This is a genomic window from Variovorax sp. Root411, assembly GCF_001425205.1.
GTDB lineage: Bacteria > Pseudomonadota > Gammaproteobacteria > Burkholderiales > Burkholderiaceae_C > Variovorax.
On sequence record NZ_LMDW01000001.1, the window covers coordinates 113,463 to 227,716 of the forward strand.

A 114,254-nucleotide genomic window follows, 5' to 3' on the forward strand; every position below is an offset into this window, starting at 1 on the left:
GCGGCAGCGACTGCTGCACCGCCAGCAGCAGCAGCGCCCCGGCGCTCGTGAGCTCCACTGCGCGCGTGTGGCGCAGGAACAAGGCCACGCCCACTTCTTCTTCGAGCGACTGGATCTGGCGGCTGACTGCCGACTGGGTCAGTGCCATTTCTTCCGCCGCGGCGCGGAAGTTCAGGTGCCGGGCCACTGCCTCGAAGGCGCGCAGGTGCCCGGCGGAGATCGGGCGGGAGCGCAAATGGGTCTGCGAATGTTGCATGGGTATGACTTTGAAGAGCGAATGGGCACCCAGGTCGATTGATGCTGAACGCGCATCAGTAGGCTAACTCGTTTTCATTGGACCGCCAACGCCGTAAAAACGATCATTCATTCCCGAACTGCGCTATTGCCTCTTTCTGTCAAGCGCTTCGGCAAAGCCCAAGGAGCTACACCATGTCCACCGCCGTCTGCACCACCGAATCGCTCTCGTCCCTGTCCGTTCCCGCTCGCGCCGCCGCCGTTCCCCCGGCTGTGCGCCGTGGCGCCTGGCAGATCGCGCCCGGCGAGGCGATGAGCCTGAAGGCGCGGTCGGCCAGCATCCTGCGGGTCAGGCAGGGCCGGGTGTGGATCACGCCCGACGCCACGGTCAAGAACCCCAGCGAAGACCTGGTGCTCGCACCCGGCGAGTCGCTGACGGTGGCCGCCGGCCAGCGCATCGTGATGGAGGCGTGGGACGGCTACGGCGCGACCTACAGCTGGGACAACGCCTGATCGGTTGTTCGCCCTCCAAGTGCTGAAGAGGCGGCTGCGGCCGCCTTTTCTCTTTTTTGAAGCTTCATTCCTTCGGCCCGGCCGCCTCAGCGCTGCGCCACCAACTGGCGCAAGTCGTCCTGGTAGGCCTGCAGCCGGCGCACCGCCTGCGCGCGCTGGCTGGCGGTGGTGCTGTTGTGCAGCGCCGCCGTGTTGCCACAGCCTTCCTGCACCAGCGCCTGCTGCTGGTCGCGCCAGGGTCCGGGCTGCGGCTCGGCGACGCGCTGGATGTAGCCGTGCAGCGCGGCGCGTGCCTCGGCCGGTAACGGCTTGCTGGCGACAAAGCCGCGCAGCAGCACCAGTGCCTCCTGCTGTCGCCTGCGGTGCTCGGCGTCTGCCAGCAGCGGATCGAACACCGACTGCGCCACCTGCTGCTTCAGCAGGCCGCGCTGCTCGTCGGTGAGCTGGCCATAGAAATCCTCGGCGCGCTCGAGGAACCGGTCGTAGCGCTTTTGCTGCACCTGCGCCGGGGTGCGATCGAGCCAGCCCTTGCGGAATGCGGCGTTGTTCTTCGCGTACTTGCGTTCCAGCTGCAGCAGTTGGGCCTCGCTCAGGCTCAGCGCCAGTTCGGTGCCTGCGGGCTCGGCGCGCTCGGTCACGGCCAGCAGGCGCTCGCGGATGCGGTCGGACATGGCACACACCTGCGCCGGCGTTACCTCGCCAGGCGCCAGCGCCTGCGCCTCCTGCAGCAGCGAGGCGATGCGCGGCAGCTCGTTCTGCCGGTGCCAGGCCAGCAACTGCTCCAGCTCGTCGCGCACCTTCGGAGTCTGCGCACCGTTGAAGTCCAGGTAGGCATCGAGCCGCCAGTAGCTCACCGCGGGCAGGTTGTTGTAGGCCAGCTTGATCGCGCTGCAGGCGCCCAGGGCGGCCACGGCAAGCAGCACGCCGATAATTCGCGCCAACAGTACAGCGCAACGCAATCGGGAAGAACAACGCATGAATCAGACTCCGCAACAAGACAGCAAGCCGGGACCGGTCGACATCGTCATCATGGCCGCCGGCAAGGGCACGCGCATGAAAAGCAGGCTGCCCAAAGTGTTGCATCGATTGGGCGGTCGCGCCTTGCTGGCGCATGTGGCGGGCACCGCCGCGCGCATCGGTGCGCGCAGCGTGGTGGTTGTCACCGGCCACGGCGCAGCCGAAGTCGAGGCTTCGCTGGACAGCGGCATCGCTGGCGCCACGCTGCGCTTTGCGCGCCAGGAGCCGCAGCTCGGCACCGGCCACGCGGTGCAGCAGGCCGCGCCGCTGCTGCCAGACGACGGCACGGTGGTCGTGCTGTCGGGCGACGTGCCGCTGATCGGCGAAGACACCTTGCGCGCGCTCATCGCGGCCAGCGCGGGCCGGCGCCTCGCACTGCTGACCATTGAATTCGACGACCCGACCGGCTATGGCCGCGTCATTCGTGCGGCGGGCGGGGGCGAGGTCACCGCCATCGTCGAGCACAAGGACGCAAGCGAAGCGCAACGCACCGTGCGCGAGATCTACAGCGGCGTGATGGCCGTGCCCGCGCGCCTGCTCAAGGGCTGGCTTGCGCGGCTCGACAACAGGAACGCGCAAGGCGAGTACTACCTGACCGACGTGGTGAAGTTCGCCGCCGCCGACGGCGTGCCCGTGGTCGCGCACGTCACCGCAGACGCTCTGCAGGTGGCCGGCATCAACAGCCCGGCCCAACTCGCGGCGCTCGAACGCGCCTGGCAACTGCGCCAGGCCAATGCGCTGATGGAGCAGGGCGTGCGCCTGGCCGACCCGGCGCGCTTCGACCTGCGCGGCACGCTCGATTGCGCGGGCGACGTGGAGATCGACGTCAACTGCATCTTCGAAGGCGCGGTGTCGCTGGGCGAGGGCGTGCGCATCGGCGCAAACTGCGTCGTTGCCAATGCGCGCATCGAGGCCGGCGCGGTGATCCATCCGTTCACCCACATCGACGGCGAGAAGGCCGGCGCGATGGTGGGCGCGGGCGCGCTCGTCGGACCCTTCGCGCGGCTGCGTCCCGGCGCGCAGCTGGGCGCCGAGGTGCACATCGGCAACTTCGTCGAGGTCAAGAACTCGACGCTGGCCCCCGGCGCCAAGGCCAACCACCTGGCGTACCTGGGCGACGCCACCGTGGGCGAGCGCGTCAACTACGGCGCGGGCAGCATCACTGCCAACTACGACGGCGCCAACAAGCACCGCACCGTGATCGGCGACGACGTGCACGTGGGCAGCAACTGCGTGCTGGTGGCACCGATCACCATCGGCGCGGGCGGCACCATCGGCGGGGGCTCGACCGTCAACAAGTCGACCGAGCCGGGCGCGCTGACCGTGGCGCGCGGCAAGCAGGTGAGCTTTTCGAACTGGAAGCGCCCGCAGAAGAAATAGGCTCGCCCCCAGGCTGCGCGCACTTCGTGTCGCTTCGCCAACCCCCTGCCGGGGGCAGCACTTGCGGCCCGGCAAAGCCGGTTCCGCGGTGTTTCACGAAAGGGTCCTCCTATTGCAATGGCAGCAGCGGGGTGAACTTCGCGCGCTTGAGGCTGAAGAAGGCCTTGACGTTGCGCACGTTCGCATCGGCCGTGAACAGGCGCTGCGTGAGCGCGCCGTAGTCGGGCATGTCGCGCGCCGCGACGATCAGCACGAAATCCGGCCCCGGCGACACGCGCCAGCACTGCTGCACCGCGTCGTCGGCGATCACGCGCGCCTCGAAGGCGTCGAGCGACGCGGCGTCCTGCCGGTCCAGCGAAATCTCGATCACCGCCTGCAGGCCGTGGCCCAGCGCCGCGGCGAGCCGGTCGGGCGACAGCAGCGCGACTTGGCGTTCGATGAGCCCTTCCTCCCGCAGCCGCTGTACCCGCCGCAGGCAGGTGGGCGGCGAGATGCCGACATCGGCGGCCAGGCGCTGATTGGTCTGCGAGGCGTCGCGCTGCAGGGCGTCGAGCAGGCGCAGGTCTATTGAATCGAGCGATATTGATTCCATATTCGATGGAATTATGGAATAAAAATCCATCAGTGGTATTGGGTGAAATAAAAGTCCAAAATCAACGAAATTAAGAGGGCATATTTCTTTTGTGCCTGCCTACCATGCAGGCTCCTCTCCATTCAAAGGCAGCTCACCATGTGCGGCATCGTCGGGGCAGCGTCCCATCGCAACATCGTTCCGGTCCTGGTCCAGGGCCTCCAGCGGCTGGAATACCGCGGCTATGACTCGTGCGGCGTGGCGGTGCATGCCGGCGGCCTGACGCGGGCGCGCACCACCTCGCGCGTGGCCGACCTCGTGGCGCAGGTGCGCGACGACAAGGTCGAAGGCCTCACCGGCATCGCCCACACGCGCTGGGCCACGCACGGCGCGCCGGCGGTGCACAACGCACACCCGCATTTCAGCCATGGTCCCGGCGCCGACGCACAAGCCGCGCGCCCGGGCCGCATCGCGCTCGTGCACAACGGCATCATCGAAAACCACGAAGCCCTGCGCGCCGCGCTGGAAGCCAGGGGCTACGTGTTCGAGAGCCAGACCGACACCGAGGTCATCGCTCACCTCGTCGACAGCCTCTACGACGGCGACCTGTTCGAAGCCGTGAAGGCCGCCGTGCTGCAGCTGCACGGCGCCTACGCCATCGCCGTGATCTGCCGCGACGAACCGCAGCGCGTGGTCGGTGCGCGCGCGGGTTCGCCGCTGATCCTCGGCGCAGGCAAGGACGGCGGAGAGAACTTCCTCGCCAGCGACGCAATGGCCCTGGCCGGCGTGACCGACCAGATCGTCTACCTCGAAGAAGGCGACGTGGTCGACCTGCAGCCCGGCAAGTACTGGATCGTCGACAGGAACCACAAGCCCGTGACCCGTACCGTGCGCACCGTGCAGGCCCACAGCGGCGCGGCCGAACTCGGCCCCTACCGCCACTACATGCAGAAGGAAATCTTCGAGCAGCCGCGCGCCATCGGCGACACGCTCGAAGGCGTGGAAGGCATCGTGCCCGAGCTGTTCGACGGCATCGGGCAAGACGGCGCCACCGGGGCGAGCGCGTACCGCGTGTTCCAGGACATCGACAAGATCCTCATCCTTGCGTGCGGCACCAGCTACTACAGCGGCTGCGCGGCCAAGTACTGGCTCGAGGGCATCGCGAAGATCTCCACGCAGGTCGAGATCGCGAGCGAGTACCGCTACCGCGACTCCGTGCCCGACCCGAAGACGCTGGTCGTCACCATCAGCCAGTCGGGCGAGACGGCCGACACGCTGGCCGCGCTGAAGCATGCGCGCTCATTGGGCATGGAACAGACGCTGACCATCTGCAACGTGGCCACCAGCGCGATGGTGCGCGAGTGCAAGCTGGCGTACATCACGCGGGCGGGCGTGGAGATCGGCGTGGCGTCGACCAAGGCCTTCACCACGCAGCTCGCGGGCCTGTTCCTGCTCACGCTGGCCATCGCGCAGGCCAAGGGCAGGCTGAGCGATGCCGACGAGGCGCGCTACCTGAAGGAGATGCGGCACCTGCCGGTCGCGCTGCAGTCGGTGCTCGCGCTGGAGCCGCAGATCATCGGCTGGGCCGAGGACTTCGCGCGCAAGGACAACGCCCTGTTCCTCGGCCGCGGGCTGCACTACCCGATTGCGCTCGAAGGTGCGCTCAAGCTCAAGGAAGTGACCTACATCCACGCCGAGGCCTATGCGGCCGGCGAACTCAAGCACGGCCCGCTCGCGCTGGTCACGAGCGAGATGCCCGTGGTGGCCGTGGCACCGAACGATGCGCTGCTCGAAAAGCTCAAGAGCAACCTGCAGGAAGTGCGTGCGCGCGGCGGTGTTCTCTATGTGCTGGCCGACGGCGACACGAAGATCGCGAGCGGCGAAGGGCTGCACGTGATCCGCATGCCGGAGCACTACGGCGCGCTTTCGCCGATCCTGCACGTGGTGCCGCTGCAGCTGCTGGCGTATCACACGGCGTGTGCGCGCGGGACGGATGTGGACAAGCCGCGGAACCTGGCGAAGAGCGTGACGGTGGAGTGAGGGCCGCTCGCCGCGCCGCAATTTGCCGGGGCGCTTCCTGCTGATCCAGCAGGACCGAACGCGCGTGCGCCACAACGCTGCAACAATGCGGATTTGCAAGCGCATCTCGTGGCCCGTCGCGTCGATCCCTACAGTGTCAGGTTGTTCGTTTCCGTTGCCCGGGCGGGATCCATTGTTCGCGCGGCCGGGCAGGAACACATTGCACCGTCTGCGCTGAGCAGGCGACTTGCCGACCTTGAACATGCGTTCGGCACGACGCTCCTGATCCGTTCGCCGCGCGGCATCGAGCTCACCGATGCCGGCCATGTGGTGTTGGCGGGCGGCGAGCAGATCGACGCCGACCTGCAGGCGCTCGTGCGCAAAGTCCAGACCGTGGGCGATGCGGTGCGCGGTACGGTCCGGCTGTACGCCAACATGTCGGCGGTGATCGGTTTCCTGCCGGAACGGTTGCAATCTTTCATGACGTCTTTCCCGCAGGTCGAGGTGTCGCTGCAGGAACTGGACACGCGCGATGTTGTGCGTGCCTGCCTCGACGACCGTGCCGACGTGGGCGTCGGGGTCGAGGTGCAGGTGCCGGCGGGGCTCGAGTCGTGGCGATTCGCAACGGACCCGTTGCTGGTGGTGCTGCCGGCCGGCCATGCGCTGGCCAAACGCAAGTCGCTGAGTTTTGCGCAAGCGCTCGAACACCCCTTGATCGGCGTTCACCAGGGCGGCGCGCTGGACCGTTCCCTGCACGAGCGCGCAGCCGCGCTGCACCACCCGTTTGCACCGACCGTGTCCGTCAGCAGCTTCGATGCGGTCTGCCGCATGGTCGAAGCCGGACTCGGCATTGCCGTGATTCCCCAGAGCGCGGCGGCGGCCTACGCTGGCAATGCCCGTTTTGCACGGCGTCCGCTCGATGAGCCCTGGGCCGCGCGCGACCTGCACCTGTACGCGCTGCGCAAGTCGCCGCGCCGTCGCGCCGTGGCGGCCCTGATCGAGGCGCTTCGCGGGTAACTCCGGATCTCGCATTTGGAGAGAGCCGGTTTGCCGTATCGGCGCTTTCAGGCATGCGGCGCGGCCATGATCATTGGGCATGCCAGCCATTTCGCCAGCCAGCACGCCGCCGCAGCGCTTTGCCCCCGCCATCCTCTTCCTGAGCCAATCGGCCGACGTCGTTGGCCGCAGCCTGCAGGGCGAACCCGTGACGCTCGACGCGGCCCGCCCGCTGCGCGACGACGTCTCGACCGATGAGATCACGCCGCTGCCGATCCTCACGCACTACGACGACAAGCTGGGCAGCTACCCCTACACCGGCTTTCGCGCGGGCGAGGCGACACCCATAGGCATCGACGCGATCCGCGGGCACGGCATCGAGGTCGTGGTCGCCGGCAAGCGCTACGGCAAAGGCTCGTCGCGCGAGCACAGCCCGGCGGCCGAGAAGCTGGCCGGGGTGCGGCTGGTGATCGCCGAAAGCTTCGAGCGCATCTACCGCCAGAACGCCGACAACATCGGCCTGTTCACTTCGACCGACTTCGGCCTGGTCTCGCGCATTCAGGCCGGCGAGGCGATACCGCTGGAAGACCTTGTGGCCGGCCGCGACGCGCTGGCGGCCGCCATTCTCGGGAGCGGCGGCCTGCTGCGCTTCGGCCAGCAGTTCATGCGCAACATCGCCTCGGCACCGGTCGCCGGGGACGGGCGCCCGCGCACGCTGTTCGAGAAAATCGTGGCGCGCCATGCGCTCGCCACCGAACTCACCGAGGCCCACCCCACGCCCGGCGACGGTGCTTTCGTGCGAGCCGATCGACGATTCATCCACGAGTACTACACCGGCATGGCGGCGCACATGCTGCACGCGACCTTCGGCCGCCCCCTGGCGTTGCGCGACCCGGCATCGATCGTCGTGTTCGAAGACCACACGTCCTATGTCGAGGAAAGCCCGGCGCACGTGCGCGGCGGGCTGGTACCGAACGTGCACCGCATGGTCGAGGCGCAACGCGAGTTCGTCGCCGCCTACGGCCTGCGCTCGCACCGCACGCTGACCGAAGCAGAGGCGGCCGCCGATGACGGCAGCAACGTCGCCGGCATCTCGCACGCGATGGTGGCCGAGCACTACGCGCTGCCGGGCCAACTGGTGGTGGGCACCGATTCGCACACGCCGCACAGTGGCGCGCTCGGCTGCGTGGCATTCGGCGTCGGTACCACCGACATGGCGAATGCCTTCGTGACAGGCGCGGTGCGGCTCACCGTGCCGCAGTCGCTGCGCATCGTGCTCGACGGGCGCATCCCGCCCGGTGTCACGGCCAAGGACATCGTGCTGCATCTGCTGGCGCTGCCGCTCATTCGCGACGGCAACGGCGTCGGCAAGGTGTTCGAGTTTTGCGGCGAGTCCATTGCGGCGCTGTCGACCGACGAACGCGCGACGCTCACCAACATGACGGCGGAGCTCGGCGGCTTCACCGGCATCGTCGCACCCGACGCGGAAACCGTGCGCTTCCTGCGCGAGCGCCGTGGCGTTGAATTCGTGCTGGAGCCATGGATGGCGAGCGACGAGGGCGCCGCATATGCCGAGACCCTGCACGTCGACTGCGCCGCGGTGCCGCCGATGGTGGCGCGGCCCGGTGATCCCGGCAACGGCCTGCCGTTGCGCGAGGTGGCTGCGCCGGTGCGGATCGACATTGCCTACGGCGGCTCCTGCACCGCCGGCAAGCGGGAAGACTTCGACCATTACCACGCGGTGTTGCGCTGGGCGGCTGAGCGCGGCCTGAAAGTCGCGTCCGGCGTGCAGCTGTTCCTTCAGTTCGGCACCACGGCCGTTCGGGACCACTGCATCGAACAGGGCTACATGGAAGCGTTCGAGAAGGTCGGCGCACGCATGCTGCAACCGTCGTGCGGGGCCTGCGGCAACTGCGGGCCCGGCGGTTCGGTCCGTGCCGATCAGGTCACCGTCAGTGCTATCAACCGCAACTTCCCGGGGCGCGGCGGGCCCGGCCAGGTCTGGCTTGCCAGTCCCCCGACCGTGGCCGCCAGCGCGATTGCCGGGGAGCTCGTGTCATTCGAGACGCTGCGCCAGCGCTACACCTGAATTCACCGCCCCCAAATATCAGGAGACAAGACCCATGACCCCGATTCTTTTCCGTCGCACCGCGCTCGCGGCACTTCTCGCAGTGAGCTGCCTCGGCACCGCGCTGGCGCAGTCCGACAAGCCGCTGCGAATGATCGTGCCGCTGGCTGCGGGTTCCACCGTCGATGCGGTGGCACGCGCCATCGCGCCGGGCTTCGGCAAGGCGACAGGGCACGCGATCGTCGTGGAGAACATCGTCGGTGCAGGCGGTATTCCCGGCACCAGCCAGCTCGTGAAGGCCCCGAAGGACGGTCTCACGCTCGGCATGATTTCGTCGAATCACGTGATCAATCCGGGTATCTACAAGACCATTCCGTACGACAGCCTGAAGGACATCACGCCGATCGCCGTGCTCGCCACGGTGCCGGTGGTGCTCGTGGTCAACCCGGCGTTGCCGGTCAAGACCGTCAAGGAGCTGCTGGCCTATGCCAAGGCCAACCCCGACAAACTCAACTACGGGTCGGCGGGCAACGGCAGTACGCTGCATCTTGCGAGCGAGTTGCTCGTCAGCGAGACCGGCATCGCGATGAAGCACGTGCCTTATCGCGGCACCGGCCCGCTCATCACCGACCTGATCGGCGGCCAGGTGCAGCTGGCCTTCGTTTCGATCTCGCAGGTCGCGCCGCAGGTCAAGGCCGGTGCGCTGCGCGCGCTGGCCGTGTCGACCCCGGCGCGTTCGGCAGCCTTGCCCGATGTGCCGACCGTGGCGGAAGCCGGCGTGTCCGGCTACAGCTTCGACGCCTGGATTGCGCTCATCGGTCCGGGCGGATTGCCCAAGAGCATCGTCGATGCCGACTACGCCGCGATCAAGACAGCACTTGCCTCGCCCGAGGCGCAATCGGCGATGGCCGCGCAAGGGCTCACGATTCTCGATACAGGGCCGGATCTTGCGCCGGCCTTCTTCAAGTCGGAACTCGCGAAGCATCAGAAGCTTGTGAAGCAGTCGGGGGCGACGCTGGACTGAGCGCCGTGGGCCAACCGAACGGTCTTGGCATTCGCAGGCGATGTCGGGGCTTATGCTCGCCTGATCCTGGCAAGAGCCATTCCTCACTGAAACAATGCGAGCCGTTCGATGATCACCCTGTACCACTGCGTGAGCGCACGTTCGTTTCGTGCGCTCTGGATGCTCGAGGAGCTGGGCCTGCCCTATGAGCTGCTGATGCTGCCCTTTCCGCCGCGCCTGCTGGCCCGTTCCTACCTCGACATCAATCCGCTGGGCACCATCCCGTTGATGATCGACGGCGCGACGCGCATGACCGAGTCGGCTGCCATTTGCCAGTACCTCTGCGCGCTGAGCGCCCCGACGCAGTTGCAAGTGGAGCCGGCGGAAGAAGGCTACGGCAACTACCTCAACTTCCTCCATTTCGGGGAGGCCACGCTCACGTTTCCCCAGACGCTGGTGCTTCGCTACGCCCGCTTCGAGCCCGATCACCGGCGGCAGCCCACCGTCGCGGACGACTATGCGAAATGGTTCCTGGCGAGGCTGCGAACCCTGGAGCCGATCCTCGCCGAACAACAGTACCTGTGTGCCGGCCGTTTCACCGCTGCCGACGTGTCCGTCGGCTATGCGTTGCTGCTGGCCCAGCACCTGGGACTCGCATCGCGCTTCACGCCGGCCGTCCAGGCCTATTGGCAGCGCCTGCAGCAGCGCGCCGGGTACGACCGCGCAATGCGGGCCCAGGAGGCCGCCGCCGAGGCGCAGGGTGTTTCCACTGTCCCGGCCCCCGATACGGCCGCTGCGCCTGCTCCCGCTCCAGCAGAGGGCAGGGCGACTGCGCCATGAGTCGGTTTGGCCAGTCGCCGGCCACGAACGACAAGTGATCGATGCGGTTGGCCTATGAGCGCTACTCCAAGGATCCTGCCGAAGCGCTAGCGCGCGCCCAGCTGGAACGAGGAGCCTTGCGCAGCCGCCTCGGCAATCACCTTCATCACCGCATCGGGCTGCGACGTCATCACGACGTGTGACCCACCCTTGACCACCACTGTCTTCACCGCTTTCGCGCGCTCGGCCATGAAGGCCATCGCTGCGGGCGGAATGTTCCTGTCGCGATCACCGTAGACGAACCACGAGGGCACCGACTTCCAGGCCGGCGTCTCGGCCGGCTCGTTCAGCGCGGCCTCGGCGATCGGGCGCTGCCCCACGGCCATCAGGTGCGCCTTCGCCAGCGGCACGTCGGCCGCGAACTGGGCGGGGAACTTGTCCTGCTGGATGTACAGGTCCTTGCCGCCATCGGCCAGCGGTACCGCCGGGGCGAGCGTCGGGCCGAGCGTGCTGCCCGGGAATTTACCGGTGAGGCCGATCGCCGTCTCGCCGGCTTCGGGCGCGAACGCCGCCACGAAGACCAGCGCCTTGACATTGGCCTTCCCGCTGGCGGCCGCCGAGATGACCGAGCCCCCGTACGAATGGCCGACGAGGACGACCGGTCCCTTGATCGAATCGACGATGCCGGCGACTGCGGCGGCATCGAACCTGGGCCCGCGCAGCGGGTTCGCGGCGGCGATCACCGGGTAGTGCCGAGCCTGCAGTCTGCGCACCACGCCGTCCCAGCTGGACGAATCCGCGAACGCCCCGTGCACGAGCACGACCGTGGGCTTGGGTGGCTGCGCGGCCGCAGCCGGTTGTGCGAAGGATTGCAGTGGCGCGAGAGCGGCCAGGCCGGCGGCACTGGCGATCAGGCCCATGCCGATGCGGCGGGAAAACTTTGTCATGACGATCTTTCCTTGGTTCGACGTTGAGAGAGAAAAACAAGAGTCGGCTGAAAACCAACGACGTCGAATCTAGGAGCGGCACCCCGGCCAGCCGGCTTTCTCTGTATGCGCGTGTGTCAGGGGCCCGCCTTGCGACATTAATTTGCAAACGACTTGCCTGGCGAGCCCTGCGATTGAAATTTAGTGTTGGCGAAGCCGGGCCCGGATACAGAGGCATACGAAAGCCGATCGCCCGCCTGCCTCCGCGCCGAACAATCGCGCATCAGTTTCGGACAGCGCATGCAATCCGCCACTGGTGCGTCTTTCAATCACTTCGGATCCAGGAGATCTCAATGACCGTTTTCCAATCGCTGCCCCGCCGCTCGTTCCTCGGCAAGGCGGCGCTCGGCATCGCCGCCGCCCAGCTGGTTTCGACCGTGCCCGCTTTCGCTCAAACCGCCGGCGCAGGCAGCACCAGGCGCCTCGAGCCGCTCAAGAGCATCGAGGCCGGCGGCCTCAGCATCGGGTATTTCGAGGCAGGGCCGGCCGACGGTGCCCCCGTGATCCTTCTTCACGGCTGGCCCTACGACATCCACATGTTCGTCGACGTCGCACCGCAGCTTGCCGCCGCGGGCTTGCGCGTGATCGTGCCGTACCTGCGCGGGTACGGCACCACGCGCTTCCTGTCTGCCGACACGCCGCGCAACGGGCAGCAGTCGGTGGTCGCCGTCGACATCATCGCGCTGATGGATGCGCTGAAGATCCAGGCTGCCACTGTCGCCGGCTGCGACTGGGGCGCGCGCACGGCATGCATCATGGCCGCGCTGTGGCCGGAGCGCGTGAAGGCGCTGGTGTCGGTCAGCGGCTACCTGATCGGCAGCCAGGAGGCCGGCAAGACCCCGCTGCCGCCGCAGGCCGAGTTGCAGTGGTGGTACCAGTACTACTTCGCGACCGAGCGCGGCCGCGCGGGCTACGAGAAGAACCGCCACGACTTCGCCAAGCTCATCTGGCAGATCGCATCACCGAAGTGGAACTTCGATGCGGCCACGTTCGAGCGCAGCGCCCTGGCACTCGAGAACCCCGACCACGTGGCCATCACGGTCCACAACTACCGCTGGCGCCTCGGCCTGGCAGACGGCGAGGCGAAGTACCAGGCGCTGGAGAACCGGCTCGCCAAGGCACCCGTGATCGGCGTGCCGACCATCACGCTGGAAGGCGACGCCAACGGCGCGCCGCATCCGGAACCCGGTGCCTATGCGAAGAAGTTCTCGGGCCGCTACGAGCATCGGCTGGTCAGCGGCGGCGTCGGCCACAACCTGCCGCAGGAAGCGCCCGAGGCCTTCGCGAAGGCCGTGATCGACGCGGCGCGTGGGTAAACCCCGCGATGTCGCCACCTGTTGCAACGGGTAATCGGCGCCGCTATGCAGACACGAAGTTTTCCTACGCACCGGCCGGGAGCACCGTCCCATCTTTCGAGCTCCCCACAACTCAACATGGAGCCCATGATGCCTACTTCCCGACGCGCAGAGCCCGATGCCTGCAGCCTTCTGGACACCGACCACCGCAACGTCAAGAAGCTGTTCAAGCAATATGAGGAACTCACTCAGTCGCGCGCCGCCTCCGCGGAGGACAAGAAGCGCGAACTCGCCAAGGAGATCTGCATGGAACTCACCGTCCACGCGCAGATCGAGGAAGAGATTTTCTACCCCGCCTTGCGCGAGGCCATCAAGGAAACGGACCTGCTCGACGAGGCCGAGGTGGAGCACGCGAGCGCCAAGGACCTGATCGCGCAGATCCAGGAAGCCACCGTGTTCGACGACAAGTTCGACGCCAAGGTCATCGTGCTGGGCGAATACATCGACCATCACGTGAAGGAAGAACGCAACGAGATCTTCGTGAAGGCGCGTGCCGCCCGCGGTTTGGACCTGATGGCCATGCGCGAGCAGCTGGCGGCGCGCAAGGAGGAACTGACGGAGGAATTCGGCGCCACGGCCTGAGAGTTGTTGCGCCATCCGGCACGGAAGAACGATGCGCCACGCGGGCTGTGAAAGCCCGCGTGGCGCTTTGTCGCGTCGGGAAAGGGAAAAGGGAAAAGGGGGGGTCATAGCAAGTTGCTATGAGTTCAATTTGCTCAATTTGGTTGATGAATGGGCCAGTCCAAATCTAGACTGCCCCCGATCCCCGAGCGATCGTCAACCAAAGGAGAACCCCTTGTCCGATGAAACAAAGTGCCCCTTCCCGGGCCATGCGCGCACGCATTCCATGGCCGGTGCCCCGGCCAATGCAGGTTGGTGGCCCAACCAGCTCAACCTGAACCTCCTGCACCAGCACTCCGCCAAGTCCAATCCCATGGGTGAGGCCTTCGACTACGCCGAGGAGTTCAAGAGCCTCGACCTCGATGCAGTGATCGCCGATCTCCACGCCCTGATGACCGATTCGCAGGACTGGTGGCCCGCCGACTACGGCCACTACGGCCCCCTGTTCATCCGCATGGCCTGGCATTCCGCGGGCACGTACCGCACGTCCGATGGCCGCGGCGGCGCGGGCAACGGTGCGCAGCGCTTCGCGCCCCTCAACAGCTGGCCCGACAACGGCAACCTCGACAAGGCGCGCCGGCTGCTGTGGCCGATCAAGCAGAAATACGGCCGCAAGATTTCATGGGCCGACCTGATGATCCTGACCGGCAACGTCGCGCTGGAGTCGATGGGCTTCAAGACATTCGGCTTTGCCGGCGGCCGCCCCGACATCTGGGAGCCCGAAGCGGACATCTACTGGGGCCCCGAAGGCAAATGGCTGGCCGACGAGCGCTACAGCGGCGACCGCGAGCTCGCCAATCCGCTCGCCGCGGTGCAGATGGGCCTGATCTACGTGAACCCCGAAGGGCCGAACGGCAACCCCGACCCGCTCGGCTCGGCGCGCGACATCCGCGAAACCTTCGCCCGCATGGCCATGAACGACGAAGAGACCGTGGCGCTGACAGCAGGCGGCCACACCTTCGGCAAAGCCCACGGTGCAGGCGACCCCACGAAGGTCGGCGCCGAACCCGAGGGTGCCGACATCGAGGAACTGGGCCTTGGCTGGAAGAACAGCTTCGAAAGCGGCATCGGCGTCCACGCCACCACCAGCGGTATCGAAGGCGCCTGGACCCCCACGCCCACCAAGTGGGACAACAGCTACTTCGAGACGCTGTTCGGCTACGAATGGGAGCTCACCAAGAGCCCCGCCGGCGCGCACCAGTGGAAGCCCAAGGGCAACACCGGCGCGGACACCGTGCCCGACGCGCATGACCCGGCCAGGCGCCACGCCCCGATGATGACCACTGCCGACATGGCCATGCGCATGGACCCGGCCTACGAGAAGATCTCGCGCCGCTACCTGGCGAACCCGCAGGAATTCGCCGATGCGTTCGCCCGCGCCTGGTTCAAGCTGACGCACCGCGACATGGGTCCGCGTCCGCGCTACCTCGGCGCGCTGGTGCCGATGGAAGAGCTGATCTGGCAGGACCCGATCCCTGCCGTGGACCATCCGCTGGTCGACGACAAGGACGTCGCGGCGCTGAAGGCCAAGGTCCTGGCTTCGGGCCTGGGCATTGCGCAACTCGTGGGCACGGCCTGGGCCTCGGCCTCGACCTTCCGCGGCAGCGACAAGCGCGGCGGCGCCAACGGGGCGCGCATCCGCCTCGCACCGCAGAAGGACTGGGAGGCCAACCAGCCGGCCCAACTGGCGAAGGTGCTCGAGACGCTCGAAGGCATCCGCAAGGAGTTCAACGGCGCGCAGTCCGGCGGCAAGAAGATCTCGCTCGCCGACTTGATCGTGCTGGCCGGCAACGCGGCCGTGGAGGCCGCGGCGAAGAAGGCCGGGCAGGACGTGACGGTGTCCTTCTCGCCAGGGCGCATGGACGCTTCGCAGGAGCAGACCGACGCCGTTTCCTTCGCGCCCCTGGAGCCGCAGGCCGACGGTTTCCGCAACTACCTCCGCAAGGGGATCGATGGCGCGGCCGCTGCCGGGCTGCTGCTCGACAAGGCGCAGCTGCTGACCCTGACCGCGCCCGAGATGACGGTGCTGGTCGGTGGCCTGCGCGTGCTGAATGCGAATGTCGGACAGTCCGGCAACGGCGTCTTCACCAAGCGCCCGGAGACGTTGAGCAATGACTTCTTCGTGAACCTGCTCGACATGAACACCGGGTGGAAGAAGTCCGCGGCGGCCGACGGCGTGCTGGAGGGACGCGACCGCACGACCGGCGCGCTCAAGTGGACGGGCACCGTGGCCGACCTCGTGTTCGGCTCCAACTCCCAGCTCCGCGCGGTCGCGGAAGTCTATGGAGCCGGCGATTCGCAGCAGCTCTTCGTGCGGGACTTCGTGGCCGCCTGGACCAAGGTGATGAACCTCGACCGCTTCGACCTGAAGTGATCGCGCGCGGCCGGATGCGGCCGCGCCGAGAAGCAGTGCAGCCCCGAGCCTGGTTACGGAGAGTCCCGAACCAGGCTCGGGGCGTTTTCAAGGACAACGGCCTTCGACACCAGGAGCTTTTTGCATGAAACCCCAGCCCATCGAATACGCCACTGCTTCCGAGGAAGTCAGGGCGGTCTTCGACGACATCAGGACCACGCGCAACGTACCGGACGTCAACAACTTCTGGAAGTACCTCGCCAACGACCCGGCCACGCTCAGGCGCACCTGGAGCAGCCTCAAGGAAGTGATGGCGCCCGGCGCGCTCGATCCGGTCGTGAAGGAAATGGTCTATCTCGCCGTGAGCGTCACCAACAACTGCGGCTACTGCATCGCGAGCCATCACGCCGGTGCCGAGAAGGCCGGCATGACGCCCGCGATGTTTGCCGAACTCATGGCCGTGGTCGGCATGGCCAACGAGACCAACCGGCTGGTGAACGGCTACCGCGTGCCTGTCGATCCTGCGTTCGACAAATAGAGGGAGGTGGCGACGCTCAGCCGATCGTCATCAGGCTCGCGTTGCCTCCGGCCGCAGCCGTGTTGATGCTGAGCGCGCGCTCTACCACGAGGCTTTCGAGCGGGATGTCCGTATCGCCGGGCGCGAAGCCGCGCACGCCGACGATCGGGCCGGGCCGCGCTGCGATGCGCTGCATCACGCCCGACAGGCTTTGCGTGCTGCCGTGGTGCAGCGCGGCGTCGAACACCACCGTGTCGGACGTCCAGTCGTTCGCGATGGCCACGCACTGCTGAACTTCGGACGGCAGCGTCGCGCGAAGGCTTGGCGCAGAAGCATCGACGGGCCAGATCGCGGTGCTGCCCACCGACAGCACGGCGGCCAGTTGCGAAAGCCGGTCCGCTTCCGCATCGGCCAGGCACAGCACCGCTTCACGCGGTTCCAGCGTGTAGACGTTGCGCTCGCCGGTCGGGCCGGCCAGCGTGCGCGAACTGCCCGAGCGCGACTGTCCGCCAAAGCGCGCGCATTGCGCCGCCAGCATGGGGCGGCCGTTTGCTTCTGCCCAGCGCGACAGGGCCGACAGCGCGGTTCGCGGCGCCGCAGCGTCAGCCGCCACCGCGCGCGCCAACGCATCGTCCGGCCGCGTCGACAGCATGCGCAGCATGTACAGCGGACCGCCGGCCTTCGGCCCGGTGCCCGACAGGCCCTCGCCGCCGAACGGCTGCACGCCCACCACTGCGCCGACGATGTTGCGGTTCACATAGACGTTGCCCGCCTTGGCGTTCTCCACGATCTGCGCGATGGTTTCATCGATGCGCGTGTGCACGCCCAGCGTCAGGCCGTAGCCCGTGCCGTTGATCTGCCCGACCAGCGCGCCGAGGTCGCGGCGGCGGTAGCGCACGAGGTGCAGCACCGGTCCGAACACTTCGCGCTGCAGTTCCGCGATGCTGTCGAGTTCGATCAGCGTCGGCATCACGTAGGTGCCGTTGCGCGTGTCGTGCGCGTACTCGCGGCCCTGGCGAAAGACCTTGCGGCCCTTCGAGCGCATGGCCGCGATGTGGCGCTCGATGCCGTCGCGCGCCTCGGCATCGATCACCGGGCCGACGTCGACGGCCAGCCGCGCCGGGTTGCCGATGCAGGCTTCGGCCATCGCGCCCTTGAGCATCTCGACCAGCCGGTCGGCCGCTTCCTCCTGCACGCACAGCACGCGCAGCGCAGAGCAGCGTTGGCCGGCGCTGTCGAAGGCCGAGGCCATCACGTCCGCGACCACCTGCTCCACGAGCGCCGACGAGTCGACGATCATCGCGTTCTGCCCGCCGGTCTCCGCGATGAGCGGCACGGGTGCGCCGTGTGCGCCCAGCCGCTGCGAGACCGTCTTCTGCAGGATGCGCGCGACCTCCGTCGAGCCGGTGAACATCACGCCCTGCACGCGCGCATCCGCCACCAGCGCGGCGCCCACCGTTTCACCTCGGCCGGGCAGCAACTGCACCGCGGCGCGTGGCACGCCGGCCTCCCACAGCACGCGCACCGCCTCGGCCGCGACCAGCGGCGTTTGCTCGGCCGGCTTGGCCAGCACCGGATTGCCCGCCGCGAGCGCAGCCGCCACCTGACCGGTGAAAATCGCCAGCGGAAAGTTCCATGGGCTGATGCAGACCATCGGGCCGAGTGTGCGGTGCGTGTCGTTCGAGAAATCGCTGCGCGCCTGCGCCGCGTAATAGCGCAGGAAGTCGACGGCCTCGCGCACTTCGGCGACGGCGTTGGCGTACGTCTTTCCGGCCTCGCGCGCCAGCAGGCCGAGCAGCCGAGGCATGCCTTCCTCGAGCTTGCCGGCGGCGCGCTCGAGCAGGGCGGCGCGTTCGGTGGGTGGCGTGGCGGCCCATGCCGCAGCGATGCCATGGGCCTGGGCAATGGCCGATTCGACGTCGGCCAGCGTGGCTTCCTGCACCTGTCCGACGATGTCGCGGTGGTCGGCGGGATTGGCGACATCGGCCGCCTCGCCATGCGGCACGGCTTGCGCGAGCATCGGCGCCGCGCGCCAGTTTTGGTGGGCGCTGCCGGCAAGCGCATGGCCCAGTGCGCGAAGGCTGTCGTCGTTTGCCAGGTCCAAGCCGCGCGAGTTGGCGCGTTGGCTGCCGTACAGCGCCGCGGGCAGCGCAATCGCCGGATGCGGCAGGCCCATCGTGCCTTCCTGCGCAGCCATGCGCTCGACCGTGGCGACCGGGTCTTCCACCAGCGCATCGAGCGGGATCGACGGGTCCGCGATGCGGTTCACGAACGAGGTGTTGGCGCCGTTCTCCAGCAGGCGGCGCACCAGGTAGGCCAGCAGCGTCTCGTGCGTACCCACCGGCGCATAGATGCGGCAGGGCCGCCCGAGCGGGCCGACCACCTGCTCGTACAGCGGCTCGCCCATGCCGTGCAGGCATTGGAACTCGTACTGACCCGGCTGATAGCGCGATGGGTCCGCCGCCGTGTAGATCGCGGCCAGCGTGTGGGCGTTGTGGGTCGCGAACTGCGGGTAGACGGCATCAGGCGCATCGAGCAGCTTGCGCGCGCAGGCGAGGTACGACACGTCGGTGTAGGCCTTGCGCGTGTAGACCGGATAGCCGTCGAGCCCGTCGATCTGCGCGCGCTTGATCTCGCTGTCCCAGTAGGCGCCCTTTACCAGTCGCACCATCAGCCGGTGCCGGCTGCGGCGCGCGAGATCGATCACGAAATCGATCACGAAGGGGCAGCGCTTCTGGTACGCCTGGATCACGAAGCCGATGCCGTGCCAGCCCGCGAGCGCCGGCTCGAAGCACAGCCGCTCCAGCAGGTCGAGCGAGAGTTCGAGGCGGTCGGCTTCCTCGGCGTCGATGTTCAGGCCGATGTCGTACTGCTGCGCCAGCAACGCGAGTTCGCGCAGCACCGGATACAGCTCGGCCATCACGCGTGTGTACTGCGCCCGGCTGTAGCGCGGGTGCAGCGCAGAGAGCTTGATCGAGATGCCCGGGCCCTCGTACACGCCGCGGTGGTTCGAGGCCCTGCCGATCGCGTGGATCGCTTCTTCGTAGGCGACGCGGTAGCGCCTTGCATCGTCCATCGTGAGCGCCGCTTCGCCGAGCATGTCGTACGAATAGCGAAAGCCCTCGGCCTCCAGCGTGCGCGCGTTGCCCAGCGCCTGGGCGATAGTCTCGCCGGTGACGAACTGCTCGCCCATCATGCGCATCGCCATGTCCACGCCCTTGCGGATCAGCGGCTCGCCGCCCTTGCCGATCAGGCGCGTGAGCACGGTCGACAGGCTGGTTTCGCTGTGCGTGGCCACCAGCTTGCCCGTCAGCAGCAGGCCCCAGGTCGCGGCGTTGACGAACACCGAGGGGCTGCGGCCCGCATGCGACTGCCACTGGCCGTGCGCGATCTTGTCGCGGATCAGCGCGTTGCGCGTCTCGGCATCGGGAATGCGCAGCAGCGCCTCGGCCAGGCACATCAGCGCCACGCCTTCCTGCGACGACAGTGCGTACTCCTGCAGCAGACCCTGCACGAGGCCGGCACGGCCGCCCGCGTTCTTGCGGTCGCGCAATTGCTGCGCGATGCGGTGTGCGAGTTCCTGTGCTTCCTCTGCCTGGCCTTTGGGCAGCCGGGCCTGCGCGAGCAGCGGTGGCAGTGCCTGCGGTTCGGGACGGCGACAGGCCGCTGTGATGAGGGCGCGCAGCGGCGAGGGATCGGGCGGCAGTCCGTCGGCGAATGCCGCGAAGGAAGAGGGCAGAGGGTCGGGGTTCATGGAAGGTTCGTGCTGGGAATTGTTGGATGATCCGCGTCCCGATGCCGAATTTGTGTTCGAAGAACGGCGCTTCGGTAGAGTAAATCGCTATGTAAAGCAGCGGGAAAGTCAGGTTCGTCGGGGGCGGTGGGCAGAGAATCCGCGTTTCGTCCCATCCCGGGAGTCGCACGAACATGCTCAGCTACAGATGGTTCTTTCCCTTGGCCCTCGCGGCCGCGTGCATCGCGCCCTGGCCGACGCATGCAGCAACGGCCGATGGCTCCACCTGTTTGAATTCGGCCGCCGCTGAATGCTTCCGCAGCTTCACACCGCCAGGAGCCGGAGGCGCGCTGCACTACTACTCCTCGCTCGATCCCGATGCACCGGCGACAGGCGCCACCGCCGGGCCGACGAAAGCGCTGATCGCCATGCACGGCCATTTGCGCGACGCCAACAAGACATTCGAGGCAGCGCTGCGCACCCTTCGCAACGCCGATACGCTCGGCGACACGCTGGCGATCGCGCCGCTCTTCCAGGTCGCGGCCGACAAGGCGATGGCCGGACGCTGCAACACGGTGGGCGTGCCCGTCGCGCAGCCCGGCGACCTGCTGTGGACCTGCGGCTCCTGGCTCGAAGGCGCGCGCTCGGCCTCGGGCAGCCGCGTCGGGTCCTTCGCGGTGATGGACGCGCTGGTGGCCGACATCGCGCAGCGCTGGCCCAGCCTGCGCACCATCACCGTCGCGGGCTTCTCGGCGGGCGGGCAGTTCGTGCAGCGCTACATCGCCTTCACGCAGCACGACGGCGCGGCGGCGGGCAAGCCGGCGATGCGCTACGTGGTGGCCGATCCAAGCACCTGGCTCTACTTCGATCCGGTGCGTCCGCAGCTCTCGCCCGACGGCGCCTCCGTGACCGGCTTCTCTGTGCCTGACGCATCCGCGTGCCCGCAGATGAACCGCTGGAAATACGGCACCGACGACCTGCCCGCCTACTTCGGGCGCACCGCCGCGCAGGCGCGCCAGCAGTACGTGCAGGCCGACATCAGCTATCTCGAAGGCGCGCTGGACAGCAACGACGCGAAGGGCACGGCATACCGCGTGCTCGACAAGTCCTGCGCAGCGCTTGCGCAAGGCTCGTTTCGCATGCAGCGCGGCCTGGCCTATGCGCAGTACGACCGCAAGCTGCTCGCGCCGGACAAGCGCCGGGAGGTCGTGATGGTGCCGGGCTGCGCGCACGACGTGGCCTGCGTGTTTCCCTCCGAGGCGGCACGCGCCGCGCTGGTCGGCCCTTCTCGCTGATCGGAGCAGCCTGCCGGCGGGCTTGACGCAATTTCCTTTATGGTGGACATTTCATCCAATATGAAGGAAATCAAGGAGTCGGCCGAAACGGAAGCCCCGTCCGGCCTCAACGACCGCATCGCCCAGCGCGTGCGTGACCTGCGCGCGGCCCGAGGCCTCTCGCTCGATGCGCTGGCCACGCACTGTGGCGTGAGCCGCTCGATGATCTCCCTGATCGAGCGCGGCGAAAGCAGCCCCACCGCCGTGCTGCTCGAGAAGCTTGCAACCGGCCTCGGCGTGTCGCTGGCCTCGCTGTTCGAGGCGCCCGCGCCCGCCGCCGATCCGGTGTCGCGCCTGGCCAGCCAGCTGCAGTGGCGCGACCCGCACTCCGGCTACGTGCGGCGCAACGTGTCGCCGGGCGGCTTCGCGTCGCCCATCCAGATCGTCGAAGTGCTGTTCCCGCCGAAGGCCCGCGTGGCCTACGAAACGGCGGCGCGCGAACCCCTGATTCACCAGCAGGTGTGGGTGCTCGACGGCGTCATCGAACTCACGCTGGGCGACGAGCGCCACCGGCTCGAAACCGGGGACTGCCTTGCGATGGTGCTCGACCGGCCCATGAGCTACTACAACCCCTCGCGCAAGACCACCCGCTACGCCGTCGTGATCGCGACCGCGCCCTCTTCCTGGAGATGAACATGCCAAAACCCACTGCCGATGCGCCGCGCATCCGCCTGCTATCCACCGTCACCGACACGCAGCAGCGGGACCTTGCCGCCGTGCTGGCCGATTGCGTCGAGGGCGGCGCGTCGGTGAGCTTCATGCAGCCGTTGACCGAGGAGCGCGCGCATGCGTTCTGGCGCCACGTGGCCGACGGCGTGGCGCGTGGCGAACGCGCGCTGCTGGTGGCCGAGGATGCCGAAGGCATCGTGGGCACGGTGCAGCTCGTGCTCGCGCAGCCCGAGAACCAGCCGCACCGCGCCGAGGTGTCCAAGATGCTGGTGCACCGCCGCGCGCGCCGCAAGGGCATCGGCGCGCTGCTGATGCAGGCGGCCGAGGAGGTGGCGCGCGAGCACGGCAAGACGCTGCTGGTGCTCGACACCTCCGGCGCCGAGGCCGAGCGGCTCTATGCCCGCATGGGATAGACGCGGGTGGGCGTGATCCCCGGCTTTGCCCTGCTGCCGCAGGGCGGGCTGTGCGCCACCACGTTCTTCTATCGCGAGCTGATCGGACAGGGCCCTGGCAGCGATCATGGCGCGGTGGCTCCGCAGGTGCGGTAGGTCTGCGGCGCCGGTGCGATCCGTGCCGCCGTCGCCGCGGAAGCCTTGCGGTTCGATGCGGTATGGAGCAGCAGCGCCGCCACCACCATCGCCATGCCCACGGCTTCGTTCACCGTGGGCAGCCTGCCCAGCGCTGCGCTCATCAGCAGCGCCGACACCGGCACGAAGTTCAGGAACGCCGTGCCCGTGACGGCCCCGAGCGTGCGCACGCCGTAGTTGAAAGCCAGCACCGAGATGGCCGAAGGCACCACGCCCACGAAGAACAGGGCCTGCCAAGACAGGCGCAGGCCTTCCAGGCTCGGCGCCGCGGACCACCCCAGCATGGCGGCCCCGACTGCCGCGGCCAGCAGCACGGGCCACGAGGCCAGCACCGTGAGCGCGGTGTACTCGATCACGTCGAGTCCGGGAAAGCGCGTGGCGCCGCGCGTGTACCAGACCCAGCCCAGCGTGCCGGCGAACGCGATGGCGTCGCCGAAGAGCGTCGTCGACCCGGCGGACGCACCCGCGCCGAACAGCAGGCCCGACACGATCGCCACGCCCGCCAGCGCCAGCGCGCTGGTCAGCAAGGTCGCCCGCGACGGACGCACGCCGTCGAGCGCCCAGCGCACCAGCTGCGCGGTCATGGGCGTGGTGGCAATGATCACCGCGCCATGCGACGGCACCGAGTGCGCGAGGCCGACCAGCAGCATCACGCTGAACACGCCGAAGCCGGCCGCGCCGCGCAGCGCCAGCGGCCCCGCATGCAGCCGCAGCTTGCGCCAGGGCGCCGCGCCGCGCGGCAGGATCAGCAGCACGAACAGCAGCGCCGACAGGGTGTAGCGGATCAGCGTGAACCAGACGGGTTCGACATGGTGCAGCACGCCCTTGCTCACGAGGAACAGGGAGCCCCACCCGGAGGTGGCGAGCAGCAGCGCGGCGATGCCGCTCAGGCGTTGGCGATGGAGCATGGGAAGCCTCTTCTTGCAATGATCGATGCCCCAAGAATCGGGGCTGGCGGCTGCCATTGCCATTCGCTTCTTTGGACAGGGGCCTCCAGAAAAACGAACGGACCGATCCGGCCCCGAAGCTCACAATCCATCGCCATGGAGCTCTATCAACTCAAGACCTTCGTTGCCATCGCGAAGGAAGGCAGCCTGACCCGCGCCGCCGAGCGCGTGTTCACCAGCGCGCCGGCGGTGAGCGCGCAGCTCAAGGCGCTGGAAGACGAACTCGGCGTGAAGCTGTTCGAGCGCACGCCGCGCGGCATGTCACCCACCGAGGCCGGCCTCAGCCTGCTCGAAGAGGCCGAACGCACGCTGGCCTCCGCCACGCGCATGCGCTCGGCGGCCGATCAGCTGCGTGGAGCGGCGCAGGGCGTGGTGCGTTTCGGCACGGTGGTCGATCCGGTGGCGCTGCGGCTCGGCGAGGTGCTGGTGAAGCTGGCGGAGCGCCATCCGCAGGTCGCGCTGCAGCTGAGGCAGGGGCTGTCGTACGAAACGCTTTCCGCCGTGCAGCGCGGCGATCTCGATTGCGCCTACGTGCTCAGCGACAGCGAGCAAATCGAAGGGCTGGAACTGCGCCGCCTCGGTGCGGTCGACCTCGTCGTGGCCCTGCCGGTGCCCGTCGCCGAAGCGCACCCCGGCCTGTCGCTCGACCAGCTCACGAACATGCCGTGGGTAGGCACGCCGCCTTCATGCATCCTGCGCGTGCATCTGGAAAAACTGTTCGCCGGCGCGGGCCGTGAATACCGCCAGGGCCGCACGGCCGACGGCGAGAGCGCCATCCGCAGCATGGTCGCGAGCGGCATGGGCGCGGGGCTGATGCGGCTCGACCAGGCCGAGCAGGGCGAGCGCAACGGCGAGCTCGCGATATGGAACGGCTGGCGGTCGCATACGTGGCTGTGCTGGGTTGCGCCGGGGGAGGGCAAACGTCCCGTGGCGGTGGAAGCGGTGCGCAGCGCGGTGATGGAGGCTTGGGTCTGAAACGACGCCTCTCGTTCGGGGGCGATCACGCCGACGGGGTACCTTGCTCCGCGAATGTCCCCCGGCCTGCGGCCTCCTCCTTTATTTCGCTGCGCAAGGCACCCCGCCGTCGTGATCGTTCAGAGCACTTGTTGATCGAGCGGAACAACGGCAGCGCCCATCGTGCGCAGGGCGCCGGGTGCTCCCCGCAGCGAAATAAAGGAGGAGCCCGAAGGGCGGGGGACATTCGCGGAGGGGAGCACCCGGTGTCCTGTGCACGCACCCCCGAACGCAACAACGCGACGCAAAGCATTGCCGCGGGGTACCATCCCCGCCGCCGCAACGCTCCGCTCTACATGAACGCTGAAATCGCTGCCCTGCCTGCCTCCAATCCTCTCGCCGATCTGCTGAGCCGCGCCCGGCAGGCCCTGGCGGATACGGCGGGCGCGCTGCCCGTGCCGTCGCCCGCCACCAACGAGGCGGGTTGCGTGGTGTTTCTGGCCGTCGGCGAAGACAGCAGTCGGGCCCGCGTGGCTTCGGGCCGGGGCGCCGACTTCGACGCCGCATGGCGTGCCGCCGCCGAGCAAGCGAAGCGCGCCGGTCAGGCACCGCAGCGCTTGCGCGCCGAGGTGGTCGACAAGGTCGAGCCCATGAGCTGGGGCGCGCTGAAAGCGAAGTTGGCGCAGACCAAGCGTAACTACTTCAACGAGGGCATCGCCTTCGATGCGCGCTTCGAAGTCGCGCTGCTCGCGCAGGAAATGCTCGGCAGCGCGATCCTCTACAACGGCGACGTGGAGCATGCCGAACCCAATACGGGCAACCTGCGCCTGCACTGCAAGCGGCGCTTCGGCCGCGAGATCGACTTTCCGGCGGATGACGCGGCGCCCGTCTGGTGCTTCACCACGCGGGCCGTGTACGTGGACGCCGATGGCGCCTGGCCCCTCACTGCCGAGGGTCAGGCGGCCGGATTCCGCGAACTGCGCGAATGGAACGCACCGCAGGTCCACGCGCTGATCGACGCCGCCGGCGACTACCTCGCCGAGCAGGTCAAGCCCACGGGCGAGTTCCACTACGGCTGGTTTCCCTGCTTCGACCGCGCCATTCCCACCTACAACACGCTGCGCCATGCCAGCTCCACCTACGCGATGCTGGAGGCGTGGGAGCTCACGCGCAGCGACGCGCTCAAGGCGGCCATCGACCGCTCGCTGGCCTTCCTGACCGGCACGCTCATCCGCCCGGCTAAGTTGCCGGACGGCACGCGTGCCGCCTACCTGCTGGACATCGGCAGCGAGATCAAGCTGGGCGGCAATGCCGTGTGCCTGCTCGCGCTGGTCAAGTACACCGAGCTCACGGGCGACCCGCAATACCTGCCGCTGCTGGAGCAGCTCGCGCTCGGCATCCGCCACATGCAGGACCCGCAGACCGGCAGCTTCGTGCACGTGCTGAACGCGCCCGCGCTCGACGTGAAAGACAGGTTCCGCGTCATCTACTACGACGGCGAAGCCGCCTTCGGCCTGATGCGCCTGTACGGCCTCACGCGCGACTCGCGCTGGCTCGAGGTCGTCGAGAAAGCCTTCGAGCATTTCATTGCCGCCGAGCACTGGCGCGCGCATGACCACTGGCTGAGCTACTGCGTCAACGAACTCACGCGCTACAGGCCCGAGACGCGCTACTACCGGTTCGGCCTGCAGAACGTGGCGGGGTACCTCGACTTCGTGCTGGAGCGCATCACCACCTTTCCCACGCTGCTCGAACTGATGATGGCCGCGCGCGAGATGGTGCTGCGGCTGGAGGCCGACCCCGCGTTGCGCCCGCTGCTGGCAGGGCTCGACCGCGACAAGTTCGACCGCGCGCTCGCGTACCGCGCGCGCTACCTCGCCAACGGCCACTTCTGGCCCGAGCTGGCGATGTTCTTCCGCAACCCCGCGCGCATCGCGGGCTCGTTCTTCATCAAGCACCACAGCTTTCGCGTGCGCATCGACGACGTGGAGCACTACCTCTCGGGCTATGTGGCCTACCACCGGATGCTGAAGGCGGGCGAGGCACCCCAACAGGCGAAGGCGGCGACCGGCGTCGTCGCCTGGGGCGGCGACGTCAACCTCGCGCGCCGCCAGCACTACCGGCTGCACGAACTCGGCGGCGCGCACAGGATGCTCGGCAACATCGCCGCGCTGCGCGAGGCCGACCTGCGCATCGTGAACCTCGAATGCGTGGTCGCCGCCAGCGGCGAGCAGGGCGTCGACAAGGGCGAGTCCGCTCCCTACTACTACCGCGCCCGCCCCGAAATGCTCGCGGTGCTGACCGAGGCCGGCATCGGCATGGTCGCCACCGCCAACAACCACAGCGGCGATTACGGCCCCGATGCGCTCATGGAGCAGCACGGCCTGCTGGATGCCGCGGGCATCGCCCATGCCGGCACCGGCCGCACGCCGGAGGCCGCGCTGCGGCCCGCGTTCCGGCACGCGGGGGGCGTGCGCGTGGCGCTGTTCTCGCTCGACGCCACGCAGTCCTGCTTTGCTGCCACTGCCGCACGCGCGGGGGCAGCCTGGCTGCCGCTGGGCGACCCGGCCGCCTGGACCGCCACGCTCGCACCGCGCATCGAGGCCGCGCGCCGCGAGGCCGACGTGGTGCTGGTGGCGGTGCACTGGGGCGACAACCTGGAGACCGAACCGACGCAGGCCGAGATCGCCGTCGGCCATGCCATCGTCGATGCCGGAGCGGACGCGATCCTCGGCACCTCGGCGCATGTGCTGCAGGGCATCGAGATCCATCGCGGCCGGCCGATCCTGCACGACGCCGGCGACCTGCTGTTCGATTCGGTGCGCAACGACTTCGGGGATTCGGGCGTGTTCTCGCTGACGCTGGGCCCGCGCGGCGTCGAGGAGGTGATGTTCACGCCCATCGGCGTCGGCTTCGGCTTCTCGCGGCAGCTCGCGGGCGACGAGGCGCAGGCACTGAGCGAGCGCTTCGCTGCGCAATGCCGCGCGCTCGGCACCGAGATGGTCCCGGTGGCCGGTGGCCGTTGCGCGGTGCGACTGTCGCCGCCCGAGCGGCCCGGCTTCCGGCCCGAGCCGGCCGCCGCGGCTGCGCCGGTTGCGCGGCCGGCGCCCCTCGTCGGTGCGGTGCATGCGCCGCGGCCCGAGTGGCTCGTCGACGCGGTGCCCGGCGACGCGCGCATCACACCGCTGCAGATCGGCCCGCTGCGCCTCGTGGGCGTTCGCTGCACGCCTCGGCAGATCGTCGGGCGCCGGCTGCTGTGGGTCGAATCGTTCTGGACCGTCGATGCGCCCCTCACGGCCGACCTGCGCGTGCAATTCCGCGCGCTGCCGATGCGCAGCACCCGCATGCCGCCATGGGGCGAGGGCATGGAGCACGACCCCTGCGACTGGATGTGGCCCACCAGCCGCTGGGAGCCCGGCCGCATCTACCGCGACCGCTATGGCCTGCGTGCGCCGCGCGCCGGCCTGCTGGAAAGCGATGTGCTGCAGCTCGAAGTGCGCGTGCGCGGCGACGCGCCCGAGCTGCCGCCCGCGCGCCGGCTTCCGCTGTGGTGCGGCCTGCGCGTGCCGGATCTTCCGACGCCCTTGCCCGAGCGCGCCGCGCCCGTGCTCGCGGCCGACCGCCCCGGCGCGGGCCCTGAGCCTGAGCCTGTGTGGACCGCCGAGCAACTGCGGCAGGCAACAGGCGGCCGCTGGCTCGTCGAGCCGCCCCCGGGCTGGTTCGCCAACTCGGTGGTGCGCGGGCCGGTCCACATGGGGCTGCTGCCGAAGCCTTCTCTCTTCATTGCTTCCGACTACCGCACGCTCGCCGCGCACGAGAACTACAGCAAGCCGCGCACCGACAACTGGGACCGCCACCTCGAACTGCCCCGCCTGCACCCTGCGCTGGCCGGCGCCGTGGTCGCGCGCCCGGTGGAAGGGCTCGACCCGGCCTTTCCGCTGCTGCAGGTGGACGATCCGATCCGCGCGATGCTCGCCATGGGCACCGCCGCACGGGCGCGCTACAAGGGCTTCGTGGTCGGCGTGACCGGCACGGTCGGCAAGTCGTCCACCATCGCAATGCTGCGCGACCTGCTGCCCGAGCGTGCGCGCGTGCACACCACCGTCGACAACTACAACTCGCGCGTCGGCGTGCCCGCCACGCTGGCCAACCTCGGGCCCGACGTGGACGTATGCATTCTCGAAATGGCGCAGAGCGGGCTGTGGATGGACCGTGGCCCGATCTCGCTGGAGGCGCGGCCGCACGTGGCCCTCATCACCGAGATCGACCTGTCGCAGACCCGGCAGGCCTCGACGCTGGAACTCACGGCCGCCTACAAGTCACGCATCTTCCTGGGCCTGGAGCCCGGCGGCGTGGCGATCGTGCCCGACCACATTCCCTGCCTGCGGCAGGTGGTGGATGCCGCCGCGTGCACGGCCGGTGCGATTTGGGTGGTGGGCAGCGGGCCCGACGCGAACGTGCGCCTGCTCGATACCCGGCCCGAACCGCGCGGCGGCTGCCGCGTGCGCATCGCGATCCCGGGGCGCACGCTGGAGTACGTGTTCCCGGTCGAGAGCGCGGGGCTGGTGCGCAATTCGGCGCTCGCGCTCGCGGCCTTGCTCGCCATGGGCTGCGACGGCGAGGCCGCCTGCGCGCGCATGCCCCAAGTGCGCCTGCCGGCCTCGGTGATGCAGGTGCGCGCACTCCGCACGCAGGCCGGCGTGCAGGCCACGCTGATCGACGACAGCTGGAACGCAGAGATCATGTCGATGCGCAACGCCATGGACTTCGTGCGCACCTGGCAGCGCGCGGAGAGCGGCCCGGTGGCGCGCAAGATCGGTGTGTTGGGGCGCATCGTCAATCTCGACGGGGAAGCCGAGGCCATGCACCGCAGCCTGGCCGCACCGCTGCTGGCATCCGGCATCGAGCACCTCGTGACGCACGGCGACGAAATGCGCTGGCTGCGCGAGGAGGTGCCGGCCGAACTGCTCGGCCCGCACTTCGACGACGCGGCGCAGCTCGCGGGCTACCTCGGCGGCTTCCTGCGCGACGGCGACCTCGTGCTGGTGAAGGGCGACCGCGTCGGCTCCGACTTCGGCAGCGTGCCCGGGCTGCTGCAGCGGCTATGAAGACGCCGGGCCTCTTGCTGCGGTACATGCGCGGTGTCCTGGTGCTGCTGGCGCTGGCGCAGGCGGCCTGCGCGCAGCGCACCGGCCCCGACGTGCCCCGGCCCTTCGTCGCGGGCAACGACGAGGTGCTGCACTGGAACCAACCCGCTGACCGCGCGGCCTGCCCCGACCGGCCCGGCTACCTGTGGGTGCGGCCTGCCGAGGGAGCGGCGTGCATCCGCTACTTCGCGAGCGACGACATCGATGGTGCGCGCATGGCCATCGTGCAGTTCTCGGGCGACCGCGACGGCGTGATGGACCAGGCGCCCGAGCGCATTCCGGGCAACACCGAACCCCTTCGCACGCTCGATGCACAGCGCAGCCGCGACCGCGCGGGCGTGCCGTGGATCTTCATGGCGCGGCCGGGCACGTACGGCTCATCGGGCGATCACCGCAAGCGCCGCCAGCTGGTGGAGTTCCACGCGCTCGATGCCGCGCTCGATGCGCTCATGCAGCGCCACAGGCTGCAGCGCATCGTCATCGTCGGCCACAGCGGCGGCGCCACTGCGGGCGCCGCGCTGCTCACGCTCGGCCGCACGCATGTGGCCTGCGCGGTGCTCACTTCAGGCGCCTACGGACTGCTGGAACGCGCGCGCATGCTGGGCCGCTCCAGGGACGGCCGCACCGACACCACCGGCAGCGCGCAGTTCTACGACCCGCTCGAGCACGTGGGCGGCATCGCGCGCGACCCGGCGCGGCGCATCGTGCTGATCGGCAGCCGCGACGACAGGAACACGCCCTTCGCGCTGCAGGAGCGCTTCGCCGACGCCGTGGCCAAGGCCGGCCACCGCATCGAGCTGCGCACGCACGCGGGGGAGCCGCCCGACTACCACGATCTCAAGGACAGCATCGCGTTGCGCACCGCCTCGCAGTGCGCGCACGAGGCGATGCTTCAGCAAGCAGGAAATACATGAGCAAAAGCAACATCACATCGCGCGAGTTCGGCCGCATGCCCGACGGCCGGACGGTCACCGAATACACCCTCGACAACGGCCGCGGCCTGAGCCTGAGCGCCATCAACCATGGCGGCATCGTCACCGCGTTGCGCGTGCCCGACCGCCACGGGCGCAGCGCGAACATCGTGCTGGGCCTTCCCACGCTCGCCGACTACCTCAAGCCGCATCCGCATTTCGGCACCATCGTCGGACGCTTCGCCAACCGCATCGCGGCGGGGCGCTTTACGCTCGACGGCACGTCGCATCAACTGGGGCTCAACGATGGCGCCAACTCGCTGCACGGCGGCGCGAAAGGCCTGGGCACGCGCTTCTGGGAGATCGCGCCGTTGTCGGCGCAGGAGGCCGGCGGCGACATCTCCATCGAGCTGCGCTACACCAGCGCCGATGGCGAAGAGGGCTACCCCGGCGAGCTGCGGCTGACGGTGCGCTACACGCTGTCGGCAACGGCCAACACATGGCGCATCGACTACAGCGCCACGACCGACAAGCCCACGGTGCTGAACCTGAGCCACCACGACTACTTCAACCTCGCGGGCAGCGGCCCGGTGATGGACCATCGCCTGACGATTCTCGCGAGCCGCTACTGCCCGGTGGACGCGACGCTGATCCCGACCGGCGTGGCCGACGTGGCTTCGACGCCGTTCGACTTTCGCGCCGCGACCCGCATCGGCGAGCGCATCCGCGAAGGCCACGAACAGTTGCTGCTCGCACATGGCTACGACCACAACTGGGTGCTCGACAGGGCTCAAGCCGACCACGGCCTCGCGCTCGCGGCACGGCTGGAGCACGAGGCCACAGGCCGCGTCATGGAAGTGCACACCAGCGAGCCGGGCGTGCAGTTCTATTCAGGCAATTTCCTCGACGGCAGTCTCTTCGGCAGTGCCGGCGCGAGCCTGCGGCAGGGGGACGGGCTGTGCCTGGAGACGCAGCACTTTCCCGATTCGCCGAACCAGCCGGGCTTTCCGTCCACGGTGCTGCGGGCGGGGGAGCGCTTTCACAGCGCGACCGAGCACCGCTTCCAGTGGCTCGATTGAGGCCGCTGCCCCTCCATCCCGTAGGACTGGCGATGCCACTGGTTGAACGATGCCGCATGCGTGTGGTCTTCGGGCACGCGCCAGGAGCCGGCCGAACCGGACGTGGTGGACGGCGGCATCCCGGCCAGCGGTCTGGTGGCGCACACGCTGATCAGCCGCTTCGTGGATCATCTGCCGTACTACCGGCAAGAGCCTCAACGCGTGGACAGCGCTGACGCTGCACATCGACGACGGTGCGGTGGCCATCGACAACAACCTCATCGAGCGACAGATCAAACCCTGGAAGCTTGGCGCGAAGAATTGTGCCGCCAAAGCCCACGCCGACATGGCAAGCCGCGCGACCACCGGCAAGCTGCTGCTGGTGCCCTGACCCCGTTGCCCTCAGTCCCACACGGGAAGGTCCTGCAAAGCGTTGTTGGGACGACCCACGATGTCGACGCCGGTGATGCTGGCCCCGCCCGGCAGGAGTTGGACGTCGCAAACGACTTCCCAGGCATGGCTTTCGGTGCGCCGCGCAACGCACACTTCCTCGCTGGCAGCGATGAGATCGGCGCATTTGCCGACGCTGATCCGCTGTACCGTGCCAAGGGCAAATTCCTTCGAACCGAATTCCTCGTCCACAACCTGATGAATGGCGACGAGGTCCATCTTCCCATCCTTGAGGTGAACAGCGGTAATTGCATGCTGAGGCATCTTCGACCTCCATTCGTGGAGAGCCCCATGCGGCTGCGGTGGCTGCCGTCACCAGCGGGCTCGATCCTCCACTCTACGCCATCGCAAATGCCGTCGCCGCACAATCGGCGCCGTGCCGCGAACCTTGCCTGGCCCCGCGCCCCCGCCAAAAGAAATACGCGATTGACCGACTGCGCTCCAGCCTGAAATTCGCTAGGCTTTGCTGGCGAGCGATCCCATCGAGCGCGGAGACAACGCAATGAGCCAGGGCGTATCTCTTCGTCTGCATGTGCCGGAGCCCACCGGGCGGCCGGGGCATGAGACCGACTTTTCCTATCTCCACCTGTCGCGTGCCGGCGAGGTGCGAAAACCCCCGGTCGACGCATCGCCGGCCGACACCAGCGATCTGGCCTACACGCTGGTGCGCGTGCTCGACGACGAGGGCCGCGCGGTTGGCCCGTGGGCGCCGCAGGCCGACCCCGAGCTGCTGCGCCGCGGCCTGCGCGCGATGATGAAGACGCGCGCCTTCGACGCCCGCATGCTGATCGCGCAGCGGCAGAAAAAAATCTCGTTCTACATCCAGTGCCTCGGCGAAGAGGCCATCGCCACCGGCCACGCGCTGGCGCTGCAGCAGGGCGACATGTGCTTTCCCACCTACCGCCAGCAGGGCCTGCTTCTGGCGCGCGACGATGTGCCGATGGTGGACATGGTCTGCGAGCTGATGTCCAACGAGCGCGACCCGCTCAAGGGGCGGCAGCTGCCGGTGTGCTATTCGATGAAGCGGGCCGGCTTCTTCTCGATTTCGGGCAACCTGGCCACGCAGTTCATCCAGGCGGTGGGCTGGGGCATGGCCTCGGCGATCAAGGGCGACACGCGCATCGCCTCGGGCTGGATCGGTGACGGCGCCACCGCCGAGTCCGACTTCCATACGGCGCTGACCTTCGCGCACGTCTATCGCGCGCCGGTGATCCTCAACGTGGTCAACAACCAGTGGGCGATCTCGACCTTCCAGGCGATCGCCGGCGGCGAGGCCACCACCTTCGCGGCGCGCGGCGTCGGCTGCGGCATTGCGTCGCTGCGTGTCGACGGCAACGACTTTCTCGCAGTGCTGGGGGCCTCGCGCTGGGCCGCAGAGCGTGCCCGCGGCAACCTCGGGCCGGCGCTGATCGAATGGGTCACCTACCGCGCCGGCGCGCATTCGACCTCGGACGATCCGTCGCGGTACCGTCCGGCCGACGACTGGGCGCATTTCCCGCTGGGCGATCCAATCCCGCGCCTGGCGCAGCACCTGACGGCGATCGGCGCCTGGTCGCCGCAGGAGCACGAGCAGACGCAGGCCGACATGGAGGCGCAGGTGAACACCGCGCTGAAGGAGGCCGAGCGCTTCGGCTCGATGGCCGATGGCCATGTCGCTGGTGCCGCCACCATGTTCGAGGACGTCTACAAGGAGATGCCCGAACACCTGAAGCGCCAGCGCGAACAGCTCTCGTCGCAGGGGTGACCAGCATGGCCTCGATGACCATGATCCAGGCCCTGCGCTCCGCCATGGACGTGATGCTCGAACGCGACGACAACGTGATCATCTATGGCCAGGACGTGGGCTACTTCGGCGGCGTGTTCCGCTGCACCGAAGGCCTGCAGGCCAAGTACGGCCGCTCGCGCGTGTTCGACGCGCCGATCAACGAGGGCGGCATCGTCGGCTCGGCCATCGGCATGGGCGCCTACGGCCTGCGCCCCGTGGTGGAAGTGCAGTTCGCCGACTACGTCTATCCGGCCTACGACCAGATCGTGTCCGAGGCGGCGCGCCTGCGCTACCGCTCGGCGGGCGACTTCACCGCGCCGATCACCATCCGCATGCCCTGCGGCGGCGGCATCTACGGCGGCCAGACGCACAGCCAGAGCCCCGAGGCGCTGTTCACGCACGTCTGCGGGCTGCGCACGGTGATGCCCTCGAATCCGCGCGATGCCAAGGGCCTCCTGATCGCCTCGATCGAGAACGACGACCCGGTCATCTTTCTCGAGCCCAAGCGGCTGTACAACGGCCCCTTCGACGGCCACCACGACCGGCCGCTGGTGTCCTGGTCGGCCCATCCGCTGGGCGAGGTGCCCGAGGGCTACTTCACGGTGCCGCTGGAGTCGGCCACCGTGTTCCGCCCCGGCGCCGACCTGACGGTGCTCAGCTACGGCACCATGGTCTTCGTCTCGGAAGCGGCCGCGCGGGAGACCGGCATCGATGCCGAGATCATCGACCTGCGCAGCCTGTGGCCGCTGGACCTGCAGACCCTCGTCGCTTCGGTGAAGAAGACCGGCCGCTGCGTGATCGTGCACGAGGCCACGCGAACCAACGGCTTCGGCGCCGAGCTGGCGGCGCTGGTGCAGGAGCATTGCTTCCATCACCTGGAGGCGCCGATCGAGCGCGTGGCCGGCTGGGACACGCCCTACCCGCATGCGCAGGAGTGGGCCTACTTCCCGGGCCCGGCGCGCGTCGGCGCGGCTTTCCGGCGCGCCATGGAGAACTGAATGGGCACGCATGCGATCAAGGTGCCGGACCTCGGCGAGGGCATCGCCGAGGTGGAGCTGGTGGCGTGGCGCGTTCAGCCCGGCGACACGGTGGCCGAAGACCAGGTGCTGGCCGACGTGATGACGGACAAGGCCACCGTCGAGATTCCCTCGCCGGTCGCGGGCCAGGTGCTCGCGCTCGGCGGCGAAGTGGGGCAGCAGCTCGCGGTGGGCGCGGAGCTGATCCGGATCGACGTGGTGGCGGGCGGTGGGGCGCAGGCGCCTGCACCGGCACCGGCACCGGCCGAGCGCACCCCCCCATCGGCCGGCAAGCCGCTCGCCGCGCCCGCAGTGCGTCATCGAGCCGCGATCCTCCGCATCGATCTGCAGCAGGTACCGGGCAGCGGCGCGGACGGCCGCATCCTGCACGAAGACCTCGACGCCTGGCTGGTCCGCGGGCCCGGTTCGCAGGCGCCGAGTGCGGCGCGCTACGCAGAGCGCAACGACGAGGAGGCCGTGCCCGTGGCCGGCGTGCGCCGCCGCATCGCCCAGCGCATGCAGGATGCGATGCGCCGCATCCCGCACTTCACCTACGTCGAGGAAGTCGACGTGACCGAGCTGGAGCTGCTGCGCGCGCAGCTCAACGAACGCTGGGGCAGCGAGCGCGCGCACCTGACGCTGCTGCCGCTGCTGGTGCGTGCCATCGTGCTGGCGCTGCCGCGCTTCCCGCAGGTCAATGCCCGCTTCGACGACGAGGCGGGCGTGCTCACGCGCCACGGCGCGGTGCACGTCGGCATCGCGACCCAGACCGCGGTCGGCCTCATGGTGCCGGTGCTGCGCCACGCGGAGGCACGCGACCTCTGGTCCTGCGCGGCCGAGATCGCGCGCCTGGCCGAGGCCGCGCGCGCGGGCCGCGCCACGCGCGACGAACTGAGCGGCTCGACCCTCACCGTCACCAGCCTCGGCGCACTGGGCGGCATTGCCTCCACGCCGATCATCAACGCGCCCGAGGTGGCCATCGTCGGCGTCAACCGCATCGTGCAGCGCCCGGTGATGCAGGGCGGCGCGGTGGCCGCGCGCCGCATGATGAACCTGTCCTCCTCCTTCGACCACCGCGTGGTCGATGGCCAGCTTGCGGCCGAATTCGTGCAGGCCGTGCGGGCTGCGCTCGAATGCCCGGCGCTGCTTTTTGTCGACTAGCCGGCGTTCGAACGAACCGGCTGGACAGCGCGCTCTCACCTTGCCAAACTCCCCGCATGGCCCTCCATCACGCATCATCCGGTCAGGTCGTGGCCCTCGGCACGCTCGACGTGCAGGCGGCGGAGACCCGCGCACTCCTGAAGGCCCGCGACCTCGAGATCATGTGGCTGGTGCTGCCGGCCGGCAAACAGGTTCCGCCGCACGCCGTCTCCACGTCGATGACCTTGCAGTGCATGCGCGGAAAGGTCGAGGTGCAGGTCGGCGGCAGCGTGAAGCTGCTGGAGGCCGACGAGGTCATGTACCTTGCCGGCGGCGTGACGCACGGCTTGCACGCGCTGGAAGACGCCCGGCTGCTGATGACCATCGTGCTGCCGGCCAGCCGCGCCGATGTGCCCAACTCTCCAGGAGACGCGAAATGACCAGCAGGAACACGATCTCGATCCCGATCCCGATCCCGCGGCGGCCAAGCGCGCGTTCGACGCGATGATGACCATGGGAAGATCGACATCGCCGCGATAGAGGCGGCTCGGCGCGGCTGACCCGAAGCACTCGACCATCACCTGTCCAAGCCGAGCCACGCGCGCAGTTCCTCCCGGGCGGCGGCGAAATCGCCTTGATACGCCGGATTCCCCTGGATCAGGACCGCGATCATCGTCGCCAGGCGTCGACCTGCCTCGATATCGCTCGGGTAGTGAACGCCACCGAGCACGCGGTTCTCGCCGAACTCACTGGCACGCGCGAAGATCTGCGCGCGTTTTTCCGGAACCATCTCGGCCAGCACGATGCCCGCCAGATAGGCGAAGGTCGAATGGCCGCTCGGGTAGGAGCCGCTGGAGACGCTCTGCTCCAGATCGGCGATGGATCGCTCTGCCTGCACTGGCGTGCGCTGCTGCTGCAGCACGAGCATCTGCTCGATCTCGCGCCGAGTAACCGCTTCATCGGGAGGCGGTGCCAAAAAGCGCGTGGTGTCGATCTGCCCTGCATCGAGGTAGGTCTTGTCCCTGGCCGGCGAGACGACGGTCTTTTCGCCGACCAGCGGCGGCACTCCGGTCGGCGACGGCACCTGCGTCGTGCAGGCGGTGAACAAGAAGGTGACAAGGGACAGCCAGCAGAGCTTGCGGGTGATGCGCATCGAGGGTCTCCATTCGGTGGGGCGACTCAAAGTAGCAGAGCAGGTGGCCTCCTTCCAATCACGTCTTCTGATGGCTGCCATAAGGGCATCGCACCCGGCACGCGCCGGGCGAAAAGCTAGGCCGCGAATTGCCGGCACTGCGCCAATTCGATGTCGAGCGTGATGTCGGTGCCGACAGGATGGCGCGACGTGCCGCGATGATGCGGTTCGTCCACCAGCACGACGTGATCGCCTATGCGCACTCGGTAGCGGACGGCCCTGCCCAGGAATTCGAGGTTCTCCACCATGCCTTCGAGCCAGGTGTAGCGGGCGTCGTGCACGTCGTCTTGACGGCCGATCTTCACGGCATGCGGGCGGAAGCCGATGGAAAACCGTGAGGCGGCTGGCGTGCCCGGCCGCAGCGGCACGCGGAGTTCGCCGACATCTTCAACGTCGAGCAGCAGCGCCCCGCCTTGCCGGGAGCGCGCAAAGCCGGTGAGCAGTTTCCATTGGCCGACTGCACGGGCAACGGCCGTGTTGGCCGGGTAGTCGTACAGGCTGATGGGGCTGCCGACCTGCTGGATGACACCGTTGTCCAGCCAGGTGTAGGAAAGGGGCGCGTCGGCGCGTGAGAACGGCTTGCCGCGGGGCGTCGCGGGTGAGAATTCGCGAATGCATCCAGCCAGCAGCACCTCCTTCCCGCATTCCACCCGGCTCGCGCTTGCGGCCGGGGCCATCGCCGCGCTCCTAGCAGGCTGCGCTTCCGCTCCACCCGGATCCGCAACGCAGCCGCCGGGCTCGACAGCGGGTGCACGGCCCGCAACCACGCCCATGCCTGCCGGCCCGGATGCGGCCGCGCTCGAACAGCAGCGTTTCGCAAAGTGGATCGCGGACTTCCGTGCCACCGCGCGCACGGCAGGCATCAGCGAGGCCACGTTGCGAAGCGCCTTCGACCCGGTGCAGTTTCTGCCGCGAGTCATCGAACTGGACCGCGCCCAGCCCGAGTTCACGCGCACCGCCTGGGACTATCTCGACAACACCGTCTCGCCCCAGCGCATTGCAACGGGCCAGGACAAGCTGCAGCAGGTTCGCGCCGAAGCCGATGCGGCCGCCGCGCGCTACAGCGTACCGGGCACCATCGTCGTCGCTATCTGGGGCATGGAAAGCAACTACGGCGGCAACTACGGCAGCACGCCGGTCATCGATGCGCTGGCCACGCTCGGCTTCGAGGGCCGCCGCGAAGACTGGGCGCGCCGCGAACTGCTGGCGGCGCTGAAGATTCTCGACAGCGGCGACATCGCGCGCGACCGCATGATTGGCTCCTGGGCGGGCGCCATGGGCCAGACCCAATTCCTGCCATCGAACTTCCTGGCCTACGCGGTGGATGCCGACGGCGACGGGCGGCGCGACATCTGGGGCAGCATGCCCGATGTCGTGGCCTCGACGGCAAACTTCCTCGCGCGATCGGGCTGGCAGGCCGGCATGCCGTGGGGCGTGGAGGTCCGGCTGCCGATGGGCTTCGATTACGGCCGCGCCGACATGGCCGTGCGCCAGTCCACCGCGCAGTGGACGGCCGAGGGGCTCAGGGCCATGGACGATCGGCCGCTGCCGGAGTTTGCCGATGGCGCGGTGCTGCTGCCCGCGGGTGCCCAGGGACCAGCCTTCCTGGTCGGGCCGAACTTTCGTGCCGTGCTGCGCTACAACAACTCGATCAACTATGCGCTCGCGGTGGGCCTGCTCGCGCAGCGCCTCGGCGGCGGCCCGGACGTGCAGGTGCCGTGGCCAAGGAACCTGGCGGCGCTCTCTCGCAGCCAGATGACCGAGCTGCAGACCGCGCTCAACCAGCGCGGCTTTGCCACCGGCGCGGCCGATGGCGTCATGGGGCCCGCCACCCGTGAAGGGCTGCGCCGCTACCAGCGCAGCGTCGGCTTGCCCGCGGATGGCTATCCGAGCGCAGAGCTGCTGCAGCGCTTGCAGCCGCCGTAGCGCTCGCGCGGACCGGTCACACCAACAGGAGACAGGAACGCGTGCACACCTTCTCTCGCACCGGCCTGGCTGTGGGCGCGATGCTCGCAGCCCCGGCCGTCGGCGGCTGCGCCTCGAGCACCTACGTCTCGCGGGCGAATCCGGCAGCTTCTTCAGCCCGCGAACAATGCCGCCGGCACCCCGGGGCTGCCGATTCGCACCCTGAACAATCCACCCGCCAGCGGCTCGGCCGCTTGCTGTTCGGCCGTGAGCCCATTGCGCGCGGTCGTGATGTAGAGCGTGCACAGGTCGGCATCGCCGAAGGCGCAATCGGTGACGTGGCTCGCGGGCAGCGGAATGCGGCACAGCTCGGTCGCGCTCATCGGGTCGTGGCAGGTCACGCAGGAGCCGCCCCAATGCGCGATCCAGAGGCGGCCGGCCGCGTCGGTGGTCATGCCGTCGGGCAGGCCATCGGGCTTCGGGAAGCGGTGCCACACGCGCCGGTTCGACACCGTGCCCGCCTCCACGTCGAAGTCGTAGGCGTAGAGGTTGTTGCGCACCGTGTTGTTGAAGTACATCGTGCGCCCGTCGGCCGACCACGTCGGGCCGTTGGTCACCTCGAAGCCGTCGTCGTGCCTCGTGCAGCGGCCGTCGGCGTCGTAGCGGTAGAGCGCGCCGGTGGGTGCCTGGCAGTCGAAGTCCATGCTGCCGCCCCAGAAGCGGCCGCGGCTGTCGCACTTGCCGTCGTTGAAGCGGTTGCCGGTGCGCTCGGGCTCGGGCTGGTGCAGGTAGCGCGGCTTCGCGTCGTCGCCGGGCTCGGTGGTGTCGAACAGCGCGAAGCCGCGGCGCAGCGTGACGACGAGGCCCGGAGCCGAGGCGCGCTCGGCGATGGCGGTGATTTCCTCGTCGAAGGTCCAGGTGCGCTGCGCGCCGCTGGCGGGGTCGTAGCGGAACAGTCGCGGCGTGAGGATGTCGATCCAGTAGAGCGCCTGCTCGCGCTGCGACCACATCGTGCCCTCGCCGAGGTTGGCACCGGCGGGCCAGATGCATTCGGCTTCGCCATCGATCGAAGGGGGAAGGATGCCTGTCTCTTGCTTGTTCATTTGCTTTTCCTCGTCATGTCTTCTTGACTCGGCGGATCGTATCAAGGCATATTGATAACTGAAATTTAAAATTGAGGCATTGATGCATATGCATTTTGCAATGTCACCTGCCGAGCACTCTGGAGACTTTTCTTGAATTCCCCCCAACTTTCCATTTATCCCAGCCTGAAAGACCGCGCCGTTTTCGTCACCGGTGGCGGCAGCGGCATTGGCGCGGCCATCGTCACTGCCTTCGCGGCGCAGGGCGCGCGCGTCGCCTTCATCGACATCGCCGAGGGTTCCAGCGCGGCGCTTGCACGGCAGATCGAGGACGCCGGCCACGCTGCGCCCTGGTGGCGCGCCTGCGACGTGCGCGACATCGCCGCGCTGCAGAAGGCCGTTGCCGACGCCGCCGCCGAACTCGGCGACTTCGCGGTGCTGGTCAACAACGTGGCGAGCGACGACCGCCACACGCTCGAATCGGTCACGCCCGACTATTACGACAACCGCATGGCCATCAACGAGCGGCCGGCCCTGTTCGCGATCCAGTCGGTGGTGCCGGGCATGAAGCGGCTGGGCTTCGGCTCGGTGGTCAACCTGGGCTCCACGGGCTGGCAGACGAAGGGCTCGGGCTACCCTTGCTACGCGATCGCCAAGTCGTCGGTGAACGGCCTCACGCGCGGGCTGGCGGTAGACCTGGGCCGCGACCGCATCCGCATCAACACCGTGTCGCCCGGCTGGGTGATGACCGAGCGTCAGGTGAAGCTGTGGCTCGACGACGAAGGCGAACAGTCGCTCAAGCGCAACCAGTGCCTGCCCGACAAGCTGATGCCGGAAGACATCGCACGCATGGTGCTGTTCCTGGCATCGGACGACGCGAAGATGTGCACGGCTCAGGAGTTCACCGTGGACGCCGGCTGGACCTGAACGGAATTGCTGTGCGTGGAATGCCGCGGAACCGGCTTTGCCGGGCCGCTGGCGTTGCCCCCTGCAAGGGGGTTGGCGAAGCGACACGAAGTGCGCGAAGACTGGGGGTTAGTCCAGTTCCAGCTTCCGCCCGTACACGCTCATGGCCGCCGTCTTCAGCGCCTTCATCATCACCTTCGCCGCCGGCGACGGCAGCCGGTCGGTGCGCGTGATGATGCCGAAGGCATCCATGTGGCAGGGCATGTCCAGCGGCAGCAGCGACACGATGCCGTGCGCGGCGTAGTAGCGCGCCACGTCGGTCGCCAGCACCGCCACCATGTCGCTCTGCTGCAGCATGCGTGTGATGAAGAGCAGGGCCGAGCTCTCGATGGTGTTGGTCGGCGGCGCGAGGCCTACCTCCTGGAACATCAGCTCGAAGCGGTGGCGCAGCACGCTGCCCGAGGGCGGCACGATCCAGCCTGCGCTCACGACGTCGCGCAGCGTGAGCCCGCTCACGCCGAGCAGCGAATGGCCCGGGCGCACCAGCGCGCACACGGGCTCCTCGGTCAGGGCCTCGTAGCGCAGCTGCGACTTGTCGTGTTCGGCGAACAGTCGCGCCACCAGGATGTCGAGCTTGCCCTGCTCCAGCCGTTCGATCAGCACCGGGCTGGTCTCGATCTCCAGCGACACGCGCAGGTCGGGCTGCTCGCGCTTGACCATCGCCACGGCGGGCGGCATGAGCGTGAGGCCCGGCGCGGTGATGGCGCCCACGTTCACCTGGCCGAAGCGGCCGGCCTTGAGCGCCGTGAGCTCGTCGTGCGCCTGGTTCAGGCTCGCGAGTGCCACGCGGGCGTGGCGGATCATGGTCTCGCCGTACCAGGTCGGGCGCATGCCGCGCGGCAGGCGGTCGAACAGCGGCACCTCCAGCACGTCCTCCAGGTCCTTCAGCAGCTTGGAGGCGGCGGGCTGCGTCATGTTGAGCACCTGCGCCGCGCGATGGATGTTGCCTTCCTCGGCCAGCGCCACGAGCAGCAGCAGTTGCCGGGTCTTGAGGCGGGCGCGGATGAACCAGTGGTTGTAGTTGGTCATGTCTCTTTGGCTTGAAACGAAGGACTGATCGGGTTTTCCAGAATCCTATGATCGATATCCATTTTGCTTAAAAAACAATTGGATTGATATCAATTTTGTTCCTAGACTCGCCGCACATCCAGAACTACAGAGACAAGGCCCCGCCCCGGTGATTCACGGCGAGCTCCATCAGAACGTGCGGCAGTACATCAATGGCCGCTGGGAAACCAGCGCGACCACGGGTGTGAGCACCAATCCCTCGGACACCAGCGAAGTGGTGGCCGAGTACGCACGCGCCGATCGCCGTCAGGCCGAAGCCGCCATCCGCGCGGCCACCGAGGCCTTTCCCCATTGGAGCCACAGCACGCCGCAGCGGCGCGCCGACGTGCTCGACCGCATCGGCGCGGAGCTGCTCGCACGCAAGGACGACCTGGGCCTGCTGCTGGCGCGCGAGGTGGGCAAGACCCTGCCCGAGGCGGTGGCCGAGGTGGCGCGCGCGGGCCAGATCTTCAAGTTCTTTGCTGGCGAGGCCCTGCGTGGCGGTGGCGGCGAGAACGTGGCCTCGGTGCGCGCGGGTGTGCAGGTCGACGTCACGCGCGAGCCGGTCGGCGTGGTCGGGCTCATCACGCCGTGGAACTCGCCCTTCGTCATTCCCGCCTGGAAGATTGCGCCCGCGCTGGCCTATGGCAACAGCGTGGTGTTCAAGCCGGCCGAACTGGTGCCGGCCTGCGGCTGGGCGCTGGCCGAGATCATCAGCCGCGCCGCCTTGCCGGCCGGCGCCTTCAACCTCGTGATGGGCAGCGGCCGCGAGGTGGGGCAGGCGCTGGTCGACAGCGCGCTGGTCGATGCGCTGAGCTTCACGGGCTCGATGGCCAACGGCGAGCGCGTCTTGCAGGCCGCTGCCGCGAGGCGCGCCAAGGTGCAGCTCGAAACGGGCGGCAAGAACGCGCTGGTGGTGCTGGCCGATGCCGACCTCGACCGCGCCGTCGATTGCGCGGTGCAGGGCGCCTACTTTTCCGCCGGCCAGCGCTGCACCGCGTCGAGCCGGCTCATCGTCGAGGCGGCGGTGCACGATGCCTTCGTGGCCAAGCTGCGCCAGCGGCTCAAGACGCTGAAGATCGGCCATGCGCTGGAGCGCGGCGTCGACATCGGGCCGGTGGCCGACGAAGAGCGCCTTGCGCAGGACCTCGCCTGGGTCGAGGTGGCGCGCGAAGAGGGTGCCGAGCACGTGTGGGGCGGCGAGGCGCTCGAACGCGCCACCGCCGGCCACTACATGAGCCCCGCGCTGTTCCTGGCCAAGCCGGCGCACCGCATCGCGCGCGAGGAAATCTTCGGCCCGCTGGCCTGCGTGCTGCGCGCCGACGACTACGACGACGCGCTCGCGCTGTGCAACGACACGCCCTTCGGCCTGTGCGCGGGCATCTGCACCAATTCGCTGAAGCACGCGATGCATTTCAGGCGCCATGCCGTGGTCGGCATGACGATGGTCAATCTGCCGACCGCGGGGGTGGATTTCCACGTGCCCTTCGGCGGCCGCAAGGGGTCGGGCTACGGGCCGCGCGAACAAGGGCGCCACGCCGCGGAGTTCTACACGACGGTGAAGACCGGCTACATGCTGGCCTGAGCCACAAAAAAACTGTTCTCAACAAGCAAGTCAACAGAAGGAGATATCCCATGACCATGAATCGCCGCACTCTCAACACCGCACTGGCCGCCGCCGCCCTCGGTGGGCTGCTGCCCGTTTCTGCGCTCGCGCAGAAAAAACTCGTGCTCGGCTTCGCGCAGGTGGGCGCCGAAAGCGAATGGCGCACCGCCAACACCGAGTCGATCAAGTCGTCCGCGAAGGACGCCGGCATCGAGCTCAAGTTCTCCGATGCGCAGCAGAAGCAGGAAAACCAGATCAAGGCCATCCGCTCGTACATCGCGCAGAAGGTGGATGTGATCGCGTTCTCGCCCGTGGTCGAGTCGGGCTGGGAAACCGTGCTGCGCGAAGCCAAGGCCGCCAAGATCCCGGTGGTGCTGACCGACCGCTCCGTCAACACCAAGGACGACTCGCTCTACGTGACCTTCATGGGCTCGGACTTCACCGAGGAAGGCCGCAAGGCCGGCCGCTGGCTGGTCGAGAAGATGAAGGACCAGAAGGGCGACGTGAACATCGTCGAACTGCAGGGCACCGTGGGTTCGGCACCTGCCATCGACCGCAAGAAGGGTTTCGAGGAAATCATCAAGGCCGACCCGAAGTTCAAGATCATCCGCTCGCAGACCGGCGACTTCACGCGCGCCAAGGGCAAGGAGGTGATGGAAGCCTTCCTGAAGGCCGAGGGCAAGAAGATCAACGTGCTCTTCGCGCACAACGACGACATGGCCATCGGCGCGATCCAGGCCATCGAGGAAGCGGGCCTGAAGCCCGCGAAGGACATCACCATCATCTCCATCGACGGCGTGAAGGGCGCGTTCGAAGCGATGATCGCGGGCAAGCTCAACGTGTCGGTCGAATGCAGCCCGCTGCTCGGCCCGCAGCTGATGAGCGCCGTGAAAGACATCAAGGCCGGCAAGACGCTGCCCAAGCGCATCGTGACCGAAGAGAGCATCTTCCCGATGGAAGTCGCTGCCAAGGAATTCCCCAACCGCAAGTACTGAGAGCCACACCCATGAAACGCAAATTCCTCAAAGCATCGCTCGCGGGCATTGCCTTCGCCATCGTCGGCTTCACGCCGCTGGCCAACGCGCAGGACAAGGGCCTGATCGCGATCTCGATGCCCACCAAGTCGTCGGCCCGCTGGATCGCCGACGGCGCCAACATGGTCAAGTACTTCAAGGACAAGGGCTACAAGACCGACCTGCAGTACGCCGACGACGACATCCCCAACCAGCTCGCGCAGATCGAGAACATGGTGACCAAGGGCTCCAAGGTGCTGGTCATCGCGGCCATCGACGGCACCACGCTGTCCGACGTGCTGCAAAAGGCTGCCGACAAGGGCGTGAAGGTCATCGCGTACGACCGGCTCATCAAGGGCTCGAAGAACGTCGACTACTACGCCACCTTCGACAACTTCCAGGTCGGCGTGCTGCAGGCGCAGTCGATCGAGAAGGCGCTCGACCTGAAGGGCGGCAAGGGCCCGTTCAACATCGAGCTGTTCGGCGGCTCGCCCGACGACAACAACGCCTTCTTCTTCTACAACGGCGCGATGTCGGTGCTCGACCCGTACATCAAGAGCGGCAAGCTCGTGGTTCGCAGCAAGCAGATGGGCATGGACAAGGTCGGCACGCTGCGCTGGGACGGCGCGGTGGCGCAGGCGCGCATGGACAACCTGCTGTCGGCCTACTACACCAAGGACCGCGTCGACGCGGTGCTGTCGCCGTACGACGGCCTCTCGATCGGCATCCTGTCGTCGCTCAAGGGCGTGGGCTACGGCTCGGGCTCGCAGCCGATGCCCATCGTCTCGGGCCAGGACGCCGAGGTGCCTTCGATCAAGTCGATCCTGCGCAAGGAGCAGACCTCCACCGTGTTCAAGGACACGCGCGAGCTGGCCAAGGTGACGGTGGCGATGGCGGACGCGATGCTCTCGGGCAAGACGCCCGAAGTGAACGACACCAAAACCTACAACAACGGCATCAAGGTCGTGCCCTCGTACCTGCTGAAGCCGGTGAGCGTGGATGCGTCGAACTGGAAGCAGGTGCTGGTCGACAGCGGCTACTACAAGGAAAGCCAAGTCAAGTGAGCCAAGGCGAACGCACGATCCTCGAAATGCGCGGGATCACCAAGACGTTTCCGGGGGTGAAGGCCCTCAGCAACGTCAACCTCGCCGTGCGCGCGGGGGAGATCCACGCGGTGGTCGGCGAGAACGGCGCGGGCAAGTCGACGCTCATGAAAGTGCTGAGCGGCGTCTACCCGTGCGACTCGTACACCGGCGAGATCCATTTCGAGGGCGAGCTTCGCCGTTTCAAGGGCATCGCCGACAGCGAGAAACTCGGGATCATCATCATCCACCAGGAGCTTGCGCTGGTGCCGCTGCTGTCGATTGCCGAGAACATCTTCCTCGGCAACGAGATTGCGAGCGGTGGCGTGATCGACTGGTTCGCCGCCTATGCGAAGACGCGGGAGCTGCTTGCCAAGGTGGGCCTCAAGGAGCTGCCCACAACGCTCGTGACCGACCTCGGTGTCGGCAAGCAGCAGCTGGTGGAAATCGCCAAGGCGCTGGCCAAGGAGGTCAAGCTCCTGATCCTCGACGAGCCGACCGCGAGCCTGAACGAGAACGACAGCGATGCATTGCTGATGCTGCTGCTGGAGCTCAAGCGCCAGGGCATCGCGTCGATCCTCATCTCGCACAAGCTCAACGAAATCGCGAAGGTGGCCGATTCGGTCACCGTGCTGCGCGACGGCGCCACGGTCGAGACCATGGACTGCCGCGGCCAGCCGATCAGCGAGGACCGCATTATCCGCGGCATGGTCGGGCGCGACATGGCGCACCGCTATCCGCAGCGCACGCCGAAGATCGGCGAGACCGTGTTCGAGGTGCGCGACTGGCGCGTGCACCATGCGCTGCACGCCGACCGCGAACAGATCAAGGGCGTGAACCTGAACGTGCGCAAGGGCGAGATCGTCGGCATCGCGGGCCTCATGGGCGCGGGGCGCACCGAGCTCGCCATGAGCGTCTTTGGCAAGTCCTACGGCCAGCGCATCAGCGGCTCCGTGCTCATGCACGGCAAGCCGGTGGACGTGGGCACGGTGCGCAAGGCCATCGACCACGGCATCGCCTACGTCACCGAGGACCGCAAGGGCCTGGGGCTGGTGCTGGAGGAAGACATCCGCAAGAACATCAGCCTGGCCAACCTCGATGCGATCGCCGATTCGTCGGTGATCGACAACGGGCGTGAATTCAAGGTGGCCAACGAGTACCGCAAGGCGCTCAACATCCGCTGCTCGGGCATCGAGCAGCTGGTGGTCAATCTGTCGGGAGGCAACCAGCAGAAGGTGGTGTTGAGCAAGTGGCTCTTCACCAAGCCGGAACTGCTGATTCTCGACGAGCCCACGCGCGGCATCGACGTGGGCGCCAAGTACGAGATCTACACCATCATCGACCAGCTTGCGAGCGAGGGCAAAGGCATTCTCATGATTTCTTCGGAACTGCCGGAACTGCTCGGCATGTGCGACCGCATCTACGTAATGAACGAGGGGCGCTTCGTCGCCGAATTTCCGGTGGCCGAGGCCTCGCAGGAACGCATCATGCATGCCATCGTGAGCTCGGGGAGTTCGATCCATGTCGCAGCCTGAAGTCAACGCGGTGAAGTCCGCCGTTCCCGCCTCCGAGGCGCCGAAGCTGCATGTCGGCTTCCTGAAGAACAACCTGCGCGAATACGGCATGCTGATCTCGCTGGTCGCGATCATGGTGCTGTTCCAGGTGCTGACCGACGGCACGTTGCTGCGGCCGCTGAACCTCACCAACCTGCTGCTGCAGAACAGCTATGTGGTCATCATGGCGCTGGGCATGCTGCTGGTGATCGTGGCGGGGCACATCGACCTGTCGGTGGGCTCGGTCTGCGGCTTCATCGGCGCGCTGGCGGCGGTGCTGATGGTCGAGTACGAATGGCACTTCGTGCCGACGGCGATCGTGAGCATCCTCGCGGGCGCCATCATCGGCGCCGCGCAGGGCTGGTTCGTCGCGTTCCGCAAGATTCCGTCGTTCATCGTCACGCTCGCGGGCATGCTGGTGTTCAAGGGGCTCACGCTGGCGCTGCTGGCGGGGCAGTCGGTGGGGCCGTTCCCGGTGGAGTTCCAGCGGCTCAGCTCGGGCTTCATTCCCGATCCGCTGGGCGGCGACGCATTGCGCACCACCTCCCTGGTGGTGGGCGCGCTGGCCGCCGCGGCGCTGGTGTTCTTCAAGCTGCGCGGGCGCGCCAAGCTGGCGGCGCACGGCATGGACCAGGAGCCCTACGCCTTCTTCCTCGTGAAGAACCTGTTCTTCGCGGCCATCATCCTGTTCTTCAGCTACCTGCTGTCTACCTACAAGGGCCTGCCCAACGTGCTGATCGTGATGGCGGTGCTGATCGTGGTGTACGACTTCGTCACCAACCGCACCACCGTCGGGCGGCGCATCTATGCGCTGGGTGGCAACGAGAAGGCGGCGCGGCTGTCGGGCGTGAAGACGCAGCGGCTCGCCTTCCTCACCTTCGTGAACATGGGTGCGCTCGCCGCGTTGGCGGGCCTCGTGTTCGCGGCGCGGCTCAATACTGCGACGCCCAAGGCCGGCCTGGGCTTCGAGCTCGACGTGATCGCGGCCTGCTTCATCGGTGGCGCCTCGGCCTCGGGCGGCGTGGGCCGCGTGATGGGCGCGGTGATCGGCGCCTTCATCATGGGCGTGATGAACAACGGCATGTCGATCCTGGGCATCGGCATCGACTACCAGCAGGTCATCAAGGGCCTGGTGCTGCTGGCGGCGGTGTTCATCGACGTCTACAACAAGAACAAGTAGCCGCGCATGACAGACGGCAGCGTCAGCCCCGTGCTCGAGCTTCGGGGCATCCACAAGCAGTTCGGCAGCATCCAGGTGCTGCGCGACGTCCGGCTCAGCCTGTACCCCGGCGAGATCCATGCGCTGATGGGGCAGAACGGGGCGGGCAAGTCGACGCTCATCAAGGTGCTGACGGGCGTGCTGCCTTCGAGCGGCGGCGAGATGTTCCTCGACGGCCAGCCGATTCATCCGGCCTCACCCCTCGACGCGCAGAAGCTGGGCATCAGCACGGTCTACCAGGAGGTGAACCTGTGCCCCAACCTGTCGGTGGCAGAGAACGTGTTCGCGGGGCGCTATCCGCGCTGCGGCGTGGCGCAGGGTTTTCGCATCGACTGGGCTTCCGTGAACCGGCGCGCCGAAGAGCTGCTGGCGCGCATCGGGCTCGACATCGACGTGACGCGGCTGCTTTCGAGCTACTCGGTGGCGGTGCAGCAGATGGTGGCTATCGCGCGTGCGCTGGGCGTGTCGTCGAAGGTGCTGATCCTCGACGAGCCGACCTCGAGCCTGGACGACGACGAGGTGGAAAAGCTGTTCGAGGTGCTGCGGCGCTTGCGCGGCGAGGGGCTGGCCATCGTCTTCGTGACGCACTTTTTCAACCAGATGTATGCGGTGTCGGACCGCATCACGGTGCTGCGCAACGGCAGTTGGATCGGCGAGTGGCGTGCCGCAGACCTGGGACCGCAGGCGTTGATCGCCGCGATGCTCGGGCGTGAGCTGGCGGCGCAGTCGGCGCGGCCCGCTGCCTTGCCTGCGTTCGACGAGGCCGCACCTGCCTTGCTGCAGACCGAAGGGTTGGGCCAGGCGGGCCAGCTGCAGGCGACGGATTTGCGTGTGCGTGCCGGCGAAGTGGTCGGCATCGCGGGCCTGCTGGGCGCGGGCCGCACGGAACTCGCAAGGCTGCTGTTCGGGCTGGAGTTGCCGGACCGCGGCGTGCTCAAGGTCGATGGCCGCACCATGAGCTTCTCGAACCCGGCCGATGCCATTCGCGAAGGCCTTGCGCTGTGTCCCGAAGAACGCAAGACCGATGGCATCGTCGCGGAGTTGTCGGTACGCGAGAACATCGCGCTGGCGCTGCAGGCGCGCCTGGGCACAAAGCGCTTTCTCTCGCATGCCGAGCAGACCGAGATGGCCGAGCGCTTCGTGAAGTCGCTCGGCATCAAGACCGCGAGCGTCGAGACGCCCATCGGGCTGCTGTCGGGCGGCAACCAGCAGAAGGCCATGATCGCGCGCTGGCTCGCGACCGAGCCGCGCCTGCTGATTCTCGACGAGCCCACGCGAGGCATCGACGTGGCGGCCAAGCAGGAAATCATGGAAGAGATCCTGCGGCTCGCGAAGGCGGGCATGGCGGTGATCTTCATCTCGTCGGAAATGAGCGAGGTGGTGCGCGTGGCGCACCGCATCGTGGTGCTGCGGGACCGGAAGAAGGTGGGCGAGTTGCCGGGCGGCTCGACGGAGGACGAGGTCTACGAAATGATTGCTGCAGCATGAGCCGAACCCTGTCTTCGCGTTGTCCCCTCTCCCGCTTGCGGGAGAGGGCTAGGGTGAGGGCGTCAGGCCTCCGCATTCGCGTGCTTCTTCCATCGCCCCAACCCTCACCCCAGCCCTCTCCCGCAAGCGGGAGAGGGAGCAAGAACAGCGCGGCGTGCGGCGCTCGCTGGAGTAACTGACATGGCCAACGACAACGACCGTCCGATCCGCCTGGCACACGTCATGAGCCACCGCCTCGCCTGGCCCATCGTCACGCTGCTCCTGCTGCTCGCGGTCAACATCGCATTCAACACCAGCTTCCTGCATCTCGAATGGCGCGAAGGCCATCTCTACGGCAGCCTGATCGACATCCTGAACCGCGCGGCGCCTCTGGTGCTCGTGTCGCTCGGCATGACGCTCGTGATCGCCACGCGCGGCATCGACATCTCGGTGGGCGCGGTGGTCGCCATTGCGGCGGCGCTCGCGGCCTGGATGATCGGCGGCTCGGTGGCCAACGACGTGAGCCGCTTCCCGATGCCGCTCGCCATCCTCGCGGCCATCGGCATCGCGTTGCTGTGCGGGCTGTGGAACGGGCTGCTGGTCGCCAAGGTCGGCATGCAGCCGATCATCGCGACGCTGATCCTCATGGTGGCGGGGCGCGGCATTGCGCAGCTCATCGCCGACGGGCAGATCATCACGATCTACTACAAGCCCTTCTTCTTCCTCGGCAGCGGCTACCTGCTCGGGCTGCCGTTCTCGCTGTTCATCGTGGCGGCGGTGTTCGTGCTGCTGTACCTGGCGATCACGCGCACGGCGCTGGGCCTGTTCATCCAGGCGGTGGGCATCAACCCGACGGCGGCGCGCGTGGCGGGCGTGCAGGCGCGGCGGCTGATCGTCGGTGCGTATGCGTTCTGCGGTGCCTGCGCGGGCGTGGCGGGCTTGCTCATCAGCTCCAACGTGAAGAGCGCGGACGGCAACAACGCGGGTCAACTGATCGAGCTGGACGCGATCCTCGCGGTCACGCTGGGCGGCACGGCACTCACTGGCGGGCGCTTCAGCCTCGTGGGCAGCGTGATCGGCGCGCTGATCATCCAGACACTGACCTATGCGATCTATTCGCTGGGGGTGCCGCCGGAGATCAACCTTGTCGTGAAGGCGGGCGTGGTGTTTGCGGTGATGCTGCTGCAGTCGCCGGAGTTCAGGTCGCAGGTGCGGGCGCTGGCGCAGCGGCCCGTGCACGAAGGGGGACGGGCATGAGCGCGGTGATCGATTCGGCACCCTCACCCCAGCCCTCTCCCGCGCGCGGGAGAGGGGGCAGGAAGGGGCTCAATCCGAAATATTTACCACTGGCGGCGACGATCTCGCTGTTTGTGCTGGTGGCTACGCTGGGTTCTGTTTTCTACGACGGCTTCTTCTCGGCGCAGGTGTTCCTCAACCTGCTGATCGACAACGCCTTCCTGATCGTCGTGGCCGTGGGCATGACCTTCGTGATTCTCTCGGGCGGCATCGATTTGTCGGTGGGTTCGGTGATCGCGCTCACCACCATGATCTCGGCCTCGCTGGTGGAGAAGCACGGCTGGAGCCCCGGTATCGTGATTCCGCTGGTGCTGGCGATGGGCACGGCTTTCGGTGCGTTCATGGGCTTGCTCATCGAGCGTTTCCGGCTGCAGCCGTTCATCGTCACGCTGGCCGGCATGTTCCTGGCGCGAGGGCTGTGCTACCTGATCAGCATCGACTCGATCAGCATCACCAACGAGTTCTACTCGGAGGTCTCGCAGATCCGCATCCCGATCTGGGGCGAGGCTTCGGTGTCGATCAGCGCGGTGATCGCCGTGGTGGTGCTGCTGGCGGCGATCTTCATCGCGCACTGCACGCCTTTCGGCCGCGCGGTGTACGCCATCGGCGGCAGCGAGAACTCGGCGATGCTGATGGGCCTGCCGGTGCGCCGCACGCTCGTTGGCGTGTACACGCTCTCGGGCTTCTGCTCGGCACTGGCCGGCGTGATCTTCACCTTCTACATGCTCTCGGGCTACGGGCTGCATGCCATCGGGCTGGAGCTCGACGCCATCGCGGCGGTGGTGATCGGCGGCACGCTGCTCACGGGCGGCGTGGGCTATGTGGCGGGCACGCTGTTTGGCGTGCTGATGCTCGGGATCATCCAGACCCTCATTTCATTCGACGGCACGCTGAGCTCGTGGTGGACCCGCATCGTGGTCGGCGCACTGCTGTTCGTTTTCTGTTTGTTGCAACGCTTTTTCACCTCGCGCACTCCGCGCCGCTGACTCAATGACAAAAAAACTGCGCTCGACCGAATGGTTCGGCTCCGCCGACAAGAACGGCTTCATGTACCGCAGCTGGATGAAGAACCAGGGCATCCCGGACCATGAGTTCGATGGCCGCCCGATCATCGGCATCTGCAACACCTGGTCGGAACTCACGCCGTGCAACGCGCACTTCCGCAAGATCGCCGAGCACGTGAAGCGCGGCATCTCGGAGGCGGGCGGCTTCCCGGTGGAGTTTCCGGTGTTCTCCAACGGCGAATCGAACCTGCGGCCCACCGCCATGCTCACGCGCAACCTCGCGAGCATGGACGTGGAAGAAGCCATCCGCGGCAACCCGGTCGATGCGGTGGTGCTGCTCACGGGCTGCGACAAGACCACGCCCGCGCTGCTGATGGGCGCTGCGAGCTGCGACATCCCGGCCATCGTGGTCACGGGCGGGCCGATGCTCAACGGCAAGCTCGAAGGCAAGAACATCGGTTCGGGCACGGCCGTGTGGCAGCTGCACGAATCGCTGAAGGCGGGCGAGATCAACCTGCACCAGTTCCTCTCGGCAGAGGGCGGCATGTCGCGTTCGGCGGGCACCTGCAACACGATGGGTACGGCCTCGACCATGGCCTGCATGGCCGAGGCGCTCGGTACCTCGCTGCCGCACAACGCGGCCATTCCGGCCGTCGATGCGCGGCGCTACGTGCTCGCGCAGATGTCGGGCATGCGCGCGGTGGAGATGGCCAAGGAAGGGCTCACGCTGTCGAAGATCCTCACGCGCGAAGCCTTCGAGAACGCCATCCGCGTGAACGCGGCCATCGGCGGTTCGACCAACGCAGTGATCCACCTGAAGGCGATCGCGGGGCGCATCGGTGTCGAGCTGGAGCTGGAAGACTGGACGCGCATCGGCAGCAACACGCCGACCATCGTCGACCTGATGCCTTCGGGCCGCTTCCTGATGGAAGAGTTCTATTACGCCGGCGGCCTGCCCGCCGTGCTGCGCCGGCTCGGCGAGAACGGGCTGCTGCCGCACCCCGGCGCGCTCACCGTCAACGGCCAGTCGATCTGGGACAACGTGCGCGATGCGCCGAGCCTCGACGACGAGGTGATCCGCCCGCTCGACAAGCCGCTGATCGCCGACGGCGGCATCCGCATCCTGCGCGGCAACCTGTCGCCGCGCGGCGCGGTGCTCAAGCCCTCGGCCGCATCGCCGGAGCTGCTGAAGCACCGCGGGCGCGCGGTGGTGTTCGAGAACCTGGAGCACTACAAGGCACGCATCGTCGATGAAGACCTCGACATCGACGCAAGCTGCGTGATGGTGCTGAAGAACTGTGGCCCCAAGGGCTACCCCGGCATGGCCGAGGTGGGCAACATGGGGTTGCCGCCCAAGTTGCTGCGCCAGGGCGTGAAGGACATGGTGCGCATCTCGGACGCGCGCATGAGCGGCACGGCCTACGGCACGGTGGTGCTGCACGTCGCACCCGAGGCGGCTGACGGCGGGCCGCTGGCGGCGGTGCGCGACGGCGACTGGATCGAGCTCGACTGCGATGCGGGGCGATTGCACCTCGACATCAGCGACGAGGAACTGGCAGCGCGCCTGGCGTCGCTGTCTTCTTCGGATGCACAACCGATGAGCACGCGCGGCGGCGGCTACCAGAAGCTCTACGTCAACCACGTGCTGCAGGCCGACGAAGGCTGCGACTTCGACTTCCTCGTCGGCTGCAGAGGCTCGGCCGTGCCGCGCCATTCGCATTGAATTCACGCTAGCAACGAAACATCATGACCCCCAGATACCGCGGCATCTTCCCGGTGGTGCCCACCACCTTCACCGAACAGGGCGAGCTCGACCTCGAGAGCCAGAAGCGCTGCGTCGATTTCATGATCGACGCGGGCTCGGACGGCCTGTGCATCCTCGCGAATTTCTCGGAGCAGTTCGTGCTGTCGGACGAGGAGCGCGAGGTGCTCACGCGCACCATGCTCGAACACGTGAAGGGCCGCGTGCCGGTCATCGTGACCACCACGCACTACAGCACCAAGGTGTGCGCCGAGCGCAGCCGCCGCGCGCAGGACATGGGCGCGGCCATGCTGATGGTGATGCCGCCCTATCACGGCGCGACCTTCCGCGTGCCCGAGCCGCAGATCTTCGAGTTTTACGCGCGCCTGTCGGATGCGGTGGGCATCCCGATCATGATCCAGGACGCGCCGGCCAGCGGCACGGTGCTGTCGGCTCCGTTCCTCGCGCGCATGGCCAAGGAGATCGAGCAGGTCGCGTATTTCAAGATCGAGACGGCCGGCGCGGCCGCCAAGCTGCGCGAGCTGATCCGCCTGGGCGGCGACGCCATCGAAGGCCCGTGGGATGGCGAGGAGGCCATCACGCTGATGCCCGACCTCGATGCCGGCGCGACCGGCTCGATGACCGGCGGCGGCTATCCCGACGGCATCCGCCCCATCATCGAGGCGCACCGCGCGGGCGACCGCGACAAGGCCTTCGCGCTCTACCAGCAGTGGCTGCCGCTCATCAACTACGAGAACCGGCAGGCGGGCCTCCTGGCCTGCAAGTCGCTCATGAAGGAGGGCGACGTGATCGCTTGCGAGGCGCCGCGGCATCCGCTGCCCGCGATGCACCCCGCGACGCGCGCCGGCCTGATCGAGACGGCGAAGCGGCTCGATCCGCTGGTGCTGCGCTGGGGGAGATAGTCGGTTCGCCGTCCCCGGCGAAGTAGGGCGCGAGGAGCTCGGTCAGCCAGTTCATCACGGCGAGCACGCGCGGCGCGAGGTGGCGCCGGTTGACGTACACCAGCGACACCGGCATCGGGCGCGCGGTGAACGCCGGCATCACCTGCACCAGCGAGCCGGCCGCAAAGCACGGCAGGAGGCCGCCGAGCGGCGCCTGGATCAGCCCGAGGCCCGCGACCGCCGCGGCGTTGTAGGCGTCGGTGCCGTTCACCGTGACGATGGAGCGCATCGGCTGCATCCGGTAGCGGCCCTGGGCCGCGTCGAAGTATTCCCAACCCGCGTCGTTCGGCGAGAGGGTCTGTGCGAAGTGCACGATGCGGTGCTGCGCGAGGTCGGCGAGCGTCTGCGGCGTGCCATGCGCCTGCAGGTAGGCCGGGCTCGCGGCATTGGCCATCCGCATGAAACCGAGCGGCCGCGCGACGAGTTCGGAATCGCCCAGCACGCCCACGCGCAGCACGCAGTCGAAGCCCTCGTTCACGAGATCGACGCGGCGGTCGGTCGTGCTGATGCCGATCTCCAGCGCGGGATGCCGCGCGAGGAATTCGGGCAGCCGCGGAATGACGAGGTCGCGCGCCACGGTGGCCGGCAGGTCGATGCGCAGGCGCCCCGTGAGGCCGCCAATGTTCGAGCGGAACATGGTGGCCAGCTGCTCGCCTTCGGCCAGGTAGTCCTTGCAGCGGTCGAGGAAGCGCGCGCCGTCTTCCGTGAGGCGCACGCTGCGCGTCGTGCGCTGCAGGAGCCGCGTGCCCAGGCGCTCTTCCAGTTGTTGCACGGCCACCGAGACGCGCGCGCGGGTCAGGCCGAGCTGGTCCGCGGCGCGGCTGAAGCTCGCGAGTTCGGCCACCTTCGAGAAGATGCGCAGTTCGTCGGTGATCATGGCGGCTGATTGTTTCTTCCTCGGATAACAGTGTGCGTAGTCTGGCGGAATTTATCTTTCTGCCGGTAATTTTTAAAGTCCATCCATCGATCTACCGATGAACCACCAAGGACTTTGAAATGACCGCTTCCAACACCTCTCATCCCTCCCGCATCGCGCTTGTCACCGGCGGCAGCCGGGGCCTCGGCCGCAGTGCCGCGCTGGCGCTCGCCGCCGATGGCGTCGACGTGATCCTGACCTACGTGTCGAACGAAGCCAGCGCGCAGGCGGTGGTGTCGGAGATCGAGGCGAAGGGGCGCCGTGCCGTCGCGCTCCGGCTCGACGTCGGCGACAGCACGGCCTTCGCGGCGTTCGCGGATTCGGTGAAGGCGGCGCTCGCGGCCACCTGGCAGCGCGAGCGCTTCGACTTCCTGGTGAACAACGCGGGCGTGGGCCTGCACGCGAACTTCGAGGACACGACCGAAGCGCAGGTCGACATGCTCTACAACGTGCACTTCAAGGGCACGTACTTCCTCACGCAGAAGCTGCTGCCGCTGATCAACGACGGCGGGCGCATCGTCAATGTGTCGTCGGGGCTGACCCGGTTCTCGATAGCCGGTGCATCCGCCTATGCCGCGATGAAGGGGGCCGTGGAGACGCTCACGCGCTATCTCGCCAAGGAACTCGGCGCGCGCGGCATCGCGGCGAACACGATCGCACCGGGTGCGATCGAGACCGACTTCAGCGGGGGCATGGTGCGCGACAACGCGCAGGTGAACGCGATGGTCGCGGGCTTCACGGCGCTCGGACGCGCGGGCAAGCCCGACGACATCGGCGGTGCGATCGCGGGCTTGCTCGGGGAGGGGAGTCGCTGGGTGAATGCCCAGCGCATCGAGGTGTCGGGCGGGATGCTGGTCTGAACACGCGGGGGGGCCCCGCGGACTTCAGCTTTTCTCGAGTTCGGTGACTTGCAGCGACAGGTCGAACAGCTTGGACTTGCTGGCGTAGTAGCGGTCGAGCCGCCATTCCTTCAGGATATCCATCGCGAGCTCGAAGCTCTTGTAGTCAAGGTTGTAGAGCGTGACCAGCTCGAAGCTGCGTTCGGACTCGAGAGCCAACACGAGCTGGGCCAGGATCTTGGCCGATTCGTTGGCCGGGTCCGTTTCGATGAACCGGCGGGCGACCTTGATGGCATTCATGGGAAAGGATTCCTAGGTAGGCAGGGACCGAGAACTATAGCTAGCACGCCTGCGTCTTTTATGACAGTACCGTGACAGTAGGGGCATCGCCAGCGCGGGGCGCGTGGCGATGCTTCTTCCGGAAAGACGCTCAGCGCAGCGGCGCGGGCATCGGCCGGGGCATGGGCATCGGCGCGGGCATTGGTGCAGGCATGGGCATCGGTTCCGGCGCCATCGTGGGCGCGGGCATCACGATGGTGGTGACCGATTCGCGGATCACGCCACCGCCCATCACACTGCCGTCGACACTGGCCCTGGAGTTGCCGCTGTTGCCGAGCACGCGGGCCTCGCAGGCAGAGCGGTCGTCCGGCTGCTGCTGCAGGCCGCAGCGCGCGAGCGCATTGGCGCGGTAGTCGGGTGCGCTGGTCAGGCCTCCGCGCGCGGCTTCCTGGCGGGCGGCGCCGGCTTCGCGGATGCAGGCGGCGCGGTCCTGCTGGTTGTGGCCGCAGACCGACAGTTCCTGTTGATAGATGCCGGGCGGCACTGCGCCGCGTGGCGACGCGGCCGAGGCGATGCCGGTGGCTGTGAGCCCGCCGATGGCGAGCAGGGCAAAGATCATGGGACGAGTGGTGCTTTTCATGGATGGCTCCTTGAAGTGAGCTGAAAGAGGGGGGTCAGCGTGCCGGCGCGGGTTGCGGCGGCAGGGGCGTCACGGTTTCGCGGATCACGCCGCCGCCCATCACGCTGCCTTCGGTGGTGGTGCGTGCTCCGCCGTTGATGCGGGCTTCGCAATCGGACTGTTCGGCGGCCGGCAGTTCGCCGCAGCGGGCGAGGGCGTTGACCTGTTCGCGCGCCGGGCTGGGGCTGGTGAGGCCGCTGCGTCCGGCTTCCTGGCGGGCGGCGCCGGCTTCGCGCAGGCAGGCGGCACGGTCTTGCTGCACGCCGTCGCAGGTGGCGCGTTCCTTCTGCATGCGGGCGCCGGAGCCCGATGCCTGCGCACTGGCGGTCTGCGCGCCGAAGGCGATGAGGCCGCTGGCAGCGAAGAGGGCCGTGGCGGAAAGGATGGAACGAACTGTTGCTGTCATGCGGGCTCCTTGGTGAAAGCACGCCCTCCCTGAGGTGAGGTGCGTGACCGGAGCCCAGTCTGGCGTCGGAGGAGTCGTGCGGGCTGTGGGACAGCCGCACACCGCCAACCGGGCCGGACGCGCCCCTGCATGTGGGACGTGTCCGGCAAGCGGGGCTTCAGCCCGCTGCGATGCGCTGTGCCAGGTGAGCGAGCGCTTCCTCGACCTGGTCGACCAGGATCAGGGACAGGTCGCCCGGCTGCAGGCGGGCCAATGCGGCGTCGATCGCGACGAACTCGCCGCGGATCTCGTCGATCTGGCGGGTGCGGGCCGCGCCCTGCAGGCCCTGGCGCAGCAGCGCCATGACTTCGCCGTCGGCGCGGCCGCGCTGTGCAGCATCCTGGTAAAGGATCACGTCGTCGAAGGCTTCGCCGAGGATGGCCGTCTGGTCGCGGATGTCCGAGTCGCGCCGGTCGCCTGCGCCGCTGATCACCACCGAGCGCTTCTTCGCCGGCATGGTGTCCACGGCCGACACCAGTGCGCGCATGGCGTCGGTGTTGTGGCCGTAGTCGGCGATCACGGTGGCGCCGCGGTAGTCCATGACGTTGAAGCGCCCGGGCACGCCGGCCGCGTCGTTCATGAAGCTCGCGAGGCCGCTGCGGATGGTGTCCCAGTCGAGGCCCACGGCCCAGGCCGCGGCCACCGAGGCCATCACGTTGTCGACCTGGAAGCCAATGGTGCCGTTGCGCGTGATGGGCACGTCGCGCAGCGCGATGCGCTCGCGCCACGAGCCTTCGGCCGCGACCAGCGTGTCCTGGTCGACGTACACGGTGCGCTTGCCCTGCGCGCGGTGCGTGGCCATCACCGGGTGCATGCGGTCGGCGGTGAAGAAGATCACGTGGCCGGGGCAGCCTGCGGCCATGGCGGCGACGTTCACGTCGGCCGCGTTGAGCACCGCGTAGCCGTCGGCCGCCACGTTGCGCACGATCACGCGCTTCAACACCGCGAGGTCTTCCACGGTGGTGATGTAGTTCAGGCCCAGGTGGTCGCCGCTGCCGATGTTGGTGACCACGGCCACCTGGCAGCGGTCGAAGCCGAGGCCTTCGCGCAGCACGCCGCCGCGGGCCACTTCGAACACGGCCGCGTCTACATCGGGGTGCATCAGCACGTTGCGCGCGCTCTTCGGGCCGCTGCAGTCGCCGCTGTCGGTCTGGCGGCCGTCGACGTACACGCCATCGGTGTTGGTCATGCCGGTGCGCAGGCCGCTCGACGCGAGCAGGTGGTTGATGAGGCGCGCAGTAGTGGTCTTGCCGTTGGTGCCGGTGACGGCGACCACCGGAATGCGGCCGTCGTCGCCGTGGGCGTACAGGGTGTCCATCACCGCTTCGCCGACCGCGCGGCCGCGGCCGAAAGAGGGCGAGATGTGCATGCGCAGGCCGGGCGCGGCATTCACCTCGACCACGCCGCCGTGCTGCTCCTCGAGCGGGCGCAGCACGTTCTCGCAGACCATGTCGACGCCGCAGATGTGCAGGCCGACCATCTGCGCCGCATCGACGGCGCGCGCCGCCACTTCGGGGTGCACGGTGTCGGTCACGTCGGTGGCGGTGCCGCCGGTGGAGAGGTTCGCGTTGTTACGCAGTACCACGCGCTGGCCGCGCGCGGGCACGCTGTCGGGCGTGAGACCCTGCGATTCGAGCCGGCCGATCGCGATGTCGTCCAGGCGGATCTTGGTGAGCGAGGTGGCATGGCCCTCGCCGCGGCGCGGGTCGAGGTTCACGGTGTCGACCAGCTGGCGCACGGTGGCGCTGCCGTCGCCGATCACCTGCGGCGGGTCGCGCCGCGCGGCGGCCACGAGGCGGTCGCCCACCACCAGCAGCCGGAAGTCGAAGCCGGGCAGGAATTTCTCGACCATCACCTCGCCATAGACGGCGGCCGAGTCGTAGGCCGCGAACAGTTCTTCGCGCGAGTTGATGTTGACGGTGACGCCCTTGCCCTGGTTGCCGTCCTGCGGCTTCACCACGACCGGCAGGCCGATCTCGTTGGCAGCAGCCCAGCCGTCTTCGGCACTGGTCACGGGGCGGCCCAGCGGCACCGGCACGCCGGCGGCGTTGAGCAGCTGCTTGGTCAGTTCCTTGTCCTGCGCGATCGATTCGGCCACGCCGCTGGTGCTGTCGACTTCAGCGGCTTGAATGCGGCGCTGTTTGGAGCCCCAGCCGAACTGCACCAGGCTGCCGCTGGTCAGCCGGCGGTACGGAATGCCGCGCGCCACGGCGGCATCGACGATGGAGCCGGTGCTCGGGCCCAGGCGCTCGGACTCGTCGAGGTCGCGCAGCTCGGTGATGGCGGCGTTGGCGTCGAAGGCGGTGTCGGCCAGGGCGGCTTCGATCAGCTGCTCGGCCACTTCGATCGCACGGCGGCCGACGGCTTCTTCGCTGTACTGGAACACGACCTGGTAGACGCCTTCTTCCACGGTGGGCGAGGTGTGGCCGAAGTTGACGGCGCAGCCGGCCTGGGCCTGCAGCGCCACGGCGGCGTTCTCGAGCACGTGGGCCAGTGCCAGCGGCTGGCCCAGCACCATCGGGTGCAGTTCGCCGATGGTCGGGAAGCGCGCGCGCAGGCGGACTTCGAAGCCGGCCAGCTTGCTGATGGCGTTCTCGTCGCCTTGGCAGGCAACCACCGCTTCGATGGCGGTGTGGCGGCTCCAGAGATTGGGGCCGCGCAGGGCGCGGATTCGGGTGACTTTCATGGGGCGGCGGTGCGCATCAGGCGAGTTGCAGTTGGGGAGAGGAAAGCGGCTGGGTCTGCGACAGCTGCAGCGAGGCCAGCGCCGCCTGCAGGTCGGCCTCGAAGGCCTCCACGCCGGCGCCGATCAGGTTCAGCGGAATGCCCATCGCCCAGGCGGCGGCGACGGCGGCCAGCAGGCTTTCGAGGCTCACGCCGGCATGGGTGGCGCGCCACACGGTCAGCCGGCCGAGGCCGGGCAGGAACGATTCGCTGCTGCCGTTGGCCAGCACCACGCGGTCTTGCCGCACCAGCACGGCCTTGCCGCCGGCGCTCTGGTGCGCAGTGAGTTCGGCGGCCTGCGGGTCGGCCGAATAGAGGATGACGGCGCCGTCGCACAGCGGCGCGAGGCCGGCCACGCGCGGGTCGCCCGCATTCAGCACGGCCGTGCCTTCGGACAGCACCACGTCGACCTGCGTGCGCAGCACCTTGACCAGCTGGTCGCTCTCGGTGATGTCGTAGTCGGCCAGCGCTTCGAAGCCATCGAGGTCGGTGACGATGCCGACTTCGCAGCGGTCGTAGGGGAGACCGTCGCGCAGGATGGTTTCGGCGCCGTTCTCGATCACCACGGCCTGCACGGCGCGGTTCACGAGCAGGCGGTGGCCGGCGTCCCAGTTGGCGCTGTCGCGCGCATCGACGCGGCGGCGTTCGAGGAACAGGCCGTCGCGGCAGGCGAGGCCGGTCTGGCGGCCGCCCAGGCCGATCAGCCAGGCCACGAGGCGCGCCAGCACGGCGGTGTCGCGCGAGCCGGCCACGCCGACCACGGGAATGCGCCCGGGTGCGTCATTGGGGAACAGGTGGTCGCAGATGGCGCGGCCCACCGGGCGCGGCGAACCGACGGCCGGCTTCAGGTGCATCAGCAGGCCGGGGCCGGCATTGACTTCGACGATCGCGCCGCGCTGCGGGCCCAGCGGCTTGGAAATGTCCTGCGCCACGAGGTCGATGCCCGCGATGTCGAGGCCCACCACGCGCGCGGCCAACACGGCGGCGTGCGCGACTTCGGGGTGGACCTGGTCGGTGCAGTCGTTGGCCATGTTGCCGTTGCGCTGGATCGTCACCACGCGGCCGGCGGCCGGCACGGCGTTGGCGTCCAGCTCCTGGCGCTTGAGCTCGAGCTGCAGCTTGGCGTCGTTGTCGATCTCGATCACGTCGAGCGGAAACTCTTCCTCGGCGCCGCGGCGCGGGTCGCTGTTGAGCTGCTTGTCGATCAGGTCGCGCACGCTGCTCTGGCCGTCGCCGGTCACGGTGATGATCTCGCCGCGTGCGGCCGCCACCACCTCGCCGCCCACCACCAGCAGGCGGTGTTCGTGACCGCGGATGAAGCGCTCGACCATCACGTCGCTGCCTTCGGGCTCGGCGACGGCGAAGGCGGCCATGACTTCTTCACGCGTTGTCAGTTCGAGCGACACGCCGCGGCCGTGGTTGGCGTCGGAAGGCTTCACGGCCACCGGCAGGCCGATGTCCTCGGCGGCTTCCCAGGCCTCTTCGGCGTTGGCGACCACCTGGCCTTCGGGCACGGGCACGCCACAGCTCGCGAGCAGGGACTTGGTCAGCTCCTTGTCGCTGGCGATCGATTCGCCGATGGCGCTGGTGTAGTCGGTCTCGGCGGTCCAGATGCGCTGCTGGTTGGCGCCGTAGCCCAGCTGCACCAGGTTGCCGCTGTTCAGGCGCATGTGCGGAATGCCGCGGTCGGTGGCGGCGGCCACGATGGCGGCGGTGCTCGGGCCGAGGTAGCAGTCTTCCACCTTGGCCTTGACCGCGTCGACGGCCTTCTGCACGTCGGAGGCGCTGAACGGATCGTTGTTGATGGCCGCCATCAGCAGGCGGTGGCCCTCGGCCAACGCCACCCGGGCGACCTGCTCGTCGCGCGCGCGGAACACCATGCGGTAGACGCCGTGCTCCGAGGTGCTGCGGGTCTGGCCGAAGCCGGTCGGCATGCCGGCCAGGTTCAGCAATTCGATGACGACGTGCTCCAGCACGTGGCCCGACCAGGTGCCTTCGGTCAGGCGCTGGATGAAGCCACCGCGCTCGCCGACACCGCAGTGGTGCTCGATGAGCGCCGGCAGCAGGCCGGTCAGGCGGTCGGTGAAACCGTCGATCTTGTTGGAGGGGAAGTCTTCCAGCTGGCCCAGGTCGAGCCAGACTTCGAGTACCGGACGGTAGGTCCAGAGGTTCGGGCCGCGCAAATAGTTGATGCGCAGCAGGCGGATGTCGTCGAAACGGGTCATGCAAACGTTCGAAGTGCTTTGGCCGAGCACCACGGCGCCTTCAAGCGCGCCCATGGCAATCGGTCAGAATCGGCGCCCGACCAAGGGCGCCATGACGGGGTCCATGCGGCCCGCGACGGGCAAGAGTCAGAGAAACACAATGCAACATCACGATCCAGTCGGCACCCGGGAGGGCGAAACAGAGGCGGCTTCAGACGCGCTGAAAAACCGGCTCGCAGTCGCGGAAAACGTTCTGGTAATACTGTCGGTTGACCTCGACGACCAACTTCGCTTCGCTTGCGGCCTAGTCGCCCTGACTGACCAGAGGCTGATCGCGCTCGAACCGGGCGGCGAATGGCGTGAGTGGCCGCTAACCGACGCCGCGCTAGCACTGCGCCTGTCCGACCACTCGGGCGTGGGAACCCTCGATTTGACGGGGCCTTCGGGCCGATTGGCCCGCTGGCGCTACACCCTGGCCGGACAGGTCGCTGCGCTGCGCCTGCTCAAGTTGTTCGGCCAGCGAACGTCTGGTGTCGCCAAGGAGACACCGGAGCTCATCGAGGTGGCCGACGGCGAAGAGGGCGCCCCCGACGCCGAACGCCAGACCCCGCCATCGACCTGGGTGTTGCTGCGCCTGGGCCGTTTCGCCGGCCCGTACCGCAAGCAGCTGATCCTCGGGTTTGTTCTGACCCTGATTTCCACCGCCGCCACGCTGGTGCCGCCGTACCTGACCATCCCGCTGATGGACGACATCCTGATCCCGTTCCAGAACGGGCAGAAGATCGACACCATGCGCGTCGGCCTGTACCTCGGCGGCCTGCTGATTGCGGCGCTGGTCGGCTGGGGGCTGGGCTGGGCGCGCACCTACCTGCTGGCGCTGGTCTCGGAGCGCATCGGCGCCGACCTGCGCACCACCACCTACGAGCACCTGCTGACCCTGCCGCTGGACTACTTCGGCGGCAAGCGCACCGGCGACCTCATGTCGCGCATCGGCTCGGAAACCGACCGCATCAACGTCTTCCTGTCGCTGCACGCGCTCGACTTTGCCAACGACGTGCTGATGATCGTCATGACGGCGGCCATCCTGATCTCCATCAATCCGCTGCTGGCGGTGGTCACGCTGGTGCCGCTGCCCTTCATCGCCTGGATGATCCACGTCGTGCGCGACCGCCTGCGCACCGGCTTCGAGAAGATCGACCGCGTCTGGTCCGAGGTGACCAACGTGCTGGCCGACACCATTCCCGGTATCCGCGTGGTCAAGGCCTTTGCGCAGGAACGCCGCGAGGCCGAGCGCTTCCGTGTCGCCAACACCTACAACCTGCAGGTCAACGACAAGCTCAACCGCACCTGGTCGCTGTTCACGCCGACCGTGTCGCTGCTCACCGAAATCGGCCTGCTCGTGGTGTGGGCCTTCGGCATCTGGCAGGTGGCGCGCGGCAGCATCACGGTGGGTGTGCTGACCGCGTTCATCGCCTACATCGGCCGCTTCTACACCCGGCTCGACTCGATGAGCCGCATCGTCTCGGTCACGCAGAAGGCTGCCGCGGGCGCCAAGCGCATCTTCGACATCCTCGACCACGTGAGCAACGTGCCCGAGCCGGCCAACCCGGTGAAGGTGGAGCGGGTGCAGGGCCGCATCGAGATGAGCGGGCTGGGCTTTCGCTACGGCTCACGCGCCGTCATCCACGACCTGGACCTTGTGATCGAGCCCGGCGAGATGATCGGCCTCGTCGGCCACAGCGGCTCGGGCAAGAGCACGCTGGTCAACCTCATTTGCCGCTTCTACGACGTGACCGACGGCGCCATCAAGGTCGACGGCACCGACATCCGCCGCTTCGCCGTCGCCGACTACCGGCGCCACGTGGGGCTGGTGCTGCAGGAACCCTTCCTGTTCTTCGGCACCATCGCGCAGAACATCGCCTACGGCAAGCCCGACGCCACGCGCGAAGAAGTCGTCGCCGCGGCCCGTGCGGCCCATGCGCACGACTTCATCCTGCGGCTGCCGCACGGCTACGACTCGCTCGTGGGCGAGCGCGGGCAGGGGCTGTCGGGCGGCGAGCGCCAGCGCATCAGCATTGCGCGCGCGCTGCTGATCGATCCGCGCATCCTGATCCTCGACGAGGCCACCTCGGCCGTGGACACCGAGACCGAGAAGGAAATCCAGAAGGCGCTCGACAACCTCGTGCAGGGCCGCACCACCATCGCCATCGCGCACCGGCTGTCGACATTGCGCAAGGCCGACCGGCTCGTGGTCATGGACCGCGGCGAAGTGGTCGAGGTCGGGCCGCACGATGCCTTGATGGCGAAGCAGGGCGCCTATTGGCGGCTCTATCAGGCGCAACTGCGCCAGGGCGACGACGACGCGAGCGAAGGCGCCGCCGACGAACGCGCAGGCGCCCAGGCGCCATTGGTGGTAACCCACGCAGCCCATCCGGCGGGCGACGCATGACCGAATTCAACACCCCATCTTTCGAACTCGAACGCGACGCCTTCGGCCGCCTCGTGCTGACCGACGCGCAGGGCGAGCGCCACGTGGGCGTCACGCCCGTGCGGGCCTTTCCGCTGAGCGCGCCGCGCCATGGCGTGTCGCTGGTCGGCAGCGAAGGCCGCGAGCTGGTCTGGATCGACAGCGTCGACGCGTTGCCGGCGCAGGCCAGCGCGCTGCTCCAGGAAGAACTCGCGGTGCGCGACTTCGCGCCCACGCTGCTGCGCCTGCACGGCGTGTCCAGCTTCGGCGTGCCCAGCACCTGGACCATCAGCACCGACCGCGGCGACACCAGCTTCGTGCTCAAGGCCGAGGAAGACATCCGCCGGCTCGAAGGCGGCGCGCTGCTCATTGCGAGCGCGCACGGCGTGCAGTTCCGCATTCCCGACGTGAAGACGCTCGACCGCGCATCGCGCAAACTGCTCGAGCGCTTCCTCTAGAAGAAGCCGGCCGCGGCCCCGCTCGCGCAGGGCCTTCGCGGGGGCTGCGAAAATTGTGCCTTTGGACTACAGCGGCCGCGCCGTTGACGGATATGCCCCTGCACACCACCGCCCTCGTTCTGTTCTCCGGCGGCCAGGACTCGACCACCTGCCTCGCCGATGCGCTCTCGAAGTACCAGCGCGTCGAAACCCTGGGCTTCGACTACGGGCAGCGCCACCGCGTCGAGCTCGACGTGCGCGGCACCATCCTCGCGCAGATGCGCGAGCGTTTCCCCGACTGGGCGCCCCGCCTCGGCGAAGACCACGTGCTCACGCTCGCGGCGCTGGCGCAGCTCGGCGGCTCCTCGCTCACCGAAGAGGTCGCCTTCGCCATGCAGGCCGACGGCCTGCCCAACACCTTCGTGCCCGGGCGCAACCTGCTGTTCCTCACGCTGGCCGGCGCGCTGGCCTACCGGCGCGGGCTGCAGGTGATCGTCACCGGCGTCTGCGAGACCGACTTCTCGGGCTACCCCGACTGCCGCGACGACACCATGAAGGCCATGCAGCTGGCGCTCTCGCTCGGGCTGGAGCGCCGCCTCGTCATCGAGACGCCGCTCATGTGGATCGACAAGGCCGAGACCTGGGCCATGGCCCACCGCCTGGGCGGCGAGCCGCTGGTGGAACTGATCGTGGAAGAGACGCACACCTGCTACCTGGGCGACCGCGTGCACCGGCAGGCTTGGGGCTACGGCTGCGGCGAATGCCCTGCCTGCGAGCTGCGCAGGAAGGGCTGGGAGCGCTACGCGGCGGCGCTGCCGGCCGGCGCCGGCACGACCTCCACGCGGTAGCGCGCGGCAGCACCTTCGGCTTCGGGCACCAATGTCCAGCGCTGGCTGTGGAACTCGCCCACCGCGGCCCGATGGGCGACCGAGACCATCGCGCCGCCCCGCGCGCGCACCATCTCCGAGAGCCGTTGGTAAAGCGTGCGTTCGGCCGGCGCGTCCAGCGCGCTGCTGATCTCGTCGGCAAAGATCCAGCGGGGTTTCTTCAACATCACGCGCGCGATGGCCAGCCGCTGCTGCTCGCCGCCCGACAGCTTCTGGCTCCATGCATCGCTGTCGTCCAGGCGATCGGCGAATTCGGGCAAGAGGGCGTCCTTCAATGCCTGGCGCAACTGTTCTTCGGTGTATTTCGCGGCATCTTCCGGATAGGCCAGCGCAACGCGCAGCGGGCCGTCGGGCATGTAGGGCCGCTGCGGCACGAACATCGCGTCCGACGGCACCTGCACGCGTCCGCGTGCGAATGGCCAGATGCCCGCAAAGGCCCGGAACAGGGTCGACTTGCCGCTGCCCGAGGGGCCTTGCACCAGCACGCTGTCGCCGGCCTTCGCCGAGAGCGCTGCATTCGCCAGAAGCGGCGTGCCGTTCGGCAGGTTCAGCGTGAGGCCGTCGGTGTGAAGCGAAGGCGCGTCGCTGCGCTCGAGCGCGTTTTCTTGCGCGGCATGCTCGCGGATCGCGTCGTCGAAGCTCGTGAGACGGTCGGTCGTGGCGCGCCACACCGCCACGCTGTCATAGTTGTCGACGAACCAGCTCAGCGAATCCTGCACCTTGCCGAAGGCCGACGAGATCTGCATCAGCTGGCCCAGCTGGATCGCGCCGCTGAAGAAGCGCGGAGCCGCCACCACGAACGGGAAGATCACCGCCGCCTGGCCGAAGAATGCGGTGAAGGTCACCAGGTTCTTCTGCTGCTTGATGAGCTGCAGATAGTTGCGCAGCACGGCGCCGAAGCGCAGGTCGAGCTGGCCATGCTCCACCGTCTCGCCGCGATCCAGCGCGATGGCCTCGCTGTACTCGCGCACGCGCACGAGGTGATGGCGGAAGTCCGCCTCGAAGCGCTGCTGGCGGAAGTTCAACCCGATCAGCGGCCGTCCGATGAAGTGGGTGATGACCGTGCCCACCACGCAGTAGATCACCGCCAGCCAGACCATCGCACCCGCGATCTGGTAGCTGGTGCCGCCCACCGAGAACGCCGTCGTGCCCGAGAGTCCCCAGAGGATGCCGACGAAGCTGATGAGCGTGACCACGGCGTTCAGCAGGCCCATCGACAGCGTCATGGTCGCGCTGGTGAACAGCTGCATGTCTTCCTGGATGCGCTGGTCGGGGTTGTCCGGCGTCGCGCCGTCCTTGCCCGCATAGCGCGCCAGTTCCATCTCGTAGAAGGTGCGGTCCGCCATCCAGCGGCCCAGGTAGTTGCGCGTGATCCAGGCACGCCAGCGCAACTGCAGCAGTTGCGTCACATAGAACTTGAGCACCTGCAGCGCGATGTTGAAGAAGGCCAGCACGACGAACACACGGATCTCGCGCCAGAAGACCGTCGCATCCTTGTTCTGGAGCCCGTCGTAGAAGCGCCCGTACCACTGGTTGAAGAGCACCAGCGCGTAGACGTAGGCCAGGTTGAGCGCGACGATGGCGGCGAACATGCCCCGTGCCCGCCATTTCTCTTCGGACCGGAAGTAGGGTGCCGCGAGCCTGAAGACGCGTCGCAGCACCTGGATGAACGAGCCCGCGCGAGCGGTGACTGATAGAGACATTCGGTTTTCCTCGCAGGCGCTCGTGCGCCGGTCATCTTGAAGGGGCCATGGTAGACAAATGTTCCTTAAATGGACCTGAAAGCCGCCCGGACCTCCGAAAGACCAGGCTTATCTGCGCAACTGGCGCAAGGCGGCCTCGCACCGCCCGCCCTCGACTGCACGCTGCGCATTTCGCGCCGGCGGGTATCCTCGCTGCGGAGCAAAAAAACAATGAACACAAACGAGACAACCGCCCACGCGGCGGATTCGCGCTACGCCATGGTTCGCCTGGCCCTCACGCTGCTCGTCATGACGGTCGGCAGCAGCGGCATGTACGTGGTGTCGGTGATGCTGCCGGCGGTGCAGGCCGAGTTCGGCATCGCGCGCGCCGACGCTTCGCTGCCCTACACGCTGCTGATGCTCGGGTTCGGATTCGGCGGCGTCATCATGGGCAAGCTCGCCGACCGCGTGGGCGTGATGTGGCCGCTGCTGCTGGGCTCGGTGTGCCTTGGCGCGGGGTACGTCGCCACGGGCATGTCGAGCGGCATCGTTTCATTCACCGTCGCGCAGGCGCTGCTGGTCGGCCTGCTCGGCAGCTCGGTGGCCTTCGCGCCGATGGTGGCCGACACCTCGCTGTGGTTCGTCAAGCGGCGCGGCATCGCGGTGGCGGTGTGCGCCAGCGGCAACTATCTTGCGGGCGCGGTGTGGCCGCCCGTCGCGCAGCACTTCGTCGAAACCGTGGGCTGGCGCCAGACCTACATCGGCATCGGCGTCTTCTGCGGGCTGGCGATGGCACTGCTCGCGCTGTTCTTCCGCGCGCGCCCGCCTGCGCTCGTCCATGTGCCGCCTGCGAATGCATCGAGCGCGGCGGTCGTGCGCGACATGACGCGGCCCTTCGGCCTGAGCATGGGCACGGCCCAGGGCCTGCTGTGCGTGGCCGGCGTGGCCTGCTGCGTGGCCATGGCGATGCCGCAGGTGCACATCGTGGCCTACTGCGGCGACCTGGGCTACGGGCCGGCGCAGGGCGCGATGATGCTGTCGCTGATGCTGGGCTTCGGCATCGTGAGCCGGCTGGTGTCGGGCGCCATCTGCGACCGCATCGGCGGGCTGCGCACACTGCTGCTGGGCGGCGTGCTGCAGTGCGTGGCGCTGCTGCTGTTCCTGCCGTTCGACGGGCTGGTGCCGCTGTATGTCATCTCGGCGCTGTTCGGGCTGTTCCAGGGCGGCCTCGTGCCGTCCTACGCGATCATCGTGCGCGAGCACTTTCCGCCGAAGGAGGCGGGCGCGCGCGTGGGCACGGTGCTGATGTTCTCGCTGTTCGGCATGGCGCTGGGCGGGTGGATGTCGGGCAAGGTGTTCGACCTCACGGGCAGCTACCACGCGGCCTTCCTGAACGGCATCGGATGGAACCTGGTGAACGTGAGCATCACGGCGTTCCTGCTGTTCAGGACGCTTCGGCGATCAGGAGGCCCAGTGTTTGCATCGCCTGCTCGCTGAGCCTGTCCCACGCGTGGCCGTAGTTCAGCCGCAGGCAGTTGGTGAAGGCGCGCGTGGCCGAGAAGATCGGTCCCGGCGCGACGCTGATGCCGAGTTCCAGCGCCTTGCGATGAACGTCGAGCGCGTTCACGCGCGGCGGCAGCTCGACCCACAGGAAGTACCCGCCCAGCGGCCGCGTGGCGCGCGTGCCCGGCGGAAAGTAGTGGCCCACGGCCTGCGTGAAGGTGGCCTGCTGCATTGACAGCGTCTGCCGCAGCTTGCGCAGGTGCTTGTCGAAGCCACCCTTTTCGAGATAGCCCGCGAGCGCCAGCTGCGAGGGCGCCGAGGTGCTGAGCGTGGTCGTGAGCTTCTGGCGCGCCACCTTGCGCGCGAAGCGCCCGGCCGAGGTCCAGCCGATGCGATAGCCCGGCGCCAGGCACTTCGAGAACGACGAGCAGTGCAGCACCAGCCCCAGTGTGTCGAAGGCCTTGGCCGGTGGAGGCCGCCGCTCGCCGAAGTACAGCTCGGCGTACACGTCGTCCTCGATCAGCGGCAGTTCGTGCCGCGCGAGCAGGGCGACCAGCGCTTTCTTCTTCGCGTCCGGCATCAGGCTGCCGAGCGGATTCTGGAAGGTGGTCATGAGCCAGCACGCCGCGGGCTTGTGCGCCGCGATGGCCAGCTCCAGCGCTTCGAGGTCGATGCCTTCGCCCGGGTGCGTCGGCACCTCGATGGCCCGCAGGCCCATGCGCTCCAGCGCCTGCAGCGCGGCATAGAAGGTGGGCGATTCGACGATCACCGCGTCGCCCGGCCGAGTCACGGCCGCGAGGCAGAGATTGAGCGCTTCGAGCGCGCCGTTGGTGATGACGATCTCGTCGGCCGGCACCGGCATGCCGTCGGCGAGGTAGCGCAGCGCGATCTGCCGGCGCAGCGCCGCGCTGCCGGGCGTGAGGTCGTCCACCGTGCTCCATGGATCGAGCGACCTGGCGCTGGCGGCCATGAACTGCCCGAGCCGCGCCAGCGGAAACAGCAGCGGGCTCGGAAAGGCCGAGCCGAAGGGCACGACCTTGCGCGACATGCTGGCTTCGAGGATGTCGAACACCTGGTCGCTCACGTCGAGCGACTTCGGCCCGTCTCCGGGACGCGAGGTCAGCGTGGATTCGGGTGGCGCATCGCGCAGGCCGCCGCCCGCCACGTAGTAGCCCGAACGGTCCCGTGCACGCACGAGTCCGCGCGCTTCCAGCAGGTAGTAGGCCTGGAACACCGTGGACGCGCTGACCCCGCGGCTGCGGCCGGTGTGGCGCACCGAAGGCAGGCGGTCGCCGGTCTTCAGCGTGCCGTTGCGGATTGAGGCCTCGATGTCGGCGGCCAGGGCTTCGTATCGCTTCATCGCGGCTTGCTCTTCATTCGGCAGCACTTTATCTGCACCGGTCGAATGGAGCTGATCTGCATCTGTTTTTTTTGGCCCGACTGGTCCACACTCGGCCTCATGACGAATCTCATGCGCGCGGTGCGCGCCGTTCTGTGGAGTTTCATCGGGCTGGGTGGCCGCCGCGCCGACGCCGACAAGCGGACGGCACAGGTCGGCATCCTGCCGCTGATCGGCGTGGCGCTGGTGATGGTGCTGCTGCTGATCGCGGGGTTGCTCGCGTTGGCGCATTACGCTGCCGGCACATGAAGCTGCGCATTCGCTTCGCTGCCATCGGGCTGATGCTGTTCGCCACGCAGGGCATGGCAGGTGCCGCAACGCCCGCCACGGTGCCCGACACCATCGAGCAGCGCGCGGCTGCCTGCATCGCCTGCCACGGCCGCGAAGGCGCGACCACCAACGCCGGCTACTTTCCGCGCCTTGCGGGCAAGCCGGCCGGCTACCTGTTCAACCAGCTCGTGAGCTTTCGCGACGGGCGGCGCTTCAACAGCGACATGGCGTACATGGTGCAGCACCTGTCGGATGCGTACCTGCGCGAGATGGCCGAGTACTTCGCCGGGCTGCAACTGCCTTACCCGCCCATCGCCACCACCAGCGACGCGACGCCCGAGCAGCTGCAGCGCGGCCGCCAGCTCGTGCACGAAGGCGATGCGGTGCGCGGCGTGCCCGCCTGCGTGCAGTGCCATGGCGCGGCCCTCACCGGTGTGCAGCCGGCCATTCCGGGGCTGCTGGGGCTGCCGCGGCTGTACGTGTCGTCGCAGCTCGGCGCATGGCTCACGAGCGAGCGGCATGCGCTGCCGCCCGACTGCATGGCCGACATCGGCCGGCGCATGTCCACCGCCGACATCAACGCCGTCGCGAGCTGGCTTGCGGTGCAGCCGATGCCGGCCGACACGAAGCCCGCGGCCTCGCTGCCCGCGCCGCTGCCCGTGAACTGCGGCGGCATGCCGAAGTCGAAGTGACGGGGCCGCGATCATGAAGCTGCGACACCTGGGCTGGACGCTGCTGACGCTGATCGTGCTGGGGGCCGCGGCAGCAGGCGGCATCGTCGCGATGAACCTGCGCGGCGAAGACCCGCTGCCCACGCAGGCCGAAGCCTTCGCGGCCACGCCGCAGCTGATCGAGCGCGGGCGCTATCTCGCATTGGCCGGCAACTGCGCGGGCTGCCACACCACACGCGGCGGCCAGTCCTATGCGGGCGGGCTGCCTCTCGAGACGCCCTTCGGCACCATCTATTCGAGCAACCTCACGCCCGACGGCAAGAGCGGCATCGGCAGCTGGAGCAGCGCGCACTTCTGGCGCGCGATGCACAACGGCCGCAGCAAGGAGGGGCGGCTGCTGTACCCGGCGTTTCCGTATCCCAACTTCACGCAGGTGACGCGCGAGGATTCGGATGCGATCTACGCCTACCTGCGCAGCCTGCCGCCCGCGCCGGAGCCCAACAGGGCGCACCTGCTGCGCTTCCCCTACGACACGCAGGCGGCGCTGGCCGTGTGGCGTGCGCTGTCGTTCAAGCCCGAGCCCTTCGTGGCCAATGCCGGCAAGCCCGCTGAATGGAACCGGGGCGCGTACCTGGTCAACGGCCTCGGCCATTGCATTGCGTGCCACGGCAGCCGCAACTCGCTCGGCGCGACGGAAACAAGGCTCGGCCTTTCGGGCGGCCTGATCGCCGTCGAGAACTGGTATGCGCCCTCGCTCAACGACCCGCGCGAAGCCGGCGTGGCCGACTGGCCCGCGGCCGACGTGGTGTCGCTGCTCAAGAGCGGCGTCGCGCCGCGCGGCTCGGTGATGGGTCCGATGGCCGACGTGGTGTTCCGCAGCACGCAGTACCTGAGCGACGCCGACCTCACGGCCATGGCGAGCTACCTGAAGGACCTGCCCGATGCACCGAAGCCCGAGGCTGCGGCCATCGCGAAGACCCCGATCCGCCGCGACGCCGCCACGATGACGCGCGGCGCGAAGATCTACGACCAGGGCTGTGCCTACTGCCATGGCGACCAGGGGCAGGGCGCGGTCGGCGCCTATCCGCCGCTCGCCGGCAACCGCGCCGTCAACATGGCGCGGCCCACCAACCTGATCCAGGTGGTCGCGCACGGCGGTTTCCTGCCCTCGACGCCGGGCAATCCGCGCCCCTACGGCATGCCTCCGTTCGGGCAGACGCTGGATGCCGCCGAGGTCGCGGCCGTGCTCACCTATGTGCGCGGCTCGTGGGGCAACGACAGCGCGCCCGTCACGCAGCTCGACACGATGCGGCGCTGAGCCGTCCGTCTTCCGCTCAGATGTTCGTGCTCGAGGGAATGCGGCTCGGCAGCAGGTGCTCGTAGGGCCGCGTGCGCGTGGCGTTGCGCTGGCGGATGGTGGCCTCGATGCCGGCCAGCGCATTGCGGAAGCGCTCCAGCGGACCGCCCTGTCCGGCGATGGCCGGGTCGATCAGCACCGGCAGGTGCGGGAACACGTTGTCCTTGTACTCGCCCAGCGGCCGGTAGTACACGCCGCCGAGGATGTGGAACAGCAGGATCTGTTCCTGCGCCGCCAGCCGCGACGGCAGCATCTGGGACCAGCTCGCTTCGCTCTGCCCCGCATTGCCCGTCGGTGCCGGCATGCCGCCCGTGCCCGCGCTGAAGGGCGCATACGTCATCACCGAGTACTGCGGAAAGTTCACCGCCGCATGCTGCGCGCTGGCGTTGAAGATGATCGCCGTCAGCACGTCGACGAGCTGACCGCGTGTGGTGATGGGGCGGAAGCCGTGCACCTTGCCGCTGGTCGCGAGCTCGGTGGCCCAGGCCTTGAGCTCGTAGTCGCCGGTCACGTCGCCGTCGCTCAGGTAGTAGGTGGCCACGTAGTCGCCGACCCATTGCGCGATGGCGTTCCACACCAGCAGTCCGTCGTCGCGGTACGGGTAGTCGGGCAGCGCCGCCGTGTCGTCCACGCCGCGCGTGCGCAGGTCGTTGGGCAGCATCATGCGGTCCTGGAAGTCGTAGGCCAGCCGGTCGCGGCCGCACGCGCTCTGCAACGTCTCGATGGGCGCGGCGAGGATCACGTCGCCCGTGGTCAGCGGCGCCATGATGATCAGCGTCGCGGCCTCGTTGATGAACATCGCGCCCTCGAGGTGCGGCGACAGCAGCCGGCTCAGCGGATGCGCGGTCGCGAACTGTCGCTGCGTGGCCATCGCGAAGGCCTCCGACATCAGGTGCGTGCGGCCCAGGTGCACGAACATCTCGTGATAGTTGAAGTCCGCCACCTGCACGGCGGTCTTCGCCGATTGCCAGGCCCACCAGGCCTCGGCGTTGGCGGTGTCGTCCACGCGCAGGAAGATCGGGGCGAGGGTCGGGTCCTGTCCGCACTGGATCGCGACCGGCACCAGCGAGCGGCCGGTCTTCGGCCGTGCGAACAGCGCGATGGGCGCATGGATGTAGCCCGTGCCCGTGAGCGGCTTGGCCTGCGGGCCGGCCGGCGCCATGTCGCCCAGGCCTTCGTAGTCGAGGATGTAGAGGCGGCCCGACGCGGCCGCATCGGCGAGGCTGTCGCCGGCGCCCATCACCTGGTGGTACTGCGCGTCGCTCAACGGGAACTTGGCCGGCAGCGCCGTCGCCCGCTGGATCAGCGTCGGGTTGGGGCCGGCCACGCGCATGGCCGCGAACAGGTCGTTGTCATGCAGCAGCTGCGAGATGGCCGGCTTCTCGATAGTGACGAACAGTGCGTCGTACTGCGCCACCGTCTTCGGTCCGTTCAATGCGCCCAGCGGGCCTTGCGAGAGCAGGTCGTGATGGATCTGCCTGAGCTGCGTGCCGATGTCGCCCGCCGTGCTGGTGAGAGTGGCCAGCAGGTTCAACACCGTCGCGGGCAGCGTGAGCAATCCACCGTTGGCGGCCAGCAACTGGCCGAAGCTGGCCTGCAGCCCTGCGAGGCGCATGCGCAGGTTGTCGAGCGACTGCAGGCTGCCCGAGGCCAGCGCGCTGGTGGCGAACGAGGCCGCGAAATTGGTGACGGCTTCGACCGCCTTCGAGAGGGTCGCGAGCTGGTGTTCGAGCGCCGGCAGTTCGCCCGGTGGCACCACCGCGCCCATCGGCACGCCGGCCAGGTTGATGTGCGATTCGGTCCAGAGGTAGGTCGTCTGACGGCCCACCAGTTCGAGCCGCCGCAGCGTGGCGCTGATCGGGTCGATCTTCTGTGGCAGCGTGGGCTTGGGCACCGGCAAGGCCGCCGAGGCGGTGGAAGGCCTGCCGGCCAGCAGGCCCAGGCCGCCCGCCGAGGCCGACCATTTGAGGATGTCTCTGCGCTTCATCGGGGCGTTCCCTGTTGTAGTGAGTCTGCGGGAAGGCCGACGAGGGGCTCGGCCACTGAATAGAACGCTCGTTCTATTTGGTGGGCGGATTCTGCGGAGGGGCTCTGGCGTTGGCAATGAGGGTTGGTGCCTAGGCCAGAGGCGCGCTCCCGGTGCTATCGCGGGCGCTGGGGTCCGCAGATCGCGCGGGTTCAGGGCTCGTTGCTGATGCCGCTGCTGACGTGCCCGGCAGGCACGTGCCGCGAGGCCGCGTCGACGTGGCCGGTCTGGTCGTCGAAGAAGAAGTCGGGCTCGAACTCGCGCAGGAATTCGCCCTTGGGCAGGCCGCCGAGGAACATGGCCTCGTCGACGCGGATGTTCCACTTCATCAGCGTGCGAATGGCGCGCTCGTGCGCCGGCGCGCTGCGCGCGGTAACGAGCGCGGTGCGGATGCGCATCTGCGCGTTGCCCGCCATCTGCAGCCGGTGCAGCGCCATCAGCAGCGGCTTGAAAGGGCCTTCGGGCAGCGGCAGGTCGGCCTTGCTGAGTTCGTGCGCCTGGAAGGCGTCGAGGCCCTCGGCCTGGAACACGCGCTCGGCCTCGTCGGAGAACAGCACCGCATCGCCGTCGAAGGCAATGCGCACTTCGTTCGGCCATGCATCGCTGGCCTTCACCGATTCGACCAGCACCCGCGCGGCCGGAAAGCCCGCGATGAGCGCCTCGCGCACGTCCTGCGCGTTGACCGAGAGGAACAGATGCGCGCGCAGCGGGCGCAAATAACCGAAGGGCGGGCGGCCCTGCGTGAACACACCGCGCTGCAGCTTGATGTCGGCGGCCGCGCTCGACTTGAAGATGCGCATGCCCGAGACTGGGTCGTTGCGCGAAAGAATCACCACCTCCACGCGCTGCACGCCGTCTTCGTTGAAGCGCAGCAGCTTGCGGATCAGCGAATAGGCGATGCCGGGCGCGGCCGGCACGTCGATGCGGTCGAGCTGCAGCTTCATGTAGCCCTCGTTGTCCCCGGCCTCGAAGATCTTGTTTTCTTCTTCGAGGTTGAACAGGGCGCGCGAGGAGATCGCGACCACGAGTTTGTCTTCGAGCGTTACGGGCATGGTGCGTCCTGCTTGGCGGCCGTCGTCACTTGACGAACTGGTTGAGCTGGATGATCGGCAGCATCACGGCCAGCACGATCAGCATCACCACGCCGCCCATCGCCACGATCAGCAGCGGCTCCAGTATGGTGGCCAGGTGCATCGCGCGGCGCTGCACTTCGGCGCCGAGCTGGTTGGCCGCGCGCTGCAGCATCAGCGGCAGGGTGCCGGTCTGCTCGCCGAGGCGCGCGAACATCGACACGAGGCCGGGGAAGCGCTTCTTCTGCGCCAGCGCCGAGGCGAGCGGCGCGCCCTCGCGCACCAGCACCAGCGCGTCGAGCGCGTCGGCGCGCATCGCGCGGTTGCCCAGCGTTTCGGAAGCCGCCTGCAGCGCGCGCAGGATTGGCACGCCGGCGGTGGCCAGCATGGCGAGCGTGCTGGCGAAGCGCGCCGCGTTGTAGCCGCGCGCGAGCTTGCCGACCAGCGGCAGCTTGAGCCAGGCCGCATCGAATTTCAGGCGGAAGGCTTCCTGCGCCAGCGCCAGTCGCACACCGACAGCCGCGAGCACCACGGCGCCCAGCATCCACCAGCCGTAGTTGCGCACGCCCGCGCTCAGCGACAGCATCACGGTGGTGAGAAAGGGCAGCGAGCGCTTGGTGCCCGCGAACACCTGCGCCACCTGCGGCACCACGTAGCTCACGAGGAAGATCACGATCACGATCGCCACCAGCGTGACGATGGCCGGGTACAGCGCCGCGCCGATCAGCTTCTGCTGCAGCGCCTGCCGCTCTTCGAGATCGTCGGCAAGGCGGTCGAGCACGAGTCCGAGGTTGCCGCTCTGCTCGCCGGCACCGATCACAGCGGTGTAGATGGGCGAGAACTCGCGCGCGTGCGCCGACAGCGCGCGCGCGAAGGGCGAGCCCGCGTTGACTTCGGCACGCAGCGAGGCGACGAGATTGCGTTGCGGTTCCGACTCCGCCTCGTCGGTGAGCGCAGTCAGCGCGCGTTCCAGCGGCAGACCCGACGAAACCAAGCCCGCGAGCTGGCGCGTCCATACCGCGAGGCCGGTGGAATTGAAGACGCGCTTGCCGCCGCCGAGCCAGCGGCCAAGGCCGCTGCGCTGGCCGCTGCCGTTGGCGTGGTCGCTGCCGACCGGCTTGACCGACAGCGGAATGAGCGCCTGCGCCCGCAGCAGGCTGCGCGCGCTGCGGGCGGTGTCGGCCTCGAGCACGCCTTCGCGCGACTGGCCGCTGGCGTCGATGGCTTCGAAGGAATAGGCGGGCATGGCGGAACGGGAGCCTAGTCCCGCGTGACGCGCAGCAGCTCGGCGCGCGAGGTGACGCCGGCCTGCACCAGCCGCTCCCCGTCTTCGCGCATCAGGCGCAGCCCGCCGCGTGCGCCGGCCTGCAGCAGTTCGCTTTCGGCTGCCTTGCTGTGGATGAGGCCCTGCACCGTCTCGTCGGCCACCAGCAGTTCGAAGATGCCGGTGCGGCCTTGGTAACCCGTCTGGCCGCACGCCTCGCAGCCCGCGCCGGCGCATACCGCGCAGACCTTGCGCACGAGGCGCTGCGCGAGCACGCCGAGCAGCGACGAGCTCAGCAGGAAGGGCTCCACGCCCATGTCGGTGAGCCGTGTGACGGCGCTGACCGAGTCGTTGGTGTGCAGCGTGGCGAGCACGAGGTGACCGGTCAGCGAGGCCTGGATGGCAATCTGCGCGGTCTCGAAGTCGCGGATCTCGCCGATCATGATCACGTCCGGATCCTGCCGCAGGATGGCGCGCAGGGCCTTGGCGAAGGTGAGCTCGATCTTGGCGTTGATCTGCGTCTGGCCCACGCCCGGCAACTCGTACTCGATGGGGTCTTCCACCGTCATGATGTTGCTGCGGCTCGCGTCGAGCCGGGCCAGCGCGGCGTACAGCGTGGTGGTCTTGCCCGAGCCCGTGGGCCCGGTCACGAGGATGATGCCGTGCGGCTGCGCAATGAGCTTCTCGAAGCGCGCGAGCGTGTCGCCCTGCATGCCCACCGATTCGAGCGTGAGCTTCGATTCGCTCTTGTCCAGCAGGCGCAGCACCGCGCGCTCGCCGTGCGCACTGGGCAGCGTCGACACCCGCACGTCGACCGCGCGCGTGCCGATGCGCAGCGAGATGCGTCCGTCCTGCGGCAGCCGCTTCTCGGAGATGTCGAGGTCGGCCATGATCTTCAGGCGCGAGATCAGCGCGGCGTGCAGCGCGCGGTTGGGCTGCACCACCTCGCGCAGCGTGCCGTCGATGCGAAAGCGCACGGAAGACGTGCGCTCGTAGGGCTCGATGTGGATGTCGCTGGCGCCGTCGCGCGCGGCCTGCGTGAGCAGCGCGTTCAGCATGCGGATGATGGGCGCGTCGCCCGCGCTCTCCAGCAGGTCTTCGACCGCCGGCAACTCCTGCATCATGCGCGAGAGGTCGGCGTCGCTCTGCACCTCGCTCACCACCGCGGCGGCACTCGATTCGCCCTGCGCATAGGCCGCGCTGATGCGCTGCGCCAGCGGGCCGTCGGCCAGCACCTCGAAGGCCTGCACGCCGTACTTGCGCGACACCTCGCCGACCGCGCTGCGCGCCGGGTGGCTCGACATCCACAGCGTGTAGCGGCCGTCGTCGGACTCCTCGAGCAGCAGTTGCTGGGTGCGCGCGAACGCGTAGGGAAGCGGATAGCGCATGGAGGTCAAGGCATTTCGCGCGAGCTGACCGGGTCGGCCGTCGGCGGCAGGGCGCCGCGCAGCGGGCTCGGTGCCAGCTTGCGGTTGTCGGAGAGCGGCTGCGGCGGCGGAATGAGCTGCGTGCCTTCCATGCGGGTGCTGCCGCTGCCGCGGTTGCTCGAGCGCTGCAGCGCGGAGTCGGGCAGCACCGGCGCAGAGTCCACCCCGCGCAGCATGATGTTGTCGGTGTTTGGCTGCGTCTGCAGCTGCTGGCCGCGGATCTCGTCGTAGCGGTCGTAGGCGAAGGCCTCGGACGAAGCGCCGTCGCGCATCACCGCGGGGCGCAGGAACATCATGAGATTGCTCTTGCTGCGCGTGCGGTTCTCGTTCTTGAACAGGTTGCCGAGCACCGGGATGTCGCCGGCCAGCGGCACCTTCTCGATGTTGTTGTTGTAGGTGTCCGAGAGCAGGCCGCCCAGCATGACGAGGCCCCCGTCTTCCACCAGCACGCTGGACTCGATCGAGCGCTTGTTGGTGGTCGGGCCGTTGGGGTTGCTCAGCGAGTTCTGGTCGACGGTCGAGGTCTCCTGGAAGATCGTCATCCGCACCGTGCCGTTCTCGTTGATGGTCGGGCGCACGCGCAGGGTGAGGCCGACGTCCTTGCGCTCGACGGTGGTGAACGGGTTCACGCCCACCGAGCCCGAGGTGCTGGCATACGAGCCGGTGGGGAACGGCACGTTCTGGCCGATGATGATCTTGGCCTCTTCGTTGTCCAGCGTCAGCAGGTTGGGCGTGGAGAGCACGTTGGCGTCGCCGTCGCTGTTGAAGAAGTTCGCGATCGCGCCCAGGATGTACTGGCCGCCGATCTTGCCGGCGATGCCGAGGTTCAGCCCCGGCTGGATCGACGTTGCCAGGCCCGCGGCATTGCGGGTGGCCAGCGCCTGGGTCAGCGCCAGGATGTTCGTCTTGTTCAGGCTGGAATTGGTGCCGATGACCGCGTTGTTGCCCAGCGCGCTCTGCCACTGCACGCCGAAGTTCGCGGCCTTGTTGGCGCTGACCTCGACGATGAGCGCCTCGATCATGACCTGGGCGCGGCGCCCGTCGAGCCGGTCGATCACCGCGCGCATCTGGCGGTATTGCGGCTCGGGCGCCGTGATGATCAGCGAGTTGGTCGACGGGTCGGCCTGGATCTGGCCGCCGGTGGAGGGCTGGTTGGCGTTGTTGAGCGGGGCGCTGGCTGCGGCCGAACTGCCGCCCTGGCTGTTGTTCAAGTTCACCTGCATGGCCTGCGGCGCGCTCTGCTGCGGCACGGCACCGCCGCCCGCGGCGCCGGCCACGCCCGGCGTGGTGTTCTGCTGGTTCGCCGCCATCGCGGCGCGCAGCGTGGCTGCGAGGCGCACCGCGTCCGCGTTCTTCAGGTAGACCACGTAGATGTTGCCGGCCGCGCCATTGCTGCTTTCGGTCGGCGCACGGTCGAGCTTCTCGACCAGCGTGCGCACCAGCGCCACGCGCGCCGGATTGGCCGCGCGCAGGATCAGCGAGTTGCTGCGCGGATCGGCCATGAGGGTGGTGCGGAACGATGCATCCACCGCCCCGGGTGCGGCACCGGCCGGGGCGCCGGCACTGCCGCCGTCGACCAGCCGTTGCACCAGCGGCACCATGTCGGTGGCCACCGAGTGCTTGAGCTGGATGACTTCGATGTCGGACGCGTTCGGCACGTCGAGCGACGCGATGATGCGCGCCAGCCGGCGCATGTTGTCGGCGTAATCGGTGATCACGAGCGAGTTGTTGCCCGGGTTCACGTTGATGGTGTTGTTCGGCGGAATCAACGGTCGCAGCACCGGCAGCAGGCTGTTCGGCGATTCGTAGTTGAGCCGGAAGATCTGCGTGACGATCTGGTTGCTGCCGCTCGACGCGGTGGCGCTGATGGAGGTGTTGACGGTGCTGCTCTGCAGCTTGGCATCGGCCTCGGGCACCACCTTGTAGAGGCCGTCGGCCTCGACCACCGCGAAGCCCTGCAGCCGCAGTGCCGAGGCGAACTGGTTGAAGGCGGCGGCCGGCTGGATGGCGCGGTCGGTGACGAGGTTCATCGTGCCCTTGACGCGGGGGTCGACCACCACGTCGCGGCCCGTGACCACCGCCATGGTGCGGGCCACGGCTTCGATGTCGGCGTTGGCGAAGTTCAGCGTGATCGGTTCGCCGCGGCGCGGTGCATCGCCGGTCTGTGCGAACGCGACGGGCGCGCCCTGCAGGAGCGAGGCGGCGATCAGCACGCGCACGGCGAGTGCAACGGTGCCGGTCGAAAACAGTGGCTTCATCATGAGGGTCAACCCAGGGTGATGATCGAACGCGCGTTGACGCGCCGTCCGATGATGTTCAACAAATTGGAAAGCGCGTCTTCGCGGCCGGGCGCGGCACTGGCTTCGCCATTGAAGCGGAAGGAGGTGCCGTTCCAGCTGCCGCTGCCGTTCAGTTCGAGGCTGCCCTCGCGCGTGCTCAGCAGCAGCGTGGGACGGGGGCCGCCTTCGAGCGTGAGCCGGTAGCTGCCCATCGGCCGCAGGGTCGACAGGCTGGAGGAAACGTCGGTCGCGTCGAGCGTGGCCTGCCCGGCGATGCGCAGCGCCGGGCCGTCCCACAGCATCGAGAAGGCCTTGGTGGAGAGATCGAGCGCACCTTCGAGCTTGAGCGTGTTCCAGGGTGCACCCAGGCCGGTGAGCAGGGTGGCGGGCCAGCGCGAGCGGCTGTCCTGCCATGTGAGCTGCATGCCCCCGGCGCGCGGGCTGGCCTTGAGTTCGAGCGGCTGCTCGGCGCAGCAGGGCAGCTCGAGCCTGGCGGAAATGCCGCTCCAGCCCGGGCGCATGCGCCAGTGCAGCAGGCCGGGCAGCGACACCGCCTGGGTGCCGCCGGCGCCGCTGGCGAGCACCACCGCGGCCGTGCCGTTCCAGACGGTGCCGCGCGGGTTGGCCAGCACGAGGCGGCCATGGCTCCAGTTCGACAGCGCCGCCGAGAGCCAGCGCGCCGGCGCGAACAGCGCCACCGCCAGCAGCGTGCCGATGGCGAGGCCGAACAGGGCCCAGCGCCAGCCGCGGCGCGGCCGGGGTTCGGAGATCGGAGGGCGGGTCAGCATGCGGGCTTGCTGCTGCTGGTCATCGCGCCGCGGGCAGCGCCATGACGATGGTGCCGTCCCAGCGGACCTGCGGCGTCTTCGGCGCATCCTTGCCGCTGGAAGGCGGCGGTGGCGCGGCGGCCGGTGCGCGCGTCAGGTGGACTTCGCGCGGCACCGCATGCGCGTTGCCGCGGGCCTGGCCGAGCCATTGGGCGACGCTGGCCGCGGGCGCCGCGCGCAGCGAGACGGTGGCGGCGCCGTCGCCGCCGGCCGTCATGAGCTGCGCGTTGCCGGCGCCGAGGCTGTCGCGCACCGAGGCCTCGAGCGCGCGCAGCGCGTCGTCGCGGTTCAGGCGCGGTTGCGACTGCAGCGCCTTCGCGCGGTTCTGCAGGGTGGCCATCTGCTGCAGCTGCGCGTCGAGCTGCGCGTGTTCAGCCGGCGCCGCGGCCAGCGTGCGCAGCGCAGGCGCGAGCGCGATCCACCAAAGCAAGGCCAGCGCCACCAGCGCAGTGGCGGCGATGACCATGCGGCGCTCGCGCGTTTCGAGGGTGGCCCATCGGGCCTTGAGCTGTTCGCTGAAATTCATCGGGCGGCCTCGGCCTGTGCCTGCACGAGCAGCAGGTCGCCTTCGGTGCGCACGTTGTAGCCGCGCGGCGCCATGGCATTTGTGATCTGCGACACCTCCGACGGCTGCAGCCCGAGGCCGCGCAAGCGCAGCTGGCCGGCGCTGTAGTCGACGGCGCTCGGCACCTTGCCGGGCGGGAGGGCGGCGGCGAGCGCGCCGACCATGGGTTCGAAGTCGCTGCCTGCCACGTCGCCCACGGCCTGCTGCAGCGCGGCGACCTCGCGCTGCATCTGCAGCGGCGCGTCGACCACGATCTTCACCGAGGGGAAGGTCTGGGTGAGCATGGTCTTGGCGGCCTGGCGTTTCGATTCGAGCGCATTGCGCTCTTTCCAGGCCCAGGCGTTGAGGCCGATCAATTGGGTGAGCAGCAACACGACCACGCCCCAGCGCGCGGCGCGCCACTCCGGCGCATAGCGCAGCGTCTGCAGCACCGACGCGAATTTCTTGCCGGCGCGCGCGCGGCCGGTCGCGGCGAGGTCGAACTGCGCGAGCTCCCACGGCGTGCGCGCGGCCTGCAGCCAGCGCTGCGGCGATTTCACGATGGGCACGCGGCGTTCGAGCAGATGCTCGGCCGCCTCGGCCACGGCGGGCTCGGTGGTGATGACGGCGGTGTCCAGCGGCAGGCTGCCCGACAGCGCCAGCCCCGCGCCGGCCAGCGGCAGCGAGACCACGCCGTCGGCATCGCACACCGTGAGCTGCGGCGCTTCGGGCTCGCCCGTGACCAGCAGCAGCGGCGGGCCGTCGGGCGGCTGCGGCGCGAATTCGGGAACGATGCGCACCACGCGCCGGCCGGCCGCTTCGAGCCCTTGCACGACGCTGCGCAGCCAGATGCGGTTGCAGGCCGCGACCCACACGGGCGCACCGGCCTTGGCATCGGGTTCGAGCGCGAAGTGCAGGGCCTCGGGTTCGTCGAGCAGGTGTTCTTCGAGCAGGCCGTCGAGCACCGCACGCAGCTTCGATGCGCTGCCCATGCTGCCCCTGGGCAGCGTGACGCGGTGCCACGAGAGCGCGGCGGAAGGAATGCCGAGCATGACCTCCGCACCCGAAGGCAGCAGCGCCAGCAGCGCACGGCCCTGGTTGCGCAACGCGATGCCGTCGTCGCCTGCCTGGGCCCAGTCGTACTCGCCCGCGGCATCGGCCGGAGGGAGGGGGGCAATGAGCAGCAGGGGGGTCATGTGGGTCTTGGAAAAGCCGGTGATTGTAGGTGGGGGCCGACAGGTTGGCGCTCTTGTTTCGATAGCGTGTCGCGCAGGTGTGACGCGTGTCGGAAGGCTTTTGCCTACAAGTAATGCATAGGGATCAGGGTTTGACCGGAGTGCTCGTTGCGCCGGCGCCGCGGGTGCGCCAGATCGTCGTCACCGTGACACCGCTGCGTTGCACGAGCGAGTGTTCCTCGACATAGGTGCGGTCGAGGCGCAGGCGCCCGTAGACCTCGAAGTACTGGGAGCCGACGCCATGCTGGGCTGCACTGAAGCGGGAGCCGCCGCTGGGCAGCCCCTGATTGGCTTCTTCGAAGGTCTTGAAAGGGGAACGGGTACGTCGCTCCACCAACTGACGTGCGGTTGCGATCGGCATTGATTCCAGGCTGGCGCTGATAACTTCGGCGCTTGCGGTATTCAGGTTGAGAGTGGTCTTGGTCGGGAGGATCGTCACATAGGGCTCGAGGGCCTTGGCGGTCGAGGGCGAAAGCCCGAGCCACACGAGTTGCGAGACCTCCTGCGGCAGCAGCGGTGCATTGCCCGTGTCGCCGCCGGACGCTTCGTCGGTGCCGCTGTTCAGCGCGCTGACGAGCCCCGTGGTCATCTGGCTGAGCTCGGAGGCGGGCAGGCCCAGCAGGCCAAATAGGCGGGTGAACATGGCGACGCCGCTGGCCGACGGCTTTTTACCGTCGACCAGCCAAAGCACATTGAGCTTGGATTGCGCATCGACGATGCGGCCCGACAGGAAGGCGTCGGGCAATCCTTCGAGGTTGTCGCTTGCCACGTTCTTGTCGGCCGACAGGAAGCTGGTGAGCCGGGCCTCTTCGAGCGGCACCGCCCACACTTCGGTCAGGTTGTCGACGCCGCCGGTGCGGCCGTCTTCGCCGAGGATCAGGCGCGACCAGTCGAGCGCGCCGATCAGCACCCAGGCGGCCTGTACGCGCGCGCGCTCGGCGCCTTCGACTTCGGTCGCGCGCCATTGCTGCCACAGCGCCGCGGCGGCGAAGGTGGCCACCAGCATCACGGTCAGCATCGCGGCGAGCAGGGCGGCGCCGGCCTGGTGCTTTTTCCTGTTCGCTGCCGTCATCACGATTTCGGCGCCCCCACGGTCGGTCTGACCCAGTCGCGCGTGAGCGTGCCCGCGAGGCCGTCGCCGGGCGGCAGCGTGATGACGAGGCGCACACCGTCGGGCATGGCGACGACGGGGCCCGCGGGATTGTTGGGATTGGGCGCGGCGGTCGGCAACTGGCTGGCTGGCGCCCAGACGTTGTCGCGGAAGTAGTAGAGCTGCCAGCTGCTGGCCGGCACCAGCGGCACGTCGCTGTAGCCGCCCGAGCCCGAACCCGAACCGCCGTCCTGCGCCCAGGCGGCCGCGAGGTTCCAGGCCTGCTGCCAATCGCCGCGCGTGGTGAAGGGCTGCGATTGCCAGCGCCGCCAGCGCACGCCGTCGGGGCCGGACTTCAGCGCCCAGGCCACCACCTGCACCGACGGCGCCGCATCGTCGCTGCCGCGGCGCGTGAGCCGCAGCACGCGGCTGTCCCAGTCGATCGGACGGGTCTGCGCGAGCGGGATCACGGCATCGAGGTCGGCGCCCCACTGCGCGAGCGTGGCCTGCAGCGTGAGGACGGCGTCGGCGCGTTGCTGGTTCTGCAGGGTGGCGCGCGACATGCTGTCGAGCCCGCGCCAGCTCATGAGCGAGAGCAGCGCCATCACGGCGATGGCAACGAGCAGCTCGATCAGCGTGAAGCCGCGCGGGGCGGTGGCTTTGGCGCGCCGCATCAGTACCGGCCCACCACGGTGGAGATGCGCAGGATCGGCGCGTCCGCCTCGTCGCGCACCTGCACGTCGACGCGCCGGAAATTCGGGTTCAGCGTGGCGACGGTCGAGGTGGTCACGTTGAACGAGACGCCGGCCTGCAGGCAGATTGACCCCGAGTCGCCGATCGCCGGCATCTGCCGCGAGAGGCGAGCCTTGGCGAGTTCGTTCTCGGCGCACAGGTCGGCCAGCACCAGGTCGGACTGGCGCTGCGCATTGCGCGTGAGCGACATGGTGGCCTGCGAACCCGCGGCCAGTGCCAGCGCGACGATGCCGAGCGCGATCAGCACTTCGATCAGCGTGAAGCCGCCAGCGCGCGGGGACGAAGCAGGGCGCCGTGAGTTCATTGCACCGCCGAGACGGTGAAGGGGCGAACCCCGTCGGTCGCGATGCGCAGCGCGCGCGCGGGCGGTCCGGCGGAATGGAGCATGACCTGCTGCGCCGCAATGATCGGATCGGGCCCGAGCTGCAGCGCCGTAACCGGCGTGCCGTTGGCGAGCGCGGCCTGCGCGGTGATGCCCTCGGCGGCCCATCCGCTGGGCAGCGCACCCGGCGCAAGGCCGTCGAACACGAAGCTGCCTTCGACCGGCCGCCACCGCACCACGATGCCGCTGGCGCGCGATTGGGAGCGGGCCGATTCGAGCAGGGCTGCGAGCCGGTCGGCTTCGCGGTCGAGCCTGGCGGCGCTGGTGTCGCGTATCGCGAAGCTCACGGCGGCCGTGGCCATCGCGATGATGGCGATCACCACGATCAGCTCCAGCAGCGTGAAGCCGGTGGCCGGACGGATGCGGGGACGCGGGTTCCGGGCGCCCGTGCCGCTATTGCCAGCTGCCGATGTCGGCATTCTTGCCCTCGCCGCCGCTCTGGCCGTCGGCGCCGAAAGAGAGCACGTCGATCTCGCCCTTGATGCCCGGATTCATGTACTGGTAAGGATGGCCCCACGGATCGTTGGGCAGCTTCTCGACGTAGGCCTTCCAGTTGGGGGCGGCCGGGCCGGTGGTCGGACGCGTGAGCAGCGCCTGCAGTCCCTGCTCCGCGGTGGGGTAGCGCTGGTTGTCCAGGCGGTAGAGCTTGAGTGCCTGCATCAGGTTGTTGATGTCGGTCCGGGCGGCCGTCACGCGGGCGTCGTCGGCGCGCTCGATCACGTTCGGCACGATCAGCGCTGCCAGCACGCCGATGATGACCAGCACCACCATCAGTTCGATCAGCGTGAAGCCGCGTTGGGCGGTGCGGTTGGCGGCTCGAAGGAGTTTGTTCATAGGTTGGGCGGACATGATTCGGAAAGCGCGCTGCATGATAATCCGCGCCCATGACAAGTCCTTACTCCGCCGCCCGCTGGCATGCCCCACTTGCTACGACCGGGCTTTGGGCGTTGGCGGCCGGCGCTGCCGTGTTCTGGGCGCTGCGGCTGGCTTCGCCGGCGGACGCCGTGGCGGCGGCCGCGACGATGCCGCGGGCTTCGGTGGCGGCCGATTCGGATTCGGTGGCACGGCTGCTGGGCGTGCTGCCCGCGTCCCATGCGGCAGCGGTGGCACCCGAGGCGGCAAGCCGTTTCGCCCTGTCGGGTGTGGTGGCAGACCCTTCGAAGCAGGGTGCAGCGCTGATCTCCATCGACGGCAAGCCGCCCAGGCCGTTCCGTGTCGGCTCGGCGGTCGGCGACAACTATGTGCTGCAGTCGGTGGGCCTGCGCTCGGCGACCATCGGCGCACAGGTCGACGGGCCGGCGGCGTTCACGCTGCAATTGCCGGTGCGTGCGCCGATCAGTATTTCCAGCCCGGGGTTGCCGGCGGTGCCGATGGCTCTGCCGGCCGGGCCTCTGCCCGCGACGATGCCGGCCGCGGTGGCTCCGCCGCAATTGCAGCAGCAACAGCCGCCGCAGCCGCAGCAACCACAACTGCCGATTGGCCCGCAGCAGCAGCCTGCGGCGATGGCACCGCCGCCGCCGCAGGCGCCCGCGCAGTAGCTTTTTTCAGGCCTGCAGAAACAGGCGGTACGCGGGGTTGGCCGTTTCCTCGACGTAGGGATAACCCAGCGTTTCGAGGAAGGCGTCGAACTCGGCGGCTTCGCCGGCCGGCACCTGCAGGCCCACGAGGATGCGGCCGTAGTCGGCGCCCTGGTTGCGATAGTGAAACAGGCTGATGTTCCAGTTCGGCCGCATCAGGCTCAGGAACTTGAGCAGCGCACCGGGACGCTCGGGAAACACGAAGCGCAGCAGGCGCTCGTCGTGCGCGAGGCCGGTGCGTCCGCCCACGAGGTGCCGCAGATGTTCCTTCGCGAGTTCGTCGTGCGTGAGGTCGAGCGCATCGAAGCCGTGCTCGCTGAAGGTCTGCGCGATGACGGCCGACTCTCCGCGCGCCGAAGTCGTGAGACCGACGAACACGTGCGCCTTCGCCGCGTCGCTGATGCGGTAGTTGAACTCGGTCACGTTGCGCGGCGCGCCACCGCCGCCCAACGCAGCTTCGGCATCGCTCGCGGGCATCTCGCCGACCAGCTCGCAGAAGCGACGGAAGCTGCCGCGCTCCTCGGGAATGGTGACGGCGAACAGCGCCTCGCGTTCTTCGCCGACTTCGGCGCGCTCCGCGACGAAACGCAGCCGGTCGAAGTTCATGTTGGCGCCGCACAGGATGGCCGCGTAGGTCTCGCCGTGGCGGCCGTGCTGTGCAACGTATTCCTTGATGGCCGCGACCGCCAACGCACCCGCCGGTTCGACGATGCTGCGCGTGTCCACGAAGACGTCCTTGATGGCGGCGCACACGGCATCGGTGTCGACCGCGATGTATTCGTCGACCAGTTCGCTGGCGATGCGGAAGGTTTCCTCGCCGACCAGCTTGACGGCCGTGCCGTCCGAGAACAGGCCGACGTCGGGCAGGTTCACGCGCTGGTGCGCGGCGACCGACTGCATCATCGCGTCGGAGTCGTTCATCTGCACGCCGATCACCTTGATCTCGGGACGCACAGCCTTGATGTAGTTGGCCACGCCGGAGATCAGGCCGCCTCCGCCGATCGCGACGAACACGGCATCGAGCGGGCCCTGGTGCTGCCGCAGGATTTCCATGGCGATGGTGCCCTGGCCGGCAATGACGTCGGGATCGTCGAAGGGATGCACGAAGGTCAGGTTTTGCTGCGCCTGCAATTCGAGTGCGTGCAGATAGGCGTCCGAATAGCTGTCGCCATGCAGCACGATTTCGCCGCCGAAGCCGCGCACCGCATCGATCTTCAATTTGGGCGTGGTCACCGGCATCACGATCACCGCGCGCGTGCCGAGCTTGCGTGCACCCAATGCAACGCCTTGTGCGTGATTGCCGGCCGATGCGCAAATAACGCCGCTCGCCAATTGCGCGGCACTCAGGTGCGCCATCTTGTTATAGGCGCCGCGCAGCTTGAAGCTGAAGACCGGCTGCTGGTCTTCGCGCTTGAGCAGCACGGTGTTGCCGAGCCGTTCGCTGAGCGCGCGCGCTTTCTCGAGTGCGGATTCGACGGCAACGTCGTAGACCCGGGCGTTGAGAATTTTTCTGAGATAGTCGGCGGGCGTCAGCGCCGGATCAACAGGTGCATTGCGCACGTTTTTTTCCAAGGGAGTTTTCATTTGCTAACTGTCGATGATAAGAGGCATCGGGATTGCATGCGGGTATGACATGGACACATATGTCATAAACCTCTTCAGCAACGCCCCAGCTGCAAATGATTCAGGTTTTTTTGGACGCACCTGTCCGCCGGCCCCTGTGGCCGCAAATCAGTTCACAATTGAAAAAAATCTGTTAACAATTTCTGTCAGTGATCTTTCGAAAGGGTTGATGCAGGCGGAGGCCGCGCGGGTGCAGCGAGACGAAATCGGGCGTCCCACGTGGCAGGTGATGGGCAACAGATTGCGTGCCCACATCGTTCCGTTGCTGGGCGACGTGCCGGCCAAGTCGTTTGCAACGTCCGATGCACAACGCTTGATCGATCGCCTCGGAGAACGGGGCTTCAGCAGCACGACGATTGCGCAGTACCTCGTGCTGTTGCGCAAGGTGGTGATGCATGGCGTGCACATTGGCGTGCTTCGCGATGTGCCCGCATTTCCGAAGGTCAAGGTGCGCAGCCAGCCGCGCGGCAGCTTCAGCGTTGCGGAGTACCGGACAATCATCAAGACCGCGCGCAGCTTGCGCGGGCAAGCGCATCCGGTGCTCGGCCAACTCGCGGGCGGCGAACGCTTCTGGATCGCGCGCGAACTGCTCGCCATGCCGGACGAGCTGCCTTGGCTGATCCGCTGGATGGTGAACACCTTCGTGCGTCCGAGCGACATCAAGCTCATGAAGCACAAGCACATCGAGATCGTGCGGAGCAAGCATGTCTATTTGCGCATGAACCTGCCGGAGACCAAGCGGCACAGCCAGCCGATCGTGAGCCTGCGGCCGGCGGTGCGGGTCTACGAATGCTTGCTCGCTCATCGCCGCGAACATGGCTTCGGCGCGCCGGACGACTATCTCTTCCTGCCGCAGTTGAAGAATCGCGAGCACGCGCTGGCCGTGCTCAACTTTCTTTTCCATTGGGTGCTCGAGGAGAGCGGTCTTGAAAAAGGACCGCTGGGCCAGTCGAGAACGCTTTACTGCCTGCGCCATACCGCTATCACGCTGCGGCTGCTGTACGGACAGGGGATCGACATGCTGACCTTGGCGCGCAATGCGCGAACGAGCGTGAACATGGTCGAGCGCTTCTACGCTTCGGTTCTGAGCGGAGAAATGAATGTGGGGCTGCTGCAAAGCAGGCGTGGCCGCGCGAGCTGAGAAGAAAAGCCAAAAAGCCGCCCGGCCTAAGCTGGGCGGCTTGACACTGAATCGACTCGAACTGGCTGCCGCCAGCATCGGAATCAGACTCTGTCAGAAGGAGTGGCGGATGCCGAAGTCGTAGCCGGTCGAGGTCTTCGGGGTGAAGACGCCGTTGCTGATGAAAGCCGGGCTGTTGTCGCTGACCCTCAGGTCCGCGCCGTTCTTGTTGCTCACGCGAGCGATCGTTGCGTACAGAGCCGTGCGCTTCGACAGGTTGTGCACGTAGCCCAGAGCCAGCTTGTTGGCCTTCGGGTTCGGTTCGTTGAAGAACAGGTTGTCCTCCGTCTTGTACTTCACGGCTGAATACGATGCGCGGATCTGGCCGGCACCCACGGGAACCGTCACGCCCAGCAGCCAACCGTTGAGCTTGTTCGATGCCACGGCAGCCGGTCGGGCGAAGAAGTCGCCGTCGATGTCGGTCTTCTCCTTGGCCCGCGACAGTTCACCGAAGAGCTTCACAGGACCGAAGTCATACGAAGCGCCGAGGTTGAAGGTGTTGACCTTGGTGGTCGTGCCGGCGTAGTAGTCGTCGTCAACGGTGTTGCTGCCATAAGCCAGCGCAACGTCCAGGGGACCGTTGGCGTAGCCGAAGCGGCCGCCCACGTAACGGCCGGTGCGCGAATTGTTCGCGACATCAGGCGTCAACGAGCCAGGGCTGTACTTGGTCTTCTCATGGAATCCATACATCACTTGGCCGTAGAAACCACCCAGGTTCGGCGGCAGGAAATAGCTGACCGAGTTGCTGGCGCGCGTGGGGTTGCCAAAGGCGCTGGTGGCCGTCTGGATCAGGTTGGTGCCGACGCCGTTGGTGCCGAACGGATCGAAGGTGGAGTTGTTGTAGAACGAGGGGGTCAGGTCGCGGCCGAGGCGGACTTCACCGAAACCGCCCGACAGGCTCACGGTCGAGCGACGGGCGAAGGTGGCAACGCCTTGGCTGCCGTCATCGTTGGCGACGGGGGCTTCGAGCCAGAAGCTGGCTGCCAGGCCACCGCCGAGGTCTTCCGTACCACGGAAGCCCAGACGGCTGGTGGCGTTGCCCGAGTTGAACAGGCCGCGGTTGCTGGTCCTGACGCTGCCTTGATTGACGTAGAACGGGTTGTAGATGGGGAAGCCGAGGGCGTTGTACGTCACGCCGTTGTTCAGGTCACGCGAGCTGTTCGAGTAGCTGCTGATCGAGGCATCGACGATGCCAAACAGCGTGACGGACGACTGGGCCGAGGCAACACCGGCAACAGCCAGGGCAGCCAGAGCAACTGCCCTTTCGGCGCGAAAACTAGAGTGGTGCCGAGCCGGACAAGGGCTGAAAAGAAAAAAGCCCCGAGCTTTGCAGCTCGGGGCTAAATCCACCAATTGGAAGGGTGGAGGAGACAACTGGGTGCGCGCAACGGGGCGCGCAATGAAATAAAGTATATCGACTGTTTGTTGCGTTGCAACAAGCGAGTGATGCTTTTCCCACACACAAAGGGAGGTCGGCGTGTATTTTTGCCCGGCATCCCAGACTTGGAACCCCGAAAACCATGGAATGCACAGTGAGTTGGACCGGCGACGCAGGCACGCGATCGGCCATGGGCTTCGTTGCCGAGACGGGCAGCGGCCACGTCCTGATGATGGACGGCGCCCCCGATGCCGCGAAACCCGAGAACGGCGGACAGAACCTCGCAGCGCGGCCGATGGAGACCGTTCTTGCCGGCACCGGCGGATGCACCGCCTACGACGTGGTGCTGATACTGAAGCGCGGACGCCATCGCGTCGAGCGCTGCAGCGTCAAGCTGACCAGCGAGCGCGCGGAAAAGGACCCCAAGGTCTTTACCAAGATCCACATGCACTTCACTGTGGCGGGCAAGGGCATTCCGGCCCCCGCCGTAGAGCGCGCGATCGCACTGAGCCACGAAACCTACTGCTCCGCCAGCATCATGCTGGCGAAGACTGCCGAGATCACCACCAGTTTCGACCTGATCGAAACCTGAGCGAATGGCCTAGATGCGGTGCGCTACCGTGGTCATCACGCGGGAAGCCATGCGCATCAGGGCCTTGGCTGGCGCCGGGAGTTCCGCCGCGCCGGCGGCGACAGCCTGCGACGCGTGGCGGGCTTCGTCGAGCTTCATCTGCTCGACCACTGCCTTGGAAGCGCTGTCCGCTGGCGGGAGGCGGCCGAGGTGGCTGTCCAGATGGGCCTCTACTTGACGTTCGGTTTCCGCGACGAACCCCAGGCTCAGCGGGTCCCCGAGGCGGCCCGCAACCAGGCCGAAGCCGAAGGCGCCCGCATACCAGAGAGGGTTCAGGAGCGACGGGCGTGCGCCCAGTTCGTCCAGACGCTGTCGGGTCCAGGCCAGGTGGTCGGTTTCCTCATGCGCTGCTTCGATGAAATGGGCACGCAGCGCGGGGTCGCGTGCCACGGCCGCCTGGGCTGTGTAAAGCGCCTGTGCGCAGACTTCGCCGACATGGTTCACCCGCATCAGCGCGCCGGCCTCCCGGCGTTCCGCTTCACTCAGTTCGCCGGGCCCTAGTGAGGGGGTGGGCGTTGCCCGCGTGGCATGGGGGCGCGCGAAAAGGGTGCGCAACGCAGCGTCTGCCGCGGTCAGGACGGAGTCGATCATGAGCGTCATGCGCCTATTTGAACGCACATGCGAAATGCCATGCGGGAGCCTTGTCATATTTCACATGGTGGTGTGCAGCGAGGCCTAAGTCCTTTGTTGCAACCGTGCAACGAAACGCGCGGGCCAGCCCAGATTTCGGGCGAATTGTTTTGCCCTGCCGCAGCGGCTCTGGTGCAATAGCATCAACTTCCCAAAAGGAGGTTGGCCCGGGGTCCGGTGGGAGCACAAAGTGCCAGTCACGGTGAGCCCTTCGCACCGGAGCCCTATGTTTAACCTTGGAGAAACTTGCAATGAAAAAATCTCTAGTTGCTCTGGCTGCCCTGGCTGTTGCCGGTGTTGCCTCGGCCCAGTCGTCCGTCACGCTGTTTGGTGTGGTCGACGCGTCGATCAGCGGCTACTCGAACACCGCCCGCGACAACCGCGCGACCGTGTTCCCCAACGCTTTCGGTATCCCCACGTACCTGAACCAAGGTTCGGTCAAGACCAGCCGTCGCGAACTGGCTAACTCGGGTTACAACTCGAGCCGCATCGGCTTCCGTGGCACGGAAGACCTGGGCGGTGGCCTGGCAGCCAGCTTCTGGCTCGAAGCTCCGATCTCCAATGACGACGGCCAGCAAGGTATCGCGACGTTCGCTCGTCGTTCGACCGTGAGCCTGTCGGGTGGTTTCGGTGAAGTCCGCCTGGGTCGTGACTACACCCCGACGTTCTGGAACGACACCGTGTTCGATCCGTTCGGCACCAACGGCGTTGGCACCAACCTGGTTTCGACGGCCAATACCGCCTTCGGCAACTTCGGTACGCCCGCAGCTCCGACGGCCCCGTTCACCAACGTGGGTTCGAGCAACTACGTTCGCGCCAGCAACTCGATCGGCTACTTCCTGCCGCCGAACCTGGGTGGCTTCTATGGCCAATTCCAGTACGCAATGGCCGAGAAAACCAAGTACGACTCGGGCATCTTCACGCCCGCCACGCTGAACTCGCAGCGTCAAGGCCGTTACATCGGTGGTCGCGTCGGTTACGCAAACGGTCCTCTGGACGTTGCAGCGTCTTACGGCAGCAGCACCGTTGGCGACGACTACTACGTCGGCACGACCACCAAGGTCAACACCTTCAACCTCGGCGCTTCGTATGACTTCGGTCCCGTGAAGCTGTTCGGCGAAGTGTCGAAGGCCAAGAACAAGATCGACTACGAAGTGACCCCGCTGGCTGGCACTCGTCCCGACATCGATCTGACCGGTTACCTGCTCGGCGTGACCGTGCCGGTCGGTGCTGGCCTGATCCGCGCTTCGTGGTCGCACGTCAAGCTCGACACGAACACGCCCACCACGCTGTTCGCTGTGAACACGCCTGATCCCAAGGCCAACAAGCTGGCTCTGGGCTACGTGCACAACCTGTCGAAGCGCACGGCTCTGTACGCAACGATCGCTCGCGTCAGCAACAAGAACGGTGCTGGCTACACGGTTGGCGGCCCGGCCTTCTACAACAACGCAGCTGGCGCCTTCACCCCGAAGAGCTCCACCGGCTACGACTTCGGTATCCGTCACGCTTTCTAATTTGACGCTGGCGTAAGCCAGCTTCGAATCAAAAGCTCAAAAGCCACTCGACGAAAGTCGAGTGGCTTTTTTCGTTCGGGCCCGATCATCGCGAGTCATGTTGGCAAAGAGCACCATCTGCGTGCACCCCCGGGGAATCACCGTGCGGGCACGCACCTTGCACTGCTAGCATGCCCGTTCACTTCGTTTGCTGAATGATCGCTTTTGTATTGCGCCGTTTGATCCAGGCCGTGATCGTGATGATCGCGGTCGCGTTCATCGCCTTCCTCCTCTTTCAATATGTTGGCGACCCTGTCGTGTTCCTTCTGGGGCAGGACGCCAAGCCCGAACAAATCCGCGAGCTGCGCGCCGCATTGGGGCTCGACCAACCCTTCTTCGTGCAGTTCTGGCACTTTCTTGTCAACGCCGCACAAGGCGAGTTCGGCCTGAGCTTGCGCCAGGGCGCGAAGGTCTCGCGGCTGATCGGCGAACGCTTTCCCGCGACGCTCGAACTGGCACTCGTGGCGGCAGTGCTGGCGCTGTTCATCGGCATTCCGATGGGCGTGTACACCGCGCTGCGCCGCGGCACCTTCATGAGCCAGGTGTTCATGACCGTGTCGCTGCTCGGCGTTTCGCTGCCGACCTTCCTGATCGGCATCCTGCTGATCCTCGTTTTCGCGGTCACGCTGGGCTGGTTTCCGAGCTTCGGCCGCGGCGAGACCGTGAAATTCGGCTGGTGGACCAGTGGCCTTTTCAGCGCCGACGGCTGGCACCACATCGTGCTGCCGGCGGTGACGCTTGCGATCTTCCAGCTCACGCTGATCATGCGGCTGGTGCGCGCCGAGATGCTCGAGGTGCTGCGCACCGACTACATCAAGTTCGCGCGCGCACGAGGCCTGTCGAACCGCGCCATCCACTTCGGCCATGCGCTCAAGAACACGCTGGTGCCGGTGATGACCATCACCGGCCTGCAGCTCGGCGGCCTGATTGCCTTTGCCATCATCACCGAGTCGGTGTTCCAGTGGCCCGGCATGGGCCTGCTGTTCATCCAGGCCGTGACCTTCGCCGACATCCCGGTGATGGCGGCCTACCTGTGTCTCATTGCCTTGATCTTCGTGGTGATCAACCTCGTGGTCGACCTGCTGTATTTCGTGGTCGATCCGCGGCTGCGTGTAGGCAAGGCGGGAGGTCATTGACATCATGACGGCAACCACATCCGCGGCCCCGCGCCTCAAGGCTTCCGGACGCGCGTTCGCGCACATCGCGAACTTCTACCCCGAGATCGCCGCCTTTCGCCGCGACCTGCACGCACACCCCGAACTCGGGTTCGAAGAGGTCTACACATCCGGCCGCGTGCGCGAGGCCCTGCGCGCCTGCGGCGTCGACGAGATCCACGAAGGCATCGGCAAGACCGGCGTGGTCGGCGTCATCCGCGGCCGTTCGACCGCCAGCGGCCGCATGATCGGCCTGCGCGCCGACATGGACGCGCTGCCGATGCGCGAGGACAACAACTTCGGCTGGCGTTCCGCCAGCGACGGCCTGATGCACGGCTGCGGCCACGACGGCCATACCGCCATGCTGGTCGGTGCCGCGCGCTACCTGGCCGAGACGCGCGATTTCGACGGCACCGCAGTGCTCATTTTTCAGCCGGGCGAAGAAGGCTTCGCCGGTGCACGCGTGATGATCGAGGACGGCCTGTTCGACCGCTTCCCCGTCAACGCCGTCTACGCGATGCACAACTGGCCTGCCATGCCGGCCGGCACCGTGGGCATCAACCGCGGCGCGATGATGGCCGCGGCCGATCGCGTGACGATCGAGATCAAGGGCAAGGGCGGCCACGGGGCGCATGCCTACCAGACCGTCGACCCTGTGATCGTCGCAGCGCACATCATCACCGCGGCCCAGACCATCGTTTCGCGCAACGTGCGCCCGATCGATGCGGCCGTCGTCAGCATCTGCGCGATGCAGGCCGGCGACCTCGGCGCGATGAGCGTGGTGCCCGGCGAGGCCACGCTGGTCGGCACGGTGCGCACCTTCAGCGCACGCGTGCAGGCGCAGGTCGAGCAGCGCCTGACCGAGCTGTGCACGGCCATTGCCGGCGGCTTCGGCGCGACCGCCACGATCAAGTACGAGCGCATCTACCCGGCCACCATCAATACCGCGCCCGAAGCCATGTTTGCGGCCGACGTGGCCGAATCGCTGGTCGGCACAAAGAACGTCGAGCGCAGCATGGAGCCCAGCATGGGCGCCGAAGACTTCTCCTTCATGCTGCAGAAAAAAGCGGGCGCCTACCTGCGCATCGGGCAGGACGTGCGCGAAGGCGCCTTCCTGCACAACAGCCGCTACGACTTCAACGACGAGATCCTGCCGCTCGGTGCCGCATTGCATGCCGGCCTGATCGAGCAGGGCATGCCGCTTTCCGCTATCCGCGGTGCGCGGCCAGAGAAAGCCGCCGCCACCGCGGCGACGTGATGTGTTTGATTCCAACCCGAGGAGTGTTCCCATGAGTTTCAAGAAAAATGTGGCCGCGGCCGCCGTTCTGTGCGCGCTGGGCGCCATCAGCATGATCGCCGGCGCGCAGACCATCCGTGTTGCAAACCAGGGTGACGCGCTGTCGCTCGACCCGCACTCGCTCAACGAATCGCTGCAGCTGAGCACCACGGCCAACGTGTATGAAACGCTGGTCGGGCGCAACAAGGACCTGAGCGTCGCGCCGCTGCTTGCCACGAGCTGGAAGCAGACCTCGCCCACCGTGTGGCGCTTCGAACTGCGCAAGAACGTGCAGTTCCACGACGGCACGCCGTTCACCGCCGACGACGTTCTCTTCAGCTTCGCGCGCGCATCGGGCGACGGCTCGGACATGAAGTCCAACACCACCGACATCAAGGAAGTGCGCAAGGTCGACTCGCACACCATCGAGATCGAGACCAAGGGTCCGTTCCCGATCCTTCCCGACGTGATCACGCAGCTCATGATCATGAGCAAGAAGTGGTGCGAGGAAAACAAGGCCGTCACGCCCGTGGATCGCCGCAAGGGCATCGAGAACACCGCCTCCTTCAAGGCCAACGGCACCGGCCCGTACCGCGTGCGCGAGCGCCAGCCGAACGTGCGCACGGTCTTCACGCGCAATCCGACCTACTGGGGCAAGATCGAAGGCAACGCGCAAGAGATCATCTTCACGCCGATCGCCAATCCGGCCACCCGCGTCGCCGCGCTGATCTCGGGCGAAGTCGACGTGATGGAACCCGTGCCGGTGCAGGACATCGCGCGCGTCAACGCCAGCCCGACGGCGCGCGTCATCGCCGGCCCCGAGCTGCGCACGATCTTCCTGGGCATGGACCAGAAGCGCGACGAACTGCTCTACTCGAACGTGAAGGGCAAGAACCCGTTCAAGGACAAGCGCGTGCGCCAGGCCTTCTACCAAGCCATCGACATCGTCGGCATCCAGCGCACCGTGATGCGCGGCGCCTCGCGTCCGACAGCGCTGATGGTCGGCCCCGGCATCAACGGCTGGACCGAAGCCCAGGACAAGCGCCTGCCGCTCGACGTCGAAGGCGCCAAGAAGCTGCTGGCCGACGCCGGTTACCCGAGCGGCTTCGAAGTGACCATGAACTGCCCGAACGACCGCTACGTGAACGACGGCCAGATCTGCCAGAGCGTGGCCGCGAACCTGGCGAAGATCGGCGTCAAGATCAACCTCGCGGCCGAGACCAAGGGCACTTACTTCCCGAAGGTGCTGCGCCGCGACACCAGTTTCTACATGCTGGGCTGGACCCCGACCACCTACGATTCGCACAACGCGTTGACCGCGCTGATGGCCTGCCCGGACGACAAGACCGGCGCCGGCCAGTTCAACCTGGGCGCGTACTGCAATCCGAAGCTCGACGAGCTGACGAAGAAGATCCAGTCGGAAACCGACAAGCCCAAGCGCGACGCGATGATCAAGGAAGCCTTCGACATCCACACCGCCGACATCGGCCACCTGCCGCTGCACCAGCAGACGCTGGCCTGGGGCGTCAGCAAGAAGGTGTCGCTCACGCAAATGGCCGACAACTACATGCCCTTCAAGTGGATGAGCATCAAGCCATAAGGATGCCTGCCCCCCGGCTTTTCACTCCGCTGCGCTGCGTGTAATTCGCCACCCCCCGGGGGGGTGGCACGGCCGCCTTGGGGCGGCCCGGCGGCGGCCTTACGCGGATTTGCCTCACGATGAAAAAAACACTAGCCCGCTGGCTCGACAGCGATGTCGGCTACAGCTTTCGTACCTCGCCCGTGGCCATCGTCGCGGCGCTGATCGCACTGGCCTGCGTCATCTGTGCGGTGTTCGCCGGATGGGTGTCGCCGCACAACCCCTTCGACCTCGCCACGCTCGAACTCGGCGATGCGCGCCTGCCGCCCGCATGGAGCGCCGAAGGTTCTTCCAAGTACCTGCTCGGCACCGACGACCAGGGCCGCGACATTCTCTCGGCCGTGATCTATGGCGCGCGCATCTCGCTGATCGTCGGGCTGGTGTCGGTCGCGTTGTCGCTCGCCGTCGGCGTGGTGCTGGGCCTGCTGGCCGGCTTCTTCGGCGGCTGGCTCGATTCCTTCCTGATGCGCGTATGCGACGTGATGCTGTCGTTCCCGCCCATCCTGGTGGCACTGCTCATCGCCGGCGTCGGCCGCGCGCTCTTTCCGGGCGCGCACGAGTCGCTGGCCTTCGGCGTGCTGATCATTTCCATCTCGCTGACCGGTTGGGTGCAGTACGCGCGCACGGTGCGCGGCTCCACGCTGGTGGAGCGCAACAAGGAATACGTGCAGGCCGCGCGCGTCACCGGCGTGGCGCCGCTGCGCATCATGCTGCGCCACGTGCTGCCCAACGTGATGGGGCCGGTGATGGTGCTGGCCACGATCCAGGTCGCAACCGCGATCATCACCGAGGCCACGCTCTCGTTCCTCGGCGTCGGCGTGCCGCCGACCTCGCCTTCGCTGGGCACGCTCATCAGCATCGGCAACCAGTACCTGTTCTCGGGCGAATGGTGGATCACGGTGTTTCCGGGCCTGATGCTGGTGCTGATCGCACTCAGCGTGAACCTGCTCGGCGACTGGCTGCGCGACGCACTTAACCCGCGACTGCGCTGAACACAAGGACAACGCCACCATGACGCTGCTCCAGGTCAAAGACCTCGTCGTCGAATTTCCCAACCGCCGCGGCACGCTGCGCGCGCTCGACCGCATCTCGTTCGACATCGCGCCCGGTGAAATCCTCGGCGTGGTGGGCGAATCGGGCGCCGGCAAGTCGCTCACGGGCGCGGCCATCATCGGCCTGCTCGAACCGCCGGGCCGCGTGGCGAGCGGCGAGATCGTGCTGGACGGCCAGCGCATCGACAACCTCGGCTTCGATGCGATGCGGCCGATTCGCGGCCGCAAGATCGGCGCGATCTTCCAGGATCCGCTGACCTCGCTGAACCCGCTCTACACCGTGGGCCGGCAGCTGGTCGAGACCATTCGCGCGCACCTGCCCGTGTCGGAATCCGAAGCGCGCAAGCGGGCCATCGGCCTGCTGCAGGACACCGGCATTCCCGCGGCCGAGCAGCGCATCGACCACTTTCCGCACCAGTTTTCGGGCGGCATGCGGCAGCGCGTGGTGATTGCGCTGGCGCTCGCGGCCGAGCCCAAGCTCATCGTGGCCGACGAGCCGACCACGGCGCTCGACGTGTCGATCCAAGCGCAGATCATCCAGTTGCTCAAGCAGGTGTGCAAGGACCGCGGCGCGGCGGTGATGCTGATCACGCACGACATGGGCGTGATCGCAGAGACCTGCGACCGCGTGGCCGTGATGTACGCGGGCCGCATCGCCGAGATCGGCCCGGTGCACGAGGTGATCCACCAGCCCGCGCATCCCTACACATCGGGCCTGATGGCCTCGATTCCCGACATGGCGAGCGACCGCGAGCGGCTCAACCAGATCGATGGCGCGATGCCGCGGCTCAATGCCATTCCCACCGGCTGCGCCTACAACCCGCGCTGTCCGCGCACCTTTGCGCGCTGCCTCGTCGAGCGGCCCGAGCTCATGCATGCCGGCGCCACGCGCGCCGCCTGCTGGCTGCACGACGCGACCGACCCGCACGCCGGCCAGGCCGAGATCGCGGCGAAGCACCACGATGCGCTGGCGGCCGGCGAACGCGCCGCGCCTGAAGCGGCCGAGCCCATCGCGGAGGTGACGCGATGAGCGCCGCCGCGAACGAACCGCTCGTGGTCGCGCACGATCTCGCGCGCACCTTCGACGTCTCTCCACCCTGGCTCAACCGCGTGCTCGAACGCAAGCCGCGCGTGCTGCTGCACGCGGTCGATGGCGTGAGCTTTTCCATCGAGCGCGGCAAGACGCTCGCGCTGGTGGGCGAATCGGGCTGCGGCAAGAGCACGGTGGCGCGCCTGCTGGTGGGCCTGTACGCGCCCACGCGCGGTGGCCTGCAGTTCGACGGGCAGGACGCGCATGCCGCGTTCAAGACGCCCGACGGTCGCAAGCTGCGCCGCCGCATCCAGATGATCTTCCAGGACCCCTACGCGAGCCTGAACCCGCGCTGGATCGTCGAGGACATCATCGGCGAGCCGCTGCGCGAGCACGGCATCCTCAGCGAGAAGGCCGCGCTACGCGAGCGCGTGGGAGAGCTGCTCAAGTCGGTCGGCCTCTCGCCGCTGGACATGAGCAAGTACCCGCACCAGTTCTCGGGCGGCCAGCGCCAGCGCATCTCGATCGCGCGTGCGCTCGCCACCCAGCCCGAGTTCCTGGTGTGCGACGAGCCCACCTCGGCGCTCGACGTGAGCGTGCAGGCGCAGGTGCTCAACATCATGAAGGACCTGCAGCGCGAGCAGGGCCTGACCTACCTGTTCATCTCGCACAACCTCGCCGTGGTGCGCCACGTGGCCGACCAGGTCGGCGTGATGTACCTCGGCCGGCTGGTCGAGGTGGCGGACAAGCAGAAGCTCTTTGCCGAGCCGCGGCATCCGTACACGCGCATGCTGCTCGATGCCATTCCGCAGATGAAGCACACGGGGCGTTCGCGCACGCCGGTGCAGGGCGAGGTGCCGAATCCGCTGAACCCACCGACGGGCTGCGCATTTCATCCGCGCTGCCCGCATGCCAATGCGCGTTGTTCCTCGGAACGGCCGAAGCTGCTGGGCATCGCGGGCGTGCAGGTGGCCTGCCACGCGGTGGAAGAGGGCCGCATCTAGCCGCTGAAAAGTGTGCGTTAAGGCACTGCACCGCATCGGGCACTGCCGCACAGTGGGCGGCTGACCCGGAGGGAACCATGGCAGGCAAGACGACTTTCTCGGACATCGAACGGCAAGATTCACCCGAACTGGGCCGCCGCGGCTTTGTCATGGGCACCGCGCTCGGCGCGACCGCCGTGCTGGCATCCTTGGCGTCGCGCGCCCATGCGGCTGGCGAGCGGCGCATGCCGGTCGTCTTCATCGGCCACGGCACGCCCATGAATGCCATCAGCGACAACGCGTTCACGCGCCGGCTGTCGGCCTGGGGCCGGGAGCTTCCTCAGCCGTCGGCCATCCTTAGCGTGTCGGCGCATTGGCTGAGCCGTGGCGCCACCGGTGTCGGCATGCAGGCGCGGCCGAAGACGATCCACGATTTCGGCGGCTTCCCGCAGGCGCTGTTCGACGTCGAATACCCCGCGCCCGGCCATCCTTCACTCGCCCGCGAGACCGTCGGCGTGGTGAAGCAGACACCGGTGATCGCCACCGAGCAATGGGGCCTCGACCACGGCACTTGGTCGGTGCTGAAGCATCTCTATCCGAAGGCCGACATCCCGGTATTCCAGCTCAGCATCGATTACGACAAGCCGGCCGCCTTCCACTACGCGGTGGGGCGCGACCTCGCAGTCTTGCGCGACAAGGGCGTGCTGGTGATGGGCAGCGGCAACGTGGTGCACAACCTGCGCGCCACCGATCGCGGCACGCCCGACGGGCCGAGCGCCAGCCAGCCATGGGCGCAATCGTTCGACGATGCGGTGAAGTCGGCGCTGGCCGGCCGCGACGACCGTGCGCTGGTCGACTACGCGAAGCTCGAAGGAGCCTCCACCGCCGTGGCGACGCCGGACCACTACTACCCCTTCCTCTACGCCCTCGGTGCCGCGGGGACGAGCGAACGCGCGAAGACGGTCTACGAGGGGTTCCAGTCGGGCACGCTCAGCATGCGTTGCCTGCAGTTCGGCTGAGCGCGCGACTGGAGCGGTGGCGTTACTGCTCCTCGCCCCAGGCGAACCCGTCGCGCGCAATCATCGCGCTCGACGCACTCGGTCCCCAGGTGCCGGCCGCGTAGGGGCGCGGGCCGCCGTCCGATTCCCAGCTGTCGATCAGCGGCTCGACCCAGCGCCAGGCTTCTTCCTGCTCGTCGCTGCGCACGAACAGGTTGAGGCGGCCGTCGATCACGTCGAGCAGCAGGCGCTCGTAGGCGCCCACGCGCTCGGCGCCGAAGCGTTTGTCGAAGTCGAGGTCGAGCTGAACCGGCGCCAGTTGCGCGGCGCTGCTGTGGCCGTTGCCGCCGCGCTGCCGGTTGTCCTGGGCCTGCGCGAGCATGTGCAGTTCCAGCCCGTCCTTGGGCTGCAGGTTGATCACCAGCTTGTTGACGTTGCCGGCCGGCGCGCGGTAGATCGCATGCGGCGTGGGCCTGAAGTTGACCTCGATGCGCGCATCGCGCGAGGCCAGCCGCTTGCCGGTGCGGATGTAGAAGGGCACGCCGGCCCAGCGCCAGTTGGCGATTTCGGCGCGCAGCGCCACGAAGGTTTCGGTGCGGCTGTCGGGGTTCACGCCCGGCTCGTCGCGGTAGCCCGGCACGCGCTCGCCGTAGGCCGTGCCGGCCGTGTACTGCCCGCGCACCGTGTGCAGGCCCAGCGTTTCGGGCGTCCAGGGCTTGAGCGCGCGCAGCACCTTGAGCTTTTCGTCGCGAATGGCGTCGGCGTGCGCGTTGATCGGCGGCTCCATGGCCACGGCGCACAGCAGCTGCAGCGCGTGGTTCTGCACCATGTCGCGCAGCGCGCCGGTCTGGTCGTAGAAGGCGCCGCGCTTTTCCACGCCCAGGTCCTCGGCCATGGTGATCTGGATGTTGGCGATGTGCTCGCGGCGCCAGATGGGCTCGAACAGCGCATTGCCGAAGCGCATGGCGAACAGGTTCTGCACCGATGGCTTGCCGAGGTAGTGGTCAATGCGAAAGACCTGCTTCTCTTCGAGCACCTTGCCGACCGCGGTGTTGATCGCGCGGTTGGAGGCGAGGTCATGGCCCAGCGGCTTTTCGAGCACGATGCGCGTCCTCGGCCCGTTGAGGCCGGCCGCGGCGATCTGCTCGACCACCTGCGTGAAGAGCGCGGGCGCCGTGGCGACGTACATCACGATCGTCTTCGCGTCGCGCTGCTTGAGAAGGTCGGCCAGCCGCGCGTAGTCGTCGGGCTTGGACAGGTCCATGCGCAGGTAGTGCAGCATCGACGCGAACTTCTCGAACTCCTCGGGAGTGGGCCGCTTGGCGCCCTCGACCGCGCTGAAGCGCGACTGGATCAGTTCGCGGTACTGGTCGTCCGACAGGTCGTCCCGCGCCACGCCGACGATGCGCCCGTCTTGCGGCAGGCTGCCGTGCCGGAATGCCTGGAACAACGCGGGCATGAGCTTGCGCCACGCGAGATCGCCAGTGCCGCCGAACAGAACGAGATCGAAGCTCATGAAAAACTTTCCTTTGTCTGAATGCCGAGCAGGTCGTGGGCCGCCGAGAGGGCCAGTTGCGATGGTACTTGTACCGATTCGCCCGACCTGTACTAAAGCTACGCTGACCTGTGGCCGCAGGGCCTTTTTTTATGCATGAGGCGGAGAAAATTCAGATGAAGAAGCTTTTTACCGCAGCCGCGCTGCTCGGGTTGTCGGCCGCCGCGTCGGCGCAGACCGTCAACGTGATCTGCTCGGTCCAGGCCGAGTGGTGCAGCGTGATCTCGACCGTCTACGCACGCACCACCGGCGTGCGCATCAACATGGCGCTCAAGGGCTCCGGCGAGGCGCTGGCCCAGTTGATCGCCGAAAAGGACAACCCCAAGACCGACGTCTGGTTCGGCGGTACCGGCGACCCGCACCTGCAGGCGGCCGAGCAGGGCCTCACGCTCGAATACAAGTCGCCCACGCTGGCGCAGCTGCACCCCTGGGCCCAGCAGCAGGCCAAACAGTCGGGCTACAAGACGGTGGGCATCTATTCGGGCCCGCTGGGCTTCGGCTACAACCCCGAGCTGCTGGCCAAGAAGAAGCTGCCCGTGCCCAAGACCTGGGCCGACCTGCTCAAGCCAGAGTACAAGGGCGACATCCAGGTGGCCAACCCCGCCTCCAGCGGCACGGCCTACACCATGATCGCCACGCTGGTGCAGCTGATGGGCGAGGACAAGGCCTTCGACTACCTGAAGGCGCTGCACAAGAATGTCGGCCAGTACACCCGCTCGGGCACCGGCCCGATCAAGGCGGTGGCGCGCGGGGAAACCGCGATTTCCATCAGCTTCGTGCATGACGGCCCGGGCGAGAAGATGCAGGGCTTTCCGGTCGAGACCATCACGCCGAGCGACGGCACCGGCGCCGAGATCGGCTCCATGAGCATCGTCAAGGGCGCGCGCAACCTCGAGGCGGCCAAGAAGTTCTACGAATGGGCGCTGACGCCCGCTGCGCAGGAGTTGGGCGCCGCCAACAAGCAGTTCCAGCTGCCGAGCAACGTGAACGCCAAGCTCGACCCGCGCATTCCGGACTTCAAGAAGATCAAGTTCATCAACTACGACTACGCCAAGTACGGCGCGAGCACCGAGCGCCGGCGCCTGATCGCGCGCTGGGAAAAAGACGTCAATTCGCTGCCGCGCTGAGTGGCTGCGCATTTGATTGATGCCGGCGCGCCGGTCAATCCGGCATCGCTGGCCGCGGCCCGGCGCTCGCAGCGCTGGATCTGGGCATGGGTCGCGCTGGGCTTTGCGGCGTACCTGCTGCTGCCCTGGTATGCGATTCAGGATGCGACCTGGTACGAAGCCATTCCGCAGGTGTTCGGCCAGGCGGAAGGCGCCAACGGCCTGATGCAGGCGGCGATGCAAGGCCGAAGCTGGCTCTTCGTCGGCCTGGCGGGGCTGGCGATGTGCGCCATCGGCGCCTGGCTGCCGGCGAGCCGTGCGCAAGGGCGCTGGCTGCTGGCCGGCGGCGCCGTGGGTGCGATCGGCCTTGCGCTGACGGGCTTCGCCATCGGCGCGCGGGGCTGGAGCTTCGCGGCGCTCACTGCGCAGTTCGGCGAACTGGCCGTCAACCAGTTCGGCATCGGCGCGGGCGGCTTCGTGGCGCTCACCGCGCTCGTGCTGCTGGCGGCGTTCGGTATCGCGCGGCTCGGCCTTTTCAAGGGCGACCTGTTCGTGGCCGCCGCGGTCATCGGCTGCGGCGCGCTGATGGCACTGTTCATCGCCTACCCTGTGAGCAAGGCGCTGTCGGGCGCGTTTTTCAACGAAGACGGGCAATGGTCGATCGCCGCGTTTGTCGCGCGCGTGTTCACCGAGCGCATCTGGGGCCTGGGGTGCCTTTCCGGCGGCGTGCGCTGCGGCGTGGCGTGGAACACGCTGGTGCTGGCCCTGCTCACCGCGGCAGGCACGACCTTCCTCGGCACGCTGATGGCGCTGATGGCCGAGCGCGGCAGCAAGCGCGGGCAGGGCGCGCTGAGGGTGCTGGCGCTGCTGCCGATCATCACGCCGCCGTTCGTGGTGGGCCTCGGCCTGATCCTGCTGTTCGGCCGCGCGGGCATCGTCAACCAGGTGCTGGAGAACGTGTTCGGCATCGAGCCCACGCGCTGGTTCTACGGCATGCCCGGCGTGCTGGTGGCGCAGCTGTTCGCGTTCACGCCCATCGCCTTCATGATCATGCGCGGCGTGGTGCAGGGCATCGCGCCCAGCCTGGAAGAAGCCGCGCAGATGCTGCGCGCCGACCGGCGCCGCACCTTCTTTACCATCACGCTGCCGCTGCTCAAGCCGGGGCTGGCCAACGCCTTCCTCGTCGGCTTCATCGAGAGCATCGCCGACTTCGGCAACCCCGTGGTGGTGGGTGGGCAGTTCTCGGTGCTGTCGACCGACATCTTCTTCGCCATCGTCGGCGCGCAGTACGACCAGGGCCGTGCTGCGTCGCTCGCCTGGGTGCTGACGCTGTTCGCGCTCGGCGTGTTCGCGCTGCAGCGCGGCGTGCTCGGCAAGCAGAACTATACGACCGTGAGCGGCAAGGGCGACGCCGGCATCGCGATGGCGCTGCCAGACGGCGTGCGCCGCACCATCCAGTGCATCGCGCTGCCGTGGATTGCTTTCACCGCGGTGGTCTACCTGTTCGCCTTCGCGGGTGGCTTCGTGCAGACCTGGGGGCGCGACTACAGCTTCACGCTGAACCACTTCAAGAACGCGTTTTCGCTCGAATGGGGACAGTTCGGGCTGGTGTGGGCGGGTACGGCGTGGAACTCTCTGATCACCACGCTCAAGCTCGCGGGCATCTCGGCGCCCATCACCGCGGCGCTCGGCTTGCTGATCGCGTGGCTGCTGGCGCGCAACGAGTTCAAGGGACAGGGGCTGTTCGAGTTCGGCGCGCTGCTGGCCTTCGCCATTCCGGGCACGGTGCTCGGCGTGAGCTACATCCTGGCCTTCAACGTGCCGCCATTCGAGCTCACGGGCACGGGGTTGATCATCGTGCTGTGCTTCATGTTCCGCAATTTGCCAGTGGGCGTGCGGGCGGGCACGGCGGCCTTCAAGCAGCTCGACCGCTCGCTCGACGAAGCCTCGCTGATGCTGCGCGCATCGACCTCGCAGACGCTCTTCAAGGTGGTGCTGCCGCTGCTGAAGCCCGCGCTGGTGGCCGCGCTGGTCTACAGCTTCGTGCGCGCCATGACGACGGTGAGCGCGGTGATCTTTCTGGTCACGGCCGAGAACGAACTGGCCACCACCTACATCATCGGCCGCGTCGGCAACGGCGACTACGGCATTGCGCTGGCTTACTGCACCGTGCTGATGATCCTGATGTCGTTGGCGATCGCGCTGGTGCAGTTCGTGGTGGGCGAGCGCAAGCTGGGGCGGCGCGGCGCTGTGCCCCCGCATGAGGGACATCACAAAATGGAAAGCCTGGGAACATGAACGGCATCGAATTCCGCAACGTCACCAAGCGCTACGGCACCGACAGGAACGCGCCGCTGGCCGTCAAGGGCATCAGCTTCGAGGTCCCCGTCGGCACGCTGACCACCATCCTCGGCCCCTCGGGGTGCGGCAAGACGACCACGCTGCGCATGATCGCGGGACTCGAGTCGCCCACCTCGGGTTCGATCTTCATGGGCGGGCGCGACGTCACCACGCTCGGCCCGGGCGAGCGCAACGTGAGCATGATGTTCCAGAGCTACGCACTGTTCCCGCACATGAACGTGATCGAGAACGTGGGCTATGGCCTGCGCATGAGCGGCGCGAAGAAGGACGAGGCCACAGCACGGGCACGCGAGGCGCTGCGCGGCGTGGGCCTGGTCGGCTTCGACGAGCGGCTGCCCAGCGAGCTGTCGGGCGGCCAGCAGCAGCGCGTGGCGCTGGCGCGCGCGCTGGTGCTCGAACCGGCGGTGCTGCTGTTCGACGAGCCGTTGTCGAACCTCGACGCTCGGCTGCGCCGAGAGATGCGGGAAGAAATCCGTGCGCTGCAGCAGCGCCTGAGGCTCACTGTGGCCTACGTCACGCACGACCAGAGCGAGGCGCTGGCCGTGAGCGACCAGATCATCGTGATGGACCACGGCGTGATCGCCCAGCGCGGCACGCCCGAGCAGCTCTACGGGCGGCCCGAGAGCGAGTTCGTCGCCGGCTTCATGGGCGAGGCGATGGTGTTTCCCGCCACGGCGCACGCCGACGGCAGCGTGGCGCTCGGCCCGTTGCGCCTGCAGCCGCGCTATGCGATCGCGCCCGGCACGGTGAAAGTGGCAGTGCGGCCGGAGGCCTGGCTGATCGGCGCCACCGAGGGCCTGCCGGCCACGCTGCGCAAGGCCGCCTACCTCGGCAGCTATTACGAATACGGCTTCGACACCACACTGGGGCCGGTCTTCGTGGTGTCGACCGACCTGGCCCGGCCGCTGGCTGCGGGCGCGCAGACCACGCTGTCGCTCGGAGCCCACGGCGTGAGCGTGGTGCCCGGCGCATGAAACAATGGCGCGATGAACGTGGTTTTCGACCTGGGCGCCGTGCTGTTCGCATGGGAGCCCACCCGGCTGGTACAGGCCCATCTCGCGCAGCACGCGCCCACCGAGGCCGCCGCGGCCGCCATGGGCCGGGCGCTTTTCCATCACGACGACTGGACGGGTTTCGACTGCGGCACCCGCACGCTGGACGATGCCATCGCCCGCATGTCGGCCCGGCTCTCGCTGCCGGTCGAGCCACTTCGCACCATGCTCGAAGGGCTGGGTGAGCGGCTGGAGCCGATCGGCGTCACGGTCGACATGCTCGAACAGCTGGTCGCGCAGCGTGAGGGCGGCCAGCCGCTGCGCCTGTACTACCTGTCGAACATGCCTGCGTCCTACGCTCGGGCGATCGAGCGCCGGCACGCGTTCATGCAGCGCTTCGATGGCGGCGTGTTCTCGGGCGACGTGAAGTTCCTCAAGCCCGAGCGAGAGATCTACGAAGTGCTGGCAATGCGCCATGCGCTCGATCCGGAGCAGACCGTGTTCATCGACGACTCCGCCGCCAACGTCGAAGCGGCGCGCGCCTTCGGCTGGCAAGCCATTCACTGCACCGCGCCGGCCATGCTGCCGTCGCAGCTGCAGCGCTACCTGCCGGTCAGCACCACCTTGTCGGTGTCGAACCCCAGGCTGCTGGCGTAGTCCAGCTCCGCCTTCAGCACCGCGTCGTCCAGGCGCGGCGCGCGCGACAGCACCCAGAGGTACTCGCGATTCGGCGTGCCGACCAGCGACACCTCGTAGTTGCGGTCGAGTTTCAGGATCCAGTAGTCGCCCCACACCATGGGCAGCCAGCCGAGCCAGGCGGGCGCAAAACGCACTTCGAGGCGGCCTGCGCCGGGCTGGCCCGCCACGGGCACCACGCGCGCGATGCCGGTCGCCTGGTCGAAATTGCCGTCCGCGCGCGCGCAGCGGTTCACGACCTGAACGGTGCCGTCGGGCTGGGGCGTGTACTCCGCAGTCACGGGGCCGGCGCAGGCCTTCTGAAAGCGGTTCGGCAGGCGCGCCTGCTCATGCCAGATGCCGGCATAGCGCTGCAGATCGACGGGTGCCACCACCTGCAGCGGGGCGCGCATCAGCGGTGCGCCGTCGGCCGGGCCGGCCGGTTGCACACGCGCGGTGCGCGAGGCTTGGAGGGCCAGCCAGGCCGCGGCACCGCCCATGACGAAAGCGGTGGCCATGGTGCCGATCGCCGCGCTGGTGCGGCGGTCGTCGAAGGGCAGGCCGTCGGGAGGCGCGGGGCCGCGTTGGCGATGGGACATGGGAAGCTCCTGGCTGAAAATTTCGGCGTGGAGCGCAGCGTAGCCCCGGGGGTGCGGCCGATGCCGTCAGCCACGGACCACAGCCGGTGTAGGGCAGGGGGGCTGACAACCCTGTACGCAACAGGCTGATGGAGCCCCCGGAAAACCCGTGCTACGGTGCGCATGAAAACATCGGCCGACGCGCAACTGCGTGCAGGACTTGTCACAACCCGCACTGGATAATCATTTCATGAACCAACTCGATGCTCTCCGCCAATGGACCACGGTGGTCGCCGACACCGGCGACTTCAAGCAGCTCGGCGTTTCCAAGCCGCAGGACGCGACCACCAACCCGTCGCTGATCCTCAAGGCCGTGCAGAAGCCCGAATACCGGCCGCTGCTCGACGAAACCGTGAAGAAGCACGCCGGCAAGCCGCTCGACGAGGTCATCGATCGCCTGCTGGTGCGCTTCGGCAGCGAAATCCTCTCGATCATTCCGGGCCGCGTGTCGACCGAGGTCGATGCCCGCCTCTCGTTCGACACCGCCGCGACAGTGACGCGAGGCGAGCGCATCGTGGCGCTCTACAAGGCCGAGGGCATCGACACCGAGAAGCGCCTGCTCATCAAGGTGGCTTCCACCTGGGAGGGCATCGAGGCCGCGCGCATCCTCCAGCAGAAGGGCATTCGCACCAACCTCACGCTGCTGTTCTCGTTCGCGCAGGCCGTGGCCTGTGCCGATGCGGGCGTGCAGCTGATCTCGCCCTTCGTGGGCCGCATCTACGACTGGTACAAGAAGTCGGCCGGCGCCAAGTGGGACGAAGCGGCCAGCGCCGGCGCCAACGACCCGGGCGTCAAGTCGGTGCGGGAAATCTTCAACTACTACAAGCAGCACGGCATCAAGACCGAGGTGATGGGCGCGAGCTTTCGCAACGTGGGGCAGATCCAGGCGCTGGCCGGCTGCGACCTGCTGACCATCAGCCCCGAACTGCTGGCCGAGCTGGCCGCGAGCAACGAGCCGCTGCAGCACGCGCTCGACGCCAAGGCCGCACCCGGGGGCGACATCGCCAAGGTCAGCTACGACGAGGCGGGCTTCCGCTTTGCGCTGAACGAAGACGCCATGGCCACCGAGAAGCTCGCGGAAGGCATCCGCGCCTTCGCAGCCGACGCGGTGAAGCTCGAAAAACTCATGCAGGAAAGCGGCAAGTAAACATGGCCATGACCCTTCGCTGCGACCATGCGCCGGCCTGGGCGCAACTCCAGTCCAGCTTCGAAACGGCGGGCCGCCAGTTCGACGTGCGCCACGCCTTCGTGGACGACGCGAACCGCTTTGCGCGTTTCAGCCAAGAGGCGCCGTATGTCTTCGCCGACCTGTCGAAGAACCTGATCGACGCACGCACCGAGGAGCTGCTGCTCGCGCTGGCCCGCGAATGCGGCCTCGAGGCGCACCGCGATGCCATGTTCGCGGGCGAGCACATCAACGTCACCGAAGACCGCGCCGTGCTGCACACGCTGCTGCGCGCGCCGGCCGATGCGCCGACCGGTCCGAAGACCGCGAACGAGCTGCGCGAGGTGCACGCCACGCTCGACGCGATGCTGGCCTATGCAGAGAAGGTGCGCGGCGACCACACGATCACCGACGTGGTCAACATTGGCATCGGCGGCTCCGACCTCGGCCCGCAGATGGCGGTGCTGGCGCTGGCCGAGTTCGCCGCGCCGGGCAAGCGCTTCCACTTCGTCTCGAACGTCGATGGCCACGAGCTGGCCGGCGTGCTGCAGGGCCTGGCGCCCGAGCACACGCTGTTCCTCATCGCCTCGAAGACCTTCACCACGGCCGAGACGATGACCAACGCGCGGTCCGCGAAGCGCTGGTACGAGCAGTCGGGCGGCAGGGACATCGCGGGCCATTTCGCGGCGCTCACCACCAACGTGGAAGCGGCGAGGGAGTTCGGCATCGACACCACCTTCGGCTTCTGGGACTGGGTCGGCGGCCGCTATTCGCTGTGGTCGGCCATCGGCTTGCCGATTGCGCTGGCCATCGGCGCCGAGGGCTTTCGCCGGCTGCTGGCGGGCGCGCATGCGATGGACGAGCACTTCCGCACCGCGCCGCTCGAGAAGAACCTGCCGGTGCGGCTGGGCCTGCTCGACGTCTGGTACCGCAACTTCCACAAGTTCACGAGCCGCAGCATCGCGCCGTACCACAGCGCGCTCAAGCGCGTGCCGGCCTACCTGCAGCAGCTCGAGATGGAAAGCAACGGCAAGCAGGTCGACGCGAGCGGCAAGCCCGTGGCCTTTGGCACTTCGCCCGTGCTGTGGGGCGAGCCCGGCACCAACGGCCAGCACGCCTACTTCCAGATGCTGCACCAGGGCACCGACGTGATCCCGCTCGAATTCGTGGCGGTGCGCGACGCGGCGCACGACCTCGAAGGCCACCACCCCAAGCTGCTGGCCAACGCGCTCGCGCAGGCGCAGGCGCTGATGGTCGGCAAGCTCGACGAAGGCGGCCACAAGAACTTCCCGGGCAACCGGCCGAGCACCTTCTTCGTGTTCGAGAAGCTCACGCCCGAATCGCTGGGCGCCTTCCTCGCGATGTACGAACACCGCGTGTTCACCAGCGGCGCGCTGTGGGGCATCAACAGCTTCGACCAGTGGGGCGTGGAGCTGGGCAAGGTGCTCGCACGCGACATCGAGCCGCGCCTGGCCTCGGGCGACGTCGCGGGGCTCGATGCCTCGACGGCGGGGCTGTTGAAGCGGCTGGGAAACTGAAGAATCCGGACGCGGATTCGCTGGACGGCTCTTGCAATAAGCCGTTTGTTTGCGTACGAATGGCCGAGTTTGCCGTTGGAAGATGCATCGATATGATCGGCCCGGGGAAATTTCCCTGGGACCCATCAAGAGGAGTCGATCAATGGATTTTCAAACAGCGGTCAAGACTTGTTTCAGCAAATACGCCGATTTCAACGGGCGCGCATCGCGCTCGGAATATTGGTGGTTCGTGCTGGCCGAGGTCATCGTGCTCATCGTCGCGAGCCTCATCCATCAGTTCGTGTACGTCATCGCGGCGCTGGGTTTCCTGCTGCCCGCACTGGCCGTGGGTGCGCGCCGCCTGCATGACATCGGCAAGAGCGGCTGGCTCCAGTTGTTGATGCTCATCCCGATCGTCAATCTCGTGCTGATCTATTTCTACGTGCAGCCCTCCCAACCCGAGGCCAACCCGCACGGCGCGCCGGCGAGCGCCTGAGCTTTGCAGCGGCGCGCGCAGCGCCGGATCGTCAGGGCCGCGCAAGCGGCCCTTTTTCCTGGCCGCTCGCCATGCGCACGCACAGGTCGAA

95 protein-coding genes and 5 pseudogenes (2 of these 100 cut by a window edge) are annotated in these 114,254 nt (G+C 67.9%); 62 read left to right on the plus strand and 38 right to left on the minus strand.

The window, feature by feature from the left end:
- Positions 1-256: the beginning of a LysR substrate-binding domain-containing protein gene (locus tag ASC92_RS00485; RefSeq protein ID WP_056509103.1), read on the minus strand. Its footprint begins 728 nt before the window's first position; 256 of the gene's 984 nt are visible here — the first part of the coding sequence; the start codon lies at positions 254-256; the stop codon falls past the left edge of the window.
- Positions 257-429: 173 nt separating this feature from the next.
- On the opposite strand from ASC92_RS00485, the gene ASC92_RS00490 reads away from it, so the two are divergent.
- Positions 430-747 carry a DUF2917 domain-containing protein gene (locus ASC92_RS00490; protein WP_056509106.1) on the plus strand — a complete coding sequence of 106 codons (318 nt, stop codon included), beginning with the start codon at positions 430-432 and terminating at the stop codon, positions 745-747.
- An 86-nt stretch (positions 748-833) separates the two neighbouring features.
- Here the strand turns inward: ASC92_RS00490 and ASC92_RS00495 are convergent, their stop codons facing one another.
- Complete coding sequence (locus tag ASC92_RS00495) at positions 834-1,688, minus strand: DUF6279 family lipoprotein (protein ID WP_235505628.1); 855 nt, start codon at positions 1,686-1,688, stop codon at positions 834-836.
- Between the two features lie 34 nt (positions 1,689-1,722).
- On the opposite strand from ASC92_RS00495, the gene glmU reads away from it, so the two are divergent.
- Positions 1,723-3,144: a bifunctional UDP-N-acetylglucosamine diphosphorylase/glucosamine-1-phosphate N-acetyltransferase GlmU gene (gene glmU, locus ASC92_RS00500; RefSeq protein WP_056509116.1), complete on the plus strand. Its 1,422-nt coding sequence runs from the start codon at positions 1,723-1,725 to the stop codon at positions 3,142-3,144.
- A 109-nt stretch (positions 3,145-3,253) separates the two neighbouring features.
- Here the strand turns inward: glmU and ASC92_RS00505 are convergent, their stop codons facing one another.
- Entirely contained in the window at positions 3,254-3,736 is a 483-nt protein-coding gene (locus ASC92_RS00505) for an Lrp/AsnC family transcriptional regulator (RefSeq protein WP_056509118.1), read from the minus strand.
- A 138-nt stretch (positions 3,737-3,874) separates the two neighbouring features.
- Here ASC92_RS00505 and glmS point away from each other — a divergent pair, with 138 nt between their 5' ends.
- The 5 genes from glmS to ASC92_RS00530 all read left to right on the plus strand — a co-directional run bounded on the left by glmS (position 3,875) and on the right by ASC92_RS00530 (position 10,641).
- Complete coding sequence (gene glmS, locus ASC92_RS00510; protein WP_056509120.1) at positions 3,875-5,755, plus strand: glutamine--fructose-6-phosphate transaminase (isomerizing); 1,881 nt, start codon at positions 3,875-3,877, stop codon at positions 5,753-5,755.
- Between the two features lie 93 nt (positions 5,756-5,848).
- A complete protein-coding gene (locus ASC92_RS00515) occupies positions 5,849-6,751 on the plus strand; it encodes a LysR family transcriptional regulator (RefSeq protein ID WP_056509123.1) in 903 nt (300 codons plus the stop codon).
- A 79-nt stretch (positions 6,752-6,830) separates the two neighbouring features.
- Positions 6,831-8,819, plus strand: a complete 1,989-nt coding sequence (locus ASC92_RS00520) for an aconitase family protein (RefSeq protein WP_056509126.1) — start codon at positions 6,831-6,833, stop codon at positions 8,817-8,819.
- 34 nt (positions 8,820-8,853) lie between these two features.
- A complete protein-coding gene (locus ASC92_RS00525) occupies positions 8,854-9,822 on the plus strand; it encodes a Bug family tripartite tricarboxylate transporter substrate binding protein (protein WP_056509129.1) in 969 nt (322 codons plus the stop codon).
- Positions 9,823-9,930: 108 nt separating this feature from the next.
- Positions 9,931-10,641 carry a glutathione S-transferase family protein gene (locus tag ASC92_RS00530; protein WP_056509132.1) on the plus strand — a complete coding sequence of 237 codons (711 nt, stop codon included), beginning with the start codon at positions 9,931-9,933 and terminating at the stop codon, positions 10,639-10,641.
- Between the two features lie 86 nt (positions 10,642-10,727).
- Here ASC92_RS00530 and ASC92_RS00535 read toward each other — a convergent pair whose 3' ends face one another.
- Positions 10,728-11,567: an alpha/beta fold hydrolase gene (locus tag ASC92_RS00535; protein WP_056509135.1), complete on the minus strand. Its 840-nt coding sequence runs from the start codon at positions 11,565-11,567 to the stop codon at positions 10,728-10,730.
- A gap of 332 nt (positions 11,568-11,899) precedes the next feature.
- Here ASC92_RS00535 and ASC92_RS00540 point away from each other — a divergent pair, with 332 nt between their 5' ends.
- The 4 genes from ASC92_RS00540 to ASC92_RS00555 all read left to right on the plus strand — a co-directional run bounded on the left by ASC92_RS00540 (position 11,900) and on the right by ASC92_RS00555 (position 16,473).
- Positions 11,900-12,922 (plus strand): alpha/beta fold hydrolase, encoded by a 1,023-nt coding sequence (locus ASC92_RS00540; protein ID WP_056509138.1) that lies wholly within the window; start codon positions 11,900-11,902, stop codon positions 12,920-12,922.
- A 129-nt stretch (positions 12,923-13,051) separates the two neighbouring features.
- Positions 13,052-13,543 carry a hemerythrin domain-containing protein gene (locus ASC92_RS00545; RefSeq protein ID WP_056511693.1) on the plus strand — a complete coding sequence of 164 codons (492 nt, stop codon included), beginning with the start codon at positions 13,052-13,054 and terminating at the stop codon, positions 13,541-13,543.
- Between the two features lie 214 nt (positions 13,544-13,757).
- The gene (gene katG, locus ASC92_RS00550; RefSeq protein ID WP_056509142.1) at positions 13,758-15,956 is read left to right on the plus strand and encodes a catalase/peroxidase HPI; all 2,199 of its coding nucleotides are present in this window, start codon (positions 13,758-13,760) and stop codon (positions 15,954-15,956) included.
- A 124-nt stretch (positions 15,957-16,080) separates the two neighbouring features.
- Positions 16,081-16,473 (plus strand): carboxymuconolactone decarboxylase family protein, encoded by a 393-nt coding sequence (locus tag ASC92_RS00555; protein WP_056509144.1) that lies wholly within the window; start codon positions 16,081-16,083, stop codon positions 16,471-16,473.
- Positions 16,474-16,489: 16 nt separating this feature from the next.
- On the opposite strand, the pseudogene putA reads toward ASC92_RS00555, so the two are convergent.
- Positions 16,490-20,284: pseudogene (gene putA, locus ASC92_RS00560) on the minus strand (trifunctional transcriptional regulator/proline dehydrogenase/L-glutamate gamma-semialdehyde dehydrogenase); the annotation flags it as partial.
- A gap of 95 nt (positions 20,285-20,379) precedes the next feature.
- Between putA and ASC92_RS00565 the strand changes: the two are divergent.
- The 3 genes and pseudogenes from ASC92_RS00565 (at position 20,380) to ASC92_RS00575 (ending at position 22,736) form a co-directional block, all read left to right on the plus strand.
- The gene (locus tag ASC92_RS00565; RefSeq protein ID WP_056509149.1) at positions 20,380-21,480 is read left to right on the plus strand and encodes a hypothetical protein; all 1,101 of its coding nucleotides are present in this window, start codon (positions 20,380-20,382) and stop codon (positions 21,478-21,480) included.
- 60 nt (positions 21,481-21,540) lie between these two features.
- Positions 21,541-22,152, plus strand: coding sequence for a helix-turn-helix domain-containing protein (locus tag ASC92_RS00570; protein ID WP_056509152.1), 612 nt, complete (start codon positions 21,541-21,543; stop codon positions 22,150-22,152).
- Between the two features lie 2 nt (positions 22,153-22,154).
- Positions 22,155-22,736, plus strand: a pseudogene (locus tag ASC92_RS00575) (N-acetyltransferase family protein).
- Here the strand turns inward: ASC92_RS00575 and ASC92_RS00580 are convergent.
- Positions 22,706-23,683, minus strand: coding sequence for a DMT family transporter (locus tag ASC92_RS00580; RefSeq protein ID WP_056511696.1), 978 nt, complete (start codon positions 23,681-23,683; stop codon positions 22,706-22,708). The pseudogene ASC92_RS00575 and the gene ASC92_RS00580 sit on opposite strands and share 31 nt — an antisense overlap.
- Before the next feature lie 135 nt (positions 23,684-23,818).
- Here ASC92_RS00580 and ASC92_RS00585 point away from each other — a divergent pair, with 135 nt between their 5' ends.
- The 5 genes and pseudogenes from ASC92_RS00585 to ASC92_RS29165 all read left to right on the plus strand — a co-directional run.
- On the plus strand, positions 23,819-24,697 hold the full coding sequence (locus ASC92_RS00585) for a LysR family transcriptional regulator (protein WP_056509155.1): 879 nt from the start codon (positions 23,819-23,821) through the stop codon (positions 24,695-24,697).
- 335 nt (positions 24,698-25,032) lie between these two features.
- Positions 25,033-29,784, plus strand: a complete 4,752-nt coding sequence (locus ASC92_RS00590; protein WP_056511699.1) for a CapA family protein — start codon at positions 25,033-25,035, stop codon at positions 29,782-29,784.
- 26 nt (positions 29,785-29,810) lie between these two features.
- Positions 29,811-30,737 carry an alpha/beta hydrolase family protein gene (locus ASC92_RS00595; protein ID WP_235505629.1) on the plus strand — a complete coding sequence of 309 codons (927 nt, stop codon included), beginning with the start codon at positions 29,811-29,813 and terminating at the stop codon, positions 30,735-30,737.
- Positions 30,734-31,813 carry an aldose epimerase family protein gene (locus ASC92_RS00600; RefSeq protein ID WP_082519441.1) on the plus strand — a complete coding sequence of 360 codons (1,080 nt, stop codon included), beginning with the start codon at positions 30,734-30,736 and terminating at the stop codon, positions 31,811-31,813. Before ASC92_RS00595 ends, ASC92_RS00600 begins: the two co-directional genes overlap by 4 nt.
- Positions 31,814-32,003: 190 nt before the next feature.
- Positions 32,004-32,114: pseudogene (locus ASC92_RS29165) on the plus strand (IS66 family transposase); the annotation flags it as partial.
- A gap of 80 nt (positions 32,115-32,194) precedes the next feature.
- Here the strand turns inward: ASC92_RS29165 and ASC92_RS00605 are convergent.
- Entirely contained in the window at positions 32,195-32,461 is a 267-nt protein-coding gene (locus ASC92_RS00605; protein WP_235505632.1) for a hypothetical protein, read from the minus strand.
- Between the two features lie 283 nt (positions 32,462-32,744).
- On the opposite strand from ASC92_RS00605, the gene ASC92_RS00610 reads away from it, so the two are divergent.
- The 5 genes and pseudogenes from ASC92_RS00610 to ASC92_RS29170 form a co-directional block, all read left to right on the plus strand.
- Positions 32,745-33,986, plus strand: a complete 1,242-nt coding sequence (locus tag ASC92_RS00610; protein WP_056511702.1) for a 3-methyl-2-oxobutanoate dehydrogenase (2-methylpropanoyl-transferring) subunit alpha — start codon at positions 32,745-32,747, stop codon at positions 33,984-33,986.
- 5 nt (positions 33,987-33,991) lie between these two features.
- Positions 33,992-35,005 carry an alpha-ketoacid dehydrogenase subunit beta gene (locus tag ASC92_RS00615; RefSeq protein WP_056511706.1) on the plus strand — a complete coding sequence of 338 codons (1,014 nt, stop codon included), beginning with the start codon at positions 33,992-33,994 and terminating at the stop codon, positions 35,003-35,005.
- Positions 35,006-36,184 carry a dihydrolipoamide acetyltransferase family protein gene (locus ASC92_RS00620; RefSeq protein ID WP_056509167.1) on the plus strand — a complete coding sequence of 393 codons (1,179 nt, stop codon included), beginning with the start codon at positions 35,006-35,008 and terminating at the stop codon, positions 36,182-36,184.
- Between the two features lie 56 nt (positions 36,185-36,240).
- Entirely contained in the window at positions 36,241-36,603 is a 363-nt protein-coding gene (locus ASC92_RS00625) for a cupin 2 conserved barrel domain protein (RefSeq protein ID WP_056509171.1), read from the plus strand.
- A gap of 25 nt (positions 36,604-36,628) precedes the next feature.
- A pseudogene (locus ASC92_RS29170) lies at positions 36,629-36,723 on the plus strand (VOC family protein); the annotation flags it as partial.
- Between the two features lie 17 nt (positions 36,724-36,740).
- Here ASC92_RS29170 and ASC92_RS00630 read toward each other — a convergent pair.
- Positions 36,741-37,316, minus strand: a complete 576-nt coding sequence (locus ASC92_RS00630; protein ID WP_056509176.1) for a phosphatase PAP2 family protein — start codon at positions 37,314-37,316, stop codon at positions 36,741-36,743.
- A gap of 116 nt (positions 37,317-37,432) precedes the next feature.
- Positions 37,433-38,032, minus strand: a complete 600-nt coding sequence (locus ASC92_RS00635; RefSeq protein ID WP_235505634.1) for a TOBE domain-containing protein — start codon at positions 38,030-38,032, stop codon at positions 37,433-37,435.
- Here ASC92_RS00635 and ASC92_RS00640 point away from each other — a divergent pair.
- A complete protein-coding gene (locus tag ASC92_RS00640) occupies positions 37,968-39,281 on the plus strand; it encodes a lytic murein transglycosylase (RefSeq protein WP_056509180.1) in 1,314 nt (437 codons plus the stop codon). The genes ASC92_RS00635 and ASC92_RS00640 overlap by 65 nt on opposite strands.
- 152 nt (positions 39,282-39,433) lie before the next feature.
- On the opposite strand, the gene ASC92_RS00645 is transcribed toward ASC92_RS00640, so the two are convergent.
- Positions 39,434-40,363: an SMP-30/gluconolactonase/LRE family protein gene (locus tag ASC92_RS00645; RefSeq protein ID WP_056509183.1), complete on the minus strand. Its 930-nt coding sequence runs from the start codon at positions 40,361-40,363 to the stop codon at positions 39,434-39,436.
- A gap of 132 nt (positions 40,364-40,495) precedes the next feature.
- Between ASC92_RS00645 and ASC92_RS00650 the strand changes: the two genes are divergently transcribed.
- Positions 40,496-41,269: an SDR family NAD(P)-dependent oxidoreductase gene (locus ASC92_RS00650; protein WP_056509185.1), complete on the plus strand. Its 774-nt coding sequence runs from the start codon at positions 40,496-40,498 to the stop codon at positions 41,267-41,269.
- A gap of 108 nt (positions 41,270-41,377) precedes the next feature.
- Here the strand turns inward: ASC92_RS00650 and ASC92_RS00655 are convergent, their stop codons facing one another.
- Positions 41,378-42,337 (minus strand): LysR family transcriptional regulator, encoded by a 960-nt coding sequence (locus tag ASC92_RS00655; protein WP_056509189.1) that lies wholly within the window; start codon positions 42,335-42,337, stop codon positions 41,378-41,380.
- Positions 42,338-42,485: 148 nt separating this feature from the next.
- Between ASC92_RS00655 and ASC92_RS00660 the strand changes: the two genes are divergently transcribed.
- The 10 genes from ASC92_RS00660 (at position 42,486) to ASC92_RS00705 (ending at position 55,259) form a co-directional block, all read left to right on the plus strand.
- Positions 42,486-43,940 (plus strand): aldehyde dehydrogenase family protein, encoded by a 1,455-nt coding sequence (locus tag ASC92_RS00660; RefSeq protein ID WP_056509192.1) that lies wholly within the window; start codon positions 42,486-42,488, stop codon positions 43,938-43,940.
- A 50-nt stretch (positions 43,941-43,990) separates the two neighbouring features.
- On the plus strand, positions 43,991-44,956 hold the full coding sequence (locus ASC92_RS00665) for an ABC transporter substrate-binding protein (protein ID WP_056509196.1): 966 nt from the start codon (positions 43,991-43,993) through the stop codon (positions 44,954-44,956).
- Positions 44,957-44,967: 11 nt separating this feature from the next.
- Entirely contained in the window at positions 44,968-46,038 is a 1,071-nt protein-coding gene (gene chvE, locus ASC92_RS00670) for a multiple monosaccharide ABC transporter substrate-binding protein (RefSeq protein WP_056509199.1), read from the plus strand.
- Between the two features lie 26 nt (positions 46,039-46,064).
- Positions 46,065-47,591 (plus strand): multiple monosaccharide ABC transporter ATP-binding protein, encoded by a 1,527-nt coding sequence (mmsA, locus tag ASC92_RS00675; RefSeq protein WP_056511710.1) that lies wholly within the window; start codon positions 46,065-46,067, stop codon positions 47,589-47,591.
- Entirely contained in the window at positions 47,578-48,789 is a 1,212-nt protein-coding gene (gene mmsB / locus ASC92_RS00680; protein WP_056509202.1) for a multiple monosaccharide ABC transporter permease, read from the plus strand. Before mmsA ends, mmsB begins: the two co-directional genes overlap by 14 nt.
- 6 nt (positions 48,790-48,795) lie before the next feature.
- Positions 48,796-50,316, plus strand: coding sequence for a sugar ABC transporter ATP-binding protein (locus ASC92_RS00685; RefSeq protein ID WP_056509206.1), 1,521 nt, complete (start codon positions 48,796-48,798; stop codon positions 50,314-50,316).
- 180 nt (positions 50,317-50,496) lie between these two features.
- Positions 50,497-51,552 (plus strand): ABC transporter permease, encoded by a 1,056-nt coding sequence (locus ASC92_RS00690; protein ID WP_056509208.1) that lies wholly within the window; start codon positions 50,497-50,499, stop codon positions 51,550-51,552.
- Positions 51,549-52,577, plus strand: coding sequence for a galactofuranose ABC transporter, permease protein YjfF (gene yjfF, locus ASC92_RS00695; protein ID WP_056509211.1), 1,029 nt, complete (start codon positions 51,549-51,551; stop codon positions 52,575-52,577). The genes ASC92_RS00690 and yjfF overlap by 4 nt, the downstream gene beginning before the upstream one ends.
- A gap of 4 nt (positions 52,578-52,581) precedes the next feature.
- Entirely contained in the window at positions 52,582-54,318 is a 1,737-nt protein-coding gene (locus ASC92_RS00700) for an IlvD/Edd family dehydratase (RefSeq protein WP_056509212.1), read from the plus strand.
- A gap of 23 nt (positions 54,319-54,341) precedes the next feature.
- Entirely contained in the window at positions 54,342-55,259 is a 918-nt protein-coding gene (locus tag ASC92_RS00705; RefSeq protein ID WP_056509215.1) for a dihydrodipicolinate synthase family protein, read from the plus strand.
- A 43-nt stretch (positions 55,260-55,302) separates the two neighbouring features.
- On the opposite strand, the pseudogene ASC92_RS00710 reads toward ASC92_RS00705, so the two are convergent.
- A pseudogene (locus ASC92_RS00710) lies at positions 55,303-56,175 on the minus strand (LysR family transcriptional regulator); the annotation flags it as partial.
- Positions 56,176-56,294: 119 nt separating this feature from the next.
- Here ASC92_RS00710 and ASC92_RS00715 point away from each other — a divergent pair.
- A complete protein-coding gene (locus ASC92_RS00715) occupies positions 56,295-57,074 on the plus strand; it encodes an SDR family NAD(P)-dependent oxidoreductase (protein ID WP_056509218.1) in 780 nt (259 codons plus the stop codon).
- Between the two features lie 24 nt (positions 57,075-57,098).
- On the opposite strand, the gene ASC92_RS00720 is transcribed toward ASC92_RS00715, so the two are convergent.
- The 5 genes from ASC92_RS00720 to cphA (ASC92_RS00740) form a co-directional block, all read right to left on the minus strand.
- Positions 57,099-57,353, minus strand: a complete 255-nt coding sequence (locus ASC92_RS00720) for a hypothetical protein (protein WP_007831762.1) — start codon at positions 57,351-57,353, stop codon at positions 57,099-57,101.
- Between the two features lie 130 nt (positions 57,354-57,483).
- Complete coding sequence (locus tag ASC92_RS00725) at positions 57,484-57,972, minus strand: hypothetical protein (RefSeq protein ID WP_056509221.1); 489 nt, start codon at positions 57,970-57,972, stop codon at positions 57,484-57,486.
- 34 nt (positions 57,973-58,006) lie between these two features.
- Positions 58,007-58,417 carry a hypothetical protein gene (locus ASC92_RS00730; RefSeq protein ID WP_056509224.1) on the minus strand — a complete coding sequence of 137 codons (411 nt, stop codon included), beginning with the start codon at positions 58,415-58,417 and terminating at the stop codon, positions 58,007-58,009.
- A gap of 157 nt (positions 58,418-58,574) precedes the next feature.
- Complete coding sequence (gene cphA / locus ASC92_RS00735; RefSeq protein WP_056509228.1) at positions 58,575-61,142, minus strand: cyanophycin synthetase; 2,568 nt, start codon at positions 61,140-61,142, stop codon at positions 58,575-58,577.
- Between the two features lie 16 nt (positions 61,143-61,158).
- The gene (gene cphA, locus ASC92_RS00740; RefSeq protein WP_235505637.1) at positions 61,159-63,405 is read right to left on the minus strand and encodes a cyanophycin synthetase; all 2,247 of its coding nucleotides are present in this window, start codon (positions 63,403-63,405) and stop codon (positions 61,159-61,161) included.
- A 139-nt stretch (positions 63,406-63,544) separates the two neighbouring features.
- Between cphA (ASC92_RS00740) and ASC92_RS00745 the strand changes: the two genes are divergently transcribed.
- The 3 genes from ASC92_RS00745 (at position 63,545) to queC (ending at position 67,136) form a co-directional block, all read left to right on the plus strand.
- The gene (locus tag ASC92_RS00745) at positions 63,545-65,833 is read left to right on the plus strand and encodes an ABC transporter ATP-binding protein (protein WP_056509233.1); all 2,289 of its coding nucleotides are present in this window, start codon (positions 63,545-63,547) and stop codon (positions 65,831-65,833) included.
- On the plus strand, positions 65,830-66,309 hold the full coding sequence (locus ASC92_RS00750; protein ID WP_056509236.1) for a DUF1854 domain-containing protein: 480 nt from the start codon (positions 65,830-65,832) through the stop codon (positions 66,307-66,309). The genes ASC92_RS00745 and ASC92_RS00750 overlap by 4 nt, the downstream gene beginning before the upstream one ends.
- 92 nt (positions 66,310-66,401) lie before the next feature.
- Positions 66,402-67,136, plus strand: coding sequence for a 7-cyano-7-deazaguanine synthase QueC (queC, locus tag ASC92_RS00755; RefSeq protein WP_056509239.1), 735 nt, complete (start codon positions 66,402-66,404; stop codon positions 67,134-67,136).
- Here queC and ASC92_RS00760 read toward each other — a convergent pair.
- Positions 67,088-68,878: an ABC transporter ATP-binding protein/permease gene (locus tag ASC92_RS00760; protein ID WP_056509241.1), complete on the minus strand. Its 1,791-nt coding sequence runs from the start codon at positions 68,876-68,878 to the stop codon at positions 67,088-67,090. The genes queC and ASC92_RS00760 overlap by 49 nt on opposite strands.
- Positions 68,879-69,088: 210 nt before the next feature.
- Between ASC92_RS00760 and ASC92_RS00765 the strand changes: the two genes are divergently transcribed.
- A complete protein-coding gene (locus ASC92_RS00765; protein WP_056509245.1) occupies positions 69,089-70,354 on the plus strand; it encodes an MFS transporter in 1,266 nt (421 codons plus the stop codon).
- On the opposite strand, the gene ASC92_RS00770 is transcribed toward ASC92_RS00765, so the two are convergent.
- Positions 70,302-71,720 carry a PLP-dependent aminotransferase family protein gene (locus ASC92_RS00770; protein ID WP_056509246.1) on the minus strand — a complete coding sequence of 473 codons (1,419 nt, stop codon included), beginning with the start codon at positions 71,718-71,720 and terminating at the stop codon, positions 70,302-70,304. The genes ASC92_RS00765 and ASC92_RS00770 overlap by 53 nt on opposite strands.
- A gap of 99 nt (positions 71,721-71,819) precedes the next feature.
- On the opposite strand from ASC92_RS00770, the gene ASC92_RS00775 reads away from it, so the two are divergent.
- Genes ASC92_RS00775 through ASC92_RS00785 form a run of 3 tightly spaced genes read left to right on the plus strand, consistent with a single transcriptional unit; the run spans position 71,820 to position 74,018 of the window.
- On the plus strand, positions 71,820-72,008 hold the full coding sequence (locus ASC92_RS00775) for a DUF2970 domain-containing protein (RefSeq protein ID WP_042673158.1): 189 nt from the start codon (positions 71,820-71,822) through the stop codon (positions 72,006-72,008).
- Positions 72,005-72,721 carry a c-type cytochrome gene (locus tag ASC92_RS00780; protein WP_056509249.1) on the plus strand — a complete coding sequence of 239 codons (717 nt, stop codon included), beginning with the start codon at positions 72,005-72,007 and terminating at the stop codon, positions 72,719-72,721. The genes ASC92_RS00775 and ASC92_RS00780 overlap by 4 nt, the downstream gene beginning before the upstream one ends.
- Positions 72,722-72,734: 13 nt before the next feature.
- Positions 72,735-74,018 (plus strand): c-type cytochrome, encoded by a 1,284-nt coding sequence (locus ASC92_RS00785; RefSeq protein WP_056509251.1) that lies wholly within the window; start codon positions 72,735-72,737, stop codon positions 74,016-74,018.
- Positions 74,019-74,034: 16 nt separating this feature from the next.
- Here ASC92_RS00785 and ASC92_RS00790 read toward each other — a convergent pair whose 3' ends face one another.
- The 13 genes from ASC92_RS00790 to gspG form a co-directional block, all read right to left on the minus strand.
- Positions 74,035-76,044, minus strand: coding sequence for a lipoxygenase family protein (locus tag ASC92_RS00790; protein ID WP_056509253.1), 2,010 nt, complete (start codon positions 76,042-76,044; stop codon positions 74,035-74,037).
- Positions 76,045-76,235: 191 nt separating this feature from the next.
- A complete protein-coding gene (locus ASC92_RS00795; protein WP_056509256.1) occupies positions 76,236-77,135 on the minus strand; it encodes a 5'-nucleotidase in 900 nt (299 codons plus the stop codon).
- Positions 77,136-77,160: 25 nt separating this feature from the next.
- A complete protein-coding gene (gene gspF, locus ASC92_RS00800) occupies positions 77,161-78,399 on the minus strand; it encodes a type II secretion system inner membrane protein GspF (RefSeq protein WP_056509258.1) in 1,239 nt (412 codons plus the stop codon).
- Positions 78,400-78,413: 14 nt separating this feature from the next.
- The gene (locus ASC92_RS00805; RefSeq protein WP_056509261.1) at positions 78,414-79,805 is read right to left on the minus strand and encodes a GspE/PulE family protein; all 1,392 of its coding nucleotides are present in this window, start codon (positions 79,803-79,805) and stop codon (positions 78,414-78,416) included.
- 5 nt (positions 79,806-79,810) lie between these two features.
- Positions 79,811-82,105 carry a type II secretion system secretin GspD gene (gene gspD, locus ASC92_RS00810; RefSeq protein ID WP_056509264.1) on the minus strand — a complete coding sequence of 765 codons (2,295 nt, stop codon included), beginning with the start codon at positions 82,103-82,105 and terminating at the stop codon, positions 79,811-79,813.
- A gap of 5 nt (positions 82,106-82,110) precedes the next feature.
- Positions 82,111-82,911 (minus strand): type II secretion system protein N, encoded by an 801-nt coding sequence (gene gspN, locus ASC92_RS00815; protein WP_056509267.1) that lies wholly within the window; start codon positions 82,909-82,911, stop codon positions 82,111-82,113.
- 19 nt (positions 82,912-82,930) lie between these two features.
- Positions 82,931-83,476, minus strand: coding sequence for a type II secretion system protein GspM (gene gspM, locus ASC92_RS00820; RefSeq protein ID WP_056509269.1), 546 nt, complete (start codon positions 83,474-83,476; stop codon positions 82,931-82,933).
- Complete coding sequence (gspL, locus tag ASC92_RS00825; protein WP_056509273.1) at positions 83,473-84,690, minus strand: type II secretion system protein GspL; 1,218 nt, start codon at positions 84,688-84,690, stop codon at positions 83,473-83,475. The genes gspM and gspL overlap by 4 nt, the downstream gene beginning before the upstream one ends.
- Positions 84,691-84,814: 124 nt before the next feature.
- Positions 84,815-85,801 carry a type II secretion system minor pseudopilin GspK gene (gene gspK, locus ASC92_RS00830; protein ID WP_056509275.1) on the minus strand — a complete coding sequence of 329 codons (987 nt, stop codon included), beginning with the start codon at positions 85,799-85,801 and terminating at the stop codon, positions 84,815-84,817.
- Positions 85,801-86,493 carry a type II secretion system protein J gene (locus ASC92_RS00835; RefSeq protein ID WP_056509279.1) on the minus strand — a complete coding sequence of 231 codons (693 nt, stop codon included), beginning with the start codon at positions 86,491-86,493 and terminating at the stop codon, positions 85,801-85,803. Before ASC92_RS00835 ends, gspK begins: the two co-directional genes overlap by 1 nt.
- Positions 86,493-86,876 (minus strand): type II secretion system minor pseudopilin GspI, encoded by a 384-nt coding sequence (gspI, locus tag ASC92_RS00840; protein ID WP_056509282.1) that lies wholly within the window; start codon positions 86,874-86,876, stop codon positions 86,493-86,495. The genes ASC92_RS00835 and gspI overlap by 1 nt, the downstream gene beginning before the upstream one ends.
- Positions 86,873-87,373: a prepilin-type N-terminal cleavage/methylation domain-containing protein gene (locus ASC92_RS00845; protein WP_056509285.1), complete on the minus strand. Its 501-nt coding sequence runs from the start codon at positions 87,371-87,373 to the stop codon at positions 86,873-86,875. Before ASC92_RS00845 ends, gspI begins: the two co-directional genes overlap by 4 nt.
- The gene (gspG, locus tag ASC92_RS00850; RefSeq protein WP_056509288.1) at positions 87,348-87,788 is read right to left on the minus strand and encodes a type II secretion system major pseudopilin GspG; all 441 of its coding nucleotides are present in this window, start codon (positions 87,786-87,788) and stop codon (positions 87,348-87,350) included. Before gspG ends, ASC92_RS00845 begins: the two co-directional genes overlap by 26 nt.
- 50 nt (positions 87,789-87,838) lie before the next feature.
- Between gspG and ASC92_RS00855 the strand changes: the two genes are divergently transcribed.
- Complete coding sequence (locus tag ASC92_RS00855; RefSeq protein ID WP_056509291.1) at positions 87,839-88,492, plus strand: type II secretion system protein N; 654 nt, start codon at positions 87,839-87,841, stop codon at positions 88,490-88,492.
- A 6-nt stretch (positions 88,493-88,498) separates the two neighbouring features.
- Here ASC92_RS00855 and ilvA read toward each other — a convergent pair whose 3' ends face one another.
- Entirely contained in the window at positions 88,499-90,115 is a 1,617-nt protein-coding gene (gene ilvA / locus ASC92_RS00860) for a threonine ammonia-lyase, biosynthetic (protein ID WP_056509293.1), read from the minus strand.
- 49 nt (positions 90,116-90,164) lie between these two features.
- On the opposite strand from ilvA, the gene ASC92_RS00865 reads away from it, so the two are divergent.
- Positions 90,165-91,295, plus strand: a complete 1,131-nt coding sequence (locus ASC92_RS00865; RefSeq protein ID WP_056509296.1) for a hypothetical protein — start codon at positions 90,165-90,167, stop codon at positions 91,293-91,295.
- Positions 91,296-91,388: 93 nt separating this feature from the next.
- On the opposite strand, the gene ASC92_RS00870 is transcribed toward ASC92_RS00865, so the two are convergent.
- Positions 91,389-92,585 (minus strand): porin, encoded by a 1,197-nt coding sequence (locus ASC92_RS00870; RefSeq protein WP_056511714.1) that lies wholly within the window; start codon positions 92,583-92,585, stop codon positions 91,389-91,391.
- Between the two features lie 269 nt (positions 92,586-92,854).
- On the opposite strand from ASC92_RS00870, the gene ASC92_RS00875 reads away from it, so the two are divergent.
- On the plus strand, positions 92,855-93,304 hold the full coding sequence (locus ASC92_RS00875) for an OsmC family protein (protein ID WP_056509299.1): 450 nt from the start codon (positions 92,855-92,857) through the stop codon (positions 93,302-93,304).
- 9 nt (positions 93,305-93,313) lie between these two features.
- Here ASC92_RS00875 and coq7 read toward each other — a convergent pair whose 3' ends face one another.
- Positions 93,314-93,943 carry a 2-polyprenyl-3-methyl-6-methoxy-1,4-benzoquinone monooxygenase gene (gene coq7 / locus ASC92_RS00880; RefSeq protein WP_056509304.1) on the minus strand — a complete coding sequence of 210 codons (630 nt, stop codon included), beginning with the start codon at positions 93,941-93,943 and terminating at the stop codon, positions 93,314-93,316.
- A gap of 281 nt (positions 93,944-94,224) precedes the next feature.
- On the opposite strand from coq7, the gene ASC92_RS00885 reads away from it, so the two are divergent.
- From ASC92_RS00885 to ygiD, 8 genes are all read left to right on the plus strand, one after another.
- On the plus strand, positions 94,225-95,487 hold the full coding sequence (locus tag ASC92_RS00885; RefSeq protein ID WP_056509307.1) for a porin: 1,263 nt from the start codon (positions 94,225-94,227) through the stop codon (positions 95,485-95,487).
- Positions 95,488-95,681: 194 nt separating this feature from the next.
- Positions 95,682-96,662 carry an ABC transporter permease gene (locus tag ASC92_RS00890; protein WP_056509313.1) on the plus strand — a complete coding sequence of 327 codons (981 nt, stop codon included), beginning with the start codon at positions 95,682-95,684 and terminating at the stop codon, positions 96,660-96,662.
- A 4-nt stretch (positions 96,663-96,666) separates the two neighbouring features.
- Positions 96,667-97,938: a M20 aminoacylase family protein gene (locus ASC92_RS00895; protein WP_056509317.1), complete on the plus strand. Its 1,272-nt coding sequence runs from the start codon at positions 96,667-96,669 to the stop codon at positions 97,936-97,938.
- A 31-nt stretch (positions 97,939-97,969) separates the two neighbouring features.
- On the plus strand, positions 97,970-99,556 hold the full coding sequence (locus tag ASC92_RS00900) for an ABC transporter substrate-binding protein (RefSeq protein ID WP_056509320.1): 1,587 nt from the start codon (positions 97,970-97,972) through the stop codon (positions 99,554-99,556).
- A gap of 119 nt (positions 99,557-99,675) precedes the next feature.
- Positions 99,676-100,587 carry an ABC transporter permease gene (locus ASC92_RS00905; protein ID WP_056509329.1) on the plus strand — a complete coding sequence of 304 codons (912 nt, stop codon included), beginning with the start codon at positions 99,676-99,678 and terminating at the stop codon, positions 100,585-100,587.
- A 19-nt stretch (positions 100,588-100,606) separates the two neighbouring features.
- Complete coding sequence (locus ASC92_RS00910) at positions 100,607-101,677, plus strand: ABC transporter ATP-binding protein (RefSeq protein ID WP_056509331.1); 1,071 nt, start codon at positions 100,607-100,609, stop codon at positions 101,675-101,677.
- Positions 101,674-102,681, plus strand: coding sequence for an ABC transporter ATP-binding protein (locus tag ASC92_RS00915; protein WP_056509337.1), 1,008 nt, complete (start codon positions 101,674-101,676; stop codon positions 102,679-102,681). Before ASC92_RS00910 ends, ASC92_RS00915 begins: the two co-directional genes overlap by 4 nt.
- A gap of 77 nt (positions 102,682-102,758) precedes the next feature.
- A complete protein-coding gene (ygiD, locus tag ASC92_RS00920) occupies positions 102,759-103,679 on the plus strand; it encodes a 4,5-DOPA dioxygenase extradiol (protein WP_056509338.1) in 921 nt (306 codons plus the stop codon).
- A 22-nt stretch (positions 103,680-103,701) separates the two neighbouring features.
- Here ygiD and zwf read toward each other — a convergent pair whose 3' ends face one another.
- Positions 103,702-105,174, minus strand: a complete 1,473-nt coding sequence (gene zwf / locus ASC92_RS00925; protein ID WP_056509341.1) for a glucose-6-phosphate dehydrogenase — start codon at positions 105,172-105,174, stop codon at positions 103,702-103,704.
- 155 nt (positions 105,175-105,329) lie between these two features.
- On the opposite strand from zwf, the gene ASC92_RS00930 reads away from it, so the two are divergent.
- From ASC92_RS00930 to ASC92_RS00945, 4 genes are read left to right on the plus strand one after another with little or no spacing between them, the layout of a single operon-like run.
- Complete coding sequence (locus ASC92_RS00930) at positions 105,330-106,340, plus strand: ABC transporter substrate-binding protein (RefSeq protein ID WP_056509344.1); 1,011 nt, start codon at positions 105,330-105,332, stop codon at positions 106,338-106,340.
- Entirely contained in the window at positions 106,341-108,617 is a 2,277-nt protein-coding gene (locus tag ASC92_RS00935; protein WP_235505638.1) for an ABC transporter permease, read from the plus strand.
- Entirely contained in the window at positions 108,614-109,654 is a 1,041-nt protein-coding gene (locus tag ASC92_RS00940; RefSeq protein ID WP_056509348.1) for an ABC transporter ATP-binding protein, read from the plus strand. Before ASC92_RS00935 ends, ASC92_RS00940 begins: the two co-directional genes overlap by 4 nt.
- Positions 109,655-109,666: 12 nt before the next feature.
- The gene (locus tag ASC92_RS00945) at positions 109,667-110,329 is read left to right on the plus strand and encodes an HAD family hydrolase (RefSeq protein ID WP_056509351.1); all 663 of its coding nucleotides are present in this window, start codon (positions 109,667-109,669) and stop codon (positions 110,327-110,329) included.
- On the opposite strand, the gene ASC92_RS00950 is transcribed toward ASC92_RS00945, so the two are convergent.
- Positions 110,275-110,946 carry a lipocalin family protein gene (locus tag ASC92_RS00950; RefSeq protein ID WP_056509355.1) on the minus strand — a complete coding sequence of 224 codons (672 nt, stop codon included), beginning with the start codon at positions 110,944-110,946 and terminating at the stop codon, positions 110,275-110,277. The genes ASC92_RS00945 and ASC92_RS00950 overlap by 55 nt on opposite strands.
- A gap of 229 nt (positions 110,947-111,175) precedes the next feature.
- Between ASC92_RS00950 and tal the strand changes: the two genes are divergently transcribed.
- The 3 genes from tal to ASC92_RS00965 all read left to right on the plus strand — a co-directional run bounded on the left by tal (position 111,176) and on the right by ASC92_RS00965 (position 114,163).
- Entirely contained in the window at positions 111,176-112,132 is a 957-nt protein-coding gene (gene tal / locus ASC92_RS00955; RefSeq protein ID WP_056509358.1) for a transaldolase, read from the plus strand.
- Positions 112,133-112,134: 2 nt separating this feature from the next.
- Complete coding sequence (gene pgi / locus ASC92_RS00960; RefSeq protein WP_056509361.1) at positions 112,135-113,688, plus strand: glucose-6-phosphate isomerase; 1,554 nt, start codon at positions 112,135-112,137, stop codon at positions 113,686-113,688.
- Positions 113,689-113,830: 142 nt separating this feature from the next.
- On the plus strand, positions 113,831-114,163 hold the full coding sequence (locus ASC92_RS00965; protein ID WP_056509364.1) for a DUF805 domain-containing protein: 333 nt from the start codon (positions 113,831-113,833) through the stop codon (positions 114,161-114,163).
- Between the two features lie 31 nt (positions 114,164-114,194).
- On the opposite strand, the gene ASC92_RS00970 is transcribed toward ASC92_RS00965, so the two are convergent.
- Positions 114,195-114,254, minus strand: the end of a protein-coding gene (locus tag ASC92_RS00970) for a 4-hydroxythreonine-4-phosphate dehydrogenase PdxA (RefSeq protein WP_056509367.1). Its footprint extends 993 nt past the window's final position; only the last 60 of its 1,053 coding nucleotides appear in the window; its start codon lies off the right edge, out of view; it ends in the stop codon at positions 114,195-114,197.

Coding starts and splice junctions, on each gene's coding strand:
- ASC92_RS00900 (WP_056509320.1), top strand. CDS start 97,970: ATGAGTTTCAAGAAAAATGTGGCCGCGGCCGCCGTTCTGTGCGCGCTG.
- gspG (WP_056509288.1), bottom strand. CDS start 87,788: ATGAACAAACTCCTTCGAGCCGCCAACCGCACCGCCCAACGCGGCTTC.
- gspK (WP_056509275.1), bottom strand. CDS start 85,801: ATGACGGCAGCGAACAGGAAAAAGCACCAGGCCGGCGCCGCCCTGCTC.
- ASC92_RS00640 (WP_056509180.1), top strand. CDS start 37,968: ATGCATCCAGCCAGCAGCACCTCCTTCCCGCATTCCACCCGGCTCGCG.
- ASC92_RS00805 (WP_056509261.1), bottom strand. CDS start 79,805: ATGCGCTATCCGCTTCCCTACGCGTTCGCGCGCACCCAGCAACTGCTG.
- queC (WP_056509239.1), top strand. CDS start 66,402: ATGCCCCTGCACACCACCGCCCTCGTTCTGTTCTCCGGCGGCCAGGAC.
- ASC92_RS00945 (WP_056509351.1), top strand. CDS start 109,667: ATGAACGTGGTTTTCGACCTGGGCGCCGTGCTGTTCGCATGGGAGCCC.
- zwf (WP_056509341.1), bottom strand. CDS start 105,174: ATGAGCTTCGATCTCGTTCTGTTCGGCGGCACTGGCGATCTCGCGTGG.
- chvE (WP_056509199.1), top strand. CDS start 44,968: ATGAAACGCAAATTCCTCAAAGCATCGCTCGCGGGCATTGCCTTCGCC.
- ASC92_RS00725 (WP_056509221.1), bottom strand. CDS start 57,972: ATGAAAAGCACCACTCGTCCCATGATCTTTGCCCTGCTCGCCATCGGC.
- tal (WP_056509358.1), top strand. CDS start 111,176: ATGAACCAACTCGATGCTCTCCGCCAATGGACCACGGTGGTCGCCGAC.
- ASC92_RS00845 (WP_056509285.1), bottom strand. CDS start 87,373: ATGCCGACATCGGCAGCTGGCAATAGCGGCACGGGCGCCCGGAACCCG.
- ASC92_RS00715 (WP_056509218.1), top strand. CDS start 56,295: ATGACCGCTTCCAACACCTCTCATCCCTCCCGCATCGCGCTTGTCACC.
- glmS (WP_056509120.1), top strand. CDS start 3,875: ATGTGCGGCATCGTCGGGGCAGCGTCCCATCGCAACATCGTTCCGGTC.
- ASC92_RS00580 (WP_056511696.1), bottom strand. CDS start 23,683: ATGCTCCATCGCCAACGCCTGAGCGGCATCGCCGCGCTGCTGCTCGCC.
- ASC92_RS00750 (WP_056509236.1), top strand. CDS start 65,830: ATGACCGAATTCAACACCCCATCTTTCGAACTCGAACGCGACGCCTTC.
- coq7 (WP_056509304.1), bottom strand. CDS start 93,943: ATGACGCTCATGATCGACTCCGTCCTGACCGCGGCAGACGCTGCGTTG.
- ASC92_RS00965 (WP_056509364.1), top strand. CDS start 113,831: ATGGATTTTCAAACAGCGGTCAAGACTTGTTTCAGCAAATACGCCGAT.
- mmsA (WP_056511710.1), top strand. CDS start 46,065: ATGCGCGGGATCACCAAGACGTTTCCGGGGGTGAAGGCCCTCAGCAAC.
- cphA (WP_235505637.1), bottom strand. CDS start 63,405: ATGACCCGTTTCGACGACATCCGCCTGCTGCGCATCAACTATTTGCGC.
- gspD (WP_056509264.1), bottom strand. CDS start 82,105: ATGATGAAGCCACTGTTTTCGACCGGCACCGTTGCACTCGCCGTGCGC.
- ASC92_RS00685 (WP_056509206.1), top strand. CDS start 48,796: ATGACAGACGGCAGCGTCAGCCCCGTGCTCGAGCTTCGGGGCATCCAC.
- glmU (WP_056509116.1), top strand. CDS start 1,723: ATGAATCAGACTCCGCAACAAGACAGCAAGCCGGGACCGGTCGACATC.
- ASC92_RS00555 (WP_056509144.1), top strand. CDS start 16,081: ATGAAACCCCAGCCCATCGAATACGCCACTGCTTCCGAGGAAGTCAGG.
- pgi (WP_056509361.1), top strand. CDS start 112,135: ATGGCCATGACCCTTCGCTGCGACCATGCGCCGGCCTGGGCGCAACTC.
- ASC92_RS00885 (WP_056509307.1), top strand. CDS start 94,225: ATGAAAAAATCTCTAGTTGCTCTGGCTGCCCTGGCTGTTGCCGGTGTT.
- ASC92_RS00770 (WP_056509246.1), bottom strand. CDS start 71,720: ATGAAGCGATACGAAGCCCTGGCCGCCGACATCGAGGCCTCAATCCGC.
- yjfF (WP_056509211.1), top strand. CDS start 51,549: ATGAGCGCGGTGATCGATTCGGCACCCTCACCCCAGCCCTCTCCCGCG.
- ASC92_RS00665 (WP_056509196.1), top strand. CDS start 43,991: ATGACCATGAATCGCCGCACTCTCAACACCGCACTGGCCGCCGCCGCC.
- ASC92_RS00910 (WP_056509331.1), top strand. CDS start 100,607: ATGACGCTGCTCCAGGTCAAAGACCTCGTCGTCGAATTTCCCAACCGC.
- ASC92_RS00605 (WP_235505632.1), bottom strand. CDS start 32,461: ATGGACCTCGTCGCCATTCATCAGGTTGTGGACGAGGAATTCGGTTCG.
- ASC92_RS00915 (WP_056509337.1), top strand. CDS start 101,674: ATGAGCGCCGCCGCGAACGAACCGCTCGTGGTCGCGCACGATCTCGCG.
- ASC92_RS00950 (WP_056509355.1), bottom strand. CDS start 110,946: ATGTCCCATCGCCAACGCGGCCCCGCGCCTCCCGACGGCCTGCCCTTC.
- gspL (WP_056509273.1), bottom strand. CDS start 84,690: ATGACCCCCCTGCTGCTCATTGCCCCCCTCCCTCCGGCCGATGCCGCG.
- gspN (WP_056509267.1), bottom strand. CDS start 82,911: ATGCTGACCCGCCCTCCGATCTCCGAACCCCGGCCGCGCCGCGGCTGG.
- ASC92_RS00535 (WP_056509135.1), bottom strand. CDS start 11,567: ATGACAAAGTTTTCCCGCCGCATCGGCATGGGCCTGATCGCCAGTGCC.
- ASC92_RS00795 (WP_056509256.1), bottom strand. CDS start 77,135: ATGCCCGTAACGCTCGAAGACAAACTCGTGGTCGCGATCTCCTCGCGC.
- ASC92_RS00505 (WP_056509118.1), bottom strand. CDS start 3,736: ATGGAATCAATATCGCTCGATTCAATAGACCTGCGCCTGCTCGACGCC.
- ASC92_RS00785 (WP_056509251.1), top strand. CDS start 72,735: ATGAAGCTGCGACACCTGGGCTGGACGCTGCTGACGCTGATCGTGCTG.
- ASC92_RS00490 (WP_056509106.1), top strand. CDS start 430: ATGTCCACCGCCGTCTGCACCACCGAATCGCTCTCGTCCCTGTCCGTT.
- ASC92_RS00760 (WP_056509241.1), bottom strand. CDS start 68,878: ATGTCTCTATCAGTCACCGCTCGCGCGGGCTCGTTCATCCAGGTGCTG.
- ASC92_RS00655 (WP_056509189.1), bottom strand. CDS start 42,337: ATGACCAACTACAACCACTGGTTCATCCGCGCCCGCCTCAAGACCCGG.
- gspM (WP_056509269.1), bottom strand. CDS start 83,476: ATGAATTTCAGCGAACAGCTCAAGGCCCGATGGGCCACCCTCGAAACG.
- ASC92_RS00700 (WP_056509212.1), top strand. CDS start 52,582: ATGACAAAAAAACTGCGCTCGACCGAATGGTTCGGCTCCGCCGACAAG.
- ASC92_RS00565 (WP_056509149.1), top strand. CDS start 20,380: ATGCTCAGCTACAGATGGTTCTTTCCCTTGGCCCTCGCGGCCGCGTGC.
- ASC92_RS00745 (WP_056509233.1), top strand. CDS start 63,545: ATGCAACATCACGATCCAGTCGGCACCCGGGAGGGCGAAACAGAGGCG.
- ASC92_RS00930 (WP_056509344.1), top strand. CDS start 105,330: ATGAAGAAGCTTTTTACCGCAGCCGCGCTGCTCGGGTTGTCGGCCGCC.
- ASC92_RS00905 (WP_056509329.1), top strand. CDS start 99,676: ATGAAAAAAACACTAGCCCGCTGGCTCGACAGCGATGTCGGCTACAGC.
- gspI (WP_056509282.1), bottom strand. CDS start 86,876: ATGAACTCACGGCGCCCTGCTTCGTCCCCGCGCGCTGGCGGCTTCACG.
- ASC92_RS00790 (WP_056509253.1), bottom strand. CDS start 76,044: ATGAAGCGCAGAGACATCCTCAAATGGTCGGCCTCGGCGGGCGGCCTG.
- ASC92_RS00585 (WP_056509155.1), top strand. CDS start 23,819: ATGGAGCTCTATCAACTCAAGACCTTCGTTGCCATCGCGAAGGAAGGC.
- ASC92_RS00545 (WP_056511693.1), top strand. CDS start 13,052: ATGCCTACTTCCCGACGCGCAGAGCCCGATGCCTGCAGCCTTCTGGAC.
- ygiD (WP_056509338.1), top strand. CDS start 102,759: ATGGCAGGCAAGACGACTTTCTCGGACATCGAACGGCAAGATTCACCC.
- ASC92_RS00635 (WP_235505634.1), bottom strand. CDS start 38,032: ATGGCCCCGGCCGCAAGCGCGAGCCGGGTGGAATGCGGGAAGGAGGTG.
- ASC92_RS00865 (WP_056509296.1), top strand. CDS start 90,165: ATGGACACATATGTCATAAACCTCTTCAGCAACGCCCCAGCTGCAAAT.
- ASC92_RS00765 (WP_056509245.1), top strand. CDS start 69,089: ATGAACACAAACGAGACAACCGCCCACGCGGCGGATTCGCGCTACGCC.
- ASC92_RS00520 (WP_056509126.1), top strand. CDS start 6,831: ATGCCAGCCATTTCGCCAGCCAGCACGCCGCCGCAGCGCTTTGCCCCC.
- ASC92_RS00690 (WP_056509208.1), top strand. CDS start 50,497: ATGGCCAACGACAACGACCGTCCGATCCGCCTGGCACACGTCATGAGC.
- ASC92_RS00855 (WP_056509291.1), top strand. CDS start 87,839: ATGACAAGTCCTTACTCCGCCGCCCGCTGGCATGCCCCACTTGCTACG.
- ASC92_RS00570 (WP_056509152.1), top strand. CDS start 21,541: ATGAAGGAAATCAAGGAGTCGGCCGAAACGGAAGCCCCGTCCGGCCTC.
- ASC92_RS00530 (WP_056509132.1), top strand. CDS start 9,931: ATGATCACCCTGTACCACTGCGTGAGCGCACGTTCGTTTCGTGCGCTC.
- ASC92_RS00835 (WP_056509279.1), bottom strand. CDS start 86,493: ATGCGGCGCGCCAAAGCCACCGCCCCGCGCGGCTTCACGCTGATCGAG.
- ASC92_RS00630 (WP_056509176.1), bottom strand. CDS start 37,316: ATGCGCATCACCCGCAAGCTCTGCTGGCTGTCCCTTGTCACCTTCTTG.
- ASC92_RS00875 (WP_056509299.1), top strand. CDS start 92,855: ATGGAATGCACAGTGAGTTGGACCGGCGACGCAGGCACGCGATCGGCC.
- ASC92_RS00525 (WP_056509129.1), top strand. CDS start 8,854: ATGACCCCGATTCTTTTCCGTCGCACCGCGCTCGCGGCACTTCTCGCA.
- ASC92_RS00780 (WP_056509249.1), top strand. CDS start 72,005: ATGAAGCTGCGCATTCGCTTCGCTGCCATCGGGCTGATGCTGTTCGCC.
- ASC92_RS00590 (WP_056511699.1), top strand. CDS start 25,033: ATGAACGCTGAAATCGCTGCCCTGCCTGCCTCCAATCCTCTCGCCGAT.
- mmsB (WP_056509202.1), top strand. CDS start 47,578: ATGTCGCAGCCTGAAGTCAACGCGGTGAAGTCCGCCGTTCCCGCCTCC.
- ilvA (WP_056509293.1), bottom strand. CDS start 90,115: ATGAAAACTCCCTTGGAAAAAAACGTGCGCAATGCACCTGTTGATCCG.
- ASC92_RS00615 (WP_056511706.1), top strand. CDS start 33,992: ATGGCCTCGATGACCATGATCCAGGCCCTGCGCTCCGCCATGGACGTG.
- ASC92_RS00645 (WP_056509183.1), bottom strand. CDS start 40,363: ATGAACAAGCAAGAGACAGGCATCCTTCCCCCTTCGATCGATGGCGAA.
- ASC92_RS00620 (WP_056509167.1), top strand. CDS start 35,006: ATGGGCACGCATGCGATCAAGGTGCCGGACCTCGGCGAGGGCATCGCC.
- ASC92_RS00625 (WP_056509171.1), top strand. CDS start 36,241: ATGGCCCTCCATCACGCATCATCCGGTCAGGTCGTGGCCCTCGGCACG.
- ASC92_RS00705 (WP_056509215.1), top strand. CDS start 54,342: ATGACCCCCAGATACCGCGGCATCTTCCCGGTGGTGCCCACCACCTTC.
- cphA (WP_056509228.1), bottom strand. CDS start 61,142: ATGAAAGTCACCCGAATCCGCGCCCTGCGCGGCCCCAATCTCTGGAGC.
- ASC92_RS00540 (WP_056509138.1), top strand. CDS start 11,900: ATGACCGTTTTCCAATCGCTGCCCCGCCGCTCGTTCCTCGGCAAGGCG.
- gspF (WP_056509258.1), bottom strand. CDS start 78,399: ATGCCCGCCTATTCCTTCGAAGCCATCGACGCCAGCGGCCAGTCGCGC.
- ASC92_RS00595 (WP_235505629.1), top strand. CDS start 29,811: ATGCGCGGTGTCCTGGTGCTGCTGGCGCTGGCGCAGGCGGCCTGCGCG.
- ASC92_RS00940 (WP_056509348.1), top strand. CDS start 108,614: ATGAACGGCATCGAATTCCGCAACGTCACCAAGCGCTACGGCACCGAC.
- ASC92_RS00775 (WP_042673158.1), top strand. CDS start 71,820: ATGACGAATCTCATGCGCGCGGTGCGCGCCGTTCTGTGGAGTTTCATC.
- ASC92_RS00730 (WP_056509224.1), bottom strand. CDS start 58,417: ATGACAGCAACAGTTCGTTCCATCCTTTCCGCCACGGCCCTCTTCGCT.
- ASC92_RS00895 (WP_056509317.1), top strand. CDS start 96,667: ATGACGGCAACCACATCCGCGGCCCCGCGCCTCAAGGCTTCCGGACGC.
- ASC92_RS00610 (WP_056511702.1), top strand. CDS start 32,745: ATGAGCCAGGGCGTATCTCTTCGTCTGCATGTGCCGGAGCCCACCGGG.
- ASC92_RS00720 (WP_007831762.1), bottom strand. CDS start 57,353: ATGAATGCCATCAAGGTCGCCCGCCGGTTCATCGAAACGGACCCGGCC.
- ASC92_RS00890 (WP_056509313.1), top strand. CDS start 95,682: ATGATCGCTTTTGTATTGCGCCGTTTGATCCAGGCCGTGATCGTGATG.
- ASC92_RS00600 (WP_082519441.1), top strand. CDS start 30,734: ATGAGCAAAAGCAACATCACATCGCGCGAGTTCGGCCGCATGCCCGAC.